Genomic DNA, 111,060 nt, shown 5'->3' with positions numbered 1-111,060 from the left:
CGCATCGACGATCGTGCCGGCCTTCAGGCTCTGGCCCTTACGCGCCAGGTGCGCGTTCACGCGCTCCAGGAGCTGCGGCGCCAGATCATGCGTCTCCAGCAGCCGGCGGAAGTTGAGGATCGNGGTCTCGTCCGGGATGTTGTCCAGCCCGCCCANGCGGGCAAAGCGGCGCATCACCGGCATCTCGTACAGCGTCTCTTCCATGCCCGGGTCGCTCAGCGAGTACCACTGCTGCAGGAAGTGGATGCGCAGCATCGTCGCCAAGGGATACGGCTGCCGGCCGCGCTGGCCCATCTTCGGGTAGTGCGGTGCGATCAGCGCCAGCAATGCGTTCCACGGCACCACCTGCTCCATCTCCGCCAGGAAGACCTCGCGCCGCGTCCTCTTGCGCTTGCCCGTGTGTTCCGCGTCCCCGAAGCTCAGCTGCATCGTCGTCATCCGTCGAACCTTGCGCTATTGTCGCCGAAGGAATTTGTTCAGAGCATCCTTAGGCGGGCTGACACCGAGCTTCTACGTGAAGCAACTGGCATCGGCTACCATCCACCCCGGACTCTAAATCGCCCCGCTACTGAAAGCGGGGGACGCCGCATACTCAGGTCAGCTGAGTTCTAAGAGTTCATTGAAGCCAACACCGCTTCGCGGCGCGGCTTAGCTCAGCAACTGTCTTCCGATCCGCAGTCAGGCGTAACGACCCAGCGGTTTCCTGCACGGTCCCACCAGCCATGCAGAAAGAAAAACGCCCGGCACTTGGCCGGGCGTTCCTCATGCAGCTGCCAGGGGGATCAGGCGGCGACCGACTTGGCCGCGTCCTGGTATTCCTCGATCTGGTCGAAGTTCATGTAGCGGTAGATCTCGGCGCCCTTCTCGTTGATCACGCCGATGTCCGCCATGTACTCCTCCTTGGTCGGGATCTTGCCCAGGCGCGAGCAGATCGCCGCCAGCTCGGCCGAACCCAGGAACACGTTGGAGTTGCGGCCCAGGCGGTTCGGGAAGTTGCGGGTCGAGGTCGAGAATACCGTGGCGCCCTCGCGCACCTGGGCCTGATTGCCCATGCACAGCGAGCAGCCCGGCATTTCCATGCGCGCGCCGGCGGTGCCGAAGGTGCCGTAGTGGCCTTCCTTGGTCAGCTCCGAGGCGTCCATCTTGGTCGGCGGCGCGACCCACAGGCGGGTCGGGATGTCGCGCTTGCCTTCCAGCAGCTTGGCCGCGGCACGGAAGTGGCCGATGTTGGTCATGCACGAACCGATGAAGACCTCGTCGATCTTCGTACCGGCCACGTCGGTCAGGGTCTTCACGTCGTCCGGGTCGTTCGGGCAGGCCAGCAGCGGCTCGTGCACCTCGGCCAGGTCGATCTCGATGACCGCGGCGTACTCGGCGTCGGCATCCGGCTCCAGCAGCTGCGGGTTGGCCAGCCACTCCTCCATCTTGCGGATGCGGCGGGCCAGCGAGCGGGCGTCCTGGTAACCCTCGGCGATCATCCACTTCAGCAGCGTGATGTTGCTGTTGAGGTACTCGATGATCGGCTCCTTGTTCAGGCGCACGGTGCAGCCGGCGGCCGAGCGTTCGGCCGAGGCGTCGGACAGCTCGAATGCCTGCTCCACCTTCAGGTCCGGCAGGCCTTCGATCTCGAGGATGCGGCCGGAGAAGATGTTCTTCTTGCCCTGCTTGGCGACGGTCAGCAGGCCCTGCTTGATCGCGTAGTACGGGATCGCGTTGACCAGGTCACGCAGGGTCACGCCCGGCTGCATCTGGCCCTTGAAGCGGACCAGCACCGACTCCGGCATGTCCAGCGGCATGACGCCGGTGGCCGCGGCGAAGGCGACCAGGCCGGAACCGGCCGGGAACGAGATGCCCACCGGGAAGCGGGTGTGCGAGTCGCCACCGGTGCCCACGGTGTCCGGCAGCAGCATGCGGTTGAGCCAGCTGTGGATCACGCCGTCGCCCGGGCGCAGCGAGATGCCGCCGCGGGTGGAGATGAACTCCGGCAGGGTGTGGTGGGTCTTGACGTCGACCGGCTTCGGATAGGCGGCGGTGTGGCAGAACGACTGCATCACCAGGTCGGCCGAGAAGCCCAGGCAGGCCAGGTCCTTCAGCTCGTCGCGGGTCATCGGGCCGGTGGTGTCCTGGGAACCGACCGAGGTCATCTTCGGCTCGCAGTAGGTGCCCGGGCGCACACCCTTGCCTTCCGGCAGGCCGCAGGCGCGGCCGACCATCTTCTGCGCCAGGGTGTAGCCCTTGCCGGTGTCGGCCGGCTGCTGCGGCAGGCGGAACAGGTCCGAGGCCGGCAGGCCCAGCGACTCGCGGGCCTTGGCGGTCAGGCCGCGGCCGATGATCAGCGGGATGCGGCCGCCGGCGCGCACCTCGTCGAACAGCACGTCGGACTTGACCTTGAACTCGGCGATCACCTCGCCGTTCTTCAGCGCCTTGCCCTCGTACGGGCGCAGCTCGACCACGTCGCCGTGGTCCATCTTCGACACGTCAAGCTCGATCGGCAGCGCGCCGGCGTCTTCCATGGTGTTGTAGAAGATCGGGGCGATCTTGCCGCCCAGGCAGACGCCGCCGGCGCGCTTGTTCGGGATGTACGGGATGTCGTCGCCGGTCCACCACAGCACCGAGTTGGTGGCAGACTTGCGCGAGGAACCGGTGCCGACCACGTCGCCGACGTAGGCGACCAGGTGGCCCTTCTCCTTGAGCTTGAGGATCTCGCCGATCGGGCCGCGCTTGCCGTCTTCCTCCGGCACGAACGGCGCGTCGCCGCGCTTGTTCTTGAGCATCGCCAGGGCGTGCATCGGGATGTCCGGGCGCGTGGTGGCGTCCGGCGCCGGCGACAGGTCGTCGGTGTTGGTCTCGCCCGGCACCTTGAACACGGTGATGGTCAGGCTCTGTGGCACTTCAGGCTTGCTGGTGAACCACTCGGCGTCGGCCCAGCTCTGCAGCACGGCCTTGGCGTTGGCATTGCCGGCCTTGGCCTTCTCTTCCACGTCGTGGAACTGGTCGAACACCAGCAGGGTGTGCTTGAGGCCCTCGGCGGCGATGGCGCCGACCTCGGCATCGTCCAGCAGCTCGATCAGCGGCGAGACGTTGTAGCCGCCGAGCATGGTGCCCAGCAGCTCGGTGGCGCGGGCGCGGCTGATCAGCGGGTTCTTCTCGCTGCCGAAGGCCAGCGCGGCCAGGTAGGAGGCCTTGACCTTGGCCGCGTCGTCGACGCCGGCGGGAACGCGGTGGGTGAGCAGGTCGACCAGGAACTGCTCCTCGCCGGCCGGGGGGTTCTTCAGCAGCTCGATGACCTCGGCGGTCTGCTGCGCGCTCAGCGGCAGCGGCGGGATGCCGAGGGCGGCGCGCTCGGCGACGTGGTGGCGGTAGGCTTCCAACATGGACAACTCCGGGGAACGGAACAGGTAAAAGGTTCTTTGGGCTCAGGCTTGCGGCACGATCAGCTTCAGGCCCTTGAAGTAGTCGCGGTAAAAGGCGTCGTTCCAGGTGACCAGACCGTCGCACTGGAGCATCGCGTGGGCGCCGACCATGAACTCGCCGATGCGGTGCCCGGCGCCGCCGCGCTGGCGGTGGCGGCGCAGCATCTCGCCGGCGCGCAGGGCGGACTTGGCCTCGAGCGGGCTGAAATGGATGCCCATCTCCTCCAGCGCCTCCTGCACCTCGGCGCCGCCGCGCAGCGCGGCGCACAGCTCGGCCAGGGTGGTGCCGCACACGACCACGCGGCCGCCGACCAGCGCCTGGCGCAGGCAGGCCTCGACCGCGTCGGCGCGGGGGCCGTCGCTGAGCAGTTCGATCAGGACCGGGGAATCGACCGCAATCATGCCTCGCCTTCGTTACGAAGGCTGCGCACGGCCTCCTCCGCCGATTCGAAGCCGTCGAGGGCGAACTTGCCGCGGGCGCGGGAAATGGCGTCGTCCACGCTCTTGCGCAGGACGATGCGGCTACCCTCCAGCTCGACCTTGAGCAGGGTGCCCTTGGTCAGCCCCAGCGCGTCGCGCACCGCCTTGGGCAGGGTGATCTGGCCGCGCTCGGCAACGGTGGCTTCCATGGGGGCCTCCCGGGGGTAGATGGTATGGCGAAATAATACATACTTTTCCATGCATACTCAAACATGCGTGGGCACTTGCGGGCCAGAATGACCCTGCCCCGCGGCCAGCCGGAGGCCATTGCCGGCCGTGACGGTCCTGTCATTGAATGGCACCTACAATCGACGATTGCCCCTTCCGCCGCCGGGATTGGCGGCGACCAGCCACAGGAGCCCGCCATGCGCGATTCCTTCGCCACCCGCAGCCGCCTGGACGTCGGCGGCAGATCCTTCGCCTACGCCAGCCTGCCCGCCCTGGGCAAGCGCTTCGACCTGTCCCACCTGCCCTACTCCATGAAGATCCTGCTGGAGAACCTGCTCCGGCACGAGGACGGGATGACCGTCCTGCCCGAGCACATCGAGGCGGTCGCCCGGTGGGATCCCAAGGCGGAGCCCGATACCGAGATCGCCTTCATGCCGGCGCGCGTGGTCCTGCAGGACTTCACCGGCGTGCCCTGCGTGGTCGACCTGGCGGCCATGCGCGACGCCGTGGTCAAGCTCGGCGGCAAGGCCAGCCAGATCAATCCGCTGATCCCCTCGGAGCTGGTCATCGACCACTCCATCCAGGTCGACGTGTTCGGCAAGCCCGACGCCCTGGACCTCAACGGCCGCATCGAGTTCGAGCGCAACCGCGAGCGCTACGCCTTCCTGCGCTGGGGCCAGAAGGCCTTCGACGGCTTCCGGGTGGTGCCGCCGAATACCGGCATCGTCCACCAGGTCAACCTGGAGCACCTGGCCCGGGTGGTGATGACCTCGGAGAAGGACGGCGAGACCTGGGCCTACCCGGACACCGTGTTCGGCACCGACTCGCACACCACGATGATCAACGGCATCGGCGTGCTGGGCTGGGGCGTGGGCGGCATCGAGGCCGAGGCGGCCATGCTCGGCCAGCCCTCGTCGATGCTGATCCCGCAGGTGGTCGGCTTCGAGCTCACCGGCAAGCTGCCGGAAGGCTCCACCGCCACCGACCTGGTGCTGACCGTGACCCAGATGCTGCGCAAGCACGGGGTGGTCGGCAAGTTCGTCGAGTTCTACGGCGACGGCCTGCAGCACCTGCCGCTGGCCGACCGCGCCACCATCGGCAACATGGCGCCGGAATACGGCGCCACCTGCGGCATCTTCCCGATCGATGCCGAGTCGCTGGAGTACCTGCGCCTGTCCGGCCGCAGCGAGGAGCAGATCGCCCTGGTCGAGGCCTACGCCCGCGCCCAGGGCCTGTGGCACGAGCCGGACAGCCCGCACGCGCAGTACAGCTCGACCCTGCACCTGGACATGGGCGACGTGAAGCCGTCGCTGGCCGGCCCCAAGCGCCCGCAGGACCGCGTGCTGCTGGGCGAGATGAAGAAGAACTACCGCGAGAACGTGGCGCTGCTGACCGCCGCGCGCGACCGTCGCGACCCCGGGGTGTCCGACTTCATCGCCGAGGGCGGCACCGCCGCGGTCGGCAACGAGGCCCTGCACAAGGGCGTGGCCGACATCGAGATCGACGGCAAGCCGGTCCGGCTCAAGGACGGCGCGGTGGTGATCGCCGCGATCACCTCCTGCACCAACACCTCCAACCCGGCGGTGATGGTCGCCGCAGGCCTGCTGGCCCGCAACGCCGCCGCGCGCGGGCTCAACCGCCAGCCGTGGGTGAAGACCTCGCTGGCCCCGGGCTCGCGCGTGGTCACCGACTACCTGGAAAAGGCCGGCCTGCTGAAGGAGCTGGAGAAGGTCGGCTTCTACATCGTCGGCTACGGCTGCACCACCTGCATCGGCAACTCCGGTCCGCTGCCGCAGGAAGTCAGCGCCGGGATCGCCGCCGGCGACCTGGTGGTGGCCTCGGTGCTGTCGGGCAACCGCAACTTCGAGGGCCGCGTGCACCCCGAGGTGAAGATGAACTACCTGGCCAGCCCGCCGCTGGTGGTCGCCTATGCCCTGGCCGGCACCACCGACATCGACCTGACCAGCGAGCCGCTGGGCACCGGCAGCGACGGCCAGCCGGTCTACCTGCGCGACATCTGGCCCTCGAGCAAGGAGATCGGCGACGTCATCGCCGCCACCATCGGCCCGGAGATGTTCAAGCAGAACTACGCCGACGTGTTCAAGGGCGACAACCGCTGGAACACCATCGACTCGCCCGACGGCGACCTGTACGCCTGGGACGACGCCTCCACCTACATCAAGAACCCGCCGTACTTCGAAGGCATGACCATGGAGGTCGGCTCGATCGGCGACATCCACGGTGCGCGCGTGCTGGGCCTGTTCGGCGACTCGATCACCACCGACCACATCTCCCCGGCCGGCAACATCGAGAAGGACTCGCCGGCGGGCCGCTTCCTGCAGTCGCGTGGCGTGCAGCCGGCGGACTTCAACAGCTACGGCAGCCGCCGCGGCAACGACGACGTGATGGTCCGCGGCACCTTCGCCAACATCCGGATCAAGAACCTGTTCTTCGGCGGCGAGGAAGGCGGCAACACCCTGTACTTCGGCGCCAACCCGCCGGAGAAGATGTCGATCTACGACGCGGCGATGAAGTACAAGGCCGACGGCACGCCGCTGCTGGTGATCGCCGGCAAGGAGTACGGCACCGGCTCCTCGCGCGACTGGGCGGCCAAGGGCACCAACCTGCTCGGGGTCAAGGCGGTGATCGCCGAGAGCTTCGAGCGCATCCACCGCTCCAACCTGGTCGGCATGGGCGTGCTGCCGCTGCAGTTCCACGCCGGCCAGAACGCGCAGTCGCTGGGCCTGGACGGCACCGAGATCTTCGACATCTCCGGCCTGCAGGACGGCGCCAGCAAGACGGCGAAGGTCACCGCGCGCAAGGCCGACGGCCGCACCGTGGAGTTCGACGTCCACGTGCTGCTGCTGACCCCGAAGGAAGTGGAGTACTTCCGCCACGGCGGCCTGCTGCAGTACGTGCTGCGCCAGCTCGCCTCGCGCGAGGCGGCCTGACCGCTCCCTGCCGGCCCGGCCCGGCAGGGAGGCACGGCGTTCCCCAACTGCCCCGGCGCGTGTCGCGCCGGGGCTTTTTTACTGCCCGCCGCCCTTCGGCTTCCACTCGGCGTAGTACAGGCGCCACCCGCCGTCCTCGTCGCGCCAGGCCGAGGTGACCTCCCAGGCCTGCGCGCGTTCGGGCAGGAAGCGATTGCCGCCGGTGGCCAGGGCGCTGAAGCGCACGGTCGCGCGGGGGCCCTGCAGCTCCACCTCGGCCGGGCCGAGGGTCACCCCGATGCTGGCGTTGGCCAGCACCTGTGCGCGCACGACCTGCTGCAGCGCAGCACGATCCATTCCGCCGGGACCGGTGAAATCGTCGGCCACGCCGTCCATGAAAGCGGAGGCGCTGCGCTCCTCCAGCGCGGCCTGCATCGTCGAAATCCGCTCGCGCAGGCGCTGTTCCGGCGGTTCGCGCGAACACCCCGCCGTCAATGCCAGGACCGCCACCATCCCCGCCGCGACCATTGCCCTTGCCACCCCACCCCTTCGCTGCATGTGCTTCGCCTTTTCCATCCGGAACGGTATGCTCCCACCCCGGCACGCCAGAGCGTGCCTTGACTATATTTTGACAAAGATGGCCACACCACCTCGGGAGGGATGCGCAATGAATCCGGATCGTCCTTGGTTGCAGAGTTATCCGAAGGGCGTGCCCGCGGAGATCGATCCGGACCAATACCGCTCGATCCCCGCGGTGTTCGCGTCGTCGGTGCAGCGCTACGGCGACCGCCCCGCGTACCGCAACCTCGGCAAGACCATGACCTACGCCGAGGTCGACGGGCTGAGCAGGCAGTTCGCCGCCTACCTGCTGGGCGAGCTGGGCCTGAAGAAGGGCGATCGCGTCGCGATCATGATGCCCAACTGCCTGCAGTACCCGATCGCGACCTTCGGCGTGCTGCGCGCCGGCCTGACCGTGGTCAACGTCAATCCGCTGTACACCGCGCGCGAGCTCAAGCACCAGCTGGTCGACGCCGGCGCCGCGGCGATCGTGGTGGTCGACAACTTCGGCCACACCGTGCAGGAAGTGCTGGCCGAGACCCCGCTCAAGCAGGTCATCACCACCGGCCTGGGCGACATGCTCGGCTTCCCCAAGGGCCCCATCGTCAACTTCGTGCTGAAGTACGTGAAGAAGATGGTGCCCGAGTACGACATCCCCGGCGCCGTGCGCTTCAAGGACGCGCTGGCCGCCGGCAAGCGCCACCCGCTGCCGCAGGTCGACATCGACCCGGGCGACATCGCCTTCCTGCAGTACACCGGCGGCACCACCGGCGTGGCCAAGGGCGCGATGCTGACCCACCGCAACCTGGTGGCGAACATGCAGCAGGCCTCGGCCTGGCTGGGCGCCACCCAGCTCGAGCGCGGCAAGGAAGTGATCATCACCGCGCTGCCGCTGTACCACATCTTCGCGCTGACGGCCAACGGCCTGGTGTTCATGGAGCTCGGTGGCCTCAACCACCTGATCACCAACCCGCGCGACATGCCGAACTTCGTCAAGGAGCTGAAGACCTCCGGCTTCACCGCGATCACCGGCGTCAACACCCTGTTCAACGGCCTGCTCAACACCCCCGGCTTCGACGAGGTGGACTTCTCGAAGCTGAAGATCACCCTGGGCGGCGGCATGGCCGTGCAGCGCGCGGTGGCTGAGCGCTGGAAGAAGGTCACCGGCGTGACCCTGGTCGAGGCCTACGGCCTGACCGAGACCTCGCCGGCGGTGTGCATCAACCCGCTGGACCTGAAGGAGTTCAACGGCTCGATCGGCCTGCCGATCCCGTCCACCGACGTGTGCATCAAGGACGACGACGGCAAGGAAGTGCCGCAGGGCGAAGTCGGCGAGCTGTGCGTCAAGGGTCCGCAGGTCATGAAGGGCTACTGGCAGCGTCCGGAGGAGACGGCCAAGGTCATCGACGCCGACGGCTGGCTGCACACCGGCGACATGGCGCGCATCGACGAGAAGGGCTTCGTCTATATCGTCGACCGCAAGAAGGACATGATCCTGGTCTCGGGCTTCAACGTGTACCCGAACGAGATCGAGGACGTGGTCGCGGCGATGCCGGGGGTGCTGGAAGTGGCCGCGGTCGGCGTGCCGGACGAGCGTACGGGCGAGGCGGTGAAGCTGTTCGTGGTGAAGAAGGACCCGTCGCTCACCGCCGAGCAGATCAAGGCCTACTGCCGCGAGGCGCTGACCGGCTACAAGCAGCCGCGCTACATCGAGTTCCGCACCGAGCTGCCGAAGAGCAACGTCGGCAAGATCCTGCGCAAGGAACTGCGCGACCCGGCGCCGGCCTCGAAGGCCTCCGCGCACTGACGCTTCCAGGCGGGCCGGCGGCCGTGCCGCCCCGCCCCTTCCTGCAGCACCCGCGTCCGCCAGACCCCTGCCCGCGTGTGCCTTCCGCGGGCGCCAGCCCCCGTCCTTGTCCCCTCCTGCCACGCAGGATCCGCCCCACCGCGGCCAAGACGGTTTAACTTTCGGTTCAGGTGTAGCATGGTCCGGCAGCAATCACGCCTGCCGCGAATTCCCTCGGCAGGCCCGAAGCCCCCGGAGAAGACGCCATGAGCAATATCGAGAAACTGCAGCGCCCCCACACCTTCCCGACCATCCGCGTGCAGACGCCGGCGGACGGCAGCGTGCACTGGCTGTACATGCACGCCGACGCAGGTCCGGGTACGCGCCCGTGTTGCCGCTCTGAGGTGATCGACGACATCTGGGGCTACATGGCCTCCATCACCCTGCGCGAGGCCCAGCGCAACCAGAGCCGCCTGCGCCACCTGGTGCTGGCCTCCGACGCCTCGGCCTTCAACCTCGGCGGCGACCTGGACCTGTTCGCCCAGCTGATCCGCGCCGGCGACCGCGAGCGCCTGCTCGGCTACGCGCGCCGCTGCATCGACGGCGTCCACCACCTGCACACCGGCCTCGGCGGCGACGTGCACACCATCGCCCTGGTCCAGGGCGACGCGCTCGGCGGCGGCCTGGAAATGGCCCTGGCCTGCCACACCATCGTCGCCGAGGAAGGCGTCGGCATGGGTCTGCCGGAGGTGCTGTTCGGGCTGTTCCCGGGCATGGGCGCCTACTCGTTCCTGTGCAAGCGCGTCAGCCCGCGCCAGGCCGAGAAGATGATCCTCGGCGGCGAGGTCTACAGCAGCGAGGAGATGTACCGGATGGGCGTGGTCGACGTGCTGGTGCCGAAGGGCCAGGGCGAATCGGCCGTCCAGGAGATGATCCGCCAGCAGCAGCGCATCCCCCACTCCTACCTGGCCATGAACCAGGTCCGCCGCATCGGCCAGCCGGTCAGCTACGACGAGCTGATGGGCATCACCGAGGTGTGGGTGGACACCGCCCTGGCGCTGGGCGACAGGTCGCTGAAGACCATGGAGCGCATCGTGCGTGCGCAGACCCGGAGGTCCGCTTCGGAAGCCGCCTGATCGGACCGGCGGCCCTGCGGCTGCCCCGTCCGTAGGGGGATCGGGCCCGGCTGGATGCCGGGCCTTTGTTTTGTCCGCGTGCTGGATTCGAAGCGACGGTCGACCGCCGCCTGGCTGCTCAGCCCGGCTCGCCGCCGTTGTCGCGGACCGTCCCGCGCGCACGCTCGCGCGCGGCCAGCGCGTCGCGGCCCTGGGTCAGCGCGGCGTTGAGCATGGCGATGCGCTGCCGCCATTCGTTGCGGATCTGCCAGTCGGCCAGGCGCATCAGTTCGCTGCCCTGCGCCGCCACCCGCACCAGGCCGAGGTTGGCCGCCACGCCCTTGATGGCGTGGGCGTGGTCGCGCAGGCGCGCCCAGTCCGCGGCCTCGGCGGCGTGGGTCATCGCGCCGATGCAGCCGTCGGCGTCGGCCAGGCAGTGGGTGATGAACTCGTGCTCGAAGGCCTCGCCCATGCCCATCTGCGCCAGCTCGTCGAGCACCGAGGTGTCGAGGACGCCGTCGGGCGCCTCGCCGGCCGGGCGCGGCACCGACACGGCGCTGCGGCGGCCGCGCTGGGCGGCGACGCCGGACAGGGTTTCCAGCAGCCGCGTGGCGGCGACCGGCTTGGCCAGGAAGGCGTAGGCGCCGGCCTGCTCGCAGCGCTGGATCGATTCGGGGGTGACGTCGGCGCTGAGCACGATCACCGGCGTGCGCGGGCCGCCGCCGGCCTGCATTACCCGCAGCTGCTTGAGCAGGTCCAGGCCGCTGACGCCGGGCATGTGCAGGTCGACGATGGCCGCGTCGAACTCGCCGGCGGCCATCGCATCGAGCACCTCCTCGCCGCCCTCCACCGAGGTCACCCGGTGGCCGGCCTTCTGCAGCAGGCGCTGCAGGACCATGCGGTTGGCCTCGTAGTCGTCCGCGATCAGCAGGTGCATGCTGCGCACGCGGGCGCGGTGGCGCAGGAACGGGTCGGCGAAGGCGATGACGTTGCCACCGGCGTCGCGCAGCGCGGTCTCGCCCTCGACCTCGGCGACCATAGGCGCGGCCGGCTGCGCCGAACGCTCCGCCGGCGGCTCGAACGGGATCTCTACCCAGAACAGGCTGCCGCGTTCCTCCAGGCTCTCGAAGCCGATGCGGCCGCCCATCGCCTCGGCCAGGCCCTTGGCGATGGTGGTGCCCAGGCCGGTGCCGCCGTAGCGGCGGGCCAGGCTGGCGTCGGCCTGCTCGAAGGCCTTGAACAGGCGGTTGCGCATTGCCGCCGGCACGCCGATGCCGGTGTCGGTAACCGAGAACCGCAGGCGCGTGCGACCATCGCCCGGCGGCGACGGCACCACGGTGACGTCCACCCGCACCCGGCCCTGGTCGGTGAACTTGACCGCGTTGCCGACCAGGTTCAGCAGCACCTGGCGCAGGTGGCCGGCGTCGCCGCGCACGCGCTGCGGCACCGCGTCGGCGATCACCACCAGGTAGTCGAGCTTCTTGGCGCGGGCCTGCGGATGCAGGATCAGGCCGATGCTGGCCAGCAGTTCGCGCGGCGAGAAGTCCTCGGGGTTGAGCTTGAGCTTGCCGGCCTCGATCGCGGAGATGTCGAGCACGTCCTCGACCAGCGCCATCAGCGTGCGGGTCGAGGCCTGGATGGTGCGCACGCATTCGCGCTGCTCGTCGTCCAGGCGCGTGGTCGCCAGCACCTCGGACATGCCGGCCAGGCCGTTGAGCGGGGTGCGGAACTCGTGGCTCATGTTGGCCAGGAAGCGGCTCTTGGCCTCGCTGGCGCGGCGCGCCTCCTCGGTGGCGCGGGTCAGCTGCCGCAGCAGGCTGGACAGGTACAGCGGCACCGCCGCCAGGCCGCACAGCAGGCCGATGCCCAGGCCCAGGATCCGGTGCCAGAACTCGTTGAACACCAGCACGCTGCCGAAGCAGGCCAGGGCCATGCCCACCGCCCCGACCAGGTAGCGGTTGCCGTAACGCAGGCCGTTGCCGACCGTGACCCACATGATCACCACGTACATCCAGGCGATCGGCTCGCCCATGCGGATCATGCAGGCGGCCATCAGCCCGTAGTCGGCGAACATGCCGGCCACGCGGCGCACGTCGGAGCGGCCCGGGCGGGCCAGCAGCGCGCTGAAGATCACCAGGCTCAGCACCAGGCCGGCGCCGACGATCAGGACCACGTCGCGGAACTGCTCCGGGCCCAGGCCGCTGCGCGAGGACGGCAGCAGCACGTAGGAGAAGATTAGGCTGATCAGCACGATGCGGACCAGCGCCTGGCCGTGTTCGCTGTCGGGCCGGTTGGACAGCCGCCCGCGGAACCAGGCCAGGATCTCAGACATTGGCCAGTCCCCCTGGCCGCGCCGAGGCGGTGGAGTACTGCTCGCAGATCTGCTGCAGGCGGTCGCGCCCGCGCAGCAGGGCATCCACGCATTCGGGGTCGAACAGGCGTCCGCGCTGGGCGTAGAGGTAGGCCAGCGCGGCGTCGATGGTCCACGCCTCCTTGTACGGGCGCGGCGAGATCAGCGCGTCGAACACGTCGGCCACCGCGACGATGCGCGCCTCCAGCGGGATCGCCTCGCCGGCCAGGCCATCGGGATAGCCGCTGCCGTCGTAGCGCTCGTGGTGGCGCAGGGCGATCATCGCGCCGACCTGGATGAAGCGGTTCTGGCTGCCGGACAGCAGCTCGTGGCCGATGCGCGGATGGCGGCGCATGATCGCCATCTCTTCCTCGTTGAGCTTGCCCGGCTTCATCAGCACCGCGTCGGGGATGGCGATCTTGCCCATGTCGTGCAGGGGCGCGGCCATCTCGATGGTGCGCACGTCGTCCTCGGGCAGGCCCATGCCTTCGGCGACCAGGCCGGCCACGCGCGACATGCGCTCCAGGTAGGCGCTGGTGCCCGAATCGCGGAACTCGATCGCGCGGGCCAGCCGCGACAGCGTCTCGCGCTCGCGCTCCTCGACCTCGTGCATGCTCGACAGCAGGCGCTGCTCCAGCGACAGAGCGCGCTGCTTGACAGTCTCCGACTGCTGGCGCAGCTGCAGCAGGTTGTGGCAGCGCGCGCGCAGTTCGCGCGGGCGCACCGGCTTGACCAGGAAGTCGATGACCCCCGATTCCAGCGCGGCCTGGCGCACCGGTTCGTCGCCGACGACGGTGATCAGGATGATCGGGATGTCGCGGTGCTTGGGCAGGCGGCGGAAGCGGCGCGCGAACTCCAGGCCATCCATCCCCGGCATGCGGTAGTCGAGCAGCAGCAAGTCGATCGGGTTGTCGTCGCACCAGGCAAGCGCCTGGCGGGCATCGCCGAAATCATGCACGGCGAGTGCCGACGTGATGTCCTCGATGATGTGCCGCAGCATCGTGCGCGCCGATGCCTGATCGTCGACGATGACGATATCCAATGCCCGCTCCGCCCCGTTTAACCCCTTGTCGGGATCGCAGATTACCGCGTTGGCGTCCGATCTCACAGCCATTCCGGCCTCTCCCGGGCAGCAACCGCCGGCGCGGGGGCGCCGGCCGGTGCAGCCGTCACGGAAAAGGACGCAGGAAGCGTGCCAGAAGCGGCCCGGGACAGCCCTCCGGGGCGTGGCCGGGTGAACGGTTCAAGCCGCCGGCGCCCTGTCCTCCGGGTTTGCCACCCGGGCAGGCCGGCTCAGCCGGCCTGCCCGGGCCGCATGTACGGGAACAGCAGCACGTCGCGGATCGAGGTGCTGCCGGTCAGCAGCATCACCAGGCGGTCGATGCCGATGCCCAGGCCGCCGGTCGGGGCCATTCCATACTCCAGCGCACGGATGTAGTCGGCGTCGAAGTGCATGGCTTCGTCGTCGCCCCCCTCCTTCGCCGCCACCTGGGCCTGGAAGCGGGCCGCCTGGTCTTCCGGATCGTTGAGCTCGGAGAAGCCGTTGGCGATCTCCTTGCCGTTGATGAACAGCTCGAAGCGGTCGGTGTAGCCCGGCTCGGTGTCCGAGGCGCGGGCCAGCGGCGAGACCTCCACCGGGTGGTCGGTGATGAAGGTCGGCTGGACCAGGGTGTGCTCGACCGTGGCCTCGAAGATCTCCAGCAGCAGCTTGCCCCAGCCCCACGACGGCTTGACCTTGATCCCCAGGCGCTCGCAGTGGCGCAGGAGCGCCTCGCGGTCGGTGCAGTCGGCCGCGCTGATTTCCGGGTTGTGATGGCGCACCGCCTCGTCCATGCGCCAGCGGCGGAAGGCCGGGCCCAGGTCGATCTTCTGCCCCTCCCACTCCACCTCGGTGGTGCCGAGCACGCTCCTGGCGGTATCGCGGATCATGTTCTCGGTCAGGTCCATGACCTCGTGGTAGGTGGCGTAGGCCTCATACAGCTCCAGCATCGTGAACTCGGGGTTGTGCCGGGTCGACACGCCCTCGTTGCGGAAGTTGCGGTTGATCTCGTAGACCCGCTCCAGGCCGCCGACGACCAGGCGCTTGAGGTACAGCTCCGGGGCCACGCGCAGGTACAGCTGCAGGTCCAGCGCGTTGTGGTGGGTCACGAACGGCTTGGCCGTGGCGCCGCCGGGGATGTAGTGCATCATCGGCGTTTCCACTTCCAGGAAGCGGCGCTCGTCCAGCCAGGAGCGGATCGCGCGGATGATCCTGCTGCGCTTGACGAAGACCTCGCGCGCCTCCGGCGTCACGATCAGGTCGACGTAGCGCTGGCGGTAGCGCTGCTCCACGTCGCTCAGGCCATGCCACTTGTCCGGCAGCGGGCGCAGCGACTTGACCAGCAGGCGCAGCGCGCTGGCCTTGACCGACAGCTCACCGGTGCGGGTGCGGGTCAGCCCGCCCTCGACCGCGACGATGTCGCCGACGTCGAACGACTTGAACGCCTCGTAGGACTCGCCCAGGGTGTTGGCCTGCAGGAACAGCTGGATGCGGCCGGACTCGTCCATGATCTGGGCGAAGCTGGCCTTGCCCATCACCCGCTTGGCCATCAGCCGGCCGGCCAGCGCCACGGTGCGCGGCAGCGCTTCCAGCGCCTCGCCGGTCCACTTCTCCGCGTCGGCGAATTCGGCCTGCAGGTCGCCGGCGTAGTCGGCGCGCTTGAAGTCGTTGGGGAAGGCCACGCCCTTCTCGCGCAGCGCGGCGAGCTTGGCGCGGCGCTCGGCGATCAGGTGGTTCTCGTCGGTGGACGGGACGGCAGCGGTTTCGGTGGGCTGGGTCATGGGGTTCGATGAGGAGACGCGGGTTTGGGGTCACCCGGTACCTGCATCGGCGGCACCGGGCATCGCGAGGGAGGATGCGGACGCGGTGCCGGTCGGGATGGCCTGGCGGCCATCCTCCTTACGCCGCGTCGCTCCGTTTGGAGCCGGCCTCCAGGCCCGCCTTGAGGCTGGCCTCGACGAACTCGTCCAGGTCGCCGTCGAGCACCTTCTGCGTGTCGCTGCGCTCGATGCCGGTGCGCAGGTCCTTGATCCGGCTCTGGTCGAGCACGTAGTTGCGGATCTGGCTGCCCCAGCCGATGTCGGACTTGGTGGCTTCCACCGCGTCCTTCTCGGCGTTGCGCTTCTGCATCTCCAGTTCGTACAGGCGCGCGGCCAGCATCTTCATCGCCCGGTCGCGGTTGGCGTGCTGGCTGCGCTCGGTCTGGCAGGCCACCACGATGCCGGTCGGGACGTGGGTGATGCGCACCGCCGACTCGGTCTTGTTGACGTGCTGGCCGCCGGCGCCCGAGGAACGGTACACGTCGGTCTTCAGGTCGGCCGGGTTGATCTCGATGTCGATCTTGTCGTCGACCTCGGGGCTGACGAACACCGAGGTGAAGCTGGTGTGGCGGCGGTTGTCCGAGTCGAACGGCGACTTGCGCACCAGGCGGTGCACACCGGTCTCGGTCTTCAGCCAGCCGTAGGCGAAGTCGCCCTCCACGCGGAAGGTGGCGGACTTGATGCCGGCCACTTCGCCACCGGACACCTCCAGCAGCTCGGTCTTCCAGCCGCGCGACTCGCACCAGCGCAGGTACATGCGCAGCAGCATCTCGGCCCAGTCCTGGGCCTCGGTGCCGCCGGCGCCGGCCTGGATGTCGACGAAGGCGTTGGCCGGATCCATCTGCCCGGAGAACATGCGCTGGAACTCCAGCTTCTCGATGTCCTTCTCGAAGCGGTCGACGTCGGCCACCACCGCCAGGGCGGTGTCCTCGTCCTGCTCGCTCTCGGCCAGGTCCAGCAGCTCGGTCGAGCCCTCGAGGCCTTCCAGCACCGTGGCGATCCCGCCGACGGTCTTCTCCAGCATGGCGCGCTCGCGGCCCAGGGCCTGCGCCCGCTCCGGGTCATCCCAGACGTTGGGCAGCTCGAGCTCGCGGTTTACTTCTTCCAGACGCTCTTTCTTGGCGTCGTAGTCAAAGATACCCCCGTAGCGAGACCACGCGACCGGTCAGGTCGGCGATGCGCTGGCGGACGGGATTGAGCTCGATCATGGCGGGGGCTGCATGAAGGGAAAACAGCCGCAGATTCTAGCAGGCCGCCCGTTGCTGTAGAGCGGGGGTTGCCCTGCTGTGCCTGTGGCGGCGTTGCGCTGCCGGGCGTGGGAGTCGGGCAAGCCCGACTCTACAGCGGCGCGGGCTTCTCGTAGGGCGGGGACTGCCCCGCTGCGCCTGGGGCGGCGTTGCGCTGCCGGGCGTGGGAGTCGGGCAAGCCCGACTCTACGGGTCAGGGGCGGACGCTGCCGTTGTCTTCCTGCAGCTCGGGCTTGAACGGGATGTCCGGTGGCGGCCTGCCGTCGGACGGCTGCTCGTTCAGGTTGGGGTCGGTGATGCCGCAGCCGCCGCCCAGCTGCAGCAGCGAGACCACGCAGTTGATCCGCTTGCTGGTGCCGGGGATCGGGATCGCCACCGACTTGATGCCCTTGCGCACCCATTCGGCCAGCAGCGATTCGTTCGGCACCCAGTAACGGTCGAAGCTGGTGGGTTCGTAATCGTACGGCGGGCGCTTGAGCCAGGTGCCGGACTCGGCGATGCGCTCGCGTGTCCAGCTGTCGTTGTCGCCGCCGGGCGCGCCGCGGTCGGCCAGCCCCTGGCCCGGCGCACCATCACGCGCCCCGGGGCCGCTCGCGCTGCCGCTGCCCTCGCCCTCCCCCGGCAGGCGGATACGTCCCTGGGCGTCGAACAGGCCCGGCGCGCCGCCCGGTCGTTGCGGGCCGCTGCGGGCCAGGCCCCAGTCGTCGCCGGCCTGCGGCGAGCGCGGGCCGGCCGCCGGGATGTTGGCGGTTCCGGTGCTGCCACCGGGCGTGGGCTGGCTGGCCTGGCCGGTTCCCGGCCCGGGAGCGGGTGCCGTCGCCGGACCGGGCCTGGAATCGGCGGCGACCGCGGCGCCCGGTGCGGTCGCGGGCGCAGGCGCATCCGCGGCCGAGTCGGCGGCGGCGGCCGCCGATGCTTCCGGCGCGGCGGCGGTCGCGGTGCCTTCCGGTACCGACGGCATGGGCAGCTCGCGCTCGCGCAGGCTGGGCTCGGCCGTGGTCGGCAGGCGCGCCTCGACCTGCGGCGCGCGCACCGTGGCCGGCCGCACCGCGACCTCCGGCAGCGGCAGCGGCTCCTCGACCTCGCGCGTGCGCAGCTCCGGTTCGCGCGGCTGGCGCAGCGGCGCGTCCACCGGCCGCACCTGCGGCGCGACCACGACCGGGGCCTGGACCACGACCACCTCGCGCTCGCGCAACCGCGGCTCGGCCGGCACGGGGACGACGACCTGGCGCGGCGTGGTCGGCGGCAGCACGTAGTCGATGGTCGGCTGTTCGACCTCGGTCACCTGCACCGGCTGTTCCGGCACCGGTTGCGGCGGTGCCGGTTCGGGCACCTCGCGCTCGACCACTTCCGGCAGTGGCGGCGGCAGCGGCGCCGCCGGCACGACCTCGACGGCCACCTGCGGCAACGCCGGCACGGCGGGAGCCGCCGGCTCCGCCTCGGCGGCTTCAGTGGCCTGGACCGCGCGCGCGGCGGCGGCTGGCGGCGAAGGTTCGCCGCCGGCATCACCGGCCACATCGCCCGGCGCTTCGGCGGAGTCGACCTGCGGCGTTCCCGGATCGCCGGCGCCGGTAAAGCCGACCCGGATGCGTTCGCCACCGCCGCCGGCTTCCGGCGGCACCTGCAGGCGCAAAAGCTGCATCCACGCGATCCAGGCCAGGAAGGCGACGAACAGCAGGTGCACCAGCAGGCTGCCCGCGCCGGACACCAGGCGCAGCGGACGCTCGTCGCGCGGTGCCGGCAGCCAGCCCTGGCGGAACAGCGCGACGAAGGCGCGCCAGGTCGGCAGTTCCTCGCCGCGCGCGCGCGGCGCGGGCGGACGCCCCGCGAGCAGGCCCGCGACCTCGCCCGGCCGCGCGCGGGCCACCGCCGGCAGCGGTGGCAGCGCGCGCAGCCACAGCGCCCAGCCATAGGGCAGGCGGGTGCTGCGTTCGACGGGAGGACGGGGTGGCGCGCGCTCGATCAGCGCCTGGATGATGTCGGACGCCCGGGGCACAGGCGCCACGGTTTCAGGCCGCGTTCCCGCGCGGCATGTACGGCGCCTCGCCGCTGGCGTGGTCGGTGGCGTCGCGCACCGCGGTCACGCCGGGGACGCGCGCCATCAGCGTCTTCTCGATGCCCTGCTTGAGGGTGACGTCGGCCATGCCGCAGCCATGGCAACCACCGCCGAAGCGCAGCAGGACCACGCCGTCGGCCGACACTTCCTGCACGCTGGCGCGGCCGCCGTGCGAGGCCAGCTGCGGGTTGATCTCGTTCTCCATGACCCAGCGCACGCGCTCGACCAGCGAGGCCGACTCGGCCGGAGCTTCGCCCTTGATCTTCGGCGCGCGGATGGTCAGCTGCGTGCTCGCGCCCTGGTAGACGTAGTCGATCTCGGCGCCATCCAGCCAGGCCACGCTGTCGGCGGCCACGTACAAGGTGAAGCCTTCGCAGTCCACCGCCCACTCGTCGCCGGCCAGCTCGGACGGCTCGGCGAACTCCAGGCGCGCGTCCGCGCGCGGCGTACCGGGATTGACCGCGCTCAGCCGCACGCCGAGGCCGGGGATGGCCTCGCGTTCGACCAGCTTGCGGAAGTGCGCCTGCGCGCTGTCGGAGATGTTGATCATGCGGGTATTCTAGCCCTGTACCGGCGCCCGCCCGCAGCAGGCCGCGCAAATATTCAGCAACATCGACGGAGCCCCCCGATGACCGACCTGATCCCGCTGGCGCACGCCCATTGCATCCCGCGTCGCGGCGTGGAGCACCGGCTGGGCCAGGCCCGCATCGCCGAGCTGTTGCCGGAGGTCCCCGGCTGGGAACTGGCCGAGGAAGGCCGCGCCCTGGTCCGCACCTTCACCTTCAAGGACTACCACCACACCATGGCCTTCGTGAACGCGCTGGCCTGGATCGCCCACCGCGAGGACCACCATCCCGACCTGGGCGTACACTACGACCGGGTGGTGGTGCGCTTCTCCACCCACGACGTAGGCGGCCTGAGCGAGAACGACTTCATCTGTGCGGCGCGTGCCGCGGCCCTGCTGGAGGAATGACCATGAACCGGCGCATCCCTGTCCTGTTCTGCGCAGTGTCCACCGCCACCCTCGCCGCCTGCACCGGTTCGCAGCCCCCGGCCGAACCGGTGCCGGCACCGACCGAGGTCGCCGCGCTGGACACTCCGCCGCCGCAGTACCCGATCGAGCTGGCCTGCGCCGGCATCGGCGGCCAGACCGTACTGGGCCTGGAGATCGGCGTCGAAGGCGCCCCCACCCGGGTCGACCTGATCCGCAGCAGCGGCAACGCCCAGCTGGACCAGCTGGCCCAGGAGACGGTGCGCACCTGGAAGTTCCGCCCGGCCACCCGCGCCGGCCAGCCGGTGGCGCAGAAGATCCAGGTCCCGGTGAACTTCACGCCGCCTGCGGTGCGTCCTGACGCATGCTTCGCCCTCGACGCCGGCCGCTCGCCCCTGCCCTGAGCGGGGCAACTCAGGGAAGAGCCCCCCGATGGAACCCTCCACCTCCGCGGTCCTGATCGCCCTCGCCGTGACCCTGGCCGCGGGCCTGGCCACGGGGCTGGGCAGCCTGCTGGTGATCTTCGCCCGGGGGCCCAACCCGCGCCTGCTCGCGTTCGGCCTGGCCTTCGCCGGCGGCGCGATGGTGTTCGTGTCGCTGTCGGAGATCCTCAACAAGTCGATCGCCTCGTTCACCCTGGCCTTCGACCCGCGGCTGGGCTTCACCTACGCCACCTTCGCCTTCCTCGCCGGCGTGCTGCTGATCATGGGCATCGACATGCTGGCGCCCAACCCGCACGACACCCTCACCGCCGACGACCCGGCGCTGCGCGAGCACAACCGCGAGTACATCCGCCGGGTCGGCCTGATGACCGCGGTGGCGATCACCGCGCACAACTTCCCCGAGGGCCTGGCCACCTTCTTCGCCACCCTCGAGAACCCGGCCGTCGGCCTGCCGCTGGCCTTCGCCATCGCCATCCACAACATCCCCGAGGGCATCGCCATCGCGGTCCCGGTCTATTACGCCACCGGCAACAAGGGCTACGCCTTCGTCGCCAGCCTGCTGTCGGGCCTGGCCGAGCCGGTGGGCGCGCTGATCGGCTACGGGCTGCTGTCGAGCGTGCTGTCCGAGGGCGTGTTCGGCGCGGTGTTCGGGGTGATCGCCGGGATCATGGTGTTCCTGGCCCTGGACGAACTGCTGCCGGCGGCCAAGCGCTACGCCAAGGGCCACGAGACCGTCTACGGCCTGGTCAGCGGCATGGGCGTGCTGGCCCTGAGCCTGGTCCTGTTCAAGTGGTAGGACGGGGGCGGGCCCGGCTTACAGCCGGTCGAGGACCTCGGCCAGTTCCGGCGCCAGCGGCGCGTTGATCGTGTACGGCGTGCGGCCGTCGTCCAGGGCGAACTCCAGCGAGGCCGCGTGCAGGAACAGCCGGCGCAGGCCGGCCTTGTCGCGCAGCCGGCGGTTGGCTTCCGGGTCGCCGTACTTGTCGTCGCCGGCCACCGGGTGGCCGATGTGCTGCGCATGCACGCGGATCTGGTGGGTGCGGCCGGTATCGATCCGGACCTCGCAGTAGGACTGCCCGCCGCGCCGCTCCAGCAGGTGGAAGTGGCTCAGCGAGGGCTTGCCGTCCGGGCTGACCTGGACGTGACGCTCGCCGCCCTGGCGCAGGCCTACGTGCAGCGGGGCGTCCACGCTCATCGTCCCGTCGGGCATGCGCCCGGTCAGCAGGGTCAGGTAGCGCTTGCGGATGCCGCCGCCGGCCCCGCCCTCGCGCATCAGCGCCTGCAGCTCGGCCAGGGCCGAGCGCTTCTTGGCCACCACCAGGACCCCGGAAGTGTCCCGGTCCAGGCGGTGGGCCAACTCCAGGGTCTGGCCCGGACGCAGGGCGCGCAGGGTCTCGATCGCACCGAAGGAGATGCCGCTGCCGCCGTGGCTGGCCACCCCGGACGGCTTGTCGATGGCCAGCAGGCGGGCGTCCTCGAACACGATCGAGGCCTCGATCCGGGCCAGCAGGCCCGGTGCCGGGGTGCCCCGCCCGGCCTCGGTCTCCAGCCGCACCGGCGGGATCCGGACCTCGTCGCCGGCCGCCAGCTTGCGCTCGGCCTTGGCCCGGCCGCCGTTCACCCGGACCTGGCCGCTGCGGACCAGCTTGTAGACCAGGCTGCGCGGCGCCCCCTTGAGCTGGCCGAGGAGGAAGTTGTCCAGGCGCTGGCCATCACGGTCGTCGGGCACCCGTACGGTGCGTGCGACGGCCCGGCCGGGGGCGGGTTCGGTCATGGGGGCGATTTCTGTTAGACTCGGGCGGCGATGTAAGGGTTTGATTCCGCTGGAAGAAGCTGCAGGGCCAGAAGCCCGGGCTTCCCGCGATCCCGGCACAGTGCGCGACCACCGCCCGCGGGGCGGCCATGTTAGCGGCTTGCAGGCAGACCCGGCCATGGCCCGGTGGGTCAGAGCACCGGTAGCTGAACACGTCCCGCGCGGCCCACCGGCCGCCGGCCCCGCACCACCATTGCAATACAGCAAAGCGCTCCCGCGGTCCGCCGTGGTGTTGCAGCGCTGGAAACCAGGATCCGTCCCGCCGCGCCTGCGCGAACGGATGGCGAAGCCCGCCGCCCCGGCCGCAGACGCCGGGGCCCGGGATTCCAGAGTGCGAACGCCCGGCGTTCCGCGCGTGAGAGCGCGCAAGGAACGCCACAATGAAGCGAATGCTGATCAACGCCACGCAGGCCGAAGAACTGCGCGTGGCCATCGTCGACGGGCAGACCCTGTACGACATCGACATCGAACAGCCGTCGAAGGAACAGAAGAAGTCCAACATCTACAAGGGCCGCATCACCCGGCTCGAACCCTCCCTCGAAGCGGCCTTCGTCGACTACGGCGCCGAACGCCACGGCTTCCTGCCGCTGAAGGAAATCTCCCGCGACTACTTCCAGGCCGGCGTCGACCCGAACAAGGCCGGCATCCGCGAGCTGCTGCGCGAAGGCCAGGAAGTGGTGGTGCAGGTCGACAAGGACGAACGCGGCAACAAGGGCGCGGCCCTGACCACGTTCATCTCCCTGGCCGGCCGCTACATGGTGCTGATGCCCAACTCCCCGACCGCCGGCGGCGTCTCGCGCCGGATCGAGGGCGAGGACCGGGCCGAGCTCAAGCGCGCCATGGACGCGCTGAACATCCCCGACGACATGGGCGTGATCATCCGCACCGCCGGCGTGGGCCGCGACGCGGAAGAGCTGCAGTGGGACCTGGACTACCTGCTGGCCGCCTGGCGCGCGATCGCCGAGGCCGCGCTGAGCAAGCCGGCGCCGTTCCTGATCTACCAGGAATCGCGCCTGATCATCCGCGCCCTGCGTGACTACCTGCGCGCCGACATCGGCGAGATCCTGGTGGACACCGAGGAGATGTACAACGACGCGCGGCAGTTCATGGAACAGGTGATGCCGCAGAGCCTGCGCAAGCTCAAGCATTACAAGGACGACATCCCGCTGTTCAACCGCTTCCAGATCGAGTCGCAGATCGAGAACGCCTACGAGCGCACCGTGCGCCTGCCCTCCGGCGGCGCCCTGGTGATCGACCAGACCGAGGCCCTGACCGCGATCGACGTCAACTCGGCGCGCGCCACCAAGGGCGGCGACATCGAGGAGACCGCGTTCCACACCAACCTCGAGGCGGCCGACGAGGTCGCCCGCCAGCTGCGCCTGCGCGACCTGGGCGGCCTGGTGGTGATCGACTTCATCGACATGGCCTCGTCCAAGCACCAGCGCGCCGTCGAGGAGCGCCTGCAGGCCGCGCTGAAGTACGACCGCGCCCGCGTCCAGATCGGCCGCATCAGCCGCTTCGGCCTGCTGGAGATGAGCCGCCAGCGCCTGCGCGCCTCGCTGGGCGAATCCAGCCAGATCGTCTGCCCGCGCTGCGACGGCCACGGCCGCATGCGCAGCGTCGAGTCGCTGTCGCTGTCGATCATCCGCGTCGCCGAGGAGCACGCGATGAAGGAGAACACCGGACAGGTGCTGGTCCAGGCCCCGGTGGAGATCGCCAACTTCCTGCTCAACGAGAAGCGCGGCGCCCTGCGCGAGATCGAGACCCGCCACGACGCGCCGATCATCATCGTCGCCGACGAGCAGCTGCAGACCCCGCACTACGAGGTCACCCGCCTGCGCGAGAACGAGCTGGGCGAGGAGAGCAACAAGCCGTCATACCAGCGCGGCACCCCGCGCAAGCTGCCGGTGCATGCCCTGACCAAGGCCCAGCTCAACATCCCGCCGCCGCCGGCGGTGACCCGCGTGGCCCCGCCGCGCCCGGCCCCGGTCCGCGAGGAGCGCGAGGAGGCCCCGGCGCCGGTCGCCCCGGCCCCGGCGCCGCGTCCGGGGCCCACCAGCGGCGGCGTCGTCGGCTTCCTCAAGCGCCTGTTCGGCGCCGAGCCGGCCCCTGCCCCGGCGCCGGAACCGGCGCGCCCGGCGCAGGGCGAAGGCCGCGGCAACCGCAACGAGCGCGGCGACCGCAACCGTCGCGACGGCTGCAACGAGGAGCGCGGCAGCCAGTCTGGCAACCGCGGCGCCCAGCCGCAGAAGCAGCGCGGCCAGCAGGGCAAGGACAGAGACAAGGACAGAGACAAGGACAAGGGTAACGGCCAGCCCCAACCGCCGAAGCAGGAGCGCCAGCCGCAGCAGCAGAAGGGCGGCCAGCAGCAGCCGAAGCAGGAACGCCAGCCGAAGCAGCAGCAGCCCAGGCAACCCAGGCCCGCGACCGAGGCCACCGAGGCGGTGAAGCCCGCCGCGCCGGCGAACGCGCCCAAGCCCCGCGCCGCCGAACAGGAACCGGCCGCTGCCAGCGAAACCCAGGCCGCGATTCCGGTCGCCGCCGCCGTGGCCGCCGCGGCGACCACCCTGCCCGTCTCCGCCCCGGTCGAGGCGACCGCGGCTGTCGAGGCGCCGGTGCAGGACGGGGCCGCTGACGGCGTGCCCGCCGGAGAGGAAGGCGCCAATACCGAGGGTGGCAGCCGCCGCCGTCGCGGCCGTCGTGGCGGCCGTCGCCGGCGTCGCGGCGGCGAAGCCGCCGGCGCGCTGGCCGGTGCCGAGGGCGCCGGCGAGACCGCCGAGGGCCTAGAGGGCGAACTGGACGATGGCGGTGCCGACGATGCCGGCGAGGCCACGCCGGCAAACATCGTCCGCGGCGACCAGCCGGAGTTCGATTTCGACGACATCGTTCCGGCCACGCCGGCGGCTCCGGCAGCCGAAGCCGCTCCCGCGGCCGCGACCGTACCCGCACCGGCGCAGCCGCAACCGGCCGCCGAGCCGGTGCCGGCCCCGCAGCCGGCGGCCGAGGCCGAACCGGTGGCAGCTGCCGCCGAAGTGGCCGCGCCGCAGGCACCGGCAGCCCCGGCCGATCCGGCCCCGGCCGGACCGGCACCGGCCTCCGCCGAGGTGGAACCGGCCCTGCAGTCGGCCGATGCCGCCGCCACGCTGGCCCCGGCCGCCGCCGCGGCCCAGGCCGACAGCGGCGAGCCGCTGGCCGTCGCCGAGGCATCCCCGGTCGACGCCGCCGCCGAAGCGGCGGCCGAAGTCGTAGCCGAAACGCCGGTCGAGCCGGCCGGTCCGGCTGCCGAACCCCCGGCCGCCGGACCGGCCCCGGAAGTCGAAGCGGCTCCTGCCGCCGCCGAGCCGGTCGCCGAAGCCCCGGCCGCCGAAGTGGAGCCGGAACCGGCGCCCGCCCAGGTCGCCAATCCGGGCCTGTTCGACGAACTGCCCGCCGCCACCCGGCCGGAGACCCCGTCCGTGGAAGCGCAGCAGCAGCCTGCCGTGGCGGAAGCCGACAAGGCCGACGAGGCCGTGCCGGCCGAGGACGCGGGCAACGAAGACGACGAAGCGAAGTCCCGCGGGGGCTGAGCCCGGTAGCGTTCCGGCCGGCTGGCGGGAGCGCGGCAAGGCACCGGACGCCATGCGTCCGGTGCCATTTCATTTGCAGCGATGACGGCCCGCAGCCGCGCTCAGAGCGAGCTGCCGGGATCCATCAGGCCGTAGCGCGCCGCCAGCCGCGCCAGGGCGATGCTGTCCTGCACGCCGACCTTCTGGAACAGGCGCGACTTGTGCGTATTGATGGTCTTCGCGCTCAGGCTCAGGCGCTTGGCGATCGCGTCCTGGCGCATGCCCTGCACCAGCAGCATCGCCACTTCCAGCTCGCGCGAGGACAGCTGCTCGAACGGCGAGGTGTCGCCGCCCATCGCCGCCAGTGCCATGTTCTGGGCCACGCTGCTGCCCAGGTAGCGGCGCCCGCGCGCGGCGTCGCGCACAGCGTGGAGCAGTTCCTGCGCATCGCCGCCCTTGCCCACGTAGGCGTAGGCGCCAACGTCGAGCAGCCGCTTCGGCAACGGGCCTTCCTCGAGCACGGACACGATGACCACGCGGCTGCCGAGCTTGCCGCGGACGATGCGTTCGGTGACTTCCAGGCCGCTGATGCCCGGCAGGTGCAGGTCGCACAGGACCACGTCGGGTTTGAGCTTGCGGATCTGCGGCAGCGCTTCCTCGCCACTCTGCGCCTCGCCGACGATCTCGATGTCCGTTTCCGCGGACAGGATCATGCGCAGGCCGGCCCTGACCAGCGCGTGGTCGTCAACGATGTAGATCCGGATGGCCATGCCGCTTCCCTCGGTATGCCCCCTCCGAGCCTAGCCCCAGCTCCGCCGGAGCGGCAAGCCGCTCACACGGATAATGTGACGGACGTTCGGGAAGCAGGCATGGGCGGCAGGGCTCCGCGGCCGGAACCTTGACCCCGGAGGCGCCGGGCCCTGCCCGGGGACTGGCGGAAGGGGTGGGATTCGAACCCACGGATGGTTTGACCCATCGGCGGTTTTCAAGACCGCTGCCTTAAACCACTCGGCCACCCTTCCGTTCGGATGTCGCACCGCCAGCGATGAGGACGGCGGCGCGCGATTGTCGCACGCGGCGCGCCGCCGGGGCAGCCGCCAGCCGGCCTGCCGGCGCGCTTCTCAGCCGGCTTCGGCTGCTTCCGCCACTACGGCCGGCTGCCTGCCCTTGTTGCCGCAGTTGCCGCAGTCCAGGCGCGAGGCCTCGATCTGCTGCGGCAGGTGCTCGGCGAGGAAATCGATGAACACCCGCACCGCCGGCAGCAGGCCGCGGCGCGAGGCGAACACCGCGTGGCAGATGCCCTGTGGCAGCGACCACTCCGGCAGCACCACTTCCAGCTCGCCGTTGCGCACGGCTTCGGCGCACACGGTCTCCGGCAGCATGGTGATGCCGTAACCGTCCTTGACCATCGCCAGCAGCAGCGGGAAATCGAAGCAGGCCACGCGCGGCTGCAGGTTGTCGACGCGGCGCACCTCGCCGTTGGGGCCGTGCAGCTCCCAGCGCTGGTGCGCTTCGTCCTCGTGCATGCTCAGGGTCAGGTGCGCGGCCAGGTCGGTCGGATCCTTCGGCCGGCCGGCGCGGTCCAGGTACTTCGGGCTGGCGACCATCAGTTCCTGGATCTGGCCGAAGCTGCGCATCACCAGGCTGCCGTCGTCGTCCAGCCGCGTGCGCACGCGCAGGGCCACGTCGAAGCCTTCGTTGATCAGGTCGACGCGGCGGTTGCTCACATGCAGCTGCAGGCGCACCTTCGGGTACTGGTCGAGGAACTTCGGCAGCAGCTTCGGCAGCTGCTGCTGGGCGATCGACACCGGCACGCTGACCCGGACCACGCCGCGCGGCTCGGCGCTGAGGCGGTCGACCACCTCGCGCGCGGCCTGGGCCTCGGTGAGCATGGTCTGGGCATGGCGGTACACGCTCATGCCCACGTCGGTGACGGCGAAGCGGCGGGTCGAGCGCTGCAGCAGGCGCACGCCCATGTCGGTTTCCAGCTGGCTGATGCGGCGGCTCAGGCGCGACTTGGGAATGCCCAGCGCGCGCTCGGCGGCGGCGAATCCGCCGTGCTCGACCACCATTGCGAAGTAGTACAGATCGTTCAGGTCCTGCATGGCGTTACTTCCATGTTTGGAACGGATGGTGACATATAAGCACCTTTATCCCACCGATGCAACGAAGGATAGTGGGCGGCAGCAGCGGCCAGAGCCGCGCCCGCCCCACCGATCCGGAGCACCCCCATGAAACTCCTGCACATCGATTCCAGCGCCACCGGCGCCAGCTCGGTCACCCGCGAACTGAGCGCCGCCATCGTCGCACAGTACCGGGCGGCCACGCCCGGCCTCCAGGTCCAGTACCGCGACCTGGACCGCGCCCCCCTGCCCCACCTGACCGGCGCCAGCCTGGCCAAGGCCGACCCGGCCGAGGCGGAGGTCGCCGAACAGGTCCTGCAGCAGTTCCTGGACGCCGATATCGTGGTGATCGGCGCGCCGATGTACAACTTCTCGATCCCGTCGACGCTGAAGGCCTGGCTCGACCGCCTGGCCGTGGCCGGCCGCACCTTCCGCTACACCGCCGAAGGCCCGCAGGGCCTGGCCGGCGGCAAGACGGTGATCGTCGCCAGCGCCCGCGGCGGCCTGCATGCCGGTTCCCCGAACGATTTCCAGGAACCCTACCTGCGCATGCTGTTCGGCTTCCTCGGCATCGACGACGTGCGCATCGTGCGCGCCGAGGGCGTGGGCCTGTCGCCGCAGCACCGCGCCGAGGCCATCGCCGCGGCCCGGGCGGCGATCGAGGACGAAGTCGTCGCGCTCAGCACGGCGGCCTGATGCGCCAAAGAACGACGCCGCGCCTGTCGGGCGCGGCGTCGGCATTCGCGGCGGGGATGACAGGCGTCCGTCGCGAAGAGGCTCAGGCGATCCGCTCGAGCCCGCCCATGTACCTGCGCAGCACCTCCGGCACGGTGATCGAGCCGTCGGCTTCCTGGTAGTTCTCCATCACCGCGATCAGGGCGCGGCCCACGGCCACGCCGGAGCCATTGAGCGTGTGCACCAGCTCGGGCTTGCCGGTTTCCGGGTTGCGCCAGCGCGCCTGCATGCGCCGCGCCTGGAAGTCGCCGCAGTTGGAGCACGAGGAGATCTCGCGGTAGGTCTGCTGCGAGGGCAGCCACACTTCCAGGTCGTAGGTCTTGCGCGCGGAGAAGCCCATGTCGCCGGTGCACAGCAGCACCTTGCGGTACGGCAGGCCGAGGCGTTCCAGCACCGTTTCCGCGGCACGGGTCATGCGCTCGTGCTCGGACACGCTGTCCTCCGGGCGCACCACCGAGACCAGTTCGACCTTCTCGAACTGGTGCTGGCGGATCATGCCGCGGGTGTCGCGGCCGCCGCTGCCGGCCTCGGAGCGGAAGCACATCGAGTGCGCGGTCATGCGCAGCGGCAGGCGCTCGGCCTCGACGATCTCCTCGCGCACGATGTTGGTCAGCGGCACTTCCGAGGTCGGGATCAGGTAGCGGGTGTGTTCGCCGAGACGGGTGGCGAACAGGTCCTCCTCGAACTTCGGCAGCTGGCCGGTGCCGCGCAGCGCGTCGGCGTTGACGATCAGCGGGACGTTGGTTTCCTCGTAGCCGTGCTCGCCGGTGTGCAGGTCGAGCATGAACTGCGCCAGGGCGCGGTGCAGGCGCGCCAGCGGGCCGCGCAGCACGGTGAAGCGTGCGCCGGACAGCTTGGCGGCGGTGTCGGCGTCCAGCCAGCCGTTGCGCGCGCCCAGCTCGACATGGTCGCGGACCTCGAAGTCGAAGGCGCGCGGGGTGCCCCAGCGGTGCAGCTCGACGTTGTCGCTCTCGTCGGCACCGGCGGGCACGTCCTCGGCCGGCAGGTTCGGGATGCCCTGGGCGATCGCCTCGATCTGGCTGCGGATTTCCTCCAGCCGCGCTTCGGAAGCCTTGAGCTCGTCGCCGAAGCCGGCGACCTCGGCCTTGAGCTGCTCGGCCTGCGCCTTCTGCGCGTCGGCCTGCGCCTGGTCGCCGCTGGCCGCCAGGCGGTTGGCCGATCCCATCAGCGCACCGATCTGCTTGCTGTGCGTGTTGCGCAGGTTCTGCAGCTCCTGGGTGCGGATCTGGATCGCCTTGCGTTCGGATTCCAGCGCTTCCAGCGTGGCGGTGTCGAGCACGTAGCCGCGGGTGGCGAGGCGTTCGGCCAGGGCGGCGGGCTGGTTGCGGAGCAGGGCGGGATCGAGCATGGCGGGGGTGGTTTCCGGATCGGTCCGCCATTATCGCCAATCGCGGCCGGGCGCGCCCGCGGTTCACCGCTGCTGTGCCAGAATCGGGGCGTTTTCCAGCACCGGACGCCCATGGCCACGCACGCATCCGCCCTTTCCGGTTTTTCCAGGCACCTGCCCGGGGGCCGCTGGCTGGCGGTCGGCGTGGCCTTCCTGCTGGGCTGGCTGCTGTTCGCCCTGGTCTGGCTGGCGGATCGTGGCGACGGCGATGCCGTCGAGGCCCCGGTGAAACCGGCGGCGTCCGCGGAGACATTCGAACCCCTGCCGCGGCCGATGGCCGCCGGCGATGCAGCCACTCCGCTCCCGGCGCCGGCGGAAGGCGAAGACGAGACGGCGCAGCTGGTGGAGGAAGAGCCGGCCATCGTCGAGCCGCCGCCGATGCCGGTCGAAACCGCGCCCCTGCCGCCGAGCCTGGACGAGGCAGCGCCACCGGTGGCCGTCGCCACGCAGGCGCCGGCACCGCTGCCGGACCAGTCGCCCTCGCCGCGCTACCCGATCGCCGCCGCGCGCCGTGGCGAGAGCGGCACGGTGGTACTGGAAGTGGAAGTGGACGCCGGTGGCACGCCGCTGTCGGTCGAGGTCGCCTCGCGCAGCGGCTCGCGCGACCTGGACCGCGCCGCCGTGGAAGCCGTGTCGCGCTGGCGGTTCTCGCCCGCGCTGGATGCGGGCGGCAATCCGGTGCCCGGCCGGCTCACGGTACCGATCGACTTCAAGATGGAATGAGCGGCGCACGCCGCGTCTTCATCGCGCCTGCAACTCGCTGAATCCCCGCGGTTGCCGCGGGGAACGTTCAGCACGAATCGACCCGGCGCACACATCGGCATCAGGACACTCGGGGCGTTGCCAGGCAAACGCCAAGGAGCTTCCGATGCCGACCTATACCACCCGCCCTTCGCATGCCGCCGATCCGGCCGGCGTGCACCACGAAGCGCAGCAAGCGCCGGCGCGCCGGACCTCGCCGCTGCTGCTGGCCCTGCTGGTCCTGGCCGTGGTCGCGCTCGCGGCCTGGTGGGCCATGCAGCGTTACGACGCCAGGCCGGTGGCCGATACCACGCCGATCCTGATCGAGCCGCCGGCTGCGGCAACGGACGCCACGCAGGCGCGTGACGGCAGCGCTGCGGATCGCACCGCACCGCGTCCGGCCGCCATCGTCTCCGAACGCCCGGCCCGGCCGCTGGCCGGCAATCCGGTGCCGGACTATCCGCGCGCCGCGCTGCGCGCCGGCCAGGAAGGCAGCGTGCTGCTGTCGATCAGCGTCGACGCGCGCGGCGTGCCGGCCGACGTGCAGGTCATCCAGCGCAGCGGCGACCGCAGCCGCGACCTCGACCGCGCCGCGATCGAGGCGGTGCGCCAGTGGCGCTTCGAGCCGGCCCTGCATGAGGGCAAGGCCGTGCCTTCGACCGTGCAGCTGCCGGTGGATTTCCGCCGCAGCTGACCTGGCCGACGCGGTTGCGGCTCAGGCCACCAGGCCGAATCCGCAACCGCTAGCCAGCGCGTCGAAGCCGGGGAACGAGGTCGCCACGTTGGCGACGTCCTCGATCCGCACCTCGCCGCTGGCGCGCTGGGCGGCCACCGCGAAGGCCATGGCGATCCGGTGGTCGCCATGGCTTTCGATCGTTCCGGTCCCGAGCTCACCCGGGTGGATGGTCGCACCGTCCGGCGTCTCGTCGACGCGCAGGCCCAGGGTGCGCAGGCCGGTAGCCATCGCCGCGAGCCGGTCGGATTCCTTGACCCGCAGTTCGGCGGCGCCGCGCACCACGGTCGGGCCTTCGGCGCAGGCCGCCGCCACGAACAGCGCCGGGAACTCGTCGATCATGTCCGGCACCAGTGCCTCCGGCACCTCGATGCCGTGCAGTGGCGCGTAACGCACCACCAGGTCGGCGACCGGTTCGCCGCCGTGGGTCGAAGGATCCTCCTCGCGGATGTCGGCGCCCATCAGCCGCAGCGCCTGCAGCAGGCCGGTGCGGCGGGGGTTGAGGCCCACCGCGCGCAGGCGCAGCTCCGAGCCCGGCACGATGCTGGCGGCGACCAGGAAGAACGCGGCCGAGGAGAAGTCCGCCGGTACCGCGATGTCGGTCGCGCGCAGGCGCTGGCCGCCGCGCAGGCGGGCGAAGCGGGGCGAGAATTCGATATCGACCCCGAAGGCCGAGAGCATGCGCTCGGTGTAGTCGCGGGTGGGATGCGGCTCGGTGACCGAGGTCTCGCCCTGCGCGTACAGGCCGGCCAGCAGCACCGCCGACTTCACCTGGGCGCTGGCCACCGGCAGCTCGTAGTCGATGCCGTGCAGCGCCGGGCCGCCGTGGATGCGCAGCGGCGGCGTGCCGTCGGCCTCGGTATCGATGCGCGCGCCCATCTGCGCCAGCGGCGCGGTGACGCGGCGCATCGGCCGCTTCGACAGCGAGGCGTCGCCGACGAGCACGCTGTCGAACGGCTGCGCCGCCAGCAGGCCGGCGAGCAGACGCATGCCGGTGCCGGCATTGCCGCAATCCAGCGGGCCATCGGCCGGCTTGAGGCCGTCCACGCCCACCCCATGCACGATCCGTCGAGACGGCGACGGCGTCTCGATCCGCACGCCGAGGCGGGCGAAGATCGCCGCGGTGGCACGGGTATCCTCGCCCTCGAGGAAACCGTCGATGGTGGACACGCCATCGGCCAGCGCGGCGAACATCACCGAGCGGTGCGAGACCGACTTGTCGCCGGGAATGTCCAGCGCGCCGCGCAGCGGCTGCCCGGCGCGTGCGATCCAGTGTTGCGAAGACTGCGACATCAGCTCTCCATCATCTGCGCGCGCGGCACCCTCAAGGCACCGCGAACGAACCACCAATCCCGAATCCCGAATCACCGCTCTCAAGGCACCGCCACCGGGTACGAACCCAGCACCTTGACCTGGGCCACGTGCTTCTCCAGTTCCGCCAGGGCCTGCTTCATCGCCTCGTCCTCGACGTGGCCGGCCAGGTCGATGAAGAAGGCGTATTCCCACTTGGCCTGGTGCGAGGGCCGCGACTCGATCCGGTTCATGCTGATGCCGTGCCGCGCGAACGGGCTGAGCACGTCGAACAGCGCGCCGGGCTTGTCGTGGATGAACACCAGCACCGAGGTGCGGTCGTGGCCGGACGGCGGGAACAGGCGCCGGCCCAGCACCAGGAAGCGCGTGGTGTTGTCCTTGTCGTCCTGGATCGGGCGCATGATGACCTTCTTCAGGCCATAGACGTGCGCCGCGCTCTCGCCGGCGATGGCCGCCGCGTCGTCGGCATTGCGGGCGCGGCGCGCGCCTTCGGCATTGCTCGACACCGGGATCTTCTCGGCCCTCGGCAGGTTGGCGCGCAGCCAGCCGGCGGTCTGGGCGAAGGCCTGCGGATGGGCGTAGATGCGCTCGATGTCCTCGATCCGTCCGCTGCGCGAGAGCAGGTACTGGTGCACCTGCAGCTCCACTTCGCCGCAGATCTTCAGCTGCGAGGTCAGGAACATGTCCAGGGTGACCTGGATGGTGCCCTGCCCCGAGTTCTCCACCGGGACCACGCCGAAGTCGGCGTTGCCGGCCTCGACCTCCTGGAACACCTCCTCGATGCTGCCCAGCGGCAAACCATGCGCCGAACGGCCGAAGTGCTTGAGCACCGCCTGCTGGCTGAACGTGCCTTCCGGCCCGAGGTAGCCGATCTTCAACGGCTCCTGCTGGGCCAGGCACGCGGACATGATCTCGCGGAACACGTGCACCAGCACTTCGTCCGACAGCGGGCCCTCGTTGCGGTCCACCACCATGCGCAGTACCTGCGCCTCGCGTTCGGGCCGGTAGTAGTCGACGGCCTGGGCGAGCTTGCCCTTGGCCTTGCCGACCTGCAGGGCGAAGCGCGCACGCTGGGCGATCAGCTCCTGGATCTGCCGATCGATGCCGTCGATCCGTGCGCGCACGTCGGCCAGGGCCGGCGCGGCGGCGGCGGGCGCCTTCGCGGCCCTGGGCGCCTTCGTGCTCGCGGTCGCCTTGGCCTTCTTCCCGCCGGCCGGCTTGCCCGCGGCGGATTTCTTCGGTGGTGCCATGTGCGGGGTTCCGTGGTGTCTGGCGCCGGTGACGCGGCGCGGCCGGCGGTCCTGGGTCCTGGCGTCCTCAGCCGTTGCGCTGCTGGAAGTCGCGCATGAAGTCGACCAGCGCCTGCGCGCCGGCCACCGGCATGGCGTTGTACAGCGAGGCGCGGATGCCGCCGACTGCCTTGTGGCCCTTCAGCGCCAGCAGCCCGGCGGCCTTCGATTCGCTGACGAAGCGCGCGGTCAGCTGCTCGTCCGGCAGGAAGAACGGGATGTTCATCCGCGAACGCACCGCCGGCGCGACCTCGTTGCGGTAGAAGCCGCCGGAGCCGTCGATGGCCTGGTAGACCAGCGCGGCCTTGGCCGCGTTACGGCGGGCGAACTCCTCCACCCCGCCCTCGTCCAGCATCCACTTCACGGTCAGGCCGAGCAGGTACCAGTTCCAGGTCGGCGGCGTGTTGAGCATCGAGTCGCGCGCCGCGTGCGAGGCGTAGGTGAAGATGTCGGCGCGCGGCTGGCCGGCGCGCTCGAGCAGGTCGCGGCGCACGATCACCACCGAGATGCCGACCGGGCCGAGGTTCTTCTGCGCGCCGGCGTAGATCAGCCCGTACCTGGACACGTCGATCGGTTCGGAGGCGATCGAGGAGCTGAAGTCGGCGAACAGCGGCACCTCGCCCACCTCCGGCACCTGCCGGTACTCCACGCCGTGGATGGTCTCGTTGGCGGTGATATGCACGTAGGCGGCGCCGGGGCTGAGCGACCAGGACTCGCGCGGCGGGATGTCGCGGAAGCCGCCGGCCTCGCTGCTGGCGGCCACGTGCACGTCTACGTAGGGCCCGGCCTGCCTGATCGCGGTCTTGCTCCAGTGCCCGGTGACCACGTAGTCGACGGCCTGGCCGGGGGCGGCGAAGTTCAGCGCCAGCAGGGCCTGCTGGGTGGTCGCGCCGCCGGACAGGAACAGCACCGCGTAGTCGTCCGGGATCGACATCAGCCGGCGCAGGTCGGCCTCGGCCCGGGCGGCCACGCCGATGAACTCGGCGCCGCGGTGGCTGAGCTCGACGATCGACGCACCCACCCCGTTCCAGTCCAGCATTTCCGCCTGCGCCTGGCGCAGGACCGCTTCCGGCAACGTCGCAGGGCCGGCACTGAAGTTGTAGGCGCGCGCCATGAACCACCTGTCACGAAAGGTCCCGTAGTATGCCGCAGTGCAGCGGCGCCGGCGGCAGCGGTTGCGGTCGCAACCAAGCCCGCCCGGCCGGCGCCGGGAACCTGCGCGCCGCCGCCGCGGTCACACGACCATCCCCCGGGAGCCCTGCGATGCACAAGCTCCGCCTGCCCAGGATCCCGTCCTCGCAGATCACCGACGAGGCCGTCTACCGCGACCGTCGCCGCCTGCTCGCCGCCTTCGCCAGCGCGCCCCTGCTCGGCGCCCTGTCCGGCTGCGCCGAGGCCGAACCGCCCCCGCCGCCGAAGGCCGCGCCCCGACCGGCCGACCTCAAGGCCGGCTTCAGCACCGCCGAGCCGCTGACCCGCTACGAGGACATCACCACCTACAACAACTTCTACGAGTTCGGCACCGACAAGGGCGACCCGTCGCGGGCGGCGAAGACCCTGCGCACCTCGCCGTGGTCGGTCGTGGTGGACGGCGAATGCGCCAGGCCCGGCACCGTCGCGCTGGAGGACCTGCTGCGCGGACTGGTTCCGCAGGAACGCATCTACCGCCTGCGCTGCGTCGAAGGCTGGTCGATGGTGATCCCCTGGCTGGGCGTGCCGCTGGGCGAGGTGCTCAAGCGCTTCGAGCCGACCTCGAAGGCGAAGTTCGTGGCCTTCACCACCCTCGCCGATCCGCAGCAGATGCCCGGCATCCGCTACCGCTCGATCCACTGGCCGTACCGCGAAGGTCTGCGCATCGACGAGGCCATGCACCCGCTGACCCTGCTGGCCACCGGCCTGTACGGCAAGCCGCTGCCGCAGCAGAACGGCGCGCCGTTGCGCCTGGTGGTGCCGTGGAAGTACGGCTTCAAGTCGATCAAGTCGATCGTGGCGATCCGCTTCGCCGAGCGCATGCCGGAAACCGCCTGGCATCAGCTGCAGCCATCGGAGTACGGCTTCTTCTCCAACGTGAACCCCGACGTGGACCACCCGCGCTGGAGCCAGAAGACCGAACGCCGCATCGCCGGCAGCAAGAGCAAGCTGTTCGCCGAGCGGATCCCGACGCGGCCGTTCAACGGTTACGCGGACCAGGTGGCGTCGATGTACGCGGGCATGGACCTGCGCAAGTGGTACTGAGCGCGGCCTCCGCGCGAACCGGGGCCCGCGCCGCATGATCCGGCGCCCGGCCGCGCGCCCGCCCACCCCGCCGCGGCTGCTGGCAGCCAAGGCCTTCGTGCACGCCGCCGCACTGGCGCCGGCGGCCTGGCTGGCCTGGCAGATCGCCGAAGTCTGGCGCCATGGCAGCGACGCCCTCGGCGCCGACCCGGTGGCCGAGATCGAACACCGCACCGGCCTGTGGGCGCTGCGCATGCTGATGCTGACCCTGGCCATCACCCCGCTGCGCCAGCTCACCGGCCAGGCCGTGCTGCTGCGCTTCCGCCGCATGCTCGGCCTGTACACGTTCTTCTACGCCTGCCTGCACCTGGCCGCCTACCTGGTGCTGGATCTGGGCGGCTACTGGGCGCAGCTGTTCGAGGACATCGCCAAGCGCCCGTTCATCACCGTCGGCTTCCTCGCCTGGCTGCTGCTGGTGCCGCTGGCGGCCACCTCGACCCTGGGCTGGATGCGCCGGCTGGGCCGCCGCTGGGGCCAGCTGCACAGGCTGGTGTACGCGATCGCCGTACTGGCGGTGCTGCACTTCTGGTGGCTGGTCAAGTCCGACGTGCGCGAACCGGCGCTGTACGCGGCGATCGCGGCGGTGTTGCTGGGCTGGCGCCTGTACCACCGGCTCAGCGCGCGCCGAACCACAGCAGCGCGCTGAGCGCCAGGCCCAGCAGCGCGGCAGCCAGCAGCAGCCAGGGCAGGCGCTTGGCCGGGCGCTGCAGCGGCGCGGCGGGCGCCGGTTCGGCCTCCGGCCGCGGCGGCGGGGCCAGCTTCGGCGGCTCGCCACCGGCCGGGAACTCGACGACGAAGCGGTGCTGGCCCTCGAACACGACCTGGTCGCCTGGCCCCAGCACCGCATCGCGCACGGCCATGCCGTTGACCACGCTGGCCTCGCCGCCGAGGCTGCGCAGCAGGACCACGTCGCCATGCCGTTCCAGCAGCGCGTGCCGCGCCGGGAACGCCGGGTCGTCGATGCGGATGTCGGCCTCGCGCGAAGCGCCGACCAGGCGCGGCGGGCCGAGGGTGAAGCTGCGCCCGTGGTGCTGGCCGCCGACGCCGCGCAGGACCACGCGCGGATCGCCCGCGTGCTCGCCCGGATCGGGCAGCGGCGCGGGCGGGCGCACCGGCGCCTGCACCAGCAGCTCGACGCCGTCGACGTACATCGCGTCGCCGGCGCGCAGCAGGGCCGTGCGCTGCACCGGGCGGCCGTTGACGTGGACGCCGCGCGCGCCGACCGGCACCTGCAGCCACAGGCCGCGCAGGTCCAGGCACAGCTGCGCCAGCAGCACGCCGGGCACGCCATCGCCGATCCCCAGCACGCCATTGGGCTGGCGGACCACGCGGTGGACGCCGGGAGTCAGCGGATGGTCCGCCTGCTGGCGATTGCTGAAATGGAGTCGCAGGTCGGACATTGGCGGCAAAGCCTAGCAAATCCGGAGCGACGCAGGCTGGCCGGATGCGCGCTGCGCGGCTACGCTGGCGCCCCCCACGCATCCGGAACCTGCATGGCCCGCATCGACATCCAGCATCCACACCAGCGCAGCGGCGTAGAAGCCCGGCGCATCGTCGACGGCATCGCCGCGCAGCTGCGCGAGCGCTTCGGCGTGGCGGCGGACTGGCGCGGCGACGCGGTCGACCTCAGCGGCCCCGGCTTCAAGGGCGTGGTGACGCTGCTGCCGGGGCAGGTGCAGGTGAGCGCCGAGCTCGGTTTCCTGCTGTCGGCGCTGCGCGGCCAGGTCGAATCGGAAATCCGCCGCGTGCTCGCCGAGCGCCTAGACTGACGTTCGCCGGCGAGCCTCACGCCCTCTTATCGGCGGCCTGCCCACACTGGCGTGGCACCCGTCACAGCAGAGGAGCGGATATGAGCGCTGAACCCCGCAACGCCACTTTCGCCAGTGTGTCCGAGCTGCAGGCGCAGGCGGCACGGATCGCCCGCGAGCTCGGCGACAACGCCCACCAGGTCTGGCTGGCCGGCATCGGCGCGCTGGCGCGCGCGGAGTCCGAGGGCAGCCGCCTGTTCGAACAGCTCGCCGAGGAGGGCCGCCAGGTCGGCGAAGGCACCGGATCCCCGCAGGGAGCCAGCGCTGCCAGCCGCCTGGAGGGCCTGCGCCAGAGCCTGGACGCGGCCGTGGGCAGGGCCCAGGCCCGCGCCGGCGAGGCCTGGGAGAGCGTCGGCCGCGCCTTCGAGCACCGGGTCCAGCAGGCCCTGCGCGACCTCGACGTGCCGACCCGGGACGACATCGACGCCCTGGGCGCGCGCATCGACGCCCTGACCCGCGAGCTGCAGCGCTCGCGCCCGGCCGAGGCCGCCGCCCCGCCTTCGCCGCCTTCGCCGCCTCCGTCGGTAAATACCGGTCCATAAAGGCATTTTCCGCAGCCCGGCCGGCGGATTGTTGCAGGGCACAACGCTCTGCGGCAGAATCGGAACCGGCCCGCCAGTCCACCTGCCGTTTGCTCCCCTCCCCTCTCGGCTCCCGGACTGGCGGGCCACTTTCGTCTTAGCAATAGCGGACCGCGGCCGTGTAACAATCCGCCCTGCACAGGGGCCGGAACAGGGGTAGTCATGTCGTCGTGGACTGTGGGACTTGCGCTCGCCGCGCTCGTGGCGACGGCGTCCATTGCGCACCTGTGGCTGGTCCGCCGCCCCGAGAAGGAACTCGACGCAGGGTTGCGCGCACTGGCGAACCTGCGCTGGCGCGAGATCGCCACCCTCATCGGCCAGGCCATGCAGCAGCGTGGCCTGCGCGACGTGGCCATGCATGCCGACAGCAGCAGCGATCCCGCCAGCAGCCAGCTGCTGATGACCGACGGCGACAGCCGCTGGCTGCTGTCGTGCAAGCACGGCATGGCCTATCGCCTCGGCGTGGCCGCGGTCGACGAACTGGCCGCGGGCATGGAGCTGACCGGCGCACGCGCCGGCATCCTGCTCACCGAAGGCCGGGCGGGCCGCGAGGCGCTTGCCGCCGCCGCCGAGCGCGGCATCGAGATCATCGACGGCCGTCGGCTGTGGCCGCTGCTCAAGCCGTTCCTGCCCCAGGAAACCACCGCCGGCATCGCCGCGAGGACCGTCGCCGAGGCCAAGCGGCAGACCGCCGTGGCCGTGGCCGGCTCGATCGCGCTGGGCCTGGCCGTCGCGGTACTGCTGCCGCGGCTGGCCCAGGAAGACGCGGCGCCTGCCACCGCCACGCAGGCCGCGGCGCCGCCGGCCGCCGCGCCCACGCCCGCGCAGCCGGCGCTGGCGGAGCAGGCCGCGACGGATCCGGTGACCGGCAAGGCCATCGAGGACAACCCCGACGCGCCCACCGAGGCGCGCTACCAGGCCGAAATCGCGCGCACGCTCAACAACGTACCGGGCATCACCCGCGCCTACTGGCTGACCCGCGCCACCCTGGTGGTCGAGCGCACGGCCACCGACAAGATCGTCTGGCCGTTCATCTGCGGCGAACTGGAACGCTACCCGTCGCTGCGCACGGTGCGCGTGCAGCTCAACCCGCGCCCGGGCACCGACGAGCCGGTGCGCTGGAGGCAGTGCCGGACGATGTGACCGCGCGCGCCCCTGCGCGCGCGAACACACCTCGCGGCTGCCGAAGCCGCATAAAGCAGAAGCCGGCCCTGGGGCCGGCTTCCGCGTTTACAGCGCTGTGCCGCGATCAGGCCTGCGGCGCGGCGTCCCCGGCGAGGGAATCGCCCGCGTCGACGCGCGCGGTGCCGGCATCCTCCTCGTCGTCCAGCGAGGCGTCGACGCGCTCGACCGCCTGCAGCGACTCACCCTCGGCCAGGCGGATCAGGGTCACGCCCTGGGTGTTGCGGCCGACCTGGGAGATCTCCGCGGCGCGGGTGCGGACCAGGGTGCCACCGTCGGAGATCAGCAGCACCTCGTGCTGTTCCGACAGCTGGATCGCGCCGACCAGCTGGCCGTTGCGGGTGGTGGTCTGGATCGCGATCACGCCCTGGGTGCCGCGGCCCTTCTTCGGGTACTCGGACAGCGGGGTGCGCTTGCCGTAGCCGCGCTCGGACACGGTGAGGATGTCGCCCTCGCCCTGCGGCACCACCAGGCTGACCACGCGCTCGCCCTCGGCCAGGCGGATGCCGCGCACGCCGGTGGCGGTGCGGCCCATCGCGCGCACCTCGCTCTCGTCGAAGCGCACGGCCTTGCCGTTGCTGGCGAACAGCATGATGTCGCGGCCGCCGTCGGTGAGCGCGACATCGACCAGCGCGTCGCCCTCGTCGAGGTTGATGGCGATCTTGCCGCGCGCCAGGCGGAAGGCGAACTCGGTCAGCGGGGTCTTCTTCACCGTGCCGTTGCGGGTGGCGAAGAACACGTAGAAGCCTTCGGCGTACTCGCGCACCGGCAGCACCGCCTGGACCTTCTCGCCCTCCTCCAGCGGGATCCAGTTGATGATCGGGCGGCCGCGCGCGTTGGAGCCGGCCTCCGGCAGCTGGTGCACCGGCAGCCAGAACACCTTGCCGCTGCTGGTGAAGGTCAGCAGCGTGTCATGGGTGTTGACCAGCCACAGCCGGTCGATGAAGTCCTCGTCCTTGGTCGCCGCCGCGGCGCGGCCGCGGCCGCCGCGCTTCTGCGCGCGGTAGGCCGACACCGGCTGGCGCTTGGCGTAGCCGGCGTGCGACAGGGTCACGACCACGTCTTCCGGCTCGATCAGGTCGAGGATGTCGAGGTCCTCCTCGCTGGCGCGGATCTCGCTGCGGCGCTCGTCGCCGTACTCGGCCTTCAGCGCGCCCAGCTCGGTGCGGATCACCTCGCGCAGCACGTCCGGATCCTCGAGGATCTCGATCAGGCCGCGGATGGTGTCCAGCAGTTGGCGGTACTCCTCGGTCAGCTTGTCCTGCTCCAGGCCGGTCAGGCGGTGCAGGCGCATCTCCAGGATCTGCTGGGCCTGGACGTCGGTGAGCTGGTAGCGGCCGTCGACCAGGCCGACGCCGGCCGGCAGGTCGTCCGGGCGCGAGGCCTCGGCGCCGGTGGCGGCCAGCAGCGCGCCGACCAGGCCCGGCTCCCAGGTGCGGCCGAGCATGCGCTCCTTGGCCACCTGCGGGTTCTCCGAGGTCTTGATCAGCTCGATCATCTCGTCGATGTTGGCCAGCGCGACGGTCAGGCCTTCCAGCACGTGGGCGCGGGCGCGCGCCTTGCGCAGCTCGAAGATGGTGCGGCGGGTCACCACCTCGCGGCGGTGGCGCAGGAAGGCCTCGAGGATCTGCTTGAGGTTGACCAGCTGCGGGCGGCCATCGACCAGCGCGACCATGTTGATGCCGAACACCGACTCCAGCTGGGTCTGCTGGTACAGGTTGTTGAGCACCACCTCGGCCGAATCGCCGCGCTTGACCTCGATGTAGATGCGCATGCCGTCCTTGTCGGACTCGTCGCGCAGCTCCGAGATGCCCTCGATCTTCTTTTCCTTGACCAGCTCGGCGATCTTCTCGATCAGCCGCGCCTTGTTCACCTGGTACGGGATCTCGGTGACGATGATCGACTCGCGGCCGTTGTCGGCCACCTCGATCTCGGCCCTGGCGCGCATGCGCACGCGGCCGCGGCCGGTGCGGTAGGCCAGCTGGATGCCACCGACGCCGTTGATGATGCCGGCGGTGGGGAAATCCGGGCCCGGGATGTACTGCATCAGGCCGTCGACGTCCAGCTCCGGATCGTCGATCAGGGCCAGCAGGCCGTTGACCACCTCGGTGAGGTTGTGCGGCGGGATGTTGGTGGCCATGCCGACGGCGATACCGGCCGAGCCGTTGACCAGCAGGTTCGGGAACCGGGTCGGCATGACCGTCGGCTCCAGTTCCTTCTCGTCGTAGTTGGGCTGGAAGTCGACGGTTTCCTTGTCGATGTCCGCCATCAGCTCGTGCGTGATGCGCGCCATGCGCGCCTCGGTGTAACGCATGGCCGCGGCCGAGTCGCCGTCGACCGAGCCGAAGTTGCCCTGGCCGTCCACCAGCAGGTAGCGCAGCGAGAACGGCTGCGCCATGCGCACCAGGGTGTCGTACACCGACTGGTCGCCGTGCGGGTGGTACTTGCCGATGACGTCGCCGACGATGCGCGCGGACTTGTAGTACGGCTTGTTGCTGTGCGCGCCCAGCTCGTTCATCGCGTACAGCACGCGGCGGTGCACCGGCTTCAGACCGTCGCGCACGTCCGGCAGCGCGCGCCCCACGATCACGCTCATCGCGTAATCGAGGTAGCTGCGGCGCATTTCGTCCTCGAGGTTGACCGGGATGATTTCTTTGGCGAGATCGGTCATCAGGGCTCTTCTTCAGGTTCTTCGTGGCGCCGCCGGCAGCAACCGCCGGGGCGCTGCGCGGAGGCCTCCGCGCAACCGGTCGATTCTACCACAAAGCGGCCCCACACGGAGCCGCATTTCCACGCAGAAACAAGCACTTGCGCCACCGCGACGGCGGCCCGGGCCAAGCTTCCGGCGGGTGGCGCCCCTCAGGCCGCGAACAGGGCCCGCATCCGTGCCGGATCCGGCGCGGTGACCACGCCCTTCTCGGTCACGATCGCGTCGATCAGCGAGGCCGGGGTCACGTCGAACACCGGGTTCCAGGCGGCCACGCCCTCGGCCACCGTACGCACCCCGCCCACGCCGTACAGCTCGCCGGGGTCGCGCTGCTCGATCTCGATGGCGTCGCCATCGGGGGTGTCCAGGTCCACGGTCGAGGACGGGGCCACGACCATGAACCTCACCCCATGGTGGCGGGCGGCGATGGCCAGCTGGTAGGTGCCGATCTTGTTGGCGGTGTCGCCATTGGCGCAGATGCGGTCGGCGCCGACCACGACCCACTGCACCGCGCCGGTCTTCATCAGGTGCGAGGCGGCCGAATCGGCGATCAGGGTCGCGTCGATGCCGTCCTGCTGCAGCTCCCACACGGTCAGGCGCGCGCCCTGCAGCCACGGCCGGGTCTCGCCGGCGAAGACGCGGGCGATGCGGCCGCCGGCCATGCCTGCGCGGATCACGCCCAGCGCGGTGCCGAAGCCGGCGGTGGCCAGCGAGCCGGTATTGCAGTGGGTCAGCACGCCGCTGCCCGGTTCGATCAGGGCCGCGCCCAGCGCGCCCATGTGCCGGTTGGCGGCCAGGTCCTCGTCGGCGATGGCCTTGGCCTCGCGTTCGACCAGCTCGCGCCAGTCGGCGCCGGCGCCCGCCAGGGCACGGCGCATCCGCGCCAGCGCCCAGGCCAGGTTGACCGCGGTCGGCCGGGCGGCGTTGAGCCGCTGCAGCGCCGGTTCGAGCCTGGCGGCCGCTTCGGCGCCGTCGGCCACGTCGACGCCGCGCGCGGCCAGCACCACACCCCAGGCCGCGGCGATGCCGATCGCCGGCGCGCCGCGCACGACCAGGTCGCGGATCGCGGCGGCCACCGCGTCGCTGTCGTGGCAGGCGACGTGTTCGATCCGGAACGGCAGCTTGCGCTGGTCCAGCAGTTCCAGGGCGTCGCCAGTCCACAGGATCGGACGGACGTGGTCGTAGCGGTCGAAGTCGAAGCCGGTTTCCATGCCGCCATTCTACCCGCCGGCGCCACGGCGCCGGCGCGAGGCGTCACTCCACCGCGAACTGCGCGCGGCAACCGTCGTCGACCCAGATGCCCTCCTGGTCCCAGCCCCAGCTGCGCCCTTCCTCGCAGACCTTGCCGGAGAGCTGGCGCAACAGGCGCGCGCCGTGCTCGATGGTGGTGCCGCAGAAGCGCTTGCGGTTGCCCTTGGATTCGCACACCAGGAGGCGCTCGCCCGGCGGGAAGCCGGCTTCGCGGTCGCCGACCTCGAACTCGCCTTTGCAGCCGCGCGACACCCAGACCTCATTGCGCCCGAAGCCCCAGCTCTCGCCGAGACGGCACGGCAGCGCCGAGGTCTGCCGCAGCAGCCGCACCGGCGCGCCGCGCAGCGCGACGGCACACGATTCGGGCGTGCCACGGGACTCGCAGCGCACCACGCTGCGGACCACGCGGCCGCCCTGCAGGGGCGCGGCGAACTCGGCGCGGCAGCCGCGCGCCACCCAGACGCCAGCCAGGTCCACGCCCCAGTCGGTATTGCGGATGCAGGAGCTGTCCGACAGCTGCCGGACCAGGTGCACGCCGGCGGAGGTATCCATCGGGCAATGCACCCGGTGCATGCCGTCGGCTTCGCAACGCACGATGCCCGAGGGCGCGACGGGCGGCGCGGCCTGGGCGGCCGGCGGCTCACCGGTTGCGGCCCACGCCGGCGCACAGGCCAGCGCCAGCGCCAGCGGCCATGCCTTGCGATGCCGATTGCCGTGCCCTGCCTGCATCCCCCCTCCAGGTACGTAGCCTGGCGCCATTGTCGCCGGCACCGTGCAAGCCACGGTGAACGGAAGAACCGGCCGCATGGAGTTCAGGCCCTGGCGAACTCGAAGGCCAGGACCGGCGCGATCCGGTCGCTCCCGGACAGGGCCATCAGCAGGCGCTCGATGCCCAGGGCGACGCCGGCGCAGTCGGGCATGCCCGCGCGCAACGCCGCCAGCAGGCGCGCGTCGACCGGCGGGCGCAGCGCGCCGCGCGCCGCACGACGTTCCAGGTCGCGGCGGAAGCGCGCTTCCTGTTCGGCCGCGTCGGTCAGCTCGTGGTAGCCGTTGGCCAGCTCGAAGCGCCCCAGGTACAGCTCGAAGCGCTCGGCCACCGGCGGATCGCCGGGGCGGATCTTCGCCAGCGCGCATTGCGAAGCCGGCCAGTCGTGGACCACGGTGATGCGGTCGGCGGGGAAATGCGGCTGGATGCGGTGACTCATCAGCAGGTCCAGCCAGTCGTCGCGCGACAGGCCTTCCCCGTCGATGCCGACATTGCCCAGCGCCTCGCGCAGCTGCGCATCGCCGGCGGCGAACGGATCGACGCCGGCGCCGTCCAGGAACAGTGCGCGGTAGGTGGTCGACACCACCTCCGCGCGGCGCCCGGCCAGGGCCAGCGCCGCCTGCACCAGCTCCACGGTCTCGTCGGCCAGGCGCAGGTGGTCCCAGCCGACCCGGTACCACTCGAGCATGGTGAACTCGGGGTTGTGGCGGCCGCCGGCCTCGCCGTTGCGGAACACCCGGCCCAGCTCGTAGCAGTCGCCGATGCCGGCGGCCAGCAGGCGCTTGAGTGGGTATTCCGGCGAGGTGCGCAGCCAGCGCTGCGGCGAACCGGCGTCGCGATGCCCGGTGAAGCTGGTGGTGAAGCTCTCGATGTTCGGCTCGGTATTGCCGGCCTCCGAAAGCACCGGCGTTTCCACTTCCAGCACGCCTCGCCCGGCGAAGAAACCGCGCACCAGCGCGTACAGGCGCGCGCGCAGGCGCAGCGCCTCCAGGTCCGCGCTGGGCCGCCAGTCGGCGCCGGCGTCCATCCCGGTCACGAATGCTGCTCCAGGAAGGCCAGCAGGCGCGCCTCGTCCCAGACCTCGATGCCCAGCTCCTCGGCCTTGGCCAGCTTGGAACCGGCCGCCTCGCCGGCGACCACGAAGCTGGTCTTCTTCGACACGCTGCCGGCGGCCTTGGCGCCCAGCGCCTCGAGCTTCTCCTTGGCCTCGTCGCGGCTCATCGACGACAGCGTGCCGGTGAGGACCACGGTCTTGCCTTCCAGCGGCCCGCCGCCCGTCGACGCGGCGACCGGCAGCAGTTCGCGCAGGCGCTGCTGGGCCTGCGCCGAACGCAGCAGCAGCGCCGCGTTCTCGCCCTCTTCCAGCCACGCGACCAGCGCGCTGGCCGCTTCGGACGGCAGGCCGGCGGTGACCAGGTTGTGCACCGGCGCGTCCAGCAGCGCCTGCGCGTCGGCGAAGGCGCCGGCCAGCTGGCCGGCGCGCAGCGGGGTGATCCGCGGGATCTCCAGGTCCACCAGCAGCGTGGCCAGGTCCAGGCCGTCGGCCAGCTTCGGGCTGGGCGGATGGCTGTCGCCGATGCGCACGCCGCGTTCGAGCAGGCGGTCGATCACCTGCTGGTTGCCGGGCTGGTCGAGGAAGTGGCCGATCGCCCGCGCGACCTCGCCACCGATGTCCGGCACGCGCTTGAACAGCGGCCACGGCAGGTGGCGGATCAGTCCAAGGTCGCCGAACCATTGCGCCAGCGCCTTGGCCGTGCTCTCGCCCACGTGCTCGATGCCCAGCGCATAGAGGAAACGCGCCAGGGTGGTCTGGCGGCTGCGGTCGATCGCCTCGATCAGGTTGTCGGCCCACCTGGTGGCGACCTTGCCGGCCTTGACCGTCTCCGGGGTGGTGCCGTCGCGCTCGTCGGCGCGGCGCTTCATCTCCAGCAGGTCATCGAGGGTCAGCCGGTACAGGTCCGACACGTCCTGCAGGTAGCCGAAGTCCGACAGCGACTCGATGTAGCGCTCGCCGAGGCCGTCGATGTCCATCGCCCGGCGCGAGGCGAAGTGGAGCACGGTCTGCACGCGCTGCGCCGGGCAGCTCAGCTCGCCCGAGCAGCGCCAGACCGCCGCGCCCTCCTCGCGCACCAGCTCCGAACCGCAGACCGGGCAGTTGGCCGGCATCGCCCACGGCTGCGCATCCGGCGGCCGGCGGTCGACCACGACCTGCACGACTTCCGGGATCACGTCGCCGGCGCGGCGCACGATCACCGTGTCGCCATTGCGCACGTCCAGGCGCGCCACGTGGTCGGCGTTGTGCAGGGTGGCGCGGGTGACGGTGACCCCGCCCACCTGCACCGGCTGCATCAGCGCCCAGGGAGTGACCGCACCGGTGCGGCCGACGTTGATCTCGATCGACTCGACCACCGTGGTCTGTTCCTGCGCGGGGAACTTGTGCGCGATGGCCCAGCGCGGCGCGCGCGAGACGAAGCCCATCTCGCGCTGGCCGGCATAGTCGTCCAGCTTGTAGACCACCCCGTCGATGTCGAAGGCCAGGCCGTCGCGGGCCTCGCCGATGCGGCGGTAGTAGCCGAGCAGGCCGTCCACGCCGGTCACCACGGTGGCCAGGTCGCTGACCGGGAAACCCCACTCGCGCAGTTTCACCAAGGTGCCGGAATGCGTGTCCGGCAGCGCGCCGCCATCGACCAGGCCGATGCCGTAGGCGTAGAAGCTCAGCGGGCGCTGCGCGGTCAGCTTCGGATCCAGCTGACGCAGCGAACCGGCCGCGCCGTTGCGCGGATTGGCCAGCACCTTGCCGCCGTGCAGGCGCGCATGCTCGTTCCAGCGCTCGAAGTCGGCGCGGGCCATGTAGACCTCGCCGCGCACTTCCAGCAGCTTCGGCCAGCCGCTGCCCTGCAACCGCTTGGGGATGACCGCGATGGTGCGCAGGTTGGCGGTGACGTCCTCGCCGGTGGCGCCGTCGCCGCGGGTCGCGCCCTGCACGAACACCCCGTCCTCGTAGCGCAGGCTGATCGCCAGGCCGTCGAGCTTCGGCTCGGCGGAGAACACCAGCTCCTCGCGGCCGAGGCGTTCGCGGATGCGGCGCACGAAGTCGGCTACTTCCTCGTCGCTGAAGGCATTGCCCAGCGACAGCATCGGCACCGCATGGACCACCGGCGCGAAGCGGCCCGACGGCGCGGCGCCAACGTGGCGGGTTGGCGAATCGGGCACGGCCAGTTCCGGATGCGCGGCTTCCAGGGTCTCGAGCTCGCGCACCAGCGCGTCGTATTCGGCGTCGGTGATGTCCGGCGCGTCGAGCTGGTGGTAGCGGCGGTTGGCGTCTTCGATGCGGCGCCGGAGCTCGGCGGCGCGGCTGGCGGGGGTGTCGTTCATGGCCACGATTCTACCGGCGCTTGCCGCGATCGCCCGTGAGGTCCAGCATGCGTGGACCCTTGCGAAGCCACCGCCCCGCGCCCATGGTCCAGCCGCTCAGCCGTCGCCACTTCCTCGGCCTCTCGGCCTGCAGCCTCGCCACCGCCGGACTGGCTCCACTGCTGGGCGCCACCGGCCCGGCCAGGGCGCAACTGCCGCCGCCGATCGCCGGCATGGATGCTCCCGGTGCGGTACTGCTGAACTACAACGAGAACCCGCTAGGCCCCTTCCCCGAGGCGCGCGAAGCCGCCGTGCAGGCGATGGACCGCGCGCACCGCTACCTGTTCGGCCTGCAGCACGAGTTCACCGCCCTGTTCGCCGGGCAGCACTGCGTCGACGCCGGGCAGGTGGCCACCTGGTGCGGCTCCGGAGTGGCGCTGGATGCGGCAGCGCTCGCCTTCACCGGACCGCGGTCCGCGCTGGTGACCGCCGATCCCACCTTCGAATCCCTCGCACAGATGGCCAGCGCCCACGGCGCCAGGGTCGTCCGCGTGCCGCTGCGCAGCGACGGCGCCCACGACGTCGAAGCCATGGCCGCCGCCGCGGCGAAGAACGGCGCCGGCCTGCTCTACGTCTGCAACCCCAACAACCCTACCGGCTCGACGACGCCGCGCGCCGGGCTCGAATGGCTGCTCGCAAACAAGCCGGCCACCAGCATCGTCCTGGTCGACGAGGCCTACATCCACTACAGCGACGAAGCCGACCTGCTCGACCTGGTCCGCGACGGCCGCGACGACCTGGTGGTGCTGCGCACCTTCTCCAAGATCTACGGCATGGCCGGACTGCGCCTGGGCGCTGCGGTGGCCCATCCGTCCCTGCTGCAGAAACTGGTGCTGCAGGGCGTCAACAGCCTGCCGGTGCCCGCGGTGGCCGCCGGCATGGCCAGCCTCCAGCACCCCCGACACCTGGCCACGCGCAAGGCGGCCAACGCCCGTCTGCGCCAGGACAGCGTCGACTGGCTCGCCGCCTGCGGCCACGCCTGCCTGCCCAGCCAGGCGAACTGCTTCATGGTCGACGTCCACGGCGAGGGCCGCGCCTTCGGTGCCGCGATGGCGAAGCACGGCGTGTTCGTGGGGCGCAGCTGGCCCTCGATGCCGCGGCATGTGCGGGTGACCGTGGGAACCGAAGAGGAGATGGCTCGGTTCCGCGAGGCGTTCGAGAAGGTGATGGGCGGGTAGCCGCAGTCCGGACCCGGTTCCCGGATGCGCTCCGCTTATCCGGGCTACGAGGCGAATAGCCACTCCCCCACGGGTGAGACGGCATGTTTGCGCGCCACCGGCGCGCATTCCGTCGAACGCCTGCGTCCTGTGGCCGCGGGCGGGGGCGCCGGGCGCGGGTCAGGGCGATAAACCGGAGCCACGATCCGGACGCGCCGAAAGACGCGGTAGCGCACGGGTATCGCGCAAGCGGCACATGGATGTGCCGCGGTCGCGCGTTGGAGCAGGACGCGGAACCGCGCGATGCGCGATACCCGTGCGCTGCCGCGGCTCCGTCCGAAGACCGCCAGCACAACGCTGTTGCTGTGCCGTTGCCGTGCTGTTGCCCTTGCTGCCGCGGTTGGCCTGGAGCGGGGCAAGCCCCGCTCTACAAGGGGCGGCGGGAGCGCAGCGGGGGATTACCAGCGCGGGGCCTTGGTCAGCGGCGGGGCTTCATGCTGGCGGTCGTAGGCGCGCAGCTCGTCGCGGATGTGGGCGATGCGCTGGCGGCCCAGCGCGTTGCGGCTGTCGTCCAGGACCACGCCGTCGAGCAGCTCGGCCATGCGCTGCACCGTCGGCAGCATCTTCTCCCACGCATCCAGCGCCGGCACCGGCGCCGGCAGGGTCAGGAAGAACGCGATCGCCGGCGTCTCCAGTTCGCGGATCGTCGCCATGTCGAAGCTGCCCGGCTTCATGATGCTGGCCATGCTGAACACCGGCCCGCGCTCCGGATGTCCCTCCAGCAGCCGGTGGAACACGTTCATGTGGCCGAAGACCATGCCCGTCTTCTCCGCCGCCACCACGATGTCCTCGCCACGCAGCACGCTGCCCGCGCGCGCCGCCACGTACAGCGACACGATCTTGTCGAAGTCCTGGCTCTCGCGGCGGCCCAGGTCGCTGTTGCGCGCAGGCTCCGCCGGCAGGCCCAGCTCCGGCTGGGTCACGCCCTCGCCGCCGTAGTCCGCTTCGCCTTCCGCCGCCGCGGCCTCCTCCAGCGACGGCTCGCGGCGCACCCGGCCGTACTCGGGCGTCATCGCCGGGGACTCGCGCGACTCGCGGCGACGGCCCTGCTGTTCCTTGCGCGGATTGCGACCGAAGAACCACATCGCCGCCAGCAACAGCAGGCCGACGACGAGGATGCCGATCCGCAGCAGGTCCTTGTCCGACATGTAACGCCTCTCCCCCGGGATCCAGAAGCCGCAAGCATGTCACGAGCGGCGGCCGCGGAAAAACCCCGGCCGCGGCCCGCCGTTTGTCCCCGGGTCAGGCCGCGCCAGCCAGGCGCGCGGCCTCCTCCAGATCCACGCTGACCAGGCGCGACACGCCCGGCTCGCGCATGGTCACGCCCGAAAGCTGGTGCGCCGCCTCCATCGTCGCCTTGTTGTGGCTGACGAACAGGAACTGCACCTTCTCGCTCATCTCCTTCACCATGTTGGTGAAGCGGCCCACGTTGGCCTCGTCCAGCGGCGCGTCCACCTCGTCCAGCAGGCAGAACGGCGCCGGGTTGAGCTGGAAGATCGCGAACACCAGCGCCACCGCGGTCATCGCCTTCTCGCCGCCGGACAGCAGCGAGATGTTGGACACGCGCTTGCCGGGCGGGCGCGCCATGATCGCCACGCCGGTGTCCAGCAGGTCCTCGCCGGTCAGCTCCAGGTAGGCGTGGCCGCCGCCGAACAGGCGCGGATACAGCGCCTGCAGGCCGGAGTTGACCCGGTCGAAGGTGTCCTTGAAGCGGCCGCGGGTCTCGCGGTCGATCTTGCGGATCGCCTCTTCCAGCGTTTCCAGCGCCGCGGTGAGGTCGGCGTTCTGCGAATCCAGGTACTGCTTGCGCTGCTCGGCCTCGCCGCACTCGTGGATCGCGGCCAGGTTGACCGGCTCCAGGCGGCGCATGCGGGCCTCGATCTGGCCCACCGCCTGCTCCCACTCGCGCGGGTCGGCCACGTCCGGCAGCGTGTTGACCACGTCCTCCAGCACCAGGCCCTCCTCGGTGATGGCCTGGACGATCTGTTCGGCCTTCATCTGCAGCGCCTGCTGCTCCAGCCGAAGCTGCGAGATGCGCTCGCGCTGCGCCAGCGACTGCTCGTCGCGCTGGTGGCGGGTCTGCTCGAAGGCGCGCAGCTCGTTGTCGATGCCCTCCAGCACCGAACGCGCCTCGCCCAGCGCGCGGTCGGCGCGCACGCGCTCGGCCAGCGCGGCCTGGTGCTCGGCTTCCAGCGCCTGCACCGGCGAATCGCCGGTGGCCAGCTGCGCGGCCAGCTCGCCGAGGCGGCTGTCCAGCTGCCCGCGCTGGGCGTCCATGCGCTGCAGCGACTGGATCAGCGAGGCGACCTGGGTGCGCTGCGATTCCAGCGCCAGGGCCAGGGCGTGGGTGGCCTCGCGGCTGGCGCGGGCGGCGTCGCGGGCCAGGTCGCGCGCCTCGGTGAGGCGGCGGCGCTCGGCCTCCAGCGCCTGGCGGGTGGCCTCGAGGTCACCCATGCGGACGACCGCGTCCTCCAGGCGCGAACGTGCCTCGCGCGCCTGCTCGCGGCTGTTGTCGAGGGTCTCGGCCAGCTGCGCCAGTTCGTTCTCGATGCGTTCGATGCGCTGGCGCGCGGTGTCCATGCGGCCCTGCTGGCTCTGCAGCTGGCCGGCCAGTTCCGACACGCTGCGGTGGGCCAGGTAGAGCTGGCGCTGCGCGTCCTCGCGCTGCTGCTCGGCGGCCAGCAGCTGGTCGCGCTGCTGGGCCAGGCGCTCTTCCAGCCCGGCTTCGCGCTGCTGCAGTTCCTCGATGGTGGCGCGCAGCGCCTGGATCTCGCGCTCGCGCAGCAGCGCGCCCTGCCTGGCGGCGCCCTGGCGCGACACGCGCACCCAGCCATCGCCCAGGCGCTCGCCGGCGCGGGTGATGATCGAATCGCCTTCGCCCAGCTGCGGCAGCAGGCGGCGGGCCTCGGCCAGGTCCTCGGCCGCGTGCAGGCGCGCCAGCAGGCGCCGGATCGCCAGCGGACCGCGGACCCTGGCGGCCAGTGAGGTCGGCGCGAAACCGGCATCCCCTTCCTCGGCGGAGACCAGCGCGATGCGGCCCTCGCCGAGGTCGGCCAGCGCCTCGACCAGGGTTTCCGGCGCCTCGACCAGCACGCCTTCGATCAGCTGGCCCAGCGCGCTCTCGACGGCGTTTTCCCAGCCCTCCTCGACGCTGAGGCGCTCGCCCACGCGCGCGCCGGAATCCAGCCCGCGCGCCTTCAGCCAGGCCACCGCGGCGCCCTGCTCCTGGCCCAGCGCGGCCTGCTGCAGGGTTTCCAGCGAGGACAGGCGGCCGCGCGCGGCCTGGGCCTGCTTGCGCACCTCGGCCAGTTCGGCTTGGGCGGTGCGCTGCTGCTCCTGCAGCGTGGACACCGCCTGCTTGCGCGCGTCCAGCTGCTCGTTGAGCGTGTCCAGCGCCGCCTTCTGCGTCTCGTGCTGGATCTGCGCCTGTTCGAAGGCTTCGGCCAGCGCCTCCAGGTCCAGGCCGGCGCGCTCGGCGGTCAGCGCCTCGCGGCGGCGGTCGGCTTCCAGCGCCTGGCGGTCCAGGTAGTCGACACGGGTGCGTTCGACCTCGCCGGCGCGCGACGCCTCCGCGGCCTCGCGGCCATGGGCTTCCCAGCGCTGCTGCCAGTCCGACAGCGCGGCCTCGGCCTCGCGCAGCGCCTCCTGCTTGAACACGTCGTCCTCGCGCAACTGCTCCAGGCGCGGCTCGGATTCCTCGACCGAGGCCTGCAGCGCCTCCAGCTTCTGGCGGTCGTCGCCGATGTGCCGGTCCAGCTCCTCCAGCGCGCTGGCGGCCTCGTCGCGCGCCTGGTGCAGGCGGCTGGCCAGTTCGCGCTGGTGCTGGATCTGCTGCTCGATGCGGGCGAGCACGCCGCCGACCTTGTAGACCTCGGCCTGGGCGGCGTTGAGCGCCTCGGCGGCCTCCTCGCGGCGGACGCGGCCGGTCTCGATCTCGCGCTCGGCCTCGCGCTGGCCGGCGATGATCTGCTCCAGCTTCGTCTCTTCCTGCATCAGCTTCTCGCGCAGGGCCTGCAGCTGCTGGTCCAGGGCGCGGAACTGCAACGCCTTCCATTCGGCGTCCTTGACCTTGCGCTCGGCGGCCAGCGCCTGGTACTGCTCGGCCTGGCGGGCCTGGCGGCGCAGGTGCTCGAGCTGCTTGTCGACCTCCTCGCGCAGGTCGTTGAGGCGGTCCAGGTTCTCGCGGGTGTGGCGGATGCGGGTCTCGGTCTCCTTGCGCCGCTCCTTGTACTTGGAGATGCCGGCGGCCTCTTCCAGGTAGATGCGCAGGTCCTCGGGCCGGGCCTCGATGATCTGGCTGATCATGCCCTGCTCGATGATCGAGTAGCTGCGCGGGCCCAGGCCGGTGCCGAGGAACAGGTCGGTGATGTCCTTGCGCCGGCACTTGGTGCCGTTGAGGTAGTACTGGCTCTGGCCGTCGCGGCTGACCGTGCGCTTGACCGAGATCTCGTTGTAGGCCGCGTACTCGCCGGAGATGGTGTGGTCGGAGTTGTCGAAGATCAGCTCGACCGTGGCCTGGCTGACCGGCTTGCGCGCGGCCGAGCCGGAGAAGATCACGTCGGTCAGCGAGTCGCCGCGCAGGCGGCTGGCGGAGCTTTCGCCCATCACCCAGCGCACCGCGTCGATGATGTTCGACTTGCCGCAGCCGTTCGGGCCGACCACGCCGGTCATGTTGGTCGGCAGGTGCAGCGTGGTGGGGTCGACGAAGGACTTGAAACCGGACAGCTTGATCGTGGACAGGCGCATGCGGCGGTCGATTCCCCGGGGTGTCGCGGCGCAGGAGCGCCACCGGAATAAGGTGTTTTATCGGGAATGCGCCGCAAGTGATTGATTCACAAAGGCGGCACCACCCGGAATTCGGGTTCGGACCGTGCAGTATAGCGGTCTGGACGGGCCTCCCAGCCTGGTGGCCGCTTGATCGGGATCAGGGAGGCGCGACGGCCCCCGGCCTAAGCTGCACCGACCACAGGAGGATGACATGCACTACGACGTCGCCATCGTCGGCGCCGGCCCGGTCGGGCTGTGCCTGGCCCGTGCCTTCGGCCTGCAGGGACTGCGCGTGGCCCTGGTCGAACGGCAGCCACAGGCCGCCCTCGAGGAGCCGGCCTTCGATGGCCGCGAGATCGCCCTGACCCACGCTTCGATGCGCCTGCTGCACGAGCTGGGCGCCTGGCGCCACATCCCGGCCGACCAGGTCTTCCCGCTGCGCAGCGCGCGGGTGATGGACCGCGACCTGGCCCAGGCGCTGACCGTGACCCCGCAGGGCGGCGAGGACCGGCTCGGGAACCTGGTCGCCAACCACCTCATCCGCCGCGCGGCCTGGCTGGCCATGCGTGAAACCCCGGGCGTCGACCTGTACGCCGGCGCGCGCATCCAGGCCGTGCACGCCGGCGCCGACGAGGCCCGCCTCGGCCTGGAGGACGGCACCACCGTGCAGGCGCGCCTGCTGGTCGCGGCGGACAGCCGCTTCTCCGAGACCCGCCGGGCACTGGGCATCGATGCCGACCTGCACGACTTCGGCAAGAGCATGCTGGTGTGCCGGATGCGCCACGAGCAGCCGCACCACCACGCCGCCTGGGAATGGTTCGGCCTGGACCAGACCCTGGCCCTGCTGCCGCTGGAGGAACACCTGGCCGGGGCGGTGCTGACCCTGCCCGGCGAACAGGCTCGCGCGCTCTCCCAGGCCGGGCCGGAAGCCTTCGCCCGCGAGATGGAGCGCCGCTATGGCGGCCGCCTGGGGCGGATGGAACTGGCCGGCAGCCGCCACCTCTACCCGCTGGTGGCGACCTGGGCGCGCCGCCTCGTCGGGCCGCGCCTGGCCCTGGCCGGCGACGCCGCCGTGGGCATGCACCCGGTCACCGCGCACGGCTTCAACCTGGGCCTGGCCAGCGTCGAGCGCCTGTCCGACCTGGCCGCCACTGCGCTGCGCCAGGGCCGCGACCTCGGCGACCCGTTCCTGCTCGCCCGCTACGAGCGCCGCCACCGCCGCGGCAGCTGGCCGCTGTTCCAGGCGACCCGCGCCATCGTCGGGCTGTACACCGACGCGCGTCCGCCGGCGCGCTGGCTGCGCGCCGCGGCGCTGCGCGCGAGTGCCGCGGTGCCGCCGTTCCGGCGCCTGCTCGCCGCCGGCCTCACCGACGCCGGCCCGGTCGATCCCACTCCCCTGCAGCGCCTGCGCGCGGGCCTGGCGGCGCTGCGCCCGGGCTGACCGGCGCGGCGCTCAACCGCGTTGCCGCTCGATCCACTTGATGAAGCGGTCGACGAAATCCTCGAGGAGCTCGCGGGTGTCCTGCACGGTGACCTTGCCGTCGGCGTCGATCAGCCCGTCCTTGAACTGGATGAACATCTCCGGCTGCGGCAGCACCGCCATGTCCAGGCAGGAAAGCACGTTGCGCAGGTGCTGCTGCGCCATCGCCGTGCCGATCGCGCCGGGGGACGTGCCCAGCACCGCCGCCGGCAGGCCGGCGAAGGCGCTGTCGCCGTAGGGGCGCGAGGCCAGGTCGATGGCGTTCTTGAGCACGCCAGGAATGGAGCGGTTGTACTCGGGGGTGACGAACAGCACCGCGTCGGCCGCGCGCACCTGCTCCTTCAGCGCCCGCCCCTCCGCCGGGTACTCCCGGTCGAAATCCTGGTTGTACAGCGGCAGCCGGCCGATATCGACGTGGTCGAACTTCAGGCGGTCCTCGCCCAGCCGTTCCACGGCCTTCGCCAGCAGGCGGTTGAACGATCCGCTGCGCAGGCTGCCGACGAATACCGCGACTCTTGGCTTGTCCATGGCCATGCTCCCGGGGGATGTCCCAGGATACTAGGCGCGCGGGCATTGGCGCCAGGTGAAGGCGCCAATGCCGGGGCGTGGCCGCACGGATTCCACCTGCATGCCCCGCCCCGGCTGGCGCCCGGCGGCGGGTCGGGCCGCCGCCGGGCTTCCAGTCAGCCGGCCAGGTCGTTCGCCGCGGCGACGATGTCGTCCTCGCCGGGGATCACCATGAACGCGGCACCGGCCAGCGGCGTGTAGGTGTCGGCGCCGACCACGCGGCGGAACGGACGAGCGCCGAAGCCGCCCTCGATGATCGCGGTGATCACGCCCTCGCCCACCCCGGCGCTGCGCCGGCCTTCGTCGACGATCAGCAGCCGCTTCGCGCTGCGCGCCTGCCCGGCGATGAAAGCCTCGTTGAGGGGCACCAGCCAGCGCAGGTCGACTACGCGCACCTTCCAGCCACGCTCGGCCTCGATCCGGCGCGCGGCGCGCAGGCTCATCGGCACGCCGTTGCCGTAGGTGATGATGACCAGGTCGTCGTTGCCCTCGCCGTAGACCCGGCCCTCGCCCAGCGGCATCGCCTCGCCCTGCTCCGGGTACCGGAACAGCCACTGGCCGTCGCCGGCCTCGTACAGGTCCTTGGTCATGTACAGCGCGATCGGCTCGAGGAACACGGCGACCCGCCCGTCGACCTTCGCCAACGCCGCCAGCGTGCGCAGCATGGTCGCCGCGTCGTCGCCGCGCGACGGGCAGCCGACCACCAGGCCGGGGATGTCGCGCAGGGCGGTGATCGAGTTGTCGTTGTGGAAGTGGCCGCCGAAGCCGCGCTGGTAGCCCAGGCCGGCGATGCGCACGACCATCGGGTTGCGGTACTGGTCGTTGCTGAAGAACTGCAACGAGCAGGCCTCGCCGCGGATCTGGTCGCAGGCGTTGTGGAAGTACGCCAGGTACTGGATCTCGGGCATCGGCAGCATGCCCATGTTGGCGTAGCCCTGGGCCAGGCCGAGGATCATGGTCTCGTCCAGCAGCGTGTTGAACACGCGCGCGCCCTTGAACGCCTTGTGCAGGCCCCTGGTCACCGTGTAGACGCCACCCTTCTGCGCCACGTCCTCGCCGAACAGCAGCGTCTCCGGGTACTTGGCCATCAGCTCGTGCAGGGCCTGGTTGATCTGGATCGCCAAGTGGCGCGGGGCCAGCTTCTCCGGCAGCTTGTCCTCGCCACCGTACGCGGCGATGCGCGCCGCCTCCGGCGCCGGACGCGCGGCCTCGGCGGCGACCGCGTCGGGCGTGTACGGCGCCAGCGGCGCGACCACCTCGGCCAGGCTGGACAGTTTCGGCCGGCGGTCGGCCTCCTCGGCCGCGGCGAAGCAGCGCCGGCGGGTGGCCTCGTACAGCTCGAGGATCTCCTCGGCCGACATCAGCCCGGATTCCAGCGCGATCGCCGCGCTGCGCAGCAGCGGATCGGTGGCCTCCACCGCGCACAGCTCCTCGATGCTGCGCCACTCGATCTCGAAGTCGGTGCCGGCGTGGCCCATGATCCGGGTGGTGCGCAGGTGCAGGAAGGTCGGCCGGCGGGTGCGGCGGCAATGCTCCACCGCCGCCTGCACCTGGCCGTAGCCTGCGGCCAGGTCGAGGCCGTCGGCATGGAAGTAGTCCAGGCCGGGCATGTTGCGGAAGCGGTTGCCGATCCAGCCGTCCGGCGTCTTCACCGAGATGCCGATGCCGTTGTCCTCGCACACGAACAGCACCGGCGCCGGCAGCTTCTGGTACGCGGTCCAGGCCGCGGCGTTGAACGCGGTCTGTGCGGTGGCGTGGTTGGCGGAAGCATCGCCGAAGGAGCAGATGGCGATGCTGTCGGCCGGCACCGGCAGCTCGTGGCCGATGCGCCGGGCCTGCTCGATGGCGACCGCGGTGCCCAGCGCCTTGGGCAGGTGGGAAGCAATCGTCGAGGTCTGCGGCAGCACCCACAAAGGTTTGCTGCCCCACACCTTGTGGCGGCCGCCGGAAGCCGGGTCCTCGGCGCTGGCGGCGAAGCTCAGCGCCGAATCCATCACCGGGTCCATGCCCGGCAGCTTGCGGAAGCGCTCGGCCATGAAGCCGCCGCTGCGGTAGTGCAGGAACGCAGGATCGGTGTGGCGGGTCAGCCGCGCGACCATCGCGTTGCCTTCGTGGCCGCTGCTGCCGATGGTGTAGAAGACCTTGTTCTGCACGCGCAGCACGCGCGCCATCAGGTCCAGGTGACGGCTGACGAGCTGCGACTCGAACAGCTCGCGGAAGCCGCGTGCGTCCAGCGCGCTTCCGGGCAGGACCGGCGCGTCGTCGCGCGGGCGCGGCGCCGGCGTGCCGGACCAGGCGCGGACCACCTCGGTGAAGTTGCGGTCGCAGATTTCGGCGCGGTTGATGCCCTTCTTCCAGGCGGGGATCACGGGTGCGTTCATTCGGTCTTTCTGGGTTGGTCGGCGGACGCGAAGCGGGCGACGGCCTCGGCGTCGTTGAGGTGCATCGGCACGAAGCCCGGCGTGGCACGCACGCGCGCCAGCCAGGCGTCGATCGCCGGATACGGGGAAAGGTCGAAGCCGCCGTCGGCGGCGCAATGGGTGTAGGCGAACAGGGCGATGTCGGCCACGCCGTACTGCGGCCCGGTGAACCACTCGGCCTCCTGCAGGTGGCGCTCCATCACCGCCATCGCCTCGTGGCCGCGCTCGTGCAAGCGGGGCAGGTCGGCGCGGCGCGGGGAATCGGCCGGGGTCCAGCCGCGGATGAAGCGGGCCACGGCGATATACGGCTCGTGGCTGTACTGCTCGAAGAACAGCCACGACAGCGCCCGCGCACGGTGCCAGGCGTCGCCAGGCAGCAGCGGCGTGCCTTCGGCCAGCCAGCACAGGATCGCGTCGGACTCCGGCAGCACGCGGCCGTCGTCCAGTTCCAGCAGCGGCACCCGGCCGTTGGGATTGAGCGCGAGGAATTCCGGCGTGCGGGTCGCGCCGCGCGGAGCGTCGACCTCGTTCCAGCGGTACGGGCGGCCCAGCTGCTCCAGGGCCAGGCGCACCTTGTAGCAGTTGCCCGACATCGACATGCCATGGACGGTGATCATCGCGGCGGCTCCTTGCGGGCGCGCCATTGCGCGCGGGATTGCCCCCAGATCTCGACCGGCAGTTCGTGCATCGGCTCGGGCAGGCGCCCCATGCGCAGGTAGCCCGACCCCAGCTTGGCCGCCACCGCCTTCGACTTCGTGTTCTCCGGGGCGATGGTGTGGATCACCTCGTCCCAGCCGAGCACGTCGAACACCCAGTCCATGCACGCGGAGGCGGCTTCCGGCGCATAACCCAGGCCCCAGCGGCTGCACACGATGCTCCAGCCCACCTCCGGGCCGGGCCAGCCTTCCGGCTGCCAGGGACCCACGCGGCCGACCCATTCGCCGGTGGATTTCTCGATCACCGAGAACATCGCGTAGCCCTTCAGCTGCCAGGCGCCGACCATCGCCGCCAGCCCGCGCCATGCCACCGGCCGCGACTGCAGGCCACCGATGTGGCGCGTGGCCTCCTCGTCAGCGGTGAACGCGGCCCACGCCTCGAAATCCTCCTGGCGCGGCACGCGCAGCAGCAGGCGCGGGGTTTCGATGCGGGGCGAGGCAGTGTCCATGGGCCTCATCCAGGCAGCAGGGCGTAGACCAACACTAACGCCACGACGACCAGCGGCAATACGCCAAGGGTCACGGCCAGCAGGCCGCGCCGGTACGGCGCGCGGGCCACGGCGGCGCCCGCGCCGGCCAGCGACAGCAGCCACCAGGCCAGGCCGGCCAGCATCATCAGCAGGAAGACGAGTACCGAGGGCAGCTGGCCGGGCTCGAAGTCCGCGGCATCGAGCAGATCGAAGCGGAAGCCCAGGGCGACCATCGCCAGCAGCAGGCATACGCCCATCGGCGCCAGCGACAGGCCGAAGGCGCGGCGCATCGCCGCCGGCTCGCCGTCGTGCCCGAGCGCGGCCAGCACCACGCGCAGCAGCCACGCCAGGAACAGCCAGCGCAGGGCGAGGATGACCGCCCGGCCCAGCACCCCGCCGAGCGCCAGCGCTGCCGGCTTGTTCGAGAACATCTGCACCGTGTCGAACACCAGTTCCAGCCCCAGGACGGCGACACCGATCGCGACGCCGATGCCGAGGCCGCCGGTGGCCACGCGCAGGGCCGCGGTGCTGTGCGGGCGGTACATCATCCCCGCCCACGCCCAGTCGCGCCGCCGCCACCACAGCAGCGGCAGCAGCACCGCAGCCAGGCCCAGCGACGCGGCCGGCCAGGCGAGGTCCACTGCGCGGAGGGCGGAAGGTTCCCCGTCCGGCTCCAGGACCACGCTGTAACCCAGCAGGTCGCGCACCTTCAGCAGGTCGGTGCGTGCCTGCGCGTAGCCCTCGGCCGGGACCTCGCCGGCAAGCCGCCGCCACTCGGCGGCGACCACCAGCTCGCGGCCGTCCACCGTGATGTCGCGGTCGAAGCGGAACCAGGGGTTTTCCACGCGCTGGTGGCCGGCCTCGATCTCCCAGCCATGCGGGTGCTCGCTGCGCACCGTGTGCCGCGCGAACCGCGGGCCGGTCAGCGCCAGCGGCGTGCGCCGGATCCGGTCGGGCAGGCGCGACACCCAGTCGAGCAGCTGGAACGGGATGATGTCGAAGCCGTCGAACCCGTCCTCGCCCGTCCACTCCAGGCGATAGCGCTCGCTGACCCGGGCGCCGTTGCCCTCGGCTTCGATCCGCGGCTCGCCCTGCGCTTGCAGCCCTTCGTAGAAGCCACGCATGTAGGCCAGGTAGTCCTCGCCGACCTTGCCGGCGCCCCTGGCTTCGAAGCGCTCACGGATGTCCTCGGCCTGCCCTGGCGCGTACAGCGTGACCACCTCGAAATCCGCAGCGCCTTGCTGGTGGGAGCCGGAGAAACGCAGGCGCTGCTCGACCTCGACCTCCGGCCGCTCCGGGAACGGGTACGGGATTTCCACCAGCGCCGCGGACCCTGCCGCGACCGGCAGGCCCAGGCGCAGGCCCAGCGGCGCGCGCCCGGCCAGCGGTCCCTGCTCGCGGTCGCGGGTCGCGTCGATCCAGACCTCGCCCTCTGGCAGGTACGCACGCGCGATGACATGGTCGAACGCCAGCGGGCTCGGCGAGGCCTCGGCCAGGCGCGCCCGCTGGCCGGTGTGGACCAGCACTGGTTCGGCGCGGATGCCCGCTTCGCGCAGCAGCGCGACCAGCAGCTGGGTCTTGTCCTTGCAGTCGCCGAAGCGCCGCTGCGCGACCAGTTCCGGCGGATTGGGCGCGTGCGAGTTCAGGCCCATGTCCAGGCCGGTGTAGCGGACCTCGCCCTGGACGAAGGCCACCGCCCGCAGCAGCGAACCTTCCGGATCGGCGGGGTCCAGCTGCAACTGCGTCGCCAGCGCGGCGGCCACGGCACGGTCCTGGAAACGGCCCGGGTACAGCGGCAGCGCCCAGCGCACCACCTCGCCCCAGCCGGCGGCGGTGCTGGCCTCGATGTAACCCCCCGGCTCGTACCCGGCCGGGGTGGAATCCCCGTCCTCGGCCGCCGGCAGGCCGCGGCCGCGCAGCACCACGCTGCGCACCGCGCCCTCGTCGCTCTCGCTGCGTTCGAAGCCGGGAACGTCGGCGTAGACCCGCAACGGCATCGCGCGTGGATGGACGATGCGCACCTCGCGCAGGCCCATCGGCACGCCGTAGCGCGCGATCCAGTAGTCGTGGCGGCCCTCGCCGAAGACCGGGTTGTAACCGTGGACGGTGAAGCGGTACTCGACGCGGTCGCCGACGCGGATGTCCGGGATGGTGACCGACAGCGTGCGCCGGCCGTCGAGCAGGCCCGACTCCAGGCCGGACTCGCGGCGCAGCACCTCGATCCGCGAATCGGCGCGGCGGTCGATGCGGTGGCCGTCGCGCGACACGTCGACCGCGTGCAGGACCACGTCCTGGTACGCCGGCTGGTAGTGGATGTTGAAGGTCCCGGCCTCGGCCAGCGCGCTTTCGCGCACCACGTCGTAGGCGACGCGCCGCCACGCGGCCGGCCGTGCCCCGGTGAGGTCGAGGTGGTCGGCCACCACCAGGTAGCGCAGCCCGTCGCCCGCTGTTTCGGCGGCCCCCTCCACCACCGCTTCCAGCGGCGCAGGCGGGGCGTCATCGGCCAGGCGGTAGTCCGCGGCCCGTCCTTCCGGAGCAAGGAGCGCCAGAACGCAGGCTACCGCCCATCCCCGATAGCGCCCCATTTTTCCCCCAGCGGCCCGTCCGGACCGGTGTCTCGTCAGAAGGCGTTGATGCCGGTCAGCTCGCGGCCGATCACCAGCTGGTGCACGGTCTCGGTGCCCTCGTAGGTGATCACCGATTCCAGGTTCAGCGCGTGTCGGATGGCGACGTGCTCGGTGGTGATGCCGGCGCCGCCGAGCAGGTCGCGGCACTCGCGGGCGATGTCGATGGCCATGCGGCAGTTGTTCCACTTGGCCAGCGAGACCTGCTGCGGCTGCATCGTGCCGGCATCCTTCAGCCGGCCCAGCTGCAGCACCAGCAGCTGCGCCAGGGTGATGCGGCGGGCCATGTCGGCCAGCTTGATCTGCGCGCTCTGGGTGGCGGCCACCGGGCGGCCGAACAGGATGCGTTCCTTGGAGTAGTTCAGCGCCTCGTCCAGGCAGGCGATCGCCGCTCCAACCGGGCCCCAGGTGATGCCGTAGCGGGCCTGGGTCAGGCAGCCCAGCGGGCCCTTGAGGCCCTTCACGTTCGGCAGGCGGTTGGCCTCCGGCACGCGCACGTTGTCGAAGAACAGCGACGAAGTCACCGACGCGCGCAGCGACATCTTGTGCTTGATCTCCTGGGCGGTGAAGCCGGGCATGCCCTTCTCCACGATGAAGCCCTGGATGCCCTCGTCGGTCTGCGCCCAGACGATGGCGATGTCGGCCAGGTTGCCGTTGGTGATCCACATCTTGGAGCCGTTGATGACCCAGTCGCCGCCGTCCTTCTTCGCGTGGGTCTTCATGTTGGCCGGGTCGGAGCCGCCGTGCGGCTCGGTCAGGCCGAAGCAGCCGATCACCTCGCCGGCGGCCATGCGCGGCAGCCACTGCCGGCGCTGCTCCTCCGAGCCGTAGGCGTAGATCGGGTACATGCACAGGGAGGACTGCACGCTGACGAAGCTGCGCAGGCCGCTGTCGCCGCGCTCCAGCTCCTGGCAGATCAGGCCGTAGCTGACCGCGTTGAGTCCGGCGCAGCCGTACTCCTCCGGCAGCGAGGAACCGAGCAGGCCGAGCGAGGCGATCTCGGGCACCAGTTCCTTGGGGAAACGGGCCTGGTCGAAGCACTCGCCGATGATCGGCAGCACCCGCTCGTCGGTGAACCGGGCCACCACCTCCTGGACGGCGCGCTCCTCTTCGCTGAGCAGGGAACGCACGTCGAACAGGTCGTAGGCAGGCAGGGCCATGGTCGTCTTCATCGGTGGTGGAATTGCGGCCGATTGTATCGGCGCCTCCCGCGCCTCAGGGAGTCCCCCGCGGGCGCTTGGCGACGGCTCCGGCGAATCGGCAAAAAAAGGCCGGCACATGGCCGGCCTTTCGTGCAACGGGCGTCGGAACGCCGGGGCTTACTGGCGCGTGGCGCCGCCGCCGTCGAGCTCGACCACCGCGGTGGAGGTGACGATCTTGCCGTCGACCACCGGCAGGCGGTCGCTGTCCGGCTTCTCGTCCAGACGCAGGGTGCCTTCCTGGTCGTTGTAGCGGTAGGTCACGTCGTAGCCGACCACCTTCTCGGTGCTGCCCATCGCCACGCGGCTGCCGGGCTTGCTGGCCATGCGCATGGTGCCGGTGGTGCCATCGGCGTTGCGGTAGGTGACGTTGTAGCCGGTGACCTTGCTGGTCTCCGACACGGCCTGCTCGGTGCGGCACTGGCGCTCGGTGCGGGTGACGACCTTGCCGCCGACATGGCGCTTGTCGACCTGGTTGCCGATCACGCCGCCGGCGACCGCGCCGGCCGCGGTGGCGACCTTCTTGCCCTTGCCGCCGCCGACCTGGTTGCCGATCAGGCCGCCGATGACCGCGCCGGCGACGGTGCCGCCGACGTTGCCGTCCTTCTCCGGCAGGCGTTCCTCGACGACCACGTCCTCGCACACTTCGCGCGGCACGGTGGTCTGCTGGGTCTCGCGCACCGGCTCGGTGCCGATCACCGTGGCGTAGCGCTGTTCCTTCTGCTTCACCGGCTCGACCTTGATGATGTCGGCGTACTGCAGGGAGGGCGCGGTTTCCAGCTCGTCGCCGGTACCAGGCGCGACATCGTCCTGGACCAGCGAGGGATCCTGCGCCGGCGTTTCGACCGCCACGTCGGGCTGGCGGTCGCGACTGTTCATGAATGCGGCCGTGGCGATGCCTCCGACCAGCAGGGCACCGGCAGCGATCAGTACGGTAGTGGCTTGCTTCATGGTCCGGGCTCTCCTCGCGGGCACTCCCCGCGGCAACGATGGGGCAGATTGCAGCACGGCGAACCTGAATGGCGGATCGCACCCGGTGCGCCACCGCTTCCCGAGCGTACACCACACCCGTGTTAGGTTTCCGCGCGTACTCCCGCGCGAGCCAGACGCCCATGCCCAATCCCCTGCTGCTGCCCCTCCTGCAATGGGCCCGCGGCCTGCGTTTTCCGACGCTGTTCGCGTTCACCGCCGCGACGTTCCTGGTCAACCTCGTGCTGCCGGACCCGCTGCCCTTCGTCGACGAACTGGCCTTCGGCCTGGCCACGCTGCTGCTGGCCAACTGGAAGCGGCGCAAGGATCCGCAGGTCGTCCACGACACGGCGCGACGGCGCTGAGGCACCGCGCCGACAGGCGACTGCATGGACCTGGTCGACAGCCACTGCCACCTCGACGCGGCGGAGTTTGACGGCGATCGCACTTCCGTGATCGAACGCGCGCGTGCGGCCGGCGTACGCCGGCAACTGGTGCCGGCGGTGACCGCGGCCAGCTGGCCGAAGCTGCGCGAGGTGTGCCGCGCCAGTCCCGGGCTGTTCCCCGCCTACGGCCTGCACCCGACCTCCCTCGCCGAACACCGGCCCGCCGACCTCGATGCGCTGGGCGAATGGATCGAGCGCGAGCGGCCGCGGGCGATCGGCGAATGCGGCCTGGACTACTTCGTCGAAGGCCTCGATCCGCAGGAGCAGGCGCGCTATTTCGATGGCCAGCTGAAGCTGGCGCGCGACACCGGCCTGCCGCTGATCGTGCATGCGCGACGCGCGGTCGATGCGGTGATCGCCTCGATCCGCCGCATCGGCGGCGCGCGCGGCCTGCGCGGCGTGGTCCACAGCTTCTCCGGCAGCCCCGAGCAGGCGGAGCAGCTGTGGAAGCTCGGCTTCATGGTCGGCCTCGGCGGCCCGCTCACCTACGGGCGCGCGCAGCGCCTGCGCCGGCTGGTGGCGTCGATGCCGCTGGAATTCCTGCTGCTGGAGACCGACGCCCCCGACCAGCCCGATGCCGGCATCCGCGGCCAGCGCAACGAACCGGCGCGCCTGCTGCGCGTGCTGGAAACCGTGGCCGAACTGCGCGGGCAGTCACCGGAGGACATCGCCGCGGCGACCAGCGCCAATGCCGGACGCCTGTTCGGACTCCCGGCCGCCGCCTGAGCGCGGTCAGGCCGCGCGCGTCTTCAGCAGCATCTCCAGCGCCTTGCCCGCCGCGGCGAAGGCGAAGGTGCCGGTGATGTGGGTGGCCGCGCCGAGGCCGGCGCCGCAGTCCAGCTTCAGCGCCGCGTCCGCGCCCAGCTGCGGGCGCACGCCGCAGACGGTGCCGTCGGGCTGCGGGTACTTCACGTTTTCCAGCGAATACACCGCCGGCACGCCGAAGTAGCGCTGCGGGTTCTTCGGGAAGGCGAACTCGCCGCGCAGCTTCTTGCGCACCAGCGCCAGCATCGCGTCGTGCTCGGTGCGCGAGAGGTCGCGCACCCGCACCAGGGTGGGGTCGGTGCGGCCGCCGGCCGAACCGACGGTGATCACCGGCTGCTTGCGCCGGCGGCACCAGGCGATCGCCTCGACCTTGGTGCGGAAGCTGTCGCAGGCGTCGATCACCAGGTCCGGGCGGCTGCCCAGCAGTTCCTCCAGGTTCGAACCGGTGAGGAACGACGGCACCGGACGCACGTCGATCGCCGGGTTGATCGCGCGGCAACGCTCGGCCATGGCCTCGGCCTTGCTGCGCCCGTACTGGCCGGCCAGCGCCGGCAGCTGGCGGTTGGTGTTGGACACGCACAGGTCGTCGGCGTCGATCAGTTCGATCGTGCCGACCGCCGAGCGCGCCAGCGCCTCGACCAGCCAGGAACCGACGCCGCCGAGGCCGACCACGGCCACGCGCATGCGCGAGAGGTGTTCCACGGCGCCACGGCCGTACAGCCGGTCCACGCCGGCGAAGCGTTCGAGGAGGGATGCATCCATCCGCGCATTCTAGCGGGCGCGCGCGGGCGGGCCCTATCATCCCCCGCCACCACAACCCCGGAAGGAGACGCTGCATGACCACCCAGGAAACCCGAGCCAAGGGCAATGCCGGACGCTACCTGTTCCTGTTCCTGCTCGGCCTGGTGGTCGGCGTGGTCGCGGCGGTGATGGCGCTGCGCGCGCTACAGGCGCGCACCGATCCCTTCCCCGAGGCGCTGATGAACGTGATGGCGCACCAGTCCGGGCAGTTGCGCGACGCGGCCAAGGCCAACCGCTGCACCGCCAGCGATGCCCTGCCGCGCCTGCAGTCGCTGCGCGCGCTGTCCAACGACGTGGAAGCGGCCTTCCCCGGCCTGCGCGACGACGCCCGCTTCGCCACCGCCGCCAGCAGCCTGCGCGCCGCCCTGGACGAGGCGCTGGCCGCGCCGCCTGCGGACTGCGCACAGCTGGCGACGGTCAACGAGCGCATCGGCCAGGGCTGCAAGGACTGCCATCGCGATTTCCGCTGAACCGTGGCTGATGCGACGCCGGCGCCGCCGGCGTCGCGCCGCGCCGGTTGGCACGGCGTTCACGCAGGCCGAAACACGATGGCCCCGGCGCGATGAAACGCGCAGTGCCGCCAATCCGCGATTCGTCACCAAGGAGAGACATGCGATGAAGCAGAGCCACCTGATCGGACTTGCCGCCACCGGCGTGCTGGTCCTCGCCGGCTGCACCACTTCGCCGAACTACGGTTCCGGCGGCTACTACGGCAGCTCCGCGCCGGCCTATCCCTCGCAGACCCGCTGCGCCGACTGCGGCCTGGTGACACGCATCGACGTGATCGGTTCGGGCCGCAGCGCCCCCTCGGCCACCGGCGCGATCCTCGGCGGCATCGTCGGCGCGGTCGCCGGCCACGAGATCTCTGACAAGACCGGCGGCAGCAAGGGCAACCAGAACGTGTCCGCCGTCGCCGGCGCCGCGGCCGGCGCGATGGCCGGCAACGCCATCCAGAAGCGCGTCACCGGCGACAGCTACGACATCCACGTGCGCATGGACGACGGCCGCACCGTGGTGATCAACCAGCGCGACCTGGGCGGCATCCGCGAGAACACCTACGTGCGCGTGGTCAACGGCAAGGTCATCCTGCGCTGACACCCTCCTGCGGCACGCCGGTCCCGGGCAGACCGACACCCGCAAAAGGAACGGCCCGCCGGTGGTGGCGGGCCGTTCCGGTTCCGGTTTTCAGCAGCGCCTCAGGCGGCCTGGACGGCGTCCGCCTGCAGGCCCTTCTGGCCCTGCACGACGGTGAAGGTGACCTTCTGGCCTTCCTTCAGGCTCTTGAAGCCCTGCATCTGGATGGCGCGGAAGTGCACGAACACGTCCTCGCCGTTCTCACGACTGATGAATCCGAATCCCTTGGCATCGTTGAACCACTTGACGGTGCCGGTCTCGCGCTCTGCCATTACGGGTGACTCCTCGAACTTTGCTGGGTGGTGGTTACGCCGTTGCCGCGGCGGCTGGTTGCAAGGAGTACGCGAGGTGTAACGATGTAGCGGACCATCACCATCACATCTGGACCTACCGCATCAGGCCACGGTTCACGGTGACCTTGCCAAGCGCAGCGGCCCCAACTTACCCCTCGTTCAGGGGAAATGCAATCATGCCCAGGGACCCGGCCCGGAGCCGCCGGACCGGCCGGAATGGAGACCCCTAACGCCCATGGATCCCACCGTCTTCTGGTATGTCCTCGCCGCCATCCTGGTCCTGGTCGGGCTGGCCGGCGTCATCCTCCCCGCCCTGCCGGGCCTGCCGCTGGTCTTCGTCGGCATGCTGCTGGCGGCCTGGGCCGGGGATTTCGAGCGGATCGGACCGCTGGTGCTGGTGCTGCTCGGCCTGCTGACCGTGTTGTCGATCGTGGCCGACTTCCTCGCCACCGCCGCCGGCGCCAAGCGGGTCGGCGCCGGGCCGATGGCGGTCTGGGGCGCGGCCCTGGGCACCCTGGCCGGCCTGTTCTTCGGCCCGCTGGGCCTGATCGCCGGCCCGTTCATCGGCGCCCTGCTCGGCGAGTTGTGGCATACCCGGGCCCTGCGCCGCGCCGCCCATGTCGGCCTGGCCACCTGGGTGGGCCTGCTGCTGGGCACGGTGCTCAAGCTGGCCCTGGCCTTCGCCATGCTCGGCCTGTTCGTGCTGGCCTGGTTCTTCTGATTCCCTATTCATCTGTACAGGAGATGCTCTTGAAACGGATCCCGCCCCTCGCCCCGCTGGCCTGTGCCCTCGCTGGCGGCATGGCGCCGGCTGCCGCCGCCCAGGAGATCGCCGCCCGCCCGGCCTCGGCCGAGGCCTGCCTGGCCATCGCCTCCGGCGCCCAGCGCCTGGCCTGCTACGACGCCGCGCTCGGCTACACCACGCCCGGCCCGGCCGAGGCCGACCGCGCCGCCGAGGATGCGGCGGCCAACATCCAGCGCGCGCAGGAACAGGCCGAGGCGGACACCGCCGGGACGAAACGGCGCCCGCTGGAACTGTTCCGCAACGAGGACCTGGGCAGCGATCCGGCCGATGCCCGCGCCCTGGCCAACGCCGGCCGGGGGGCGCTGCTGGACAGCCGTTGGGAACTGGCCAAGGACTCCAAGCTCGGCATCTTCCAGCTGCGCGCCTACAAGCCGGTGTACGCGCTGCCGGCGTTCTGGACCAGCAAGCCGAACACGCGCCCGCATTCGCCCAACCCGAACAACACCGTCACCACGCCTGAGGAGCTGGACAGCGTCGAGGCCAAGTTCCAGATCAGCTTCAAGACCAAGCTGGCCGAGGACCTGTTCGGCGACAACGGCGACATCTGGGCCGGCTACACCCAGAGCTCGCGCTGGCAGGCCTACAACTCGGAGATCTCGCGCCCGTTCCGCGAGACCAACTACGAACCGGAAGTGATGCTGGTGTTCCGCAACAACTACAGCCTGTTCGGCTGGAAGGGGCGGATGATGGGCGTGGGCATCAACCACCAGTCCAACGGCCGCAGCGACCCGCTCTCGCGCAGCTGGAACCGGGTGATCTTCACTGCCGGCCTGGACCGCGAGAACTGGGCCTTCGTGGTCCGCCCCTGGTACCGCGTCAGCGAGGGCGCGCGCGACGACAACAATCCGGATATCGAGGACTACATCGGCCGCGGCGACGCGATGCTGGTGTACAACCGCAACGGCCACGAGCTGAGCCTGACCGGTCGCCACTCGCTGCGCGGCGGCGACCGCTCGCACGGCTCGCTGCAGTTGGACTGGGGCTTCCCGATCAGCAACCTGCTGCGCGGCCACGTGCAGGTGTTCGACGGCTACGGCGAGAGCCTGATCGACTACAACCACCGCGCCACGTACATTGGCGTCGGTTTCGCACTGCTGGAGTGGTTCTGAGGATGGCCGCCGACAAGGGCAAGGTGACGATCTGGCACAACCCGCGCTGCGGCAACTCGCGCGGCGCGCTGCAGCTGCTGCGCGAACGCGGCATCGAGCCGGAGGTGGTCGACTACCTTGCGAATCCGCCGGACCGCGCGACATTGCTGGAGGTCGCCACCGCCAGCGGCGTCGGCCTGCGCGGCCTGGTCCGCGACAAGGAAGCGGTGTTCGCCGAGCTCGGCCTGGGCGGCGCCGACGACGCGACCCTGCTGGACGCGATGCTCGCCCACCCGATCCTGATCAACCGGCCGGTGGTCATCACCGCGCGCGGCACCCGCCTGTGCCGGCCGCCGGAGAAGGTGCTGGAACTGCTGGACTGAGGGCAGGACAGCGCGTGCTGCGGAGGCGGCGTCCGCCTGGGCGCCGCGGCCCCGGCGACTCCTCCGGAGCGTGGCGCCGCCACGATGACCACTGGCGTCGAGCGGCGTCCGGCTCAGGTCCAGTCGCTGATGCCCTCGCGCCGGTAGACCTCGGCGAAGCTGGGCAGCGACTTCATCCGCGTCGCGTACTCGCGCAGCACCGGCCAGCTGTCGGTCGGTTTGGGCATGTTGCGCGACCAGCGCATCAGCATGGTCATGACGAAATCCACCGCGGTGCGCTGTGCGCCGAGCATGTACGGGCCGCCCTGGCGTTCGAGGTGGCCGGCCACCTGCTGCCACGCCACCTCCAGCGCCGCGCGCGCCGGCGCCTTTGCCGCTTCCTGGTACTCCGCTCCGGCCGGCTCCGCCGGATAGAACCAGGCGCGGTAGTGCGGCATCAGCGTGTACACGCAGAAGCACATCCAGCGGTAGTAGTCGCCGCGCGCCGGCGTGCCCGGCGCCGGCGCCAGACCGGCCTGCGGGTACAGGTCGGCCAGGTGCATGGCGATCGCCGCGGACTCGGTGAGCACCTGGCCGTCGATCACCAGCGTCGGCACGCGGCCGGCGGGGTTGAGCGCCAGGTACTCGGGCGACTTCTGCTCGCGCCGGTCGAAATCCAGCTGGCGCAGCTCGTGTTCGATGCCCAGTTCGATCAGCAGCCAATGCACCACCAGCGAGGCGGTGCTTGGGGAACCGTAGAGGACGACGGGCATCGCGCAGCTCCTGCGGGGGGAAGCGGCGATTATGGCCCTGCCCGGGCGCAAGAAGAACGGGCCGGCATCGCTGCCGGCCCGCCTGTCCAGTCCGATGTCGCGTGGCCTCAGGCCACGATCACCGGGATCTTGCCGATCTTCGCCTGCCACTGGCGCGGACCGGTCCTGTGCACCGATTCACCGGTGGAATCCACGGCGACGGTCACCGGCATGTCCTTGACCTCGAACTCGTAGATCGCCTCCATGCCCAGGTCCTCGAACGCGACCACGCGCGAGGCCTTGATCGCCTTGGACACCAGGTAGGCCGAGCCACCCACGGCCATCAGGTACACGGCCTTGTTGTCGCGGATGGCCTCGATCGCCGCCTCGCCGCGCTCGGCCTTGCCGACCATGCCCAGCAGGCCGGTCTGCTCCAGCATCTGCCGGGTGAACTTGTCCATGCGGGTGGCGGTGGTCGGGCCGGCCGGGCCGACGACCTCCTCGCGCACCGGATCGACCGGGCCGACGTAGTAGATGAAGCGGTTGGTGAAGTCCACCGGCAGCTCCTCGCCGCGGTTGAGCATGTCGACCATGCGCTTGTGCGCGGCGTCGCGGCCGGTCAGCAGCTTGCCGTTGAGCAGCAGCACCTCGCCCGGCTTGAACCTGGCCACTTCCTCGCGGGTGATGGTGTCGAGGTCGACGCGGCGGGCGTTGGTCGGGTTGTAGGTCAGCTTCGGCCAGTCCTCCAGCGACGGCGGGTCGAGGGCGACCGGGCCGCTGCCGTCCAGGGTGAAGTGCGCATGGCGGGTGGCGGCGCAGTTGGGGATCATCGCCACCGGCAGGTTGGCCGCGTGGGTCGGGTAATCCTTGATCTTGATGTCCAGCACCGTGGTCAGGCCGCCCAGGCCCTGGGCACCGATGCCCAGCGCGTTGACCTTCTCGTACAGCTCCAGGCGCAGCTCCTCGACCCGGTTGGACGGGCCGCGGGCGATGAGGTCCTGGATGTCGATCGGCTCCATCAGCGCTTCCTTGGCCAGCAGCATCGCCTTCTCGGCGGTGCCGCCGATGCCGATGCCGAGCATGCCCGGCGGGCACCAGCCGGCGCCCATGGTCGGCACGGTCTTCATCACCCAGTCCACGATCGAATCGGACGGGTTGAGCATGGCGAACTTGCTCTTGGCCTCCGAGCCGCCGCCCTTGGCCGCGACGATCACGTCGACCCGGTTGCCGGGGACGATCTTGACGTTGACCACGGCCGGGGTGTTGTCGCGGGTGTTCAGGCGCCTGCCGGCCGGGTCGGCCAGCACCGAGGCGCGCAGCTTGTTGTCCGGGTGGTTGTAGGCGCGGCGCACGCCCTCGTTGACCATGTCCTCCACGCCCATGGTCGCGTCGTCCCAACGCACGTGCATGCCGATCTCGAGGAACACGGTGACGATGCCGGTGTCCTGGCAGATCGGGCGGTGGCCCTCGGCGCACATGCGCGAGTTGATCAGGATCTGCGCCATCGCGTCCTTGGCCGCGGGCGATTCCTCGCGCTCGTACGCGGCGGCGAGGTTCCGGATGTAGTCGACCGGGTGGTAGTAGCTGATGTACTGCAGCGCGTCGGCGACGGACTGGATCAGGTCTTCCTGCCTGATCGAAACCGGGGTGGAGGACACGGAAGCGGGGGAAGCGGTCACGGCTGGCTCTTGGCGGGCGGAAAACCCGCCCATTTTAGGTCAAAGTGGGTCCCCGGCCGGCGGCTGTCACACCGGCACACGCTGTTCCGTCCTGGGATCCATGGAACCTGTTGATCCTTTCCATCGACATCGGCCGCGCCTGCTGGCCCTCGCCTACCGCCTGCTCGGGATCCGGGCCGACGCCGAGGACCTGGTCCAGGACGCCTGGCTGCGCTGGCACCAGGCCGACCGCGCCGCGATCGCCGATCCGGAAGCCTGGCTGGTGACCACCACCACCCGCCTGGGGATCGACCGCCTGCGCGCCGCCCGGCGCCGGCGCGAGGCCTATCCGGGACCCTGGCTGCCGGAACCGGCATCGATCGACCCAGACACCCCCGCCGCGAACGAGGCCGCCGACGACGCCCCCGGCCTGGCACGGGCGCTGGAACGGGCCGAGGAGGTCCCGCTCGCCTTCCTGGCCGTGCTGGAGCGGCTGGGTCCGGAGGAGCGCGCGGCGTTCCTGCTGCGCGAAGTGTTCGAGCACGACTACGCCGCGATCGCCGCCTTGCTGGAACGCAGCGAGGCCGCGTGCCGGCAGATCGTGCACCGGGCGCGCGTCCGGGTCGCCGAGGCGCGGCCACACTTCGGCGTCGATCCGCGCCAGCACCGGCGCCTGCTCGAGAAGTTCATGCATGCCGCGCGCGAGGGCGACCGCGAGGCGCTGCGGGCGCTGCTCCATGCCGACGCGCGGCTGGTCTCCGACGGCGGCGGCAAGGCGCTGGCGGCGATCCGGCCGCTGCACGGCGCCGAGCGTATCGCCCGGCTGTACTGGGCGGTGGCGCGCCGGCACGACCCCACGGTGCGCTGGCAGCTGGGCCGGGCCAACGGCGAACCGGCCATCCTGCGCTACCGCGACGGGCAGCTGGTGGGGGTCACCGTAGCCACCATCGAGGGCGGGCGGATCACCGCGCTGTACACCGTCGCCAACCCGGACAAGCTCGCTGTCACAGGCGCAGCGCCCGGGACGTCCTGGGGGTGAAGGCGGCCATGGTGGCCGCCGGAGCCCAAGCGCATGAACTTCCATCGCGTCGAATACCCGAAACTCGTCCCTGCCGCTTTCAAGGCGCTGTACGCCGCCAGCAATGCCGTGCACGCGGGCGCCCTCGAACCCGCCCTGGTCGAGCTGGTCTTCCTGCGCGTGTCGCAGGTCAACGGCTGCGCCTACTGCATGGACATGCACGGCACCGTGCTGCGCAAGGCCGGCGTCGATCCGCGCAAGCTCGACACCCTGGCCGGCTGGCGCGACAGCCGCTTCTTCGACGCGCGCGAGCGCGCCGCCCTGGACTGGGCCGAGGCGCTGGCCACCCTGCCCTCCGGCGCGCCGGACGATGCGGGCTACGAAGCCCTGCAGGCGCATTTCGACGAGGCCGGCATCGCCACGCTGACCATGGCCGTGGCGCTGATCATCGCCTGGAACCGGCTGGGCGTGCGCCTGCGGCCCGAGCTGCCGTAGGCGGCCGCACTCAGCCCTGCGCGTCGAAGCGCGAGCGCAGGGCCTGGCGGTAGCGCCGGCTGCACGGCAGCACGCTGCCGTCCTTCAGGTGCACGCGGGCGTCGCCGCTGTCCAGCGGCTCGATCGAGGCGACCTGGCCCAGCGCGACCAGGTGGCTGCGGTGGATCCGCGCGAACCGGCGCGGATCCAGTTGCTCCTCGACCCGCGCCAGGGTGCTGCGCAGCGGATAGTCGCGGCCGCGCACGTGCAGGTTCACGTAGTTGCCCGAGGCCTGCAGCCATTCGACCTCGTCGATCGCCACCAGGAACTCGCGGCCCAGCTTGCGCACCAGGAAGCGCTCCGGGCGCGGCGCCGGCCCGGGCGCCGGGCCGTCCTCCTCCACGCCGGTACCTGGCAGGCTGGCCTCGCCCTGCCAGCGCCGCATCAGGAAGCGGTAGCCCTCCATCAGCACCACCATGCCGGCGAAGCCGCGCACGTCCTTCAGGTACTCGTAGAGCAGGCCCCGAGGCCAGGAGCCGAAATCGTACTGGCTGCCCATCGCCCGGTAGGCCAGCACGCGCAGGCCGACCATGGCCAGCACGTGGACCAGGCACAGGACCACGCTGGCGGCCAGGTACAGCGCCAGCCGCTGCCACAGCAGGTGCCAGTAGAACGGAAAGCGGCCGGTGAACCAAGCCGCCGCCGGGACCAGGACCAGTAGCCATACCAGCGCGCTGCTGCCTTCCCACACCACCGGCTCCCAGGCCGCCGAACCGGCGCCCAGACGGCGCAGGTCGATCAGGGTCGTGAGGCTGTTACCGAGGAAGTTGGCCAGGATCAGCGCGGTCCACAGCCCCGCTTCCACCCACGGTTTCCACGGAAGGTAACGCTGGTAGGACAGGGGCTGGCGCTGGAACGTCGCCTGTCCGGCTGGGGCCTGCTGCTGTGGCCGGCCATCGCACTGGGCCTGGCGCGCGTGCTGCTCATCGGCCGTTTCGGGTCGACCCATGCCCTGGTGGACGACTGGTACAACCATGTCCAGTACTTCGGCGTGTTCCTGCTCGGCTTCCTGGTCGCGCGCCGCGACGGCTTCTGGGACGCGGCCGTGCGCCTGCGCTGGCCGGCGCTGCTGCTGTGGCTGGCCACCTGGGCCGCGCAGGCCGGCTACATGGCCGCGTACGCCGACAGCGATCCGCCGCAGGCACTGCGCCTGGCGATGCGCATCGCCTGGGGCCTGGACCAGTGGGCCGCGATCGTGGCGGTGCTCGGCTTCGCCCGCCACTGGGCACCCGGCGACAGCAGGGCGCTGCGTTACCTGGTGCCGGCGGTGTTTCCGGTCTACATCCTCCACCAGACGGTGATCGTGGTCGCCGCACACAACCTGCAGCCGCTCGGCCTGGCGCCGGCAGTCGAAGGGCCGCTGCTGGTCCTGCTCACCTTCGCCGCCTGCTTCGGCGCCTACGAGGTGATCCGGCGGGTGCCGCCGCTGCGGCCGCTGTTCGGCTTGAAGCCGGGCGCGGAGCGCGCCGGATGCGTGCTGCCCGGCTCCAATCCGGCGACGCGGTGAGCGGCGCCCACGGCAGGCTCGACCAACAGCGAAGTCGCGGCCTCGACCCCACGCCCGGCCGCGCCCGTATACTCGGCCTGTTCGGGTTGTAGTTCGAAGGTACCGGCCCAGCCGGCACCGCGACAGGGGGAACCTGGCAAGGCTGCCTCGTGCAGCAACACGCCCGCGTCGGCAGGACGCGGGCGGCTGGTCCTGCCTGCGCCGCACGCTGCGGCCCGGCGCGTTTCCTCCCGACCAGCACCAGACCATGTCCAGACTCCAGTTCCCGCGGTGCCCCCTCGCTTCCAGGCTGCTGGCCGTGGTGCTGACGATGGCGATGGCGGAGGCGGCGGCGCAGGCCGCCGAGGTCGAACCGGCCGAGGACGCCGTGTACCGCTGCCTGGGCATCCGCGAAAGCCAGCCGCGCGAGGCGATCGCGCTGTCCGAATCGCTGCTGGCGCGGAGCGACCTGGACAAGCTGCAGCGGATCAAGGCATTCGCCTGCAAGGGCGTGGCCGAGGTGATGGCCGGCGAGATCCAGCAGTCGCAGGCCACGGCCGCCGCAATGGAGGAAGCGATCGAGGACGCGCCGGAGCTGGAACCGGGCGACCGCCTGCGCGCGATCTCGCACGTCGGCCGGATCCTGCACGAAGGCGCGCAGATCCACCGCGCCAGCGAGGTCTACGAGCGGGTGATCGCCATCGGCGCCAGCGTCGGTGGCGAGGACGCCACCCGGGTGCAAGCCACCACCTTCAACAACATCGGCCTGATCCACGCCGACTTCCTCGATTCGGCGGAGGCCGCCGACGGCTATTACCGCCAGGCCATGGAGCTGTACGACTCGATCGGCGAGCGCAGCGTGGCCACCCTGTACAACATCGGGGTCAACCAGCTGCGGCAGGGCGACCGGGCCGGTGCGCTGGAGACGTTCCGCGAGGCCGCCGCGCTGGTGGCGAAGGAGTCGGGCAAACGGGTCATCGCCCTGCGCATCGACAGCGCGCTGGCCGAGCTCAAGCCGGGCCTGGACGTGTCGACCCGGCTGGCCCGCCTGGAGGCGATCCGCCGCCAGCAGGCCAGTGTCTCCGACACCATCTTCGAAGGCATCACCCTGGCGCGGATGGCGGTGCTGGAGGCGCAGGCGTCGCAGCCGCAGCGCGCGCTGGCCGACGCCGAACGCAGCCTGGAGCTGGTCGGCAACTCGCGCACGCCCCCCGACATCTACTTCGCCCTGGACGCGCTCACCGAGGTCCACGCCGTGCTGGGCAACACCCGGCAGGCGCTGGAATACGCCACGCGCAAGCACGCGATGAAGCAGCAGGCGCTGCGCCAGCAGCGCATGGACATGCTGGCCACCCTGCAGGCCGGCACCCACGACCTGGCCACCCAGCTGGAACTGGAACGCATGCGCCACGCCGAACAGATCCGGCGCCTGCAGGAGCAGCGCGCGCGCACGCTGCGCACGGCCGCGATCGTGGGCCTGGCGCTGGCCCTGCTGGGTACCGTCGCCGTGGTCCTGCTGCAGCGCCGCCGCCAGCGCCAGCTGCGCATCCTCAGCGAACGTGACGCGCTCACCGGCCTGGCCAACCGCCATGCCGCCACCGCCGCGCTCGACACGATGGCGACGCGGCATCCGGGCGGCGCCCGCGACGTGCTGTTCCTGGTCGACATCGACCACTTCAAGCAGATCAACGACCGCCTCGGCCACGACGCCGGCGACCGCGTGCTGGTCGAAGTGGCCGCGCGCCTGCGCACCGCCTGCGGGCCCGGCGACCTGGTATCGCGCTGGGGCGGCGAGGAATTCCTGGTCGCCTGCCACGGCCTGTCGCCGGACCAGGCCGGCCAGGTCGCCGAGCGCCTGCGCAAGGCACTGCGCTACACCCTGCGCGTGGACGGTGGCAGCTGCGACGTCAGTGCTTCGGTCGGCCTGGCGCCGGCGCCGTTCTTCGAGACGCCCGATGGCGAAGCCGCCTACCGCTGGGACCGTGCCCTGCGCATGGCCGACCGCGCCCTCTACGTGGCCAAGCAGCGCCGCGACGCGTGGGTGGGCTACTGGGGCGGGCAGCTGCCCGCCGGCGCCGACGACGATCCGATCGCCGCGGATCCGGAAACCAGCCCGCACGTGACGCGGATGCCCTCACCAGCGGCGGATTCGCCGTCGCCGCAACCCCACAGCGTCGTCGCCGATCCGGCCTGAGCGCGCGGCAGGCGTGCGCCCGCCCGGTCAGGCCGGCGCGAGGTGCTCGACCAGCAGCTGGATCGCCTGCCCGCCGCGGTAGTCGTCGGGCGCGAGCCGGTAGGCCAGGTGCAGGTGCGGCGCCGGCGGCGTGCCGCGCCAGCCGCCGAAGTGGATCGCCGCCAGCTGCTCGCGTCGCGACGGATGGCGCAGGCCCAGCCTCAGGTGGCGCTCGCCTACCCGGCGCCAGTCCAGCACCTCGAAGTGGCCGTCGAACAGCGGCTCCGGGAAGCCCTGCCCCCACGGCCCGCCATCGCGCAGGGCCTCGGCATGGAAGCGGTCGAACTCCTGCGGCAGCAGTTCGCCGTCGCTGAGCAGTTCGGCCTGCAACAGCGTATCGTCGAGCACCGCGCGCGCGTGCGCCAGCCACGCCTGCTCGAACGCGGGCAGCCGGTCCAGCGCCAACGTCAGCCCGGCGGCCATCGCATGTCCACCGAAGCGCTCGATCAGCCCGGGATGGGCGCTGTCCACCGCAGCCAGCGCATCGCGGATATGGAAGCCGGGAATCGAACGCGCCGAGCCACGCAGCGTGGTCGCGCCCGGCTCGGCCGGGGCGAACGCCAGCACCGGGCGGTGCAGGCGTTCCTTGATCTTCGAGGCCACCAGGCCGACCACGCCCGGATGCCACTCCGGATCGAACAGGCACGGCGCCAGCGGCGGCTCGCCCTCTTCCAGCCGCGCGCGCGACAGCGCGGCTTCGGCCGCATCGGTCATGTCCTGCTGCACGGCGCGACGCTCGGCATTGATCTGCTCGAGGATGCCGGCAAGTTCCATCGCCCGCTGTGGTTCGTCGGTGAGCAGGCATTCGATGCCCAGCGCCATGTCCTCGAGACGACCTGCGGCGTTGAGGCGCGGGCCGATGGCGAAGCCGATATCGGCGGCGGTCAGGCGGCTGGCGTCGCGACCACAGGCCTGGACCAGCGCGCGCAGGCCCGCGCAGCCCTGGCCCATGCGCAGGCGGCGCAGGCCGGCGGCGACCAGGGCGCGGTTGTTCGCGTCCAGCGGCACCAGGTCGGCGACCGTGCCTACCGCGACCAGGTCCAGCAGCGTGGTCAGGTCCGGCTCGCCAGCGGCGAACGCGCCGGCCTCGCGCATGCGCCGGCGCAGCGCCAGCAGCAGGTAGAAGACCACGCCGACGCCGGCCAGCGCCTTGCTCGGGAACGCGTCGCCGGGCAGGTTCGGATTGACGATGGCATCGGCCGCCGGCAGGCGCGGCCCGGGCAGGTGGTGGTCGGTGACCACGACCTGCCAGCCGCGTGCGCGCGCCGCCTCGATGCCGGCGTGGCAGGCGATGCCGTGGTCGACGGTCAGCAGCAGGTCCGGCTGCAGCGGCGCGAGTTCGGCGACCAGCGCCGGCGACAGGCCGTAGCCGTGGACCATGCGGTTGGGCACCGCGTGCGAGACGCGGCGCGCGCCGAGCATGCGCAGGCCGCGCACGCCGGTGGCGCAGGCGGTGGCGCCGTCGCAATCGAAATCGCCGACGACCAGGATGTGGCGGTCGGCGCGGATGGCTTCGTGGAGCAGCGCGGTCGCCGCATCGAGGCCGTGCAGCGCGTCGGGCGGCAGCAGGCCGGACAGGCGCGGCCGCGCCAGGTCGGGGCTGTGCGCGCCGCGCGCGGCGTAGATCCGGCGCAGCAACGGGGGAATGGCATCGGGCCAGACGCCACCCGATTCCACGCCGGGGCGCCTGACGATCCGCGGCGCCGCCATCTCAGACGGCGTCCGCGGCCAGGCTCAGGCTGGCCAGCGGCCGGCGCCAGAACTGCCAGCGGCGCTGGCCGCGGCGCAGGCTCAGGCTGGCACCGTCCTCGAAATCCAGCTCCAGCATGTCGTACTCGCCGCGCTCCATCGACTGCAGCAGCGGCGGCAGCACCTGGCCGGCCAGCAGGTCCAGGCTGCGCACGCGGCGCATATCGACCAGGCTGTCGCCGGCCGGACCGTCGCCGGGCGAGGCCGGGGTGGCGATCGCGGCGCCGGCCATCTGCGCCAGGCCCTGCAGCAGCGGGTCCTGGCTGCGCACGTGCAGGTAACGCGACTGCACGGCGTCGGGCAGCTGTCCGGCACCCCAGAACCACAGCGCATTCACCGCCGGCTTGCCCAGCGCGGCGCGTTCGCGGTTGCGCGGATGCTGGTGCAGCGCCACCTGCACCTCGGTGATCAGCGCGCGCCAGCGTCGCGCCGCGGCTTCCTCGCCCTGCGGCAGCGCCGCGAACAGGTCCTCGCCCAGCGCCTCGTCGGGCCCCGGCAGCGGCGGCAGGCGCGTGCCCGCCGGCAGGCGCAGGTACCAGCGCGCCGGATGCGGTGCGTCGAGCGCGAAACCGGCGTCGCCGAACAACGGGCGCAGTGCTGGCAGGAAGGCCTGCAGGTCGTCGCCGTCCAGGGCGAGGTTCTCGCCCCAGCCGAGCAGGCGCGCGCCGGTGAGGTCCGGGGCCACGTAGGCCGGATCGGCGCGCAGCCAGATCTCGTCGGCGGCCACGGCCGGGCCGTCGCCGGCATCGACCAGGCGGGTCAGCGCGGCTACCGGCCAGTGGTCCGGCAACAGGCGGAAATGGCGCGCCAGCTGCGCGCGCGTCCCCGCCTCGCCGGATCCATGGTCGGCGCGCGCCAGCACCCTGCCGACGGGCACCGGCAACGGGCCCGGCAGGCGGGTCCGTTCCGGCAGCAGCAGGGTGATGGTCGCCATCAGCCGAGGTAGGCCACGCCGGCGATTTCGTACTCGCGCTTGCCGCCGGGCGCGTCGATCACGATCGCGTCGCCCTCCTCCTTGCCGATCAGCGCACGCGCCACCGGCGAGGAGATCGCGATCAGGCCCTGCTTGATGTCGGCTTCCAGGTCGCCGACGATCTGGTAGCGCACTTCCTCGTCGGTCTCGACGTCGGCCAGGGTCACGGTGGCGCCGAACACGACCTTGCTGCCGGCGTTGAGCTTGGTCACGTCGATCAGGTCGGCGTGCGACAGCTCGCTTTCCAGCTGCTTGATCCGGCCTTCGATGAAGCCCTGCTGTTCGCGCGCGGCGTGGTACTCGGCGTTCTCCTTGAGGTCGCCGTGGCCGCGTGCCTCGGCGATCGCGGCGATCACCTCGGGGCGCTTCACCGTCTTCAGGTACTCGAGTTCCTCGCGCAGGCGCTGGGCGCCCTTGAGGGTCATCGGGGCTCTCACGATTGCAGCTCCTTGTGCAGCTCCTGCAGCGACCAGACCGGGCCGGTGCCGCGGAATTCAAGCGAATGCACCAGCGCCCTGGCGCCGGCGATGGTGGTCGAATAGGTCACGCGCTGCTGCAGCGCCTCGCGGCGGATCGAGAACGAATCGGCGATCGCCGCGCGGCCTTCGGTGGTGTTGACGATGTAGTTGATCTCGCCGTTCTTGATCGAGTCGACGATGTGCGGGCGGCCCTCGGCCACCTTGTTCACCACCGTGCATTCGATGCCGTGCTCCTGCAGCCACGCCGCGGTGCCGCGGGTGGCGACCAGGCTGAAGCCGCGCTCCAGCAGCGCGCGGGCGACCGGCAGCACCCGCTTCTTGTCCGGGTCGCGGACCGAAACGAAGGCCTTGCCCGGCTGCGGCGCCTTGATGCCGCCGGCTTCCTGCGCGCGCGCCATCGCCGCGCCGAAGCTGCGGCCCACGCCCATCACCTCGCCGGTGGAACGCATCTCCGGGCCGAGGATCGGGTCCACGCCCTGGAACTTGGCGAACGGGAAGATCGCTTCCTTGACCGAGTAGTAATCCGGCACGACTTCCTTCGTCGCCCCCTGCTCGGCCAGGGTCCGGCCGGCCATGCAGCGCGCGGCGATCTTGGCCAGGGCCACGCCGGTGGCCTTGGACACGAACGGCACGGTCCGCGAGGCGCGCGGGTTCACTTCCAGCAGGTAGACGGTGTCGTCGCCGTCCTCGTTGGTCTGGATCGCGAACTGGGTGTTCATCAGGCCGACGACGTTGAGCGCCTTGGCCAGCTCGACGACCTGGCGGCGCAGCTCGTCCTGGGTGGCGGCCGACAGCGAGTACGGCGGCAGCGAGCACGAGGAGTCGCCCGAGTGCACGCCGGCCTCCTCGATGTGCTCCATCACGCCGCCGACCAGGGTGGCGCCGGTGGCGTCGGCGATCAGGTCGACGTCCACTTCCACGGCGTTGTCGAGGAAGCGGTCCAGCAGCACCGGCGAGTCGTTGGAGACCTTCACCGCGTCGCGCACGTAGCGGGCCAGGTCGGCCTCGCCGTAGACGATCTCCATGGCGCGGCCGCCGAGCACGTAGCTCGGGCGCACCACCAGCGGGTAGCCGATCTCGCGTGCCAGCGCCAGCGCCTCGTCGGCGGTGCGCGCGGTACGGTTCGGCGGCTGCTTCAGGCCCAGCTTCTCGACCAGCTGCTGGAAGCGCTCGCGGTCCTCGGCCAGGTCGATGGAATCCGGGCTGGTGCCGATCACCGGCACGCCGTTGGCCTCCAGCGCGCGCGCCAGCTTCAGCGGGGTCTGGCCGCCGTACTGCACGATCACCCCCTTCGGCTGCTCCAGCTCGACGATCTCCAGCACGTCCTCGAGCGTCAGCGGCTCGAAGTACAGGCGGTCGGAGGTGTCGTAGTCGGTGGAGACCGTCTCCGGGTTGCAGTTGACCATGATGGTCTCGTAGCCGTCCTCGCGCAGGGCAAGGGCGGCATGGACGCAGCAGTAGTCGAACTCGATGCCCTGGCCGATGCGGTTGGGACCGCCGCCGAGGATCATGATCTTCTCGCGGTCGGACGGATTGGCCTCGCACTCGTCCTCGTAGGTCGAGTACAGGTAGGCGGTGCTGGTGGCGAACTCGGCGGCGCAGGAGTCCACGCGCTTGTACACCGGACGCACCTTGTGCGCGCGGCGCAGGGCGCGGATCGCGGCCTCGTTGGTGCCGGTCAGCTGGGCCAGGCGCGCGTCGGAGAAGCCGTCGCGCTTGAGCTTGCGCAGGCGCTTCGCGTCCAGCGTGTCCAGGCCTTCGGCGGCCACGCGCTTCTCCTCCTGGATGATCTCCTCGATCTGGTCCAGGAACCACGGGTCGATGAACGACAGCGCGTGGATGTCCTCCACGCTCATGCCGGCGCGGAAGGCGTCGGCGACGTAGAACAGCCGCTCCGGGCCCGGCGCCTTCAGCTCCCGGCGCAGGGTGGCCAGGTCGTCCTCGTCCGCCAGGTCCAGGCCGGTGGGATCGAAACCGACCTTGCCGGTCTCCAGGCCGCGCAGGGCCTTCTGCACCGACTCGCGGAAGGTGCGACCCATGGCCATCACCTCGCCCACCGACTTCATCTGGGTGGTCAGGCGCGCGTCGGCCTGCGGGAACTTCTCGAAGGCGAAGCGCGGGATCTTGGTGACCACGTAGTCGATCGCCGGCTCGAACGAGGCCGGGGTCTTGCCGCCGGTGATCTCGTTCTTCAGCTCGTCCAGGGTGTAGCCCACGGCCAGCTTGGCCGCGACCTTGGCGATCGGGAAGCCGGTAGCCTTGGAGGCCAGCGCCGAGGAACGCGACACGCGCGGGTTCATCTCGATGACCACGACGCGGCCGGTCTGGGCGTTGATGCCGAACTGCACGTTCGAACCGCCGGTGTCCACGCCGATCTTGCGCAGCACCGCGATCGAGGCATCGCGCAGGCGCTGGTACTCCTTGTCGGTCAGGGTCTGCGCCGGGGCGACGGTGATCGAGTCGCCGGTGTGCACGCCCATCGGGTCCAGGTTCTCGATCGAGCAGACGATGATGCAGTTGTCCGCCTTGTCGCGGACCACCTCCATCTCGAACTCCTTCCAGCCCAGCACCGATTCCTCGATCAGGACCTCGTGCACCGGCGACAGCTCGAGGCCGCGCTTGACGATGTCCTCGAACTCCTCCCGGTTGTAGGCGATGCCGCCGCCGCTGCCGCCCAGGGTGAAGGACGGGCGGATGATGGTCGGATAGCCGACCTTGACCTGGATCTCCACGGCCTGCTCGAAGCTGCGCGCCACCTCGGCCTTCGGGCATTCCAGGCCGATCTCCTGCATCGCCACGCGGAACAGCTCGCGGTCCTCGGCCATGCGGATGGCCTCGCGCGAGGCCCCGATCAGCTCGACGCCGTACTTCTCCAGCACGCCGTGGTCGGCCAGGTCCAGCGCGCAGTTCAGCGCGGTCTGGCCGCCCATCGTCGGCAGCAGCGCGTCCGGGCGCTCCTTGGCGATGATCTTCTCGACCGTCTGCCAGTTGATCGGCTCGATGTACACCGCGTCGGCGGTGTCCGGGTCGGTCATGATCGTCGCGGGGTTGCTGTTGACCAGCACCACGCGATAGCCCTCCTCGCGCAACGCCTTGCACGCCTGCGCGCCCGAGTAGTCGAACTCGCAGGCCTGGCCGATGACGATCGGGCCGGCGCCGATGATGAGGATGGTCTGGATGTCGCTGCGCTTGGGCATTTCGCTCTCTTGCTCGGTCCCTGATCAGGGGCTCAGGGGGTGCCGGCCGTGGACGCCTTCGCGCCCGGGCCGATGTACTTGTCGAAGAAGGCAAGCATCTTCGTGTAGAGGTTCACGTTGTTCTCGACGTCGCGGAAGCCGTGCCCTTCCTTGGGCTCGACCACCACCAGCTCGGGCTTCTTGCCGACCTTGTCCATCTGCGAGACCAGGAAGTTCATGTTCTTGATCGGCACGCGCACGTCCTTGGCGCCGTGGACCAGCATCACCGGGGCCTTGAGCCGGTCCACGCCGTACGCGGGGGACTGCGCCGTGCGCTCGGCCTTGGTCGGCGGATAGACGTCCTTGAGGTAGTTGCGCCCGTACTCGTGGTCGGCGAAGTCGGCGTCGCGCTGCGCGTCCAGGTCGTACACGCCGACGTAGCCGACCGTGCAGCGGTACAGGTCCGGCTCGCGCACCGCGCTCATCAGCGCCGCGTAGCCGCCGTAGGAGGCGCCGTAGATGCAGACGCGGTCCGGGTCGGCGATGCCCTGGGCGATGGCCCAGCGCACGCCGTCGGTGAGGTCGTCCTGCATGGCCGTGCCCCACTTGCGGTAGCCCAGGCCCTCGAAGGCGTTGCCGTAGCCACCCGAGCCGCGGTAGTTGATCTGCAGCACCGCGTAGCCGCGGTTGGCGAACAGCTGCACCTCGGGGTTGAAGCCCCACTCGTCGCGCGGGCCGTGCGGGCCGCCGTGCGGGTTGACGATCAGCGGCAGCTTGCGGCCATCGCTGCCGGAGGGGATGGTGATGTAGCCGTGCAGCTGCAGGCCGTCGCGCGCCTTGAAGGCGACCGGCTTCATCGGCGACATCTCCGCCGGCTTGATCCATTCCATGCTGCCGGCCAGGAAGGTGGCCTTGCCGCTCTCGCGGTCGAACAGGAACGCCTCCGACGGCATGGTGTCGGCGTACACGCGCATCGCCAGGTAGCGACCGTCGTCGGAGGGACGCAGGAAGCGCACCGCCTTGCCCGGGAAGGCCTTGACCAGGCCGGCGTAGACCTTGGTCTCCGGATGCTCGGGCGCGATCCAGTCCCAGTACGGGATGCCGTCCTCGTACCACACGCCCAGCAGGGTTTTGCGGTCGGCGCTCCACAGGTAGCCCGACGGGCTGACCGTGCCGTTGTTCGACAGCGGGGTCTCCTCGCGGGTCTCGGTGTCGAGCAGCACGATCGATTCCGGCTTGCCCTCCTCGCCCTTGGCCATGTACACGCGGCGGTTGTCGGCGGCGAAGCCCAGCGGGAAGTAGGTGGCGCCGTTGCGCTCGCTCTCGTGGACCAGGGTCCACTTGTCGCCGTCGCGGCGGTAGGTGACGTTGCGGCCGTCGTTCATCGCGCCGGAGACGAAGCGCACGTTCCGGTCATGGTCGACCAGGAAGCTGCCCATCTCCACCGGCGCGGTGGCGACGGTGACCAGGCGGCCGTTGTAGACGTCCAGCTTGGACAGGTAGGACGCCTCGATCGAGCGCTCGACCAGGATCGTGCGCGGATCCTCCGGGGTCAGGCTGACGATGTTGTAGTAGGCGCCGTTGGGGATGTCGATGCGCTGGGTGCCATCGATGTTCGACGCGTACAGGTCGCCCTTCGAGGTCTGGAAGTCGAAGCGGCCGGTCTTGAAGTTCACGTAGAACAGCAGGCGCTCGTTGTTGGCCCACAGCACCTGGCTGAAGTGCCGGTTCGGGCCGTAGTCCCACTTGCCGACCACGCCCTTGTCGGACACGCGCAGCACCGCCAGCACCGTGCGGTCTTCCTGCGGCACGGTGATGGCCATGTGCTTGCCGTCCGGGGAGATGCTGACCGAGGTGAACTCCGGATCCTTGAAGAAATCGCGGATCGGCACCTCGCGCGCGGATGCGGCCGAGGCGCACGCCAGCAGGACCAGCAGCACAAATCCATTCAGAAAGCGCATTCCCTTACCTCCCCTTGGTGGTTGCATCCATCCTGTCGGCCAGGCGGCGCTCAGGCCACCATCGAAGCCACGAAACGGTCGAACAGCGGGGCCGCGTCGTGCGGACCCGGCGAGGCCTCCGGGTGGCCCTGGAACGAGAACGCCGGCGCGTCGGTCAGCTCGATGCCCTGGTTGGTGCCGTCGAACAGCGAGCGGTGGGTGACCCGCACGTTGGCCGGCAGCGTGGTCTCGTCGACCGCGAAGCCGTGGTTCTGCGAGGTGATCATCACCCGGCCGCTGTCCAGGTCGATCACCGGGTGGTTGGCGCCGTGGTGGCCATGGCCCATCTTCACCGTCCGCGCACCGGCGGCCAGCGCCAGCAGCTGGTGGCCCAGGCAGATGCCGAACAGCGGCACCTTCTTCGCCACGAACTCGCGGGTCGCGGCGATCGCGTAGTCGCACGGCTCAGGGTCGCCCGGGCCGTTGGACATGAACACGCCGTGCGGCTGCATCGCCAGCACCTCGGCGGCCGGGGTCTGCGCCGGGACCACGGTCACGTCGCAGCCACGCTCGGCGAGCATGCGCAGGATGTTGGTCTTCACGCCGAAGTCGTAGGCGACGACCTTGAACTTCCTGTCGGCGCTGACGAAGGCGTTGCGGTCCAGGTCCAGCTGGCCCTCGCTCCACGCATAGGCCTCGGTGGTGCTGACCACCTTGGCCAGGTCCATGCCCTTCAGGCCGGGGAACTTGCGCGCCGCTTCCAGCGCCTGCTCGACGTCGATCCGGCCGGCCATCAGCGCGCCGTTCTGGGCGCCGCGCTCGCGCAGGATGCGGGTCAGCTTGCGGGTGTCGATGCCGGCGATGGCGACCACGCCGCGGTGGACCAGCCAGTCCTGCAGCGAAGCCTGGCTGCGCCAGTTGCTCGGGCGGCGCGGCACGTCGCGCACGATCAGGCCGGCCGACCAGACCTGGCGGGCCTCGTCGTCCTGGTCGGTGCAGCCGGTGTTGCCGATGTGGGGATAGGTCAGGGTGACCAGCTGTCGGGCATAGGAGGGATCGGTCACGATCTCCTGGTAGCCGGTCATGGCGGTGTTGAACACCACTTCGCCGACCGACAGGCCGCTGGCGCCTACGGATTCGCCCTCGAACACGGTGCCGTCTTCGAGGACGAGGATTGCGGGTTGGGTCACGTCGTTCGCCCTAGGTGTGGGGGAGCCCTGTCGCCGCCGGCAGTTTCTGGATGCCGGGCTGCAAAAAACCGCGGACTGGCGTTTCTTCCGGTCCGGGCGTGGGGTAACAGGCGAGCGGGAATTGTACCGGCGAAGGCCGCAAAAGGGAACGGCGACAAGGCCTCCGCGCCCCCTGTTCAGCTGTCTCCGAACAGCAGCCCTCGCATGCTGTACAGGCCCGCGGGGCGGCCATGGAGGCGGCTGGCGGCCTGCAGCGCGCCGCGGGCGAAGATGTCGCGGTTGCTGGCCCGGTGGACCAGTTCGATGCGTTCGCCCTGTCCTGCCAGCTGGACCAGGTGCTCGCCGACGATGTCGCCGGCGCGCAGGCTGGCGTAGCGCGGGGTGGCGCCACCGCGGGCGGCCGATTCGCCCAGGGTCAGGGCGGTACCGGAAGGCGCATCCTTCTTGTGCACGTGGTGGGACTCGACGATGTCGCAGTCCCAGTCCGGCAGGGCGCGGGCGGCGCGCTCGACCAGCTCGTCCAGCACCGCCACGCCGACGCTGAAGTTCGACGCCCACAGCAGCGGGATCGAGGCCGCAGCCGCCGCGAGCGCCTCGCGCTGGGCCGGGGCCAGGCCGGTGGTGCCGGACACCAGGGCGGCACGCCGCGCCACGCACAGCTGCAGCAGCGGGGCCACGCCCTCCGGCAGGCTGAAGTCGATCGCCACGTCGAACGCCGGCACCCCGCCCAGTTCGGCGGCGGCGAAGAACGGCACGCCGTCGACCACCCGCTGCGTGGGCGCGCGCCCGGTGACCGCGGCGACCACCTGCCAGGTTTGCGGAGCGTCGCCGGCCAGGCGCAGCAGCGCCTGGCCCATGCGGCCGGAGGCGCCATGGATGAGGACCCGCAGGGGCGTGTTCATAGGACCGGCAGGCTAGCCGCCGGCGGGACCCGCGGGCAAGCCCGCGGCCGTCGCGGCGCGCCGGGGGCCTTACCAGACCAGGTCGTCGGGCACCTGGTAGCGCGGATCGGCGTACGGATCTTCCTCGGCCGTGGCGTTGGGATCGACCTTCAGCGCCACCGCCTGCGGGAAGATGGTCCCCGCCTCTTCCAGCACCGCCGCCTCCACCAGCAGGTAGCGGCCGTTGAGCTGGACCACGCCCAGCTCGCCGGCGTTGAGCGCCTTGAGCTGGTCGGCGGTGACGTAGACGCGCTTGATCTTGCCGCCGTACTCGAAGTGGCGAGCGATGTCCGCCTCCTCGGCGTTGAGCGCCTTGCCCTGCAGCAGCGCCTCGAGCTTCGCGCGTGCCTCGCGACGCTGGCGCGCCTCTTCCTGCTTGCGCTGCTCGGCCTCGATGCGTTCCTGCTTCTCCTTCTGCGCGCGCAGCGCCCAGGCCTTGCCCAGGTCGATCTCCTCCTGCGTGCGCGCGGGCCTGCCCTGCGCCTGGCCGCCCTTGTGCGGCGTCCTGCCCTTGCCGTGGGCGCCGCCACGCGGGCCACCCTTGCCCTGCCCGGGCTTGCCCGGCTTGCGTTCGGGGGCGGGAGCGGCCTTGAAGCCGAGACTGAGCAGCTGGTCGCGGAGGGTATCGGTCATGTCGTTCGTGTATTGCCGGGGGACGCCCGGCGCGGCCGGGCGGAGTGCATCAATAGTGCGGCGGTGGCGGTTCGCTGGCCGGGTCGGCGTACAGCGCGCCGCGCAGGCCGCGCAGGTCGGCGAGCACGGCCTGCAGCAGCTCCTCGCTGCGCGCCCGTTCCAGCCGCGCCTGGGCGAGCTCCTCGCTCAGCTCGGCGATGGCGTGCTCCTGGAAGGCCAGGCGCGTTTCCAGCTCGACCAGGCGCTTCTCCAGGGCGTCGTCCGCGCCCGCCGGTTCCATCGGCGCCGGGCTCATGGCACGCGCACCGATCGGCCGCGGCCGATGCCGTAATAGGCCAGGCCCGCGGCCTCGACCTCTTCGGGGTCGTAGAGGTTGCGCCCGTCGAACACCACCGCGTCGCCCAGGGCCGCCTGCAGCCGCGCGAAATCCGGGCTGCGGAATTCCTTCCATTCGGTCATCACCACCAGCGCATCCGCTCCTTCAACTGCCGCCTGCGCGGACTCGCACAGGACCAGGCGGTCGCGACCGCCATACAGGCGCCGCGCCGCCGTCATCGCTTCCGGGTCGTAGGCGCGCACCGTCGCCCCGCCCTCCCACAACTGTTCCAGCAGGCGCCGGCTCGGCGCCTCGCGCATGTCGTCGGTGTTGGGCTTGAACGCCAGCCCCCACACCGCGAACACCTTGCCGCGCACGCCTTCGTCCTCGCCCCGGTCGTAATGGTGCTGGACCAGTTCGAACACGTGCGCCTTCTGCCGCTGGTTCACCGCTTCCACCGCTTCCAGCAGCTGCGCCTGGTAGCCGTGCTGGCGCGCGGTGCGCGACAGCGCCTGCACGTCCTTGGGGAAGCACGAGCCCCCATACCCGGCGCCGGGATAGATGAAGTGCCAGCCGATGCGGGGATCGGAACCGATGCCCTTGCGCACCGCCTCGACGTCCGCGCCGACCCGCTCGGCGATGTTGGCGATCTCGTTCATGAAACTGATCTTGGTCGCCAGCATGGCGTTGGCCGCGTACTTGGTCAGCTCGGCCGAACGCACGTCCATCACCACGAAGCGGTCGTGGTTGCGGTTGAACGGCGCGTACAGGCGGCGCATGCGCGCCACCGCGGCCGGGCTGTCGGCGCCGACCACGATCCGGTCCGGACGCATGCAGTCGGCGACGGCGTCGCCCTCCTTCAGGAACTCCGGGTTGGAGACCACGTCGAAGGGCACGTCCACGCCGCGCGCCTGCAGCTCCGCGGCGATCGTTTCGCGCACCCGGTCGGCCGTGCCCACCGGCACGGTCGACTTGTCCACCACCACCACCGGCAGCTCGAGGTGCCGGCCGATGGTGTGCGCCACCTCGAGCACGTGGCTGAGGTCGGCCGCACCATCCTCGTCCGGCGGCGTGCCCACGGCGATCACGATGATCTCGCCGTGGGCGACCGCGGCGGCCGCGTCGGTGGTGAAACGCAGGCGGCCGGCGGCATGGTTGGCCTTGACCATCGGCGCCAGGCCGGGCTCGTAGATCGGGACGTTGCCGCCCTGCAGGCCCTGCACCCGCGCCGCGTCGACGTCCACGCACACGACCTCGTGGCCGACCTCGGCCAGGCAGGTGCCGGTGACCAGACCGACGTAACCGGTGCCGAAGATCGCGACGCGCATGCCGCTGCCGTAATTACCGGCTTACTGGGCGATGCCCAGCAGCTCCACGTCGAAGGTCAGGGTCGCGTCCGGACCGATGACGCCGCCCGGGGCGCCGTTGGCGCCGTAGGCCAGGTCGGACGGGATCCAGAAGCGGTACTTCGCGCCCACCGGCATCAGCGCCACGCCTTCGGTCCAGCCGGCGATCACGCGGTTGAGCGGGAACTGCGCCGGCTCGCCGCGCGCGTAGGAGCTGTCGAACACGGTGCCGTCGAGCAGCTTGCCCTCGTAGTTCACGGTCACGGTGTCGCTCGGCAGCGGACGCGGGCCGCTGCCCTCGCGCAGGACCATGTACTGCAGGCCCGACGGGGTGGTCAGCACGCCCTTCTGTTGCTTGTTCCTGGCCAGGAAGGCGGCGCCTTCGCTGCGGTTCTTCTCCGCCGCGGCCTGCTGCTTGCTGGCCATGAAGGCCTGCAGGGTGGCCATCGCCTCCTGCTCGTTCATCAGCGGGGTGCCGGTCTTGCCGAGGCTGGTGCGCACGGCCTGCATCAGCACCGCGGTGTCGATCTGGTCCTTCATCGGCGCCAGCGACGGGCCGACGATGCGCTCGCCCAGCAGCAGGCCGACCTGCTCCTTCGACGGCGCCGGCGGCTGCGCGCCCGGCGGCAGGCCGGGGATGTTCTGGCCGTTGCGCGCGGCCACGGCCATGCGCAGCGCACCGTCGGTGGCCTGCGCGTCCTGCTCGGACTGGGTCGGTTCGCCGCCGGCGAATACGTGGTCGATCGCCTTCTGCATCGCGGCGAAGTCGATGTCCTGGCCGATCGCGTCGAACGAGCGGGCCACATCGAGGCCGATCGCGTAGCTGACCTTGTCCTTGTCGGTGGCCAGCGCGGCCTTGTCCTGTGCCACGGCCGCACCTGCCATCATGCCTGCTCCCATAACCAGCGACGCCAGAGCGCCGCGCATGCGGTTGTTCATTAAGGTTGTTCCCTGGAGGGTTGGATCGTTCGCCGGCAGGGGCCGGCGCGGCGCTCATTGTCGCATGCGCCGGCCTGCGTGGTACCGCGTGCGGGAAGACGGATTCAGCGCGACGGCGCTGACGCCTGCAGTTCGCGCTCGATCGCGGCCACCAGTTCCGGATCGTCGGGCTTGACCTTGCTCGGCCAGTTGCCGACCACGCGTCCGTCGCGCGAAACCAGGTACTTGTGGAAATTCCAGCCCGGCTCGACGCCGGTCGCCGCGCGCAGGCGCTGGTACAGCGGCGTGGCGTCCTTGCCGGTCACCTGCACCTTCTCGTACATCGGGAACTTCACCCCGTAGGTGAGCGTGCAGAACTCCTGGATCTCCTCCTCGCTACCGGGCTCCTGGCCGCGGAAGTCGTTGGACGGGAAGCCGAGCACCGCGAAACCGCGCGCCGCGTAGCGCTGCTGCAGCGCTTCCAGGCCCTCGTACTGCGGGGTGAAGCCGCATTTGCTGGCGGTGTTCACGATCAGCAGGACCTTGCCGCCCTGCTGCTGGTTCAGGTTGACCGGGGTTTTCCCGGCCAGCGGGCGGTACTCCACGTCCAGCAGGGACGGTGCCGCGGCCGCCGCCGGGACCCCGGAAGTCACCATGATAACCATTGCAATCAAGGACTTGACCGACATCTGTGCCTCCTGGGGGAATGGGAGAACGGCATAGGCCACCGGTTGGGTGCGGCCGGTGTTGACACCCCGTGTTTAGGTGTTATAGTTGAATACAACACCAGTCACCCAACGCAGGACACCGCAATGAAAAGCACCCTGTCGAACTACCGCACATGGTTGATGGCCCTGGGCCTGGCCGTGGCGGTCCTGGGCGCGACCCGGTGGCTGCCCGACCACGCTGGACGCCGTGGTGATTATGGACTTGCCGGGGCCGTCGCGGAATGCGGCGCCACGGACCTTGGAGCGGTCGAGGAACGATCCGGCGCCAAGGCCCGCGCCTCGTCGGCCATGCCCTATTTCTCCTTTGCGCAGTCGCTGCGCTCACGGGGTTGACCATGAGTGACATCCAGTGGAGCGACGGCGCTCCGATCTACCGCCAACTGAAGGACCGCGTGATCGCCATGATGCTCGACGGAATCCTGAAGCCGGGCGAAGCCCTGCCCTCCGTGCGGCAGGTCGCCGCCGAATACCAGCTCAATCCCATCACGGTGTCCCGCGCCTACCAGGAACTGGCCGACGAAGGCCTGGTCGAGAAGCGCCGCGGCCTGGGGATGTTCGTCACCGAGGAAGCGTCCCGCCAGCTGCGCACCAGCGAGCGCGACCGCTTCCTCAAGGAGGAATGGCCGGCGGTGGTCGAGCGCATCCAGCGCCTGGGCCTGTCGGTAGAAGAACTGCTCGCTTCCACGGGGAACCACTCATGAACACGACCCACAGCGCCGGCGGCGCCGTCGTCTCCGCACGCGGCCTGCGCAAGGCCTACAGGAACAAGGTCGCCGTGGCCGGCGCCGACTTCGAGATCGCCGCCGGCCGCATCGTCGGCCTGATCGGCCCCAACGGCGCCGGCAAGACCACCGCGCTGAAGGCGATCCTCGGCCTGACCCCGTTCGAGGGCGAGCTGCGGGTGCTGGGCAAGGACCCGCGCACCCAGCGCGACGAGCTGATGAACGAGGTCTGCTTCATCGCCGACGTGGCCGTGCTGCCGCGCTGGATGCGGGTGCGCGAGGCGATCGACTTCGTCGCCGGCGTCCACCCGCGCTTCGACCGCGCCAAGTGCGAGCGCTTCCTGGCCAATACCCAGCTCAACCCGAAGCTGCGGGTGCGGGAGATGTCCAAGGGCATGATCGTGCAGCTGCACCTGGCGCTGGTGATGGCGATCGACGCCCGCCTGCTGGTCCTGGACGAGCCGACCCTGGGCCTGGACATCCTCTACCGCAAGCAGTTCTACCAGCGCCTGCTGGAGGACTACTTCGACGAGGACAAGACCATCCTGGTCACCACCCACCAGGTCGAGGAGATCGAGCACATCCTCACCGACGTGCTGTTCATCCGCGACGGCCGGATCGTGCTGTCCTCGCCGATGGACGAGGTCGCCGAGCGCTACACCGAGGTGCTGGTCGGCGCCGACGGCCTCGAGGCCGCCCGCGCCCTCCAGCCGATCGACGAGCGCGCCCTGCCCTTCGGCAAGACCGTGCTGCTGTTCGACGGCGCGCCGCGCGCGCAGCTGGCCGCCCTGGGCGAAACCCGCAACCCCGGCCTCGCCGACCTGTTCGTCGCCACCATGAAGGGGACCTACGCATGAATACCCCCACCGCTTCCGCCGTCCCGCACGGCACCGCCAAGTTCAAGTGGCTGCTCCGGCGCGAATACTGGGAGAACCGCGGCGGCTTCTTCTGGGCGCCGCTGATCGCCGGCGGCATCATCGTCGGCCTGAACCTGATCCTGGCCGTGATCGGCAGCATCGCCGCCCGCCGCAACATGGGCAGCAGTGGTTTCGTCTTCGACGACGACACCGATGCCACCCGCGTCGCCCAGGCCCTGGGCGCGATGGGCGACGGCATGCTGCTCGGCGGCGTCCTGCTGGCCTGCGTGGTGCTGGCCTTCGTGGTGTTCTTCTACGCCCTCGGCTCGCTGTACGACGACCGCCGCGACCGCAGCGTGCTGTTCTGGAAGTCGCTGCCGGTCTCCGACTCGCAGATGGTGCTGTCCAAGGCCGTGTGGGCGCTGGTCCTGGCCCCGCTGTTCGCCATCGGCGTGGGCGTGCTGATCGGCCTGGCGCTGTGGGTGATTTCGGCGCTGACCATCACCGTCAACGGCGTGCCGGCCGCGCACGGCGTGTTTACCCAGTCGCACCCGGTGCGGATCGTCTGGGGGGTACTGGCTTCGCTGCCCGTGTACATGGTCTGGGCGCTGCCGACCATCGGCTGGCTGATGTTCTGCTCGGCCTGGGCCCGCTCCAAGCCGTTCCTGTGGGCGGTGCTGGTGCCGGTGCTGGTCTGCGTGGTGATCAGCATGATGACCATCCTGCCCGGCGTGGACATCGCCCACGACCAGGTCTGGTACACGGTGGTCTACCGCGGCCTGCTCAGCGCGGTCCCGGGCACCTGGTACCCGCTGGTCCACGGCATCGTCGACGACTCGACGGCGATCCACAGCCCGGACGACCTGGCCAGCGCCATCGACCTGACCCGCAGCTGGCACATCTTTGCCACCTTCGACATCTGGATCGGTGCCCTGGTCGGCGTAGCCCTGATCGCCGCCGCCATCCGCCTGCGCCGCTGGCGCGACGAGGCCTGATTCCAGGCCTCCACCGGAGAAGACCCATGCGCATCCCCCTGTTCGGCCTGCTCCTCCTGGTTCCCGTCGTGGCCATGGCCGACGACTTCAATTGCCCCCACTCCTCGCCGCGGGAGCTGGTGCTGGACCTGGCCGGGATCAGGACGATCCGCGTCGAGACCAACCAGTTCGAGGTCGACCTGCGCGCCACTGCCGGCGGCAGCCACGCCTTCCGCGGCCGGGCCTGCGCCGGCAAGCCGGAGTGGCTGCCCGACCTGACCCTGACCCAGGAACGCAAGGGCGACACCCTGGTGGTGCGCCTGCGGCGCGAATCGAAGGCCGGGATGTCCAGCCTGTTCGGCAACAACCACGCTTCGCTGGACCTGGACGGCACCGTGCCCGACAACGTGCTGGTGCAGCTGGTGGTCGGCTCCGGCGAAGCCTCGCTGGAGGGCGCCGCGACGGCCAGCGCCGACGTCGGCTCCGGCGAGGCCAAGCTGGTCCGCATCCGCGGCCCGGTGACCGCCAAGGTCGGGGCCGGCGAGATCGAGGTCGACGGCGCCGCTTCGCTGAAGGTGCTTTCGGTCGGCTCCGGCGACGTGGACGCCCGCAACATCGGCGGGAACGTCGAGGTCGGCAGCATCGGCTCCGGCGACTTCACCCTGGCAGGCGCGCGCGGCGACGTGCGGATCGGCTCGATCGGCTCCGGCGACGCCGGGCTGCAGGACGTGGCCGGCGCCGTGCGCATCGATTCCATCGGCTCCGGCGACGCCTCGGTGCGCGGCGCGGCCAGCCTGTCGGTCGGCTCGATCGGCAGTGGCGGCGTCAACCACCGCGAGGTGCGCGGCACCGTCGACGTACCCCGTCGCGACTGACCACTACTTCCTTCCTGGCAACCAAGACCACCATGGACACCAAGCGCATCCGCACCACGCTGCTGCCGCTGCTGCTGGCCGCCCTGCTCCCGCTGGGCGCGCAGGCCGCCAACCTCGACGACGGCATCCAGGGCGAGATCAGCCGCGAGCTTGCCGGGGCCCGCCGCGAGGTCGCCGCCGAGATGGCGGCCGCCCGCACCGAACTGAAGACCGGCAACCTTTCGCTGGGCGACAGCCTGAACTTCGGCAAGGGGCCGAAGCACAAGGGCAAGGGCAAGGGCAAGGGCGAAGCTTCGCTGCCGAAGGCCGAGATCACCCCGACCGGCGACTTCCTCATCGACGGCAAGGCGGTGGCGATCGACGAGCGCCAGCGCCGCGAGCTGCTGGCCTACCGCGCCCAGGTCATCGACATCGCCCTGGCCGGCATCGACATCGGCGAGCGCAGCGCGCACCTGGCCCTGGCCGAAGTCGACCGCGGGCTGTTCAGCCTGATGTTCGCGGCCATGACCGGCAGCCTGGAACGCCGCCTGGAGAAGACCATCAAGGCCAGCATCGAGCCGGGGGTACGGCAGATCTGCCGCAGCCTGCCCGGGCTGATGGAGGCCCAGCAGAAGCTGGCCGCCAGCCTGCCGGAGTTCCGACCCTACGCCCCCCTCGAGGCCGACGACGCCGAGGAATGCGAGGAAGAGGTCCGCCGCGAATTCGCTTCGAACTAAGGGGAAAAAACACATGCGCAGCTTCCACGCCCTCGCCCTGCTCGCACTGCTGCCGCTGGCCGCGTGCAGCGGACGCGACGAGCCCGCCGCCGGCAAGGGATCGACTCCGCCGGCCAATACCGCGCTGGGCCGCAAGATCCAGCAGGCCATGGCCGAAGCCAGCGAGAAGCTGGACCGGGAGAACATCCAGATCGGCAAGAACAGCGGCCTGACACGTGCCGAGATCACCCCGCAGGGCGACCTGCTGATCGGCGGCAGGGCGGTCGCGGTGGACGAGGCGCAGCGCAGGCTGCTGCTGGCCTACCGCGAGGACATGATCAAGGTGGCGCGGGCCGGCATCGAGGTGGGCATGCGTGGCGCCGACCTCGGCATCGAGGCCGCCGCCGGCGCGCTCAAGAGCCTGCTGGACGGCAGCAGCGAGGAGTTCAAGCGCGAGATGAAGGCCCGCGGCGAGCGCATCAAGGCCGACGCCACCCGCATCTGCAAGCACCTGCCGGACCTGCTGGCCTCGCAGGAAGCACTGGCCGCCGCCCTGCCCGCCTTCAAGCCGTACGCGACGCTGGAACAGGGCGACATCGAGGACTGCGGCAAGGACGGCAAGTACGACGTGGACCTCGACTTCGACGCGGTCGACCCGGGCAAGTCGACGGACGAACCGGGGCAGATGGACGCGGCGGCCGAGGCGGATGCGGCGGCGGCGAAGCTGTCCGCGGAATAACCGGCACGTCGACGGGAGTCGACGCCGATCCGATCCACGCGGCGCCGGCACATGCCGGCGCCGTGCGTTTGCAGCGGCGCTCAGCCGCCGCCACCGCCCGGCTTGCCGTGGATGCCGCCGCGGGCCAGCACCGCCGGATCCAGCAGCGGGCGCAGGGTCGCCGCCGGCAGCCCGGTGACCTCCATCGCCACCTCCAGCACCGGCCGCCCTTCCTTGTAGGCCTGCTTGGCGATCGCCGCGGCCTTCTCGTAGCCGATCACCGGGTTGAGCGCGGTGACCAGGATCGGGTTGCGGTCCAGCGCCTGGCGCACGCGTTCCGGACGCACCTTCAGCCCGGCGATGGCCGAATCGGCCAGCAGGCGCGACACGTTCGAAAGCAGCTGGATCGAGTCGAGCAGGTTGGCCGCGATCAGCGGCAGGGTGACGTTGAGCTGGAAGTTGCCGGTCTGCCCGGCGACGGTGATCGCGGTGTGGTGGCCGATCACCTGCGCGGCGGCCATCACCGTCGCTTCCGGGATCACCGGGTTGACCTTGCCCGGCATGATCGAGCTGCCCGGCTGCAGCGCGGGCAGTTCGATCTCGCCCAGGCCGGCCAGCGGGCCGGAATTCATCCAGCGCAGGTCGTTGGCGATCTTGATCAGCGCCACCGCCAGCGCGTTGAGCTGGCCGGACAGCTCCACCGCGTCGTCCTGCGCGGCCAGGCCCTCGAACTTGTCCTCGGCGCTTTCGAACCTCGTGCCGGCCAGCGCGGAAAGCACCTTCGCCGCGCGCGCGCCGAAGCGCGGGTCGGCGTTGATCCCGCTGCCGATCGCGGTGCCGCCCAGCGGCAGCCGGCGCAGGCGCTTGAGGCTGTCCTCGATGCGCCCTTCGGCCGACTTCAGTTGCGAGGCCCACGCCCCGAACTCCTGTTCGAAGGTCAGCGGCATCGCGTCCATCAAGTGGGTGCGGCCGGTCTTGACCACCCGGCGCAGGCCACGGGCGCGCTGTTTGATGGTGCGGCGCAGGTGCCTGAGCGCCGGCAGCAGGTCCTCGACTACCGCCAGCTGCGCGGACACGCGGATCGCGGTGGGGACGACGTCGTTGGAGCTCTGGCCGAGGTTGACGTGGTCGTTCGGATGCACGCGGCCCTTGCCGGCCTTGCCCGAGGCGTTGGCCAGCGCGGCGATCACCTCGTTGGCATTCATGTTCGACGATGTGCCCGAACCGGTCTGGTAGATGTCCACCGGGAAGTGGGCATCGTGCAGGCCCTCGGCCACCTCCAGCGCGGCGGCGCGCACGGCGCCGGCGACGTTCTTCGGCAGCAGGCCCAGCCCGGCGTTGACCTCGGCGGCGGCGGCCTTGACCAGGCCCAGGGCGCGGATGAAGCCGCGCGGCATCGGCCGGCCGGACACCGGGAAGTTCTGCACGGCGCGCTGGGTCTGCGCGCCCCACAGGGCGTCGGCGGGGACCTGCAGCTCGCCCATGCTGTCGTGCTCGGTACGGGTGCGCTGGCTGTTCGCGGCAACGGCGCGGGGCCGGCTGGAAGGCGCCTTGGCGCGGGATCGTGCGGGGGATGGACTCATGGCCGTCTCCGGCGTGGAGGAATCGCCGCGAGCATACCGCTACGGGTGCAAGGCGCTGTTTCGCGCGGTGGCACGGTTGGTTCCGCTCGCGGCGCTGGCGACGGCTGGCGCGTCGCCACGCGCCAGCCACCTCCCGCACCACCGCGGTCCGCCAGGTGGAAGAGTGTCCTTCCGTTGGCCGGCTCCGGACGGAGCCGCGGCAGCGCGGGGGTATCCCGCATCGCGCGGTTCCGCCGTCCGTGTCTCCAACGCGCGAACGCAGGCCATCCATGGCCTGCTTGCGGGATACCCCCGCGCTACCGCGTCTTCGGGTGCGTTCGGGTCGTGGCTTCGTTCTTGCTCCCCCCTCTGAGCGGGCTGGACGCGTCTGTTGTAGAGCGGGGCTCGCCCCGCTGCTTCTCGCCGGCGCTGGGACATCGGGCGTGGGAGTCGGGCAAGCCCGACTCTACCGGGCGGCTGGCATATCAACGGGCGCCGCGGCCATTGGGATGACGCGCTCTTTCGCGCCGCCATAGAAGCCCCCGGCCTCAACGCACCCCGAGGACGTCGTCCCAAGGGGGTTTGGCACAAGCAGGCCATGGATGGCCTGCGCTCGCGCGTTGGAGACACGGACGGCGGAACCGCGCGATGCGCCATACCCCCTTGGGGCGGCGGCCCCGTCCGAAGCCCGCGCCACTGCCATGGGAAGCCCCACGAGCCATGGATGCGACAGACGCGCACCGATGGCCGAGACGTGCCTACCGACTGTGCCAGCGTTCCGCCAGAACGCAGCAGATCCGGACTGGAAGGGCGTCGCCGCCCCCCTCCCCGGCACGCCACGCCCCCACGGCTTAAACTATGCGGCTCCGTTCCCCCGCCAGCCTGCGCCATGTCGGACTCCGCCCTGCTTGCCCTGTCCCCGCTCGACGGCCGTTACGCCTCCAAGGTCGACGCGCTGCGCCCGATCTTCTCCGAATACGGACTGATCCGCGCCCGCGTGAAGGTCGAGATCGAGTGGCTGCTGGCGCTGGCCGCCGAGCCGGGCATCGCCGAACTGGCGCCGTTCTCCGCCGCCGCCCAGGCCCGCCTGCGCGCCCTCGCCGACGACTTCCCGGTGGCCAACGCCGCCCGGGTCAAGGAGATCGAGCGCACCACCAACCACGACGTCAAGGCGGTCGAGTACTTCATCAAGGAGCAGCTGCGCGACGACGCCGAGCTCGGCCCGGCGCTGGAGTTCGTGCACTTCGCCTGCACCAGCGAGGACATCAACAACCTGTCCTACGCGCTGATGCTGCGCCAGGCCCGCGACGAGGTGCTCCTCCCGGCGCTGGACGGCGTCACCGCCACCCTGCGCGCCCTGGCCCACGAGCAGGCCGCCCAGCCGATGCTGTCGCGCACCCACGGCCAGACCGCCTCGCCCACCACCCTGGGCAAGGAGATCGCCAACGTCGTCGCCCGCCTGGAGCGCCAGCGCCGGCAGATCGCCGCGGTCGAGCTGACCGGCAAGATCAACGGCGCGGTGGGCAACTACAACGCCCACACGATCAGCTACCCGGACGTGGACTGGCCGGCGTTCGCGCAGCGCTTCGTCGAATCGCTGGGCCTGCCGTTCAACCCCTACACCACCCAGATCGAGCCGCACGACAATGTCGCCGAGCTGGGCGACGCGGTGCGCCGCGCCAACACCGTGCTGGTCGACCTGGCCCGCGACATCTGGGGCTACATCTCGCTGGGCTACTTCAGGCAGAAGCTCAAGGAAGGCGAGATCGGCTCCTCGACCATGCCGCACAAGGTCAACCCGATCGACTTCGAGAACGCCGAGGGCAACTTCGGCATCGCCAACGCCCTGTTCGAGCACTTCTCAGCCAAGCTGCCGATCAGCCGCTGGCAGCGCGACCTCACCGACTCCACCGTGCTGCGCGCCCTGGGCACCGCCTTCGGCCACACCCAGGTCGGCCTGGATTCGCTGGCCAAGGGCCTGGGCAAACTGATGGTCAACCCGGAGCGCCTGGACGCCGACCTGGACGCGGCCTGGGAAGTGCTGGCCGAGGCCGTGCAGACGGTGATGCGCCGCCACGGCCTGCCCAACCCGTACGAGCAGCTCAAGGCCCTGACCCGTGGCCAGGGCATCACCGCCGAGTCCATGCGCGCCTTCATCGCCTCGCTGGACCTGCCGGAGGAGGCCCGCGCCCGCCTGGCCGCGCTGACCCCGGCCGGCTACACCGGCCTGGCCGAGCGCCTGGCCCGGGCGATCTGAGGCCCCGGGTGACGGGAACGGCCCCGGCTTGACCTTGCGCAAGGCGATCCCCGTGCCCCGCGATATCCTGCCCCCGCCGCACCGCCCGCTCGCCGCGGGCCGCGGCGGCTGGCCGGCCGCCATCACCGGCCCGGCCTCCCGCAGCGTCCGTGCCGGCCAGGCCCCGGCATCGATGCACGCGGCCGCCGCCCGCCGAGCACCGGAAGTCGACGCGACATGCACCTGCTGATCAACAGCGACGTCGACGACCTGTCCCGCGCCGAAGCCTTCTACCGCGACGCCTTCGGCCTGTCCGCGGCGCGCCGCTTCGGCGACGGTGCGGTGGAGATGCTCGGCGCGCAGGTCCCGCTCTACCTGCTGCGCAAGCCGGCCGGCTCCACCGCCGCCGGCGAGGCGCGGCGCGACTACCACCGCCACTGGACCCCGCTCCACCTGGATGTCGTGGTCGATGACCTGGACGCGGCCCTGGCCCGCGCCCTCGCCGCCGGCGCCCGCGCCGAAGGCGACGTGCGCGAGGCCGCCTGGGGCCGCATCGTGCAGCTGGCCGACCCGTTCGGGCACGGCTGGTGCCTGCTCCAGTTCCTCGGCCACGGCTACGACGAGATCGCCACATGACCCCCAAGCGCCCCACCCAAGCTGCCAGGACCACGAAGACCACCAAGGCGGGCAAGGCCGCGAAGCTGGCCAAGGCCACCAGGGCCGCGGTCGCCAGGCAGGTCAAGCCGGCCAGGCCGGCACGCAAGCCCGCGCCGCGCGCCCTGCCCTTCGAGGTCGACGCCAGCGCCAACCAGCCGCTGGGCATGCCGCCGGAAGCCTTCCTGCGCGACTACTGGCACAAGCGCCCGCTGCTGGTGCGCAACGCCTTCCCCGGCTTCCAGACCCCGCTGATGCCCGAGGACCTGGCCGGCCTGGCCTGCGAGGAAGGCTCGCTGGCCCGCCTGATCAGCCTGGATCGCGCCAGCGGCCGCTGGGACGTGCGCCACGGCCCGTTCCAGGAAGAGGACTTCCCCGGCATGCCCGACCACGACTGGACCCTGCTGGTCCAGGACGTGGACCGCTGGGACCCGGACGTGGCCGCGCTGCTGGAGCAGTTCCGCTTCCTGCCGCGCTGGCGCATCGACGACATCATGGTCAGCTTCGCCGCCACCGGCGGTTCGGTCGGCGCGCACGTGGACCACTACGACGTGTTCCTGCTGCAGGCCTACGGCCACCGCCGCTGGATGATCGACGCCAGCGTGGCGATGGGCCGCCCCGCCCCGGACCTGGCCTTCCAGGAGGACGTGGCGATCAAGCTGCTGAAGAAGTTCGACCCGACCCACGACTGGGTGCTGGCCCCGGGCGACATGCTTTACCTGCCCCCGCTGGTGCCCCACCACGGCGTGGCCGAGGACCCGTGCCTGACCTTCTCGGTGGGCATGCGTGCGCCGTCCTCGGCCGAGCTGATCGGGGACTGGCTGGACGAGGTGCTGCAGGACGCCGACGAGGCGATCCGCTACCACGACGAGGACCTGGCCGTGCCGGCCGATCCGCACGAGATCGACACCGCGGCGATGAACCGCGTGGTCGACGCGCTCAACGCCATCCGCATGAACGACCCGGACCGCCTCGGCGACTGGTTCGGCCGCTTCATCACCACCTACCGCGCCGCTGGCGACGTGGTGCCGCGCGGCGACGAGCGCCCTCGCATCGAGCTGGAGTGGGACCTGGCCCACGGCGGCGCGCTGGAACGCCATCCCTGGGCGCGCATGGCCTGGCGCCGCAACCACGGCGCACGCCACGCCAGCCTGTTCTGCAGCGGCCGCACCCTGCACCTGCCGGTCGCCGACGCGCGCCTGCTGGCCGATTCGCCGGTGCTCGACGGCGCCGCCTGGGAATCGCTGTCGGCCGCCGGCCGCGACGCGGTGTTCGAGCTGCACCAGGCCGGCTTCTACGCGCTGCTGGGCGACGATCGGGACGAAGGCGGCGAGGACCAGTGAGCCGCGCCTGGACCATCGCCGCCGCCGACTACGCGCGCGACCACGCGCGCCTGCACGCGCTGCGCGAGGAGGTCTTCGTGCGCGGCCAGGGCGTGCCGGCGGAGCTGGAACGCGACGCGCTGGACCCGCTCAGCCACCACGTGGTGGCCACCGACGCCTCCGGGCGCCTGCTGGGCACCGGCCGCCTGACCCCGGAACGCCGGATCGGGCGCATGGCGGTGCTGGAGGAGGCGCGCGGCCAGGGCATCGGCGAGGCGCTGCTGGCCGCGCTGGTCGAGGAGGCCCGGCGCCGGCAGTGGCCTGAAGTCAGCCTGCACGCCCAGGTCCATGCCCTGGCGTTCTACGCCCGCGGCGGCTTCGTCCCGGCCGGCCCGGTCTTCACCGAGGCCGGCATCCTCCACCGCCACATGGTCCGGCGCCTGCCCGGGGCCAGCCCGGTCGACGACGTCGAAAGCGCCGCCGCGGTCCTGCTCGGCCTGGCCCACTCGGCCCGGCGCCTGGTCGGGATCTACAGCCGCGCCCTGGACCCGGGCCTGCTCGACCGGCCGGACGTGGTGGCGGCGCTGCGCGCGTTCGCCGTGCATCCCGGCCCGTGCCAGGTGCAGGTCCTGCTGCAGGATCCGGGCACGCCGCAGCGCAACAGCGCGCTGCTGCTGCGCCTGGCCCAGCGCCTGCCCAGCGTGTTCGCGTTCCGCCAGCCGCGCGACCCGGTGGATACCAGCTATCCGTCGGCGTATGCATTCAACGACACCGGCGGCGCGCTGTTCCGCCCGCTGGGGCACCGCTTCGAGGGTGAAGGCGGCGTCGAGGACGCGGCCACCGCGCGGCGCCTGCGCCTGGAATTCGCCGCGGTGTGGGAACGCTCGCGGCCCTGCGTCGAATACCGCACCCTGACCTGACCGCGCGGCTCCGGCGCCCCGCCGGGCGATGACAGGCCTGCGACAGCGCGTCGCGGCAAAGTGTGACCCACCCCCAAACGCGGGGGTCGGGCAAGGGCCTGCTTCGCCCTTCGGCTAGGTCCTGCGAGCGTGAATGGGGGTTATACTTTTGCGGCTTTCCGCCCGCTCGACGGGCCCGGGCCCTGGGCCCACCCCCCATCCAGACGCGACACCATCGTGGACAACCTACTCAAGCAGTTTGCGCAGTCTTCGCAGCTCGGCAGCAATGCCGCCTATATCGAGGACCTCTACGAGCAGTACCTCGTCTCTCCCGACAGTGTCGATCCGAAATGGAAGACCTACTTCGACGCCTTCAAGGGCCGTGAAGCGGGGGATGTCCCGCATTCGGCGGTCATCGCCCACGTCGCCGAGGCCGCGCGCCACGCCGCCAACAACGGCTGCGCCACCGCCGCGACCGGTGCCGGCGACGAGCGCGAGCGCAACGTCGGCCGCCTGATCACCGCCTACCGTTCGCGCGGCCACCTCGGCGCCAGGCTCGATCCGCTGGGCCTGACCCCGCCGATGAACCCGCCGGACCTGGGCCTGGAGTTCCACAACCTGTCCGAGCGCGACCTGGACAGCGAGTTCAGCACCGGCGGCCTGGCCGGCCAGCCGCGGATGAAGCTGCGCGACCTGTACGCGCGCCTCAAGGCGACCTACACCGGCTCCATCGGCGCCGAGTTCATGCACATCCCGGAGGTCGAGCAGCGCCAGTGGCTGTACCAGCGCCTGGAGGCCGCCGGCGGCGACTACAACCTCAGCACCGAGACCCGCAAGCGGGTGCTGGAGCGGCTGACCGCCGCCGAGGGGCTGGAGCGGTACCTGCACACCAAGTACGTCGGCCAGAAGCGCTTCTCCCTCGAAGGCGGCGACTCGCTGATCCCGCTGCTGGACACGGCGATCCGCCAGGCGGGCGTGGACAAGGTCAAGGACATCGTGATCGGCATGGCCCACCGCGGCCGCCTCAACGTGCTGGTCAACACCCTGGGCAAGAACCCGCGCAAGCTGTTCGACGAGTTCGAGGGCAAGTTCGAGCACGACGTCCGCGCCCACGCCGGCGACGTGAAGTACCACATGGGCTTCTCCGCGGACATCGCTACCCCCGGCGACCCGGTGCACCTGGCCCTGGCCTTCAACCCCTCGCACCTGGAGATCGTCGATCCGGTGGTCGCCGGCTCGGTGCGCTCGCGCCAGGAGCGCCGCGGCGACGCCGAGCGCAAGCAGGTGCTGCCCGTGCTGATCCACGGCGACGCGGCCTTCGCCGGCCAGGGCGTGGTGATGGAGCTGTTCCAGATGTCGCAGGCGCGCGGCTTCGCCGTCGGCGGCACCTTCCACGTGGTGGTCAACAACCAGGTCGGCTTCACCACAAGCCACAAGGAAGACGCGCGCTCCACCCTGTACTGCACTGACGTGGCCAAGATGGTCGGCGCCCCGGTCTTCCACGTGAACGCCGACGATCCGGAGGCGGTGGTGTTCGTGGCCAAGCTGGCCTACGAGTTCCGCCAGAAGTTCAAGAAGGACGTGGTCATCGACCTGGTCTGCTACCGCCGCCACGGCCACAACGAGGCCGACGAGCCGGCGGCCACGCAGCCGCTGATGTACCAGACCATCCGCAAGCACCCGACCACCCGCGAGATCTACGCGGCCAAGCTGGAGAAGGAAGGCGTGGTCGGCGCCGAGGAAGCCAAGGCCCTGGTCGACGGCTACCGCGCCAAGCTCGACGCCGGCGAGGTCACCACCGAACTGGCCGCCTCCAAGCCGGAGGACTACGAGCTGACCATCGACTGGTCCAAGTACCTGTCCGGCAAGCTCTCCGACGCGGTCGACACCCGGGTCAAGAAGGCCAAGCTGGTGCAGCTGGCCAAGATCATCAACACCATCCCGCAAGGGGTGACCCTGCATCCGCGCGTGGCCAAGATCTACGAGGACCGGCTGAAGATGACCGCCGGCGAGATCCCGGGCGACTGGGGCTTCGCCGAGAACCTGGCCTACGCCACCCTGCTGTCCGAGGGCCATGGCCTGCGCCTGGTCGGCCAGGACGCCGGCCGCGGAACCTTCTTCCACCGCCACGCCATCCTCCACGACCAGAAGACCGACAGCTACTACCTGCCGCTGCGCCAGCTGGTCGAGGTGCCCGAGCAGGCCACCGTGATCGACTCGCTGCTCAGCGAGGAGGCGGTGATGGCCTTCGAGTACGGCTTCTCCACCACCGACCCCAATACCCTGGACATCTGGGAAGCCCAGTTCGGCGACTTCGCCAACGGCGCCCAGGTGGTCATCGACCAGTTCATCGCCGCGGGCGAGGCCAAGTGGGGTCGCATCTCGGGCCTGACCCTGCTGCTGCCGCACGGCTACGAGGGACAGGGCCCGGAACACAGCTCCGCGCGCCTGGAGCGCTTCCTGCAGCTGTGCGCCCTGGAGAACATGCTGGTCTGCGTGCCGACCACGCCGGCCCAGTGCTTCCACATGCTGCGCCGGCAGATGAAGATGAGCACGCGCAAGCCGCTGGTGGTGATGTCGCCCAAGTCGCTGCTGCGCCACAAGCTGGCCGTCTCCACCCTGGACGAGCTGGCCGACGGCGAGTTCCAGCACCTGATCCCGGACGCGTCTGCCGACGCCAGGAAGGTCAAGCGCGTGGTGCTGTGCTCGGGCAAGGTCTACTACGACCTGATCGAGGACCAGCAGAAGCGCGGCCAGGACGACGTCGCCATCATCCGCATCGAGCAGCTGTATCCGTTCCCGCGCGAGCTGCTGACCGCCGAGCTGAAGAAGTACGCCAAGGCCGCCGAAGTCGTGTGGTGCCAGGAAGAGCCGCAGAACCAGGGCGCCTGGTACCAGATCAAGCACCACCTGCAGGCCTGCCTGGCCGAAGGCCAGAACCTGCACTACGCCGGCCGCAGCCGCTCGCCCTCGCCGGCGGTCGGCCACTTCGCCGCCCACGTCAAGGAACAGCAGCAGCTGGTCGCCGACGCGCTGGTGAACCCGCCCGGCAACCAGATCGGCGAGTAAACGCCACCACCCTCTTCGCCCCAAGAATTCAAGAAACAAGGACGCCCCATGGCCACCGAAGTCAAAGTTCCGGTCCTTCCCGAATCCGTCTCCGACGCGACCATCGCCAGCTGGCACAAGAAGGCCGGTGACGCGGTCAAGCGCGACGAGAACCTGGTGGACCTGGAGACCGACAAGGTCGTGCTCGAGGTCCCGTCGCCGGTCGACGGCGTGCTGAAGGAGATCAAGTTCGCCGAAGGCGATACCGTGACCAGCCAGCAGGTCCTGGCGATCATCGAGGAAGGCGCGGTCGCCGCCGCCCCGGCCCCGGCCGCCGCCGAACCGGCGAAGGCCGAAGCCGCCCCGGCTCCTGCCGCCGCCGCCCCGGCTCCGGCCAAGGCCGCCGCGGCCCCGGCTCCGGCCGCCGGCACCGACCTGCCCCCGGGCGCCCGCGCCACCGCGATCCGCGAGGGCGTGGACCCGTCGCAGGTCGAGGGCAGCGGCCGCCGCGGCGCGGTGACCAAGGAGGACATCGTCAACTACGCCCGCAGCGGCGGCGCCGGCAAGGCCGCCGGCGCGCGTCCGGAAGAGCGCGTGCCGATGACCCGCATCCGCAAGCGCATCGCCGAGCGCCTGATGCAGTCGAAGGACTCCATCGCCATGCTGACCTCGTTCAACGAGGTCAACCTGGCCAAGGTGACCGCGGCGCGCAAGGAACTGCAGGACGACTTCCAGAAGACCCACGGCACCAAGCTGGGCTTCATGAGCTTCTTCGTGAAGGCCGCGGCCAACGCCCTGCAGCGCCACCCGATCATCAACGCCTCGGTCGACGGCGACGACATCATCTACCACGGCTACTCGGACATCTCGATCGCCGTGTCCACCGACAAGGGCCTGGTGACCCCGGTCCTGCGCAACGTCGAGCGCATGGGCTTCGCCGACATCGAGAAGGGCATCGCCGACTACGCCAAGAAGGCGCGCGACGGCAAGCTGGGCCTGGACGACCTGCAGGGCGGCACCTTCACCATCACCAACGGCGGCACCTTCGGCTCGCTGATGTCGACCCCGATCGTCAACCCGCCGCAGAGCGCGATCCTGGGCATGCACGCGATCAAGGAGCGCCCGGTCGCCGAGAACGGCCAGGTCGTGATCGCGCCGATGATGTACATCGCCCTGTCCTACGACCACCGCATCATCGACGGCAAGGACGCGGTGCTGTTCCTGGTCGACATCAAGAACCAGCTCGAGAACCCGAACCGCATCCTGTTCGGGCTGTAAGAACGGCCGCGAGTCGGGGTTCGGGATTCGGGATTGGCAGGCGCGTGCGCGCCTGCCTCCCGCTTTTCGAATCACGGATCACCAATCCCGAATCACTGAGCGAATGAAATGAGCGAACAATTCGACGTCGTCGTCATCGGTGCCGGCCCGGCCGGCTACCACGCCGCGATCCGCGCCGCGCAGCTGGGCCTGAAGACCGCCTGCATCGACGCCGCGCTGGGCAAGGACGGCAAGCCGGCCCTGGGCGGCACCTGCCTGCGCGTGGGCTGCATCCCGTCCAAGGCGCTGCTGGACTCGTCCCACCAGTACGAGAACATGCTGCACAAGTTCGACCAGCACGGCATCAGCTTCAAGGATGCGGCGATCGACGTCGCGAAGATGATCGAGCGCAAGGACGGCATCGTTAAGCAGTTCACCGGCGGCATCGCCATGCTGTTCAAGGCCAACAAGGTCGCCACCTACTACGGCTTCGGCCAGCTGCAGCCGGGCAACGTGGTCAAGGTGAAGCAGCACGACGGCTCGGAAGTCGAGCTCAAGGGCACCAACGTCATCATCGCCGCCGGTTCGGACTCGATCGAACTGCCGTTCGCCAGGTTCGACGGCGAGTACATCGTCGACAACGTCGGCGCGCTGGACTTCACCGATGTGCCCAAGCGCCTGGCCGTGATCGGCGCCGGCGTGATCGGCCTGGAGCTGGGCAGCGTGTGGAAGCGTCTGGGCGCCGAGGTGACCATCCTCGAGGCGATGCCGGAGTTCCTGCCGGCCGCCGACGCCGAGGTCTCCAAGCTGGCCGCCCGCGAGTTCAAGAAGCAGGGCCTGGACATCAAGCTGGGCGCCAAGGTCTCCAGGGCCGAGGTCACCGGCAAGGGCAAGAAGAAGGAAGTTTCCATCACCTTCGCCGACGACAAGGGCGAGCAGACCCTGGTCGTGGACAAGCTGCTGGTGGCCGTGGGCCGCCGCGCCGCGACCAGGGGCCTGCTGGCCGAGGGCACCGGCGTGCAGGTCAACGAGCGCGGCCAGATCGTGGTCGACGAGCACTGCCACACCGGCGTCGACGGCGTCTGGGCGATCGGCGACTGCGTGCGCGGCCCGATGCTGGCGCACAAGGGCTTCGAGGAAGGCATCGCCGTGGCCGAGCTGATCGCCGGCCTGCCGGGCCACGTCAACTTCGACACCATCCCCTACGTGATCTACACCGGCCCGGAGATCGCCTGGGTCGGCAAGACCGAGCAGCAGCTCAAGGCCGAGGGCGTGCCGTACAAGGCCGGCACCTTCCCGTTCGCCGCCGTCGGCCGCGCCGTGGCCATGGCCGAGGCCGTGGGCTTCGTCAAGGTCATCGCCCATGCCGAGACCGACCGCGTGCTGGGCATGCACCTGATCGGCCCGAACGTGTCCGAGCTGGTCCACGAGGGCGTGCTGACCATGGAGTTCAGCGGCTCGGCCGAGGACCTGGCGCGCATCTGCCACGCCCACCCGTCCCTGTCGGAGGCCGTGCACGACGCGGCCATGGCGGTGGACAAGCGCGCCATCCACAAGGCCAACTGATCCCGGTCGGCCGCGCACGAAGGCTCCGCCCCGGCGGAGCCTTCGTCGTTTCAAGAACCGGAGCCAAGCATGTCGTCCAAAGGCCTGCCACCCGCCACCACCGCCGCGCTGTATGCGGCCGCGGGCGCGCTGTTCATCGCCGGCGCGCTCAGCAGCGGCAGGCCGGCCTTCAGCGGCGTGGGCGTGGCTTTCCTCGTGCTGGCGGCGCTGGTATGGATGCGCCGCGGCCACCGCCAGGACTGACGCGCCACCCTCCGTTCCCGTTCCCCCGTTGCAAAGTTCTCCTCCATGAAATCCGTCTGCGTCTATTGCGGTTCCAACGCCGGCAGCAAGCCGGCCTATGCCGAGCGCGCCATCGCCCTGGGCGACCGCCTCGCCAGGGAAGGCCTGCGCCTGGTCTATGGCGGCGGCAACGTCGGCCTGATGGGCACCGTCGCCAACGCCGTGCTCGACGCCGGCGGCCAGGTCACCGGCGTCATCCCCCGCCAGCTGGCCGACTGGGAAGTCGCCCACCGCGGCCTGACCGAGCTGGAGATCGTCGGCTCGATGCACGAGCGCAAGATGCGCATGTTCGAGCTCTCCGACGCCTTCGTCGCCCTGCCCGGCGGCTTCGGCACCATGGAGGAGATCTTCGAGATGCTGACCTGGCGCCAGCTCGGCATCGGCAACAAGCCCTGCGCCTTCCTCGACATCGAAGGCTTCTACGCCCCGCTGATCGGCATGATCGACCGCATGGTCGAGGAGCGCTTCCTGCACCCGGACCAGCGCGCCGACCTGTGGTACGGCAGCGACATCGGCCAGATGCTGGAGTGGATGCGCAACTATGAGCCGGCGCAGGCGAGCAAGTGGATCGACGAGAAGCGCCGCAGCGTCATGAAGTAAACGCCGCCCCGGCGGCGGATTGGCTGGCGCGTGGCGACGCGCCAGATGTCGCCAGCGCCCTGGCGCTTTCCCGGCGCGGATCGACGAGAAGCGCCGCAGCGTCATGAAGTAAACGCCGCCCCGGCGGCGGCTTGGCCGGCGTGGCGACGCGCCCCGTAGAGTCGGGCTTGCCCGACTCACACGCATGATGCCCCGCGACGCATGAAAGGCAGCGGGGCAAGCCCCGCTCTACGGAACATGGCGCGCCCAGGGGCGAATGCAGGGCACCAGCAACCCGTCGCCGCCGCAGACGGCGCCGCTGGTCGGCACCCGACGCCCTCCCCCGCCGCTCTCCCGAAGGAGAGGCAACAAGCGCGTTCCCGGCGCGGACGGCGACCGCACACCGCGCGCCCCGGCTACCGAGGCCCCGTCCGAAGCCGGCCGCTAGGTGTGGAGCTTCAATAGGTTGTTTTGCCCGAGCGGCAGTCGGCTGATGGGCGGCCGGCCGCCGAGGGCGCTATGCGGGCGGTGGCAGTTGTAGTGG

94 protein-coding genes, 1 tRNA gene and 2 pseudogenes are annotated in these 111,060 nt (G+C 70.9%); 44 read left to right on the top strand and 53 right to left on the bottom strand.

The window, feature by feature from the left end; translation table 11 throughout:
• The 4 genes from PSEJ35_RS0110200 to PSEJ35_RS0110185 all read right to left on the bottom strand — a co-directional run.
• On the bottom strand, positions 1–429 hold a 429-nt coding region (locus tag PSEJ35_RS0110200; protein WP_028917700.1), incomplete at its 3' end, for an IS5/IS1182 family transposase.
• 353 nt (positions 430–782) lie between these two features.
• Complete coding sequence (gene acnB / locus PSEJ35_RS0110195) at positions 783–3,374, bottom strand: bifunctional aconitate hydratase 2/2-methylisocitrate dehydratase (RefSeq protein WP_028917699.1); 2,592 nt, start codon at positions 3,372–3,374, stop codon at positions 783–785.
• A gap of 42 nt (positions 3,375–3,416) precedes the next feature.
• Positions 3,417–3,815 carry a type II toxin-antitoxin system VapC family toxin gene (locus PSEJ35_RS0110190; protein ID WP_028917698.1) on the bottom strand — a complete coding sequence of 133 codons (399 nt, stop codon included), beginning with the start codon at positions 3,813–3,815 and terminating at the stop codon, positions 3,417–3,419.
• The gene (locus PSEJ35_RS0110185; RefSeq protein WP_028917697.1) at positions 3,812–4,042 is read right to left on the bottom strand and encodes an AbrB/MazE/SpoVT family DNA-binding domain-containing protein; all 231 of its coding nucleotides are present in this window, start codon (positions 4,040–4,042) and stop codon (positions 3,812–3,814) included. The genes PSEJ35_RS0110190 and PSEJ35_RS0110185 overlap by 4 nt, the downstream gene beginning before the upstream one ends.
• A 216-nt stretch (positions 4,043–4,258) precedes the next feature.
• On the opposite strand from PSEJ35_RS0110185, the gene acnA reads away from it, so the two are divergent.
• Positions 4,259–7,012 (top strand): aconitate hydratase AcnA, encoded by a 2,754-nt coding sequence (gene acnA / locus PSEJ35_RS0110180; protein ID WP_028917696.1) that lies wholly within the window; start codon positions 4,259–4,261, stop codon positions 7,010–7,012.
• A gap of 78 nt (positions 7,013–7,090) precedes the next feature.
• Here acnA and PSEJ35_RS0110175 read toward each other — a convergent pair whose 3' ends face one another.
• A complete protein-coding gene (locus PSEJ35_RS0110175) occupies positions 7,091–7,426 on the bottom strand; it encodes a nuclear transport factor 2 family protein (RefSeq protein WP_051412641.1) in 336 nt (111 codons plus the stop codon).
• Between the two features lie 232 nt (positions 7,427–7,658).
• Between PSEJ35_RS0110175 and PSEJ35_RS0110170 the strand changes: the two genes are divergently transcribed.
• Together PSEJ35_RS0110170 and PSEJ35_RS0110165 are read left to right on the top strand one after the other, a co-directional pair.
• Positions 7,659–9,356 carry a long-chain fatty acid--CoA ligase gene (locus PSEJ35_RS0110170; protein ID WP_028917694.1) on the top strand — a complete coding sequence of 566 codons (1,698 nt, stop codon included), beginning with the start codon at positions 7,659–7,661 and terminating at the stop codon, positions 9,354–9,356.
• A gap of 245 nt (positions 9,357–9,601) precedes the next feature.
• A complete protein-coding gene (locus tag PSEJ35_RS0110165; protein WP_028917693.1) occupies positions 9,602–10,471 on the top strand; it encodes a crotonase/enoyl-CoA hydratase family protein in 870 nt (289 codons plus the stop codon).
• 118 nt (positions 10,472–10,589) lie between these two features.
• On the opposite strand, the gene PSEJ35_RS0110160 is transcribed toward PSEJ35_RS0110165, so the two are convergent.
• The 6 genes and pseudogenes from PSEJ35_RS0110160 to PSEJ35_RS0110135 form a co-directional block, all read right to left on the bottom strand.
• Positions 10,590–12,782: an ATP-binding protein gene (locus PSEJ35_RS0110160; RefSeq protein ID WP_028917692.1), complete on the bottom strand. Its 2,193-nt coding sequence runs from the start codon at positions 12,780–12,782 to the stop codon at positions 10,590–10,592.
• Positions 12,775–13,860 (bottom strand): annotated as a pseudogene (locus PSEJ35_RS0110155) (two-component system response regulator); the annotation flags it as partial. The gene PSEJ35_RS0110160 and the pseudogene PSEJ35_RS0110155, both read right to left, overlap by 8 nt.
• A 233-nt stretch (positions 13,861–14,093) precedes the next feature.
• Positions 14,094–15,620 carry a lysine--tRNA ligase gene (lysS, locus tag PSEJ35_RS0110150; RefSeq protein ID WP_028917690.1) on the bottom strand — a complete coding sequence of 509 codons (1,527 nt, stop codon included), beginning with the start codon at positions 15,618–15,620 and terminating at the stop codon, positions 14,094–14,096.
• Positions 15,621–15,738: 118 nt separating this feature from the next.
• Positions 15,739–16,867 (bottom strand): peptide chain release factor 2 gene (gene prfB, locus PSEJ35_RS0110145; protein ID WP_156924792.1). Its coding sequence is split into 2 segments (ribosomal slippage): positions 15,739–16,791 and positions 16,793–16,867, totalling 1,128 coding nucleotides; the frame shifts between segments, so codons are not numbered across the junction.
• 232 nt (positions 16,868–17,099) lie between these two features.
• Positions 17,100–18,902 (bottom strand): hypothetical protein, encoded by a 1,803-nt coding sequence (locus tag PSEJ35_RS0110140; protein ID WP_051412638.1) that lies wholly within the window; start codon positions 18,900–18,902, stop codon positions 17,100–17,102.
• A 13-nt stretch (positions 18,903–18,915) separates the two neighbouring features.
• Positions 18,916–19,512: an NfuA family Fe-S biogenesis protein gene (locus PSEJ35_RS0110135; protein WP_028917687.1), complete on the bottom strand. Its 597-nt coding sequence runs from the start codon at positions 19,510–19,512 to the stop codon at positions 18,916–18,918.
• Positions 19,513–19,590: 78 nt separating this feature from the next.
• On the opposite strand from PSEJ35_RS0110135, the gene PSEJ35_RS0110130 reads away from it, so the two are divergent.
• Genes PSEJ35_RS0110130 through zupT form a run of 3 tightly spaced genes read left to right on the top strand, consistent with a single transcriptional unit; the run spans position 19,591 to position 21,192 of the window.
• A complete protein-coding gene (locus tag PSEJ35_RS0110130) occupies positions 19,591–19,935 on the top strand; it encodes a 4a-hydroxytetrahydrobiopterin dehydratase (protein ID WP_028917686.1) in 345 nt (114 codons plus the stop codon).
• A gap of 2 nt (positions 19,936–19,937) precedes the next feature.
• A complete protein-coding gene (locus PSEJ35_RS0110125; RefSeq protein ID WP_028917685.1) occupies positions 19,938–20,357 on the top strand; it encodes an energy transducer TonB in 420 nt (139 codons plus the stop codon).
• 28 nt (positions 20,358–20,385) lie between these two features.
• Positions 20,386–21,192 (top strand): zinc transporter ZupT, encoded by an 807-nt coding sequence (zupT, locus tag PSEJ35_RS0110120; RefSeq protein ID WP_028917684.1) that lies wholly within the window; start codon positions 20,386–20,388, stop codon positions 21,190–21,192.
• An 18-nt stretch (positions 21,193–21,210) separates the two neighbouring features.
• Here the strand turns inward: zupT and PSEJ35_RS0110115 are convergent, their stop codons facing one another.
• Positions 21,211–22,170, bottom strand: coding sequence for an RluA family pseudouridine synthase (locus PSEJ35_RS0110115; RefSeq protein ID WP_028917683.1), 960 nt, complete (start codon positions 22,168–22,170; stop codon positions 21,211–21,213).
• Positions 22,171–22,589: 419 nt separating this feature from the next.
• Here PSEJ35_RS0110115 and PSEJ35_RS0110110 point away from each other — a divergent pair, with 419 nt between their 5' ends.
• Positions 22,590–25,775, top strand: coding sequence for an Rne/Rng family ribonuclease (locus PSEJ35_RS0110110; RefSeq protein ID WP_028917682.1), 3,186 nt, complete (start codon positions 22,590–22,592; stop codon positions 25,773–25,775).
• Positions 25,776–25,876: 101 nt separating this feature from the next.
• On the opposite strand, the gene PSEJ35_RS0110105 is transcribed toward PSEJ35_RS0110110, so the two are convergent.
• From PSEJ35_RS0110105 to PSEJ35_RS0110095, 3 genes are all read right to left on the bottom strand, one after another.
• Positions 25,877–26,524, bottom strand: a complete 648-nt coding sequence (locus tag PSEJ35_RS0110105; protein ID WP_028917681.1) for a response regulator — start codon at positions 26,522–26,524, stop codon at positions 25,877–25,879.
• A gap of 162 nt (positions 26,525–26,686) precedes the next feature.
• Positions 26,687–26,776, bottom strand: a tRNA-Ser gene (locus PSEJ35_RS0110100).
• Positions 26,777–26,875: 99 nt separating this feature from the next.
• The gene (locus PSEJ35_RS0110095) at positions 26,876–27,859 is read right to left on the bottom strand and encodes a LysR substrate-binding domain-containing protein (RefSeq protein WP_028917680.1); all 984 of its coding nucleotides are present in this window, start codon (positions 27,857–27,859) and stop codon (positions 26,876–26,878) included.
• 126 nt (positions 27,860–27,985) lie between these two features.
• On the opposite strand from PSEJ35_RS0110095, the gene PSEJ35_RS0110090 reads away from it, so the two are divergent.
• Positions 27,986–28,573: an NAD(P)H-dependent oxidoreductase gene (locus tag PSEJ35_RS0110090; RefSeq protein WP_028917679.1), complete on the top strand. Its 588-nt coding sequence runs from the start codon at positions 27,986–27,988 to the stop codon at positions 28,571–28,573.
• 82 nt (positions 28,574–28,655) lie between these two features.
• Here PSEJ35_RS0110090 and serS read toward each other — a convergent pair whose 3' ends face one another.
• On the bottom strand, positions 28,656–29,981 hold the full coding sequence (serS, locus tag PSEJ35_RS0110085; protein ID WP_028917678.1) for a serine--tRNA ligase: 1,326 nt from the start codon (positions 29,979–29,981) through the stop codon (positions 28,656–28,658).
• Positions 29,982–30,092: 111 nt separating this feature from the next.
• On the opposite strand from serS, the gene PSEJ35_RS0110080 reads away from it, so the two are divergent.
• Together PSEJ35_RS0110080 and PSEJ35_RS0110075 are read left to right on the top strand one after the other, a co-directional pair.
• A complete protein-coding gene (locus tag PSEJ35_RS0110080) occupies positions 30,093–30,743 on the top strand; it encodes an energy transducer TonB (RefSeq protein WP_028917677.1) in 651 nt (216 codons plus the stop codon).
• 145 nt (positions 30,744–30,888) lie between these two features.
• Positions 30,889–31,455, top strand: coding sequence for an energy transducer TonB (locus tag PSEJ35_RS0110075; protein WP_051412637.1), 567 nt, complete (start codon positions 30,889–30,891; stop codon positions 31,453–31,455).
• Between the two features lie 21 nt (positions 31,456–31,476).
• On the opposite strand, the gene aroA is transcribed toward PSEJ35_RS0110075, so the two are convergent.
• The 3 genes from aroA to serC form a co-directional block, all read right to left on the bottom strand.
• Positions 31,477–32,787, bottom strand: a complete 1,311-nt coding sequence (gene aroA / locus PSEJ35_RS0110070) for a 3-phosphoshikimate 1-carboxyvinyltransferase (protein WP_028917675.1) — start codon at positions 32,785–32,787, stop codon at positions 31,477–31,479.
• Positions 32,788–32,867: 80 nt separating this feature from the next.
• A complete protein-coding gene (gene pheA / locus PSEJ35_RS0110065) occupies positions 32,868–34,055 on the bottom strand; it encodes a prephenate dehydratase (protein WP_028917674.1) in 1,188 nt (395 codons plus the stop codon).
• 67 nt (positions 34,056–34,122) lie between these two features.
• Positions 34,123–35,208, bottom strand: a complete 1,086-nt coding sequence (gene serC, locus PSEJ35_RS0110060; RefSeq protein WP_028917673.1) for a 3-phosphoserine/phosphohydroxythreonine transaminase — start codon at positions 35,206–35,208, stop codon at positions 34,123–34,125.
• Between the two features lie 149 nt (positions 35,209–35,357).
• Between serC and msrP the strand changes: the two genes are divergently transcribed.
• Both msrP and msrQ read left to right on the top strand, forming a co-directional pair.
• Positions 35,358–36,329 carry a protein-methionine-sulfoxide reductase catalytic subunit MsrP gene (gene msrP, locus PSEJ35_RS0110050; protein WP_028917672.1) on the top strand — a complete coding sequence of 324 codons (972 nt, stop codon included), beginning with the start codon at positions 35,358–35,360 and terminating at the stop codon, positions 36,327–36,329.
• 34 nt (positions 36,330–36,363) lie between these two features.
• Entirely contained in the window at positions 36,364–37,014 is a 651-nt protein-coding gene (gene msrQ / locus PSEJ35_RS0110045) for a protein-methionine-sulfoxide reductase heme-binding subunit MsrQ (RefSeq protein WP_051412636.1), read from the top strand.
• On the opposite strand, the gene PSEJ35_RS0110040 is transcribed toward msrQ, so the two are convergent.
• Positions 36,983–37,768 (bottom strand): FHA domain-containing protein, encoded by a 786-nt coding sequence (locus PSEJ35_RS0110040; protein WP_028917670.1) that lies wholly within the window; start codon positions 37,766–37,768, stop codon positions 36,983–36,985. The genes msrQ and PSEJ35_RS0110040 overlap by 32 nt on opposite strands.
• A gap of 93 nt (positions 37,769–37,861) precedes the next feature.
• Here PSEJ35_RS0110040 and PSEJ35_RS0110035 point away from each other — a divergent pair, with 93 nt between their 5' ends.
• The 3 genes from PSEJ35_RS0110035 to PSEJ35_RS0110025 all read left to right on the top strand — a co-directional run bounded on the left by PSEJ35_RS0110035 (position 37,862) and on the right by PSEJ35_RS0110025 (position 39,900).
• A complete protein-coding gene (locus PSEJ35_RS0110035; protein ID WP_028917669.1) occupies positions 37,862–38,137 on the top strand; it encodes a polyhydroxyalkanoic acid system family protein in 276 nt (91 codons plus the stop codon).
• An 80-nt stretch (positions 38,138–38,217) separates the two neighbouring features.
• A complete protein-coding gene (locus PSEJ35_RS0110030) occupies positions 38,218–38,718 on the top strand; it encodes a phasin family protein (protein WP_028917668.1) in 501 nt (166 codons plus the stop codon).
• Positions 38,719–38,919: 201 nt separating this feature from the next.
• Positions 38,920–39,900, top strand: coding sequence for a restriction endonuclease (locus PSEJ35_RS0110025; protein ID WP_028917667.1), 981 nt, complete (start codon positions 38,920–38,922; stop codon positions 39,898–39,900).
• Between the two features lie 106 nt (positions 39,901–40,006).
• Here the strand turns inward: PSEJ35_RS0110025 and gyrA are convergent, their stop codons facing one another.
• The 5 genes from gyrA to ligA all read right to left on the bottom strand — a co-directional run bounded on the left by gyrA (position 40,007) and on the right by ligA (position 48,038).
• Positions 40,007–42,610, bottom strand: a complete 2,604-nt coding sequence (gene gyrA / locus PSEJ35_RS15980) for a DNA gyrase subunit A (RefSeq protein ID WP_051412635.1) — start codon at positions 42,608–42,610, stop codon at positions 40,007–40,009.
• Between the two features lie 188 nt (positions 42,611–42,798).
• Complete coding sequence (mtnA, locus tag PSEJ35_RS0110015; RefSeq protein ID WP_028917666.1) at positions 42,799–43,857, bottom strand: S-methyl-5-thioribose-1-phosphate isomerase; 1,059 nt, start codon at positions 43,855–43,857, stop codon at positions 42,799–42,801.
• 43 nt (positions 43,858–43,900) lie between these two features.
• Positions 43,901–44,494: a DUF3011 domain-containing protein gene (locus PSEJ35_RS0110010; RefSeq protein WP_255326737.1), complete on the bottom strand. Its 594-nt coding sequence runs from the start codon at positions 44,492–44,494 to the stop codon at positions 43,901–43,903.
• Positions 44,495–44,709: 215 nt separating this feature from the next.
• Positions 44,710–45,690: an EF-P lysine aminoacylase EpmA gene (gene epmA, locus PSEJ35_RS0110005; RefSeq protein ID WP_037083006.1), complete on the bottom strand. Its 981-nt coding sequence runs from the start codon at positions 45,688–45,690 to the stop codon at positions 44,710–44,712.
• 5 nt (positions 45,691–45,695) lie between these two features.
• Positions 45,696–48,038 (bottom strand): NAD-dependent DNA ligase LigA, encoded by a 2,343-nt coding sequence (gene ligA / locus PSEJ35_RS0110000; RefSeq protein ID WP_028917663.1) that lies wholly within the window; start codon positions 48,036–48,038, stop codon positions 45,696–45,698.
• Between the two features lie 83 nt (positions 48,039–48,121).
• On the opposite strand from ligA, the gene PSEJ35_RS0109995 reads away from it, so the two are divergent.
• Positions 48,122–49,255, top strand: a complete 1,134-nt coding sequence (locus PSEJ35_RS0109995) for a pyridoxal phosphate-dependent aminotransferase (RefSeq protein WP_028917662.1) — start codon at positions 48,122–48,124, stop codon at positions 49,253–49,255.
• A 437-nt stretch (positions 49,256–49,692) separates the two neighbouring features.
• Here the strand turns inward: PSEJ35_RS0109995 and zipA are convergent, their stop codons facing one another.
• Positions 49,693–50,442, bottom strand: coding sequence for a cell division protein ZipA (zipA, locus tag PSEJ35_RS0109990; RefSeq protein WP_028917661.1), 750 nt, complete (start codon positions 50,440–50,442; stop codon positions 49,693–49,695).
• Positions 50,443–50,536: 94 nt separating this feature from the next.
• Positions 50,537–54,040 (bottom strand): chromosome segregation protein SMC, encoded by a 3,504-nt coding sequence (gene smc, locus PSEJ35_RS0109985; protein ID WP_028917660.1) that lies wholly within the window; start codon positions 54,038–54,040, stop codon positions 50,537–50,539.
• A 232-nt stretch (positions 54,041–54,272) separates the two neighbouring features.
• Between smc and ubiM the strand changes: the two genes are divergently transcribed.
• Entirely contained in the window at positions 54,273–55,502 is a 1,230-nt protein-coding gene (gene ubiM, locus PSEJ35_RS0109980) for a 5-demethoxyubiquinol-8 5-hydroxylase UbiM (RefSeq protein ID WP_028917659.1), read from the top strand.
• Positions 55,503–55,514: 12 nt separating this feature from the next.
• Here ubiM and PSEJ35_RS0109975 read toward each other — a convergent pair whose 3' ends face one another.
• The 7 genes from PSEJ35_RS0109975 to PSEJ35_RS0109945 form a co-directional block, all read right to left on the bottom strand.
• On the bottom strand, positions 55,515–56,069 hold the full coding sequence (locus tag PSEJ35_RS0109975) for an NADPH-dependent FMN reductase (RefSeq protein WP_028917658.1): 555 nt from the start codon (positions 56,067–56,069) through the stop codon (positions 55,515–55,517).
• 155 nt (positions 56,070–56,224) lie between these two features.
• Positions 56,225–58,489, bottom strand: coding sequence for a thiamine pyrophosphate-dependent enzyme (locus tag PSEJ35_RS0109970; protein WP_028917657.1), 2,265 nt, complete (start codon positions 58,487–58,489; stop codon positions 56,225–56,227).
• Positions 58,486–59,145: a glutathione S-transferase family protein gene (locus tag PSEJ35_RS0109965; protein ID WP_037083021.1), complete on the bottom strand. Its 660-nt coding sequence runs from the start codon at positions 59,143–59,145 to the stop codon at positions 58,486–58,488. The genes PSEJ35_RS0109970 and PSEJ35_RS0109965 overlap by 4 nt, the downstream gene beginning before the upstream one ends.
• A complete protein-coding gene (locus PSEJ35_RS0109960; protein WP_028917655.1) occupies positions 59,142–59,693 on the bottom strand; it encodes a GNAT family N-acetyltransferase in 552 nt (183 codons plus the stop codon). Before PSEJ35_RS0109960 ends, PSEJ35_RS0109965 begins: the two co-directional genes overlap by 4 nt.
• Before the next feature lie 5 nt (positions 59,694–59,698).
• Positions 59,699–62,182, bottom strand: coding sequence for a DUF3857 domain-containing protein (locus PSEJ35_RS0109955; RefSeq protein WP_198014177.1), 2,484 nt, complete (start codon positions 62,180–62,182; stop codon positions 59,699–59,701).
• Positions 62,183–62,334: 152 nt separating this feature from the next.
• Positions 62,335–63,498: an acyl-CoA dehydrogenase family protein gene (locus tag PSEJ35_RS0109950; RefSeq protein WP_028917653.1), complete on the bottom strand. Its 1,164-nt coding sequence runs from the start codon at positions 63,496–63,498 to the stop codon at positions 62,335–62,337.
• Between the two features lie 159 nt (positions 63,499–63,657).
• Positions 63,658–64,488 carry a glycine zipper 2TM domain-containing protein gene (locus PSEJ35_RS0109945; RefSeq protein ID WP_028917652.1) on the bottom strand — a complete coding sequence of 277 codons (831 nt, stop codon included), beginning with the start codon at positions 64,486–64,488 and terminating at the stop codon, positions 63,658–63,660.
• A gap of 161 nt (positions 64,489–64,649) precedes the next feature.
• Between PSEJ35_RS0109945 and PSEJ35_RS0109940 the strand changes: the two genes are divergently transcribed.
• Both PSEJ35_RS0109940 and PSEJ35_RS0109935 read left to right on the top strand, forming a co-directional pair.
• A complete protein-coding gene (locus tag PSEJ35_RS0109940) occupies positions 64,650–64,871 on the top strand; it encodes a DUF6116 family protein (RefSeq protein ID WP_028917651.1) in 222 nt (73 codons plus the stop codon).
• 24 nt (positions 64,872–64,895) lie between these two features.
• Positions 64,896–65,678 (top strand): TatD family hydrolase, encoded by a 783-nt coding sequence (locus PSEJ35_RS0109935; RefSeq protein ID WP_028917650.1) that lies wholly within the window; start codon positions 64,896–64,898, stop codon positions 65,676–65,678.
• Positions 65,679–65,684: 6 nt separating this feature from the next.
• On the opposite strand, the gene PSEJ35_RS0109930 is transcribed toward PSEJ35_RS0109935, so the two are convergent.
• On the bottom strand, positions 65,685–66,479 hold the full coding sequence (locus PSEJ35_RS0109930; RefSeq protein WP_028917649.1) for a tRNA threonylcarbamoyladenosine dehydratase: 795 nt from the start codon (positions 66,477–66,479) through the stop codon (positions 65,685–65,687).
• 74 nt (positions 66,480–66,553) lie between these two features.
• Between PSEJ35_RS0109930 and PSEJ35_RS0109925 the strand changes: the two genes are divergently transcribed.
• A complete protein-coding gene (locus PSEJ35_RS0109925) occupies positions 66,554–66,988 on the top strand; it encodes a cytochrome c (protein ID WP_028917648.1) in 435 nt (144 codons plus the stop codon).
• A 145-nt stretch (positions 66,989–67,133) separates the two neighbouring features.
• Positions 67,134–67,613, top strand: coding sequence for a glycine zipper 2TM domain-containing protein (locus PSEJ35_RS0109920; RefSeq protein ID WP_028917647.1), 480 nt, complete (start codon positions 67,134–67,136; stop codon positions 67,611–67,613).
• Positions 67,614–67,714: 101 nt separating this feature from the next.
• On the opposite strand, the gene PSEJ35_RS0109915 is transcribed toward PSEJ35_RS0109920, so the two are convergent.
• Complete coding sequence (locus PSEJ35_RS0109915) at positions 67,715–67,924, bottom strand: cold-shock protein (protein ID WP_013535422.1); 210 nt, start codon at positions 67,922–67,924, stop codon at positions 67,715–67,717.
• A 256-nt stretch (positions 67,925–68,180) separates the two neighbouring features.
• On the opposite strand from PSEJ35_RS0109915, the gene PSEJ35_RS0109910 reads away from it, so the two are divergent.
• From PSEJ35_RS0109910 to arsC, 3 genes are all read left to right on the top strand, one after another.
• Positions 68,181–68,666 (top strand): DUF456 domain-containing protein, encoded by a 486-nt coding sequence (locus PSEJ35_RS0109910; RefSeq protein WP_028917646.1) that lies wholly within the window; start codon positions 68,181–68,183, stop codon positions 68,664–68,666.
• A gap of 80 nt (positions 68,667–68,746) precedes the next feature.
• Entirely contained in the window at positions 68,747–69,859 is a 1,113-nt protein-coding gene (locus PSEJ35_RS0109905; protein WP_051412633.1) for a phospholipase A, read from the top strand.
• A 2-nt stretch (positions 69,860–69,861) separates the two neighbouring features.
• Positions 69,862–70,221, top strand: a complete 360-nt coding sequence (gene arsC, locus PSEJ35_RS0109900; RefSeq protein WP_037082998.1) for an arsenate reductase (glutaredoxin) — start codon at positions 69,862–69,864, stop codon at positions 70,219–70,221.
• 113 nt (positions 70,222–70,334) lie between these two features.
• On the opposite strand, the gene PSEJ35_RS0109895 is transcribed toward arsC, so the two are convergent.
• On the bottom strand, positions 70,335–70,973 hold the full coding sequence (locus PSEJ35_RS0109895; protein ID WP_028917643.1) for a glutathione S-transferase family protein: 639 nt from the start codon (positions 70,971–70,973) through the stop codon (positions 70,335–70,337).
• A 107-nt stretch (positions 70,974–71,080) separates the two neighbouring features.
• Positions 71,081–72,610 (bottom strand): fumarate hydratase, encoded by a 1,530-nt coding sequence (locus PSEJ35_RS0109890; RefSeq protein WP_028917642.1) that lies wholly within the window; start codon positions 72,608–72,610, stop codon positions 71,081–71,083.
• A gap of 121 nt (positions 72,611–72,731) precedes the next feature.
• On the opposite strand from PSEJ35_RS0109890, the gene PSEJ35_RS0109885 reads away from it, so the two are divergent.
• Positions 72,732–73,649, top strand: a complete 918-nt coding sequence (locus PSEJ35_RS0109885; RefSeq protein WP_028917641.1) for an RNA polymerase sigma-70 factor — start codon at positions 72,732–72,734, stop codon at positions 73,647–73,649.
• A gap of 33 nt (positions 73,650–73,682) precedes the next feature.
• Positions 73,683–74,123, top strand: coding sequence for a carboxymuconolactone decarboxylase family protein (locus PSEJ35_RS0109880; RefSeq protein ID WP_028917640.1), 441 nt, complete (start codon positions 73,683–73,685; stop codon positions 74,121–74,123).
• 10 nt (positions 74,124–74,133) lie between these two features.
• Here PSEJ35_RS0109880 and PSEJ35_RS0109875 read toward each other — a convergent pair whose 3' ends face one another.
• Positions 74,134–75,138 (bottom strand): LytTR family DNA-binding domain-containing protein, encoded by a 1,005-nt coding sequence (locus PSEJ35_RS0109875; RefSeq protein WP_232207630.1) that lies wholly within the window; start codon positions 75,136–75,138, stop codon positions 74,134–74,136.
• Here PSEJ35_RS0109875 and PSEJ35_RS15975 point away from each other — a divergent pair.
• Together PSEJ35_RS15975 and PSEJ35_RS0109860 are read left to right on the top strand one after the other, a co-directional pair.
• Positions 75,079–75,669, top strand: a complete 591-nt coding sequence (locus PSEJ35_RS15975; protein ID WP_343122515.1) for an acyltransferase family protein — start codon at positions 75,079–75,081, stop codon at positions 75,667–75,669. The two genes, PSEJ35_RS0109875 and PSEJ35_RS15975, sit on opposite strands and share 60 nt — an antisense overlap.
• 247 nt (positions 75,670–75,916) lie before the next feature.
• The gene (locus tag PSEJ35_RS0109860) at positions 75,917–77,842 is read left to right on the top strand and encodes a diguanylate cyclase (protein WP_156924790.1); all 1,926 of its coding nucleotides are present in this window, start codon (positions 75,917–75,919) and stop codon (positions 77,840–77,842) included.
• Positions 77,843–77,869: 27 nt separating this feature from the next.
• On the opposite strand, the gene recJ is transcribed toward PSEJ35_RS0109860, so the two are convergent.
• The 12 genes from recJ to PSEJ35_RS0109800 form a co-directional block, all read right to left on the bottom strand.
• Positions 77,870–79,591 carry a single-stranded-DNA-specific exonuclease RecJ gene (recJ, locus tag PSEJ35_RS0109855; protein ID WP_028917637.1) on the bottom strand — a complete coding sequence of 574 codons (1,722 nt, stop codon included), beginning with the start codon at positions 79,589–79,591 and terminating at the stop codon, positions 77,870–77,872.
• Between the two features lies 1 nt (position 79,592).
• Positions 79,593–80,564, bottom strand: coding sequence for a phosphoglycerate mutase (locus PSEJ35_RS0109850; protein WP_028917636.1), 972 nt, complete (start codon positions 80,562–80,564; stop codon positions 79,593–79,595).
• Positions 80,564–81,040: a transcription elongation factor GreA gene (greA, locus tag PSEJ35_RS0109845; RefSeq protein ID WP_024868772.1), complete on the bottom strand. Its 477-nt coding sequence runs from the start codon at positions 81,038–81,040 to the stop codon at positions 80,564–80,566. The genes PSEJ35_RS0109850 and greA overlap by 1 nt, the downstream gene beginning before the upstream one ends.
• Positions 81,037–84,279 (bottom strand): carbamoyl-phosphate synthase large subunit, encoded by a 3,243-nt coding sequence (gene carB, locus PSEJ35_RS0109840; RefSeq protein WP_028917635.1) that lies wholly within the window; start codon positions 84,277–84,279, stop codon positions 81,037–81,039. Before carB ends, greA begins: the two co-directional genes overlap by 4 nt.
• 32 nt (positions 84,280–84,311) lie before the next feature.
• The gene (locus tag PSEJ35_RS0109835; protein WP_198014176.1) at positions 84,312–86,219 is read right to left on the bottom strand and encodes a S9 family peptidase; all 1,908 of its coding nucleotides are present in this window, start codon (positions 86,217–86,219) and stop codon (positions 84,312–84,314) included.
• A gap of 50 nt (positions 86,220–86,269) precedes the next feature.
• Positions 86,270–87,388, bottom strand: coding sequence for a glutamine-hydrolyzing carbamoyl-phosphate synthase small subunit (gene carA / locus PSEJ35_RS0109830; protein WP_028917633.1), 1,119 nt, complete (start codon positions 87,386–87,388; stop codon positions 86,270–86,272).
• A gap of 176 nt (positions 87,389–87,564) precedes the next feature.
• A complete protein-coding gene (gene dapB / locus PSEJ35_RS0109825) occupies positions 87,565–88,290 on the bottom strand; it encodes a 4-hydroxy-tetrahydrodipicolinate reductase (protein ID WP_028917632.1) in 726 nt (241 codons plus the stop codon).
• 69 nt (positions 88,291–88,359) lie between these two features.
• A complete protein-coding gene (locus tag PSEJ35_RS0109820; protein ID WP_028917631.1) occupies positions 88,360–88,962 on the bottom strand; it encodes a DUF2058 family protein in 603 nt (200 codons plus the stop codon).
• A gap of 49 nt (positions 88,963–89,011) precedes the next feature.
• Positions 89,012–89,242 carry a SlyX family protein gene (locus PSEJ35_RS0109815; RefSeq protein WP_028917630.1) on the bottom strand — a complete coding sequence of 77 codons (231 nt, stop codon included), beginning with the start codon at positions 89,240–89,242 and terminating at the stop codon, positions 89,012–89,014.
• A gap of 11 nt (positions 89,243–89,253) precedes the next feature.
• Positions 89,254–90,606, bottom strand: coding sequence for a UDP-glucose/GDP-mannose dehydrogenase family protein (locus PSEJ35_RS0109810; RefSeq protein ID WP_028917629.1), 1,353 nt, complete (start codon positions 90,604–90,606; stop codon positions 89,254–89,256).
• 21 nt (positions 90,607–90,627) lie between these two features.
• A complete protein-coding gene (locus tag PSEJ35_RS0109805) occupies positions 90,628–91,563 on the bottom strand; it encodes an FKBP-type peptidyl-prolyl cis-trans isomerase (protein ID WP_028917628.1) in 936 nt (311 codons plus the stop codon).
• A gap of 104 nt (positions 91,564–91,667) precedes the next feature.
• Positions 91,668–92,231 (bottom strand): glutathione peroxidase, encoded by a 564-nt coding sequence (locus PSEJ35_RS0109800; RefSeq protein WP_028917627.1) that lies wholly within the window; start codon positions 92,229–92,231, stop codon positions 91,668–91,670.
• Between the two features lie 123 nt (positions 92,232–92,354).
• Here PSEJ35_RS0109800 and PSEJ35_RS15970 point away from each other — a divergent pair, with 123 nt between their 5' ends.
• From PSEJ35_RS15970 to PSEJ35_RS0109770, 7 genes are read left to right on the top strand one after another with little or no spacing between them, the layout of a single operon-like run.
• Positions 92,355–92,603 (top strand): hypothetical protein, encoded by a 249-nt coding sequence (locus PSEJ35_RS15970; protein ID WP_037061339.1) that lies wholly within the window; start codon positions 92,355–92,357, stop codon positions 92,601–92,603.
• A 2-nt stretch (positions 92,604–92,605) separates the two neighbouring features.
• Positions 92,606–92,971: a GntR family transcriptional regulator gene (locus PSEJ35_RS0109795; protein ID WP_024868762.1), complete on the top strand. Its 366-nt coding sequence runs from the start codon at positions 92,606–92,608 to the stop codon at positions 92,969–92,971.
• Complete coding sequence (locus tag PSEJ35_RS0109790; protein ID WP_028917626.1) at positions 92,968–93,849, top strand: ABC transporter ATP-binding protein; 882 nt, start codon at positions 92,968–92,970, stop codon at positions 93,847–93,849. The genes PSEJ35_RS0109795 and PSEJ35_RS0109790 overlap by 4 nt, the downstream gene beginning before the upstream one ends.
• Positions 93,846–94,844, top strand: coding sequence for an ABC transporter permease (locus PSEJ35_RS0109785; RefSeq protein ID WP_028917625.1), 999 nt, complete (start codon positions 93,846–93,848; stop codon positions 94,842–94,844). Before PSEJ35_RS0109790 ends, PSEJ35_RS0109785 begins: the two co-directional genes overlap by 4 nt.
• A gap of 26 nt (positions 94,845–94,870) precedes the next feature.
• Positions 94,871–95,698 (top strand): hypothetical protein, encoded by an 828-nt coding sequence (locus tag PSEJ35_RS0109780; protein ID WP_028917624.1) that lies wholly within the window; start codon positions 94,871–94,873, stop codon positions 95,696–95,698.
• 32 nt (positions 95,699–95,730) lie between these two features.
• Positions 95,731–96,414: a hypothetical protein gene (locus tag PSEJ35_RS16685; protein ID WP_051412632.1), complete on the top strand. Its 684-nt coding sequence runs from the start codon at positions 95,731–95,733 to the stop codon at positions 96,412–96,414.
• 13 nt (positions 96,415–96,427) lie between these two features.
• Positions 96,428–97,132, top strand: a complete 705-nt coding sequence (locus tag PSEJ35_RS0109770; protein WP_028917623.1) for a hypothetical protein — start codon at positions 96,428–96,430, stop codon at positions 97,130–97,132.
• 80 nt (positions 97,133–97,212) lie between these two features.
• Here the strand turns inward: PSEJ35_RS0109770 and PSEJ35_RS0109765 are convergent, their stop codons facing one another.
• Positions 97,213–98,595, bottom strand: a complete 1,383-nt coding sequence (locus PSEJ35_RS0109765; protein ID WP_028917622.1) for a class II fumarate hydratase — start codon at positions 98,593–98,595, stop codon at positions 97,213–97,215.
• A 967-nt stretch (positions 98,596–99,562) separates the two neighbouring features.
• Between PSEJ35_RS0109765 and purB the strand changes: the two genes are divergently transcribed.
• The 9 genes from purB (at position 99,563) to PSEJ35_RS0109720 (ending at position 110,537) form a co-directional block, all read left to right on the top strand.
• Entirely contained in the window at positions 99,563–100,930 is a 1,368-nt protein-coding gene (gene purB, locus PSEJ35_RS0109760) for an adenylosuccinate lyase (protein WP_028917621.1), read from the top strand.
• Positions 100,931–101,146: 216 nt separating this feature from the next.
• Entirely contained in the window at positions 101,147–101,545 is a 399-nt protein-coding gene (locus tag PSEJ35_RS0109755) for a VOC family protein (RefSeq protein ID WP_028917620.1), read from the top strand.
• Positions 101,542–102,906, top strand: a complete 1,365-nt coding sequence (locus tag PSEJ35_RS0109750; RefSeq protein ID WP_084635502.1) for a cupin domain-containing protein — start codon at positions 101,542–101,544, stop codon at positions 102,904–102,906. The genes PSEJ35_RS0109755 and PSEJ35_RS0109750 overlap by 4 nt, the downstream gene beginning before the upstream one ends.
• Entirely contained in the window at positions 102,903–103,805 is a 903-nt protein-coding gene (locus PSEJ35_RS0109745) for a GNAT family N-acetyltransferase (RefSeq protein WP_028917618.1), read from the top strand. The genes PSEJ35_RS0109750 and PSEJ35_RS0109745 overlap by 4 nt, the downstream gene beginning before the upstream one ends.
• 216 nt (positions 103,806–104,021) lie before the next feature.
• The gene (locus tag PSEJ35_RS0109740) at positions 104,022–106,853 is read left to right on the top strand and encodes a 2-oxoglutarate dehydrogenase E1 component (protein ID WP_028917617.1); all 2,832 of its coding nucleotides are present in this window, start codon (positions 104,022–104,024) and stop codon (positions 106,851–106,853) included.
• Between the two features lie 48 nt (positions 106,854–106,901).
• Positions 106,902–108,110, top strand: coding sequence for a dihydrolipoyllysine-residue succinyltransferase (gene sucB, locus PSEJ35_RS0109735; protein ID WP_028917616.1), 1,209 nt, complete (start codon positions 106,902–106,904; stop codon positions 108,108–108,110).
• 108 nt (positions 108,111–108,218) lie between these two features.
• Positions 108,219–109,655 (top strand): dihydrolipoyl dehydrogenase, encoded by a 1,437-nt coding sequence (lpdA, locus tag PSEJ35_RS0109730; RefSeq protein WP_028917615.1) that lies wholly within the window; start codon positions 108,219–108,221, stop codon positions 109,653–109,655.
• Between the two features lie 69 nt (positions 109,656–109,724).
• The gene (locus tag PSEJ35_RS0109725; protein ID WP_028917614.1) at positions 109,725–109,898 is read left to right on the top strand and encodes a hypothetical protein; all 174 of its coding nucleotides are present in this window, start codon (positions 109,725–109,727) and stop codon (positions 109,896–109,898) included.
• Positions 109,899–109,943: 45 nt separating this feature from the next.
• The gene (locus tag PSEJ35_RS0109720) at positions 109,944–110,537 is read left to right on the top strand and encodes a TIGR00730 family Rossman fold protein (RefSeq protein WP_028917613.1); all 594 of its coding nucleotides are present in this window, start codon (positions 109,944–109,946) and stop codon (positions 110,535–110,537) included.
• Between the two features lie 423 nt (positions 110,538–110,960).
• On the opposite strand, the pseudogene PSEJ35_RS17625 reads toward PSEJ35_RS0109720, so the two are convergent.
• A pseudogene (locus PSEJ35_RS17625) lies at positions 110,961–111,060 on the bottom strand (IS481 family transposase); the annotation flags it as partial.

Origin of the sequence: Pseudoxanthomonas sp. J35, from assembly GCF_000513995.1 — a bacterium.
In the GTDB taxonomy this organism is placed as follows: domain Bacteria; phylum Pseudomonadota; class Gammaproteobacteria; order Xanthomonadales; family Xanthomonadaceae; genus Pseudoxanthomonas.
Note: the sequence above shows the minus strand (reverse complement) of the source record. Positions and strands in the feature narration are given on the sequence as shown.

What these genes read in the sequence shown, in the direction of transcription:
- acnB (WP_028917699.1), bottom strand. Translation starts at nt 3,374, where the DNA reads ATGTTGGAAGCCTACCGCCACCACGTCGCCGAGCGCGCCGCCCTCGGC.
- PSEJ35_RS0110190 (WP_028917698.1), bottom strand. Translation starts at nt 3,815, where the DNA reads ATGATTGCGGTCGATTCCCCGGTCCTGATCGAACTGCTCAGCGACGGC.
- PSEJ35_RS0110185 (WP_028917697.1), bottom strand. Translation starts at nt 4,042, where the DNA reads ATGGAAGCCACCGTTGCCGAGCGCGGCCAGATCACCCTGCCCAAGGCG.
- acnA (WP_028917696.1), top strand. Translation starts at nt 4,259, where the DNA reads ATGCGCGATTCCTTCGCCACCCGCAGCCGCCTGGACGTCGGCGGCAGA.
- PSEJ35_RS0110175 (WP_051412641.1), bottom strand. Translation starts at nt 7,426, where the DNA reads ATGCAGGCCGCGCTGGAGGAGCGCAGCGCCTCCGCTTTCATGGACGGC.
- PSEJ35_RS0110170 (WP_028917694.1), top strand. Translation starts at nt 7,659, where the DNA reads ATGAATCCGGATCGTCCTTGGTTGCAGAGTTATCCGAAGGGCGTGCCC.
- PSEJ35_RS0110165 (WP_028917693.1), top strand. Translation starts at nt 9,602, where the DNA reads ATGAGCAATATCGAGAAACTGCAGCGCCCCCACACCTTCCCGACCATC.
- PSEJ35_RS0110160 (WP_028917692.1), bottom strand. Translation starts at nt 12,782, where the DNA reads ATGTCTGAGATCCTGGCCTGGTTCCGCGGGCGGCTGTCCAACCGGCCC.
- lysS (WP_028917690.1), bottom strand. Translation starts at nt 15,620, where the DNA reads ATGACCCAGCCCACCGAAACCGCTGCCGTCCCGTCCACCGACGAGAAC.
- PSEJ35_RS0110135 (WP_028917687.1), bottom strand. Translation starts at nt 19,512, where the DNA reads ATGATCAACATCTCCGACAGCGCGCAGGCGCACTTCCGCAAGCTGGTC.
- PSEJ35_RS0110130 (WP_028917686.1), top strand. Translation starts at nt 19,591, where the DNA reads ATGACCGACCTGATCCCGCTGGCGCACGCCCATTGCATCCCGCGTCGC.
- PSEJ35_RS0110125 (WP_028917685.1), top strand. Translation starts at nt 19,938, where the DNA reads ATGAACCGGCGCATCCCTGTCCTGTTCTGCGCAGTGTCCACCGCCACC.
- zupT (WP_028917684.1), top strand. Translation starts at nt 20,386, where the DNA reads ATGGAACCCTCCACCTCCGCGGTCCTGATCGCCCTCGCCGTGACCCTG.
- PSEJ35_RS0110115 (WP_028917683.1), bottom strand. Translation starts at nt 22,170, where the DNA reads ATGACCGAACCCGCCCCCGGCCGGGCCGTCGCACGCACCGTACGGGTG.
- PSEJ35_RS0110110 (WP_028917682.1), top strand. Translation starts at nt 22,590, where the DNA reads ATGAAGCGAATGCTGATCAACGCCACGCAGGCCGAAGAACTGCGCGTG.
- PSEJ35_RS0110105 (WP_028917681.1), bottom strand. Translation starts at nt 26,524, where the DNA reads ATGGCCATCCGGATCTACATCGTTGACGACCACGCGCTGGTCAGGGCC.
- PSEJ35_RS0110095 (WP_028917680.1), bottom strand. Translation starts at nt 27,859, where the DNA reads ATGCAGGACCTGAACGATCTGTACTACTTCGCAATGGTGGTCGAGCAC.
- PSEJ35_RS0110090 (WP_028917679.1), top strand. Translation starts at nt 27,986, where the DNA reads ATGAAACTCCTGCACATCGATTCCAGCGCCACCGGCGCCAGCTCGGTC.
- serS (WP_028917678.1), bottom strand. Translation starts at nt 29,981, where the DNA reads ATGCTCGATCCCGCCCTGCTCCGCAACCAGCCCGCCGCCCTGGCCGAA.
- PSEJ35_RS0110080 (WP_028917677.1), top strand. Translation starts at nt 30,093, where the DNA reads ATGGCCACGCACGCATCCGCCCTTTCCGGTTTTTCCAGGCACCTGCCC.
- PSEJ35_RS0110075 (WP_051412637.1), top strand. Translation starts at nt 30,889, where the DNA reads ATGCCGACCTATACCACCCGCCCTTCGCATGCCGCCGATCCGGCCGGC.
- aroA (WP_028917675.1), bottom strand. Translation starts at nt 32,787, where the DNA reads ATGTCGCAGTCTTCGCAACACTGGATCGCACGCGCCGGGCAGCCGCTG.
- pheA (WP_028917674.1), bottom strand. Translation starts at nt 34,055, where the DNA reads ATGGCACCACCGAAGAAATCCGCCGCGGGCAAGCCGGCCGGCGGGAAG.
- serC (WP_028917673.1), bottom strand. Translation starts at nt 35,208, where the DNA reads ATGGCGCGCGCCTACAACTTCAGTGCCGGCCCTGCGACGTTGCCGGAA.
- msrP (WP_028917672.1), top strand. Translation starts at nt 35,358, where the DNA reads ATGCACAAGCTCCGCCTGCCCAGGATCCCGTCCTCGCAGATCACCGAC.
- msrQ (WP_051412636.1), top strand. Translation starts at nt 36,364, where the DNA reads ATGATCCGGCGCCCGGCCGCGCGCCCGCCCACCCCGCCGCGGCTGCTG.
- PSEJ35_RS0110040 (WP_028917670.1), bottom strand. Translation starts at nt 37,768, where the DNA reads ATGTCCGACCTGCGACTCCATTTCAGCAATCGCCAGCAGGCGGACCAT.
- PSEJ35_RS0110035 (WP_028917669.1), top strand. Translation starts at nt 37,862, where the DNA reads ATGGCCCGCATCGACATCCAGCATCCACACCAGCGCAGCGGCGTAGAA.
- PSEJ35_RS0110030 (WP_028917668.1), top strand. Translation starts at nt 38,218, where the DNA reads ATGAGCGCTGAACCCCGCAACGCCACTTTCGCCAGTGTGTCCGAGCTG.
- PSEJ35_RS0110025 (WP_028917667.1), top strand. Translation starts at nt 38,920, where the DNA reads ATGTCGTCGTGGACTGTGGGACTTGCGCTCGCCGCGCTCGTGGCGACG.
- gyrA (WP_051412635.1), bottom strand. Translation starts at nt 42,610, where the DNA reads ATGACCGATCTCGCCAAAGAAATCATCCCGGTCAACCTCGAGGACGAA.
- mtnA (WP_028917666.1), bottom strand. Translation starts at nt 43,857, where the DNA reads ATGGAAACCGGCTTCGACTTCGACCGCTACGACCACGTCCGTCCGATC.
- epmA (WP_037083006.1), bottom strand. Translation starts at nt 45,690, where the DNA reads ATGGACGCCGGCGCCGACTGGCGGCCCAGCGCGGACCTGGAGGCGCTG.
- ligA (WP_028917663.1), bottom strand. Translation starts at nt 48,038, where the DNA reads ATGAACGACACCCCCGCCAGCCGCGCCGCCGAGCTCCGGCGCCGCATC.
- PSEJ35_RS0109995 (WP_028917662.1), top strand. Translation starts at nt 48,122, where the DNA reads ATGGTCCAGCCGCTCAGCCGTCGCCACTTCCTCGGCCTCTCGGCCTGC.
- zipA (WP_028917661.1), bottom strand. Translation starts at nt 50,442, where the DNA reads ATGTCGGACAAGGACCTGCTGCGGATCGGCATCCTCGTCGTCGGCCTG.
- smc (WP_028917660.1), bottom strand. Translation starts at nt 54,040, where the DNA reads ATGCGCCTGTCCACGATCAAGCTGTCCGGTTTCAAGTCCTTCGTCGAC.
- ubiM (WP_028917659.1), top strand. Translation starts at nt 54,273, where the DNA reads ATGCACTACGACGTCGCCATCGTCGGCGCCGGCCCGGTCGGGCTGTGC.
- PSEJ35_RS0109975 (WP_028917658.1), bottom strand. Translation starts at nt 56,069, where the DNA reads ATGGACAAGCCAAGAGTCGCGGTATTCGTCGGCAGCCTGCGCAGCGGA.
- PSEJ35_RS0109970 (WP_028917657.1), bottom strand. Translation starts at nt 58,489, where the DNA reads ATGAACGCACCCGTGATCCCCGCCTGGAAGAAGGGCATCAACCGCGCC.
- PSEJ35_RS0109965 (WP_037083021.1), bottom strand. Translation starts at nt 59,145, where the DNA reads ATGATCACCGTCCATGGCATGTCGATGTCGGGCAACTGCTACAAGGTG.
- PSEJ35_RS0109960 (WP_028917655.1), bottom strand. Translation starts at nt 59,693, where the DNA reads ATGGACACTGCCTCGCCCCGCATCGAAACCCCGCGCCTGCTGCTGCGC.
- PSEJ35_RS0109950 (WP_028917653.1), bottom strand. Translation starts at nt 63,498, where the DNA reads ATGGCCCTGCCTGCCTACGACCTGTTCGACGTGCGTTCCCTGCTCAGC.
- PSEJ35_RS0109945 (WP_028917652.1), bottom strand. Translation starts at nt 64,488, where the DNA reads ATGAAGCAAGCCACTACCGTACTGATCGCTGCCGGTGCCCTGCTGGTC.
- PSEJ35_RS0109940 (WP_028917651.1), top strand. Translation starts at nt 64,650, where the DNA reads ATGCCCAATCCCCTGCTGCTGCCCCTCCTGCAATGGGCCCGCGGCCTG.
- PSEJ35_RS0109935 (WP_028917650.1), top strand. Translation starts at nt 64,896, where the DNA reads ATGGACCTGGTCGACAGCCACTGCCACCTCGACGCGGCGGAGTTTGAC.
- PSEJ35_RS0109930 (WP_028917649.1), bottom strand. Translation starts at nt 66,479, where the DNA reads ATGGATGCATCCCTCCTCGAACGCTTCGCCGGCGTGGACCGGCTGTAC.
- PSEJ35_RS0109925 (WP_028917648.1), top strand. Translation starts at nt 66,554, where the DNA reads ATGACCACCCAGGAAACCCGAGCCAAGGGCAATGCCGGACGCTACCTG.
- PSEJ35_RS0109920 (WP_028917647.1), top strand. Translation starts at nt 67,134, where the DNA reads ATGAAGCAGAGCCACCTGATCGGACTTGCCGCCACCGGCGTGCTGGTC.
- PSEJ35_RS0109915 (WP_013535422.1), bottom strand. Translation starts at nt 67,924, where the DNA reads ATGGCAGAGCGCGAGACCGGCACCGTCAAGTGGTTCAACGATGCCAAG.
- PSEJ35_RS0109910 (WP_028917646.1), top strand. Translation starts at nt 68,181, where the DNA reads ATGGATCCCACCGTCTTCTGGTATGTCCTCGCCGCCATCCTGGTCCTG.
- PSEJ35_RS0109905 (WP_051412633.1), top strand. Translation starts at nt 68,747, where the DNA reads ATGGCGCCGGCTGCCGCCGCCCAGGAGATCGCCGCCCGCCCGGCCTCG.
- arsC (WP_037082998.1), top strand. Translation starts at nt 69,862, where the DNA reads ATGGCCGCCGACAAGGGCAAGGTGACGATCTGGCACAACCCGCGCTGC.
- PSEJ35_RS0109895 (WP_028917643.1), bottom strand. Translation starts at nt 70,973, where the DNA reads ATGCCCGTCGTCCTCTACGGTTCCCCAAGCACCGCCTCGCTGGTGGTG.
- PSEJ35_RS0109885 (WP_028917641.1), top strand. Translation starts at nt 72,732, where the DNA reads ATGGAACCTGTTGATCCTTTCCATCGACATCGGCCGCGCCTGCTGGCC.
- PSEJ35_RS0109880 (WP_028917640.1), top strand. Translation starts at nt 73,683, where the DNA reads ATGAACTTCCATCGCGTCGAATACCCGAAACTCGTCCCTGCCGCTTTC.
- PSEJ35_RS0109875 (WP_232207630.1), bottom strand. Translation starts at nt 75,138, where the DNA reads ATGGTTGTACCAGTCGTCCACCAGGGCATGGGTCGACCCGAAACGGCC.
- PSEJ35_RS0109860 (WP_156924790.1), top strand. Translation starts at nt 75,917, where the DNA reads ATGTCCAGACTCCAGTTCCCGCGGTGCCCCCTCGCTTCCAGGCTGCTG.
- recJ (WP_028917637.1), bottom strand. Translation starts at nt 79,591, where the DNA reads ATGGCGGCGCCGCGGATCGTCAGGCGCCCCGGCGTGGAATCGGGTGGC.
- PSEJ35_RS0109850 (WP_028917636.1), bottom strand. Translation starts at nt 80,564, where the DNA reads ATGGCGACCATCACCCTGCTGCTGCCGGAACGGACCCGCCTGCCGGGC.
- carB (WP_028917635.1), bottom strand. Translation starts at nt 84,279, where the DNA reads ATGCCCAAGCGCAGCGACATCCAGACCATCCTCATCATCGGCGCCGGC.
- PSEJ35_RS0109835 (WP_198014176.1), bottom strand. Translation starts at nt 86,219, where the DNA reads ATGCGCTTTCTGAATGGATTTGTGCTGCTGGTCCTGCTGGCGTGCGCC.
- dapB (WP_028917632.1), bottom strand. Translation starts at nt 88,290, where the DNA reads ATGAACACGCCCCTGCGGGTCCTCATCCATGGCGCCTCCGGCCGCATG.
- PSEJ35_RS0109820 (WP_028917631.1), bottom strand. Translation starts at nt 88,962, where the DNA reads ATGACCGATACCCTCCGCGACCAGCTGCTCAGTCTCGGCTTCAAGGCC.
- PSEJ35_RS0109815 (WP_028917630.1), bottom strand. Translation starts at nt 89,242, where the DNA reads ATGGAACCGGCGGGCGCGGACGACGCCCTGGAGAAGCGCCTGGTCGAG.
- PSEJ35_RS0109810 (WP_028917629.1), bottom strand. Translation starts at nt 90,606, where the DNA reads ATGCGCGTCGCGATCTTCGGCACCGGTTACGTCGGTCTGGTCACCGGC.
- PSEJ35_RS0109805 (WP_028917628.1), bottom strand. Translation starts at nt 91,563, where the DNA reads ATGAACAACCGCATGCGCGGCGCTCTGGCGTCGCTGGTTATGGGAGCA.
- PSEJ35_RS0109800 (WP_028917627.1), bottom strand. Translation starts at nt 92,231, where the DNA reads ATGTCGGTCAAGTCCTTGATTGCAATGGTTATCATGGTGACTTCCGGG.
- PSEJ35_RS15970 (WP_037061339.1), top strand. Translation starts at nt 92,355, where the DNA reads ATGAAAAGCACCCTGTCGAACTACCGCACATGGTTGATGGCCCTGGGC.
- PSEJ35_RS0109795 (WP_024868762.1), top strand. Translation starts at nt 92,606, where the DNA reads ATGAGTGACATCCAGTGGAGCGACGGCGCTCCGATCTACCGCCAACTG.
- PSEJ35_RS0109790 (WP_028917626.1), top strand. Translation starts at nt 92,968, where the DNA reads ATGAACACGACCCACAGCGCCGGCGGCGCCGTCGTCTCCGCACGCGGC.
- PSEJ35_RS0109785 (WP_028917625.1), top strand. Translation starts at nt 93,846, where the DNA reads ATGAATACCCCCACCGCTTCCGCCGTCCCGCACGGCACCGCCAAGTTC.
- PSEJ35_RS0109780 (WP_028917624.1), top strand. Translation starts at nt 94,871, where the DNA reads ATGCGCATCCCCCTGTTCGGCCTGCTCCTCCTGGTTCCCGTCGTGGCC.
- PSEJ35_RS16685 (WP_051412632.1), top strand. Translation starts at nt 95,731, where the DNA reads ATGGACACCAAGCGCATCCGCACCACGCTGCTGCCGCTGCTGCTGGCC.
- PSEJ35_RS0109770 (WP_028917623.1), top strand. Translation starts at nt 96,428, where the DNA reads ATGCGCAGCTTCCACGCCCTCGCCCTGCTCGCACTGCTGCCGCTGGCC.
- PSEJ35_RS0109765 (WP_028917622.1), bottom strand. Translation starts at nt 98,595, where the DNA reads ATGGGCGAGCTGCAGGTCCCCGCCGACGCCCTGTGGGGCGCGCAGACC.
- purB (WP_028917621.1), top strand. Translation starts at nt 99,563, where the DNA reads ATGTCGGACTCCGCCCTGCTTGCCCTGTCCCCGCTCGACGGCCGTTAC.
- PSEJ35_RS0109755 (WP_028917620.1), top strand. Translation starts at nt 101,147, where the DNA reads ATGCACCTGCTGATCAACAGCGACGTCGACGACCTGTCCCGCGCCGAA.
- PSEJ35_RS0109750 (WP_084635502.1), top strand. Translation starts at nt 101,542, where the DNA reads ATGACCCCCAAGCGCCCCACCCAAGCTGCCAGGACCACGAAGACCACC.
- sucB (WP_028917616.1), top strand. Translation starts at nt 106,902, where the DNA reads ATGGCCACCGAAGTCAAAGTTCCGGTCCTTCCCGAATCCGTCTCCGAC.
- lpdA (WP_028917615.1), top strand. Translation starts at nt 108,219, where the DNA reads ATGAGCGAACAATTCGACGTCGTCGTCATCGGTGCCGGCCCGGCCGGC.
- PSEJ35_RS0109725 (WP_028917614.1), top strand. Translation starts at nt 109,725, where the DNA reads ATGTCGTCCAAAGGCCTGCCACCCGCCACCACCGCCGCGCTGTATGCG.
- PSEJ35_RS0109720 (WP_028917613.1), top strand. Translation starts at nt 109,944, where the DNA reads ATGAAATCCGTCTGCGTCTATTGCGGTTCCAACGCCGGCAGCAAGCCG.